Origin of the sequence: Herbaspirillum sp. RV1423 (genome assembly GCF_000577615.1) — a bacterium.
In the GTDB taxonomy this organism is placed as follows: domain Bacteria; phylum Pseudomonadota; class Gammaproteobacteria; order Burkholderiales; family Burkholderiaceae_D; genus Herbaspirillum.
Map to the genome: position 1 here is coordinate 1 of NZ_CBXX010000006.1, position 112,639 is coordinate 112,639.

General features: G+C 59.0%; 110 protein-coding genes (1 of these 110 cut by a window edge). 44 read left to right on the forward strand and 66 right to left on the reverse strand.

Annotated features, from left to right (window positions below; genetic code table 11):
* Positions 1–191 precede the first annotated feature (191 nt).
* From RV1423_RS08050 to RV1423_RS08065, 4 genes are read left to right on the forward strand one after another with little or no spacing between them, the layout of a single operon-like run.
* Positions 192–1,457, forward strand: a complete 1,266-nt coding sequence (locus RV1423_RS08050; protein ID WP_034295655.1) for a site-specific integrase — start codon at positions 192–194, stop codon at positions 1,455–1,457.
* A gap of 56 nt (positions 1,458–1,513) precedes the next feature.
* Positions 1,514–3,382, forward strand: coding sequence for a hypothetical protein (locus RV1423_RS08055; protein WP_231502115.1), 1,869 nt, complete (start codon positions 1,514–1,516; stop codon positions 3,380–3,382).
* A gap of 2 nt (positions 3,383–3,384) precedes the next feature.
* Positions 3,385–5,583 carry a hypothetical protein gene (locus RV1423_RS08060; RefSeq protein ID WP_034295254.1) on the forward strand — a complete coding sequence of 733 codons (2,199 nt, stop codon included), beginning with the start codon at positions 3,385–3,387 and terminating at the stop codon, positions 5,581–5,583.
* Positions 5,571–6,047 (forward strand): hypothetical protein, encoded by a 477-nt coding sequence (locus RV1423_RS08065; RefSeq protein WP_034295256.1) that lies wholly within the window; start codon positions 5,571–5,573, stop codon positions 6,045–6,047. The genes RV1423_RS08060 and RV1423_RS08065 overlap by 13 nt, the downstream gene beginning before the upstream one ends.
* Before the next feature lie 32 nt (positions 6,048–6,079).
* On the opposite strand, the gene RV1423_RS29730 is transcribed toward RV1423_RS08065, so the two are convergent.
* Both RV1423_RS29730 and RV1423_RS08070 read right to left on the reverse strand, forming a co-directional pair.
* Entirely contained in the window at positions 6,080–6,457 is a 378-nt protein-coding gene (locus tag RV1423_RS29730; RefSeq protein WP_155835049.1) for a hypothetical protein, read from the reverse strand.
* Between the two features lie 212 nt (positions 6,458–6,669).
* A complete protein-coding gene (locus RV1423_RS08070; RefSeq protein WP_034295258.1) occupies positions 6,670–7,566 on the reverse strand; it encodes a LysR family transcriptional regulator in 897 nt (298 codons plus the stop codon).
* Positions 7,567–7,751: 185 nt separating this feature from the next.
* Between RV1423_RS08070 and RV1423_RS08075 the strand changes: the two genes are divergently transcribed.
* A complete protein-coding gene (locus RV1423_RS08075) occupies positions 7,752–8,705 on the forward strand; it encodes an aromatic alcohol reductase (protein WP_034295656.1) in 954 nt (317 codons plus the stop codon).
* Between the two features lie 95 nt (positions 8,706–8,800).
* On the opposite strand, the gene RV1423_RS28995 is transcribed toward RV1423_RS08075, so the two are convergent.
* The 11 genes from RV1423_RS28995 to RV1423_RS29735 form a co-directional block, all read right to left on the reverse strand.
* Entirely contained in the window at positions 8,801–9,133 is a 333-nt protein-coding gene (locus tag RV1423_RS28995) for a multidrug efflux SMR transporter (RefSeq protein ID WP_081768750.1), read from the reverse strand.
* An 860-nt stretch (positions 9,134–9,993) separates the two neighbouring features.
* The gene (locus RV1423_RS29000; protein WP_081768751.1) at positions 9,994–10,182 is read right to left on the reverse strand and encodes a DUF1289 domain-containing protein; all 189 of its coding nucleotides are present in this window, start codon (positions 10,180–10,182) and stop codon (positions 9,994–9,996) included.
* A 420-nt stretch (positions 10,183–10,602) separates the two neighbouring features.
* Positions 10,603–11,577: an FAD:protein FMN transferase gene (locus RV1423_RS08080; protein ID WP_051516568.1), complete on the reverse strand. Its 975-nt coding sequence runs from the start codon at positions 11,575–11,577 to the stop codon at positions 10,603–10,605.
* Positions 11,561–13,780, reverse strand: coding sequence for a PepSY domain-containing protein (locus RV1423_RS08085; protein WP_034295260.1), 2,220 nt, complete (start codon positions 13,778–13,780; stop codon positions 11,561–11,563). Before RV1423_RS08085 ends, RV1423_RS08080 begins: the two co-directional genes overlap by 17 nt.
* A gap of 11 nt (positions 13,781–13,791) precedes the next feature.
* The gene (locus RV1423_RS08090; protein ID WP_034295262.1) at positions 13,792–14,262 is read right to left on the reverse strand and encodes a DUF2271 domain-containing protein; all 471 of its coding nucleotides are present in this window, start codon (positions 14,260–14,262) and stop codon (positions 13,792–13,794) included.
* On the reverse strand, positions 14,259–14,633 hold the full coding sequence (locus RV1423_RS08095; RefSeq protein WP_051516569.1) for a PepSY domain-containing protein: 375 nt from the start codon (positions 14,631–14,633) through the stop codon (positions 14,259–14,261). The genes RV1423_RS08090 and RV1423_RS08095 overlap by 4 nt, the downstream gene beginning before the upstream one ends.
* A gap of 147 nt (positions 14,634–14,780) precedes the next feature.
* Entirely contained in the window at positions 14,781–15,215 is a 435-nt protein-coding gene (locus RV1423_RS08100; protein ID WP_034295264.1) for a hypothetical protein, read from the reverse strand.
* A 254-nt stretch (positions 15,216–15,469) separates the two neighbouring features.
* Entirely contained in the window at positions 15,470–18,001 is a 2,532-nt protein-coding gene (locus RV1423_RS08105) for a cation-translocating P-type ATPase (protein WP_034295265.1), read from the reverse strand.
* A complete protein-coding gene (locus RV1423_RS08110; protein ID WP_051516570.1) occupies positions 17,976–18,980 on the reverse strand; it encodes a cation diffusion facilitator family transporter in 1,005 nt (334 codons plus the stop codon). The genes RV1423_RS08105 and RV1423_RS08110 overlap by 26 nt, the downstream gene beginning before the upstream one ends.
* Before the next feature lie 65 nt (positions 18,981–19,045).
* Positions 19,046–19,483: a universal stress protein gene (locus RV1423_RS08115; RefSeq protein WP_034295266.1), complete on the reverse strand. Its 438-nt coding sequence runs from the start codon at positions 19,481–19,483 to the stop codon at positions 19,046–19,048.
* Positions 19,484–19,722: 239 nt separating this feature from the next.
* Positions 19,723–19,905, reverse strand: coding sequence for a hypothetical protein (locus tag RV1423_RS29735; protein ID WP_155835050.1), 183 nt, complete (start codon positions 19,903–19,905; stop codon positions 19,723–19,725).
* Between the two features lie 339 nt (positions 19,906–20,244).
* Between RV1423_RS29735 and RV1423_RS08120 the strand changes: the two genes are divergently transcribed.
* The 3 genes from RV1423_RS08120 to RV1423_RS08130 are packed head-to-tail and all read left to right on the forward strand — an operon-like array spanning position 20,245 to position 22,837.
* Complete coding sequence (locus RV1423_RS08120) at positions 20,245–20,907, forward strand: response regulator transcription factor (protein WP_034295268.1); 663 nt, start codon at positions 20,245–20,247, stop codon at positions 20,905–20,907.
* The gene (locus RV1423_RS08125; protein ID WP_051516571.1) at positions 20,904–22,256 is read left to right on the forward strand and encodes a HAMP domain-containing sensor histidine kinase; all 1,353 of its coding nucleotides are present in this window, start codon (positions 20,904–20,906) and stop codon (positions 22,254–22,256) included. Before RV1423_RS08120 ends, RV1423_RS08125 begins: the two co-directional genes overlap by 4 nt.
* Before the next feature lie 29 nt (positions 22,257–22,285).
* Positions 22,286–22,837 carry a cytochrome b gene (locus tag RV1423_RS08130; RefSeq protein WP_034295270.1) on the forward strand — a complete coding sequence of 184 codons (552 nt, stop codon included), beginning with the start codon at positions 22,286–22,288 and terminating at the stop codon, positions 22,835–22,837.
* Positions 22,838–23,151: 314 nt separating this feature from the next.
* On the opposite strand, the gene RV1423_RS08135 is transcribed toward RV1423_RS08130, so the two are convergent.
* From RV1423_RS08135 to RV1423_RS29740, 9 genes are all read right to left on the reverse strand, one after another.
* Entirely contained in the window at positions 23,152–23,496 is a 345-nt protein-coding gene (locus tag RV1423_RS08135; RefSeq protein WP_081768754.1) for a DUF2325 domain-containing protein, read from the reverse strand.
* A 218-nt stretch (positions 23,497–23,714) separates the two neighbouring features.
* The gene (locus RV1423_RS08140) at positions 23,715–24,953 is read right to left on the reverse strand and encodes an MFS transporter (RefSeq protein ID WP_034295272.1); all 1,239 of its coding nucleotides are present in this window, start codon (positions 24,951–24,953) and stop codon (positions 23,715–23,717) included.
* Complete coding sequence (locus RV1423_RS08145; RefSeq protein ID WP_034295274.1) at positions 24,950–25,279, reverse strand: hypothetical protein; 330 nt, start codon at positions 25,277–25,279, stop codon at positions 24,950–24,952. Before RV1423_RS08145 ends, RV1423_RS08140 begins: the two co-directional genes overlap by 4 nt.
* 2 nt (positions 25,280–25,281) lie before the next feature.
* On the reverse strand, positions 25,282–25,845 hold the full coding sequence (locus RV1423_RS08150; protein WP_034295276.1) for an isochorismatase family cysteine hydrolase: 564 nt from the start codon (positions 25,843–25,845) through the stop codon (positions 25,282–25,284).
* 29 nt (positions 25,846–25,874) lie between these two features.
* Positions 25,875–26,327 carry a MarR family winged helix-turn-helix transcriptional regulator gene (locus tag RV1423_RS08155; RefSeq protein ID WP_034295279.1) on the reverse strand — a complete coding sequence of 151 codons (453 nt, stop codon included), beginning with the start codon at positions 26,325–26,327 and terminating at the stop codon, positions 25,875–25,877.
* Between the two features lie 271 nt (positions 26,328–26,598).
* Positions 26,599–27,315: a YafY family protein gene (locus RV1423_RS08160; RefSeq protein ID WP_034295280.1), complete on the reverse strand. Its 717-nt coding sequence runs from the start codon at positions 27,313–27,315 to the stop codon at positions 26,599–26,601.
* A gap of 106 nt (positions 27,316–27,421) precedes the next feature.
* A complete protein-coding gene (locus RV1423_RS08165; RefSeq protein ID WP_034295282.1) occupies positions 27,422–27,793 on the reverse strand; it encodes a VOC family protein in 372 nt (123 codons plus the stop codon).
* Between the two features lie 98 nt (positions 27,794–27,891).
* Positions 27,892–28,881, reverse strand: a complete 990-nt coding sequence (locus RV1423_RS08170; protein ID WP_034295284.1) for a bile acid:sodium symporter family protein — start codon at positions 28,879–28,881, stop codon at positions 27,892–27,894.
* Positions 28,878–29,021 carry a hypothetical protein gene (locus RV1423_RS29740; RefSeq protein WP_155835051.1) on the reverse strand — a complete coding sequence of 48 codons (144 nt, stop codon included), beginning with the start codon at positions 29,019–29,021 and terminating at the stop codon, positions 28,878–28,880. The genes RV1423_RS08170 and RV1423_RS29740 overlap by 4 nt, the downstream gene beginning before the upstream one ends.
* Before the next feature lie 32 nt (positions 29,022–29,053).
* Between RV1423_RS29740 and RV1423_RS08175 the strand changes: the two genes are divergently transcribed.
* Positions 29,054–29,911: a LysR family transcriptional regulator gene (locus tag RV1423_RS08175; RefSeq protein WP_034295285.1), complete on the forward strand. Its 858-nt coding sequence runs from the start codon at positions 29,054–29,056 to the stop codon at positions 29,909–29,911.
* 14 nt (positions 29,912–29,925) lie between these two features.
* On the opposite strand, the gene RV1423_RS08180 is transcribed toward RV1423_RS08175, so the two are convergent.
* Positions 29,926–30,321: a hypothetical protein gene (locus RV1423_RS08180; protein WP_034295286.1), complete on the reverse strand. Its 396-nt coding sequence runs from the start codon at positions 30,319–30,321 to the stop codon at positions 29,926–29,928.
* Positions 30,322–30,327: 6 nt separating this feature from the next.
* Entirely contained in the window at positions 30,328–31,953 is a 1,626-nt protein-coding gene (locus tag RV1423_RS08185; protein WP_034295288.1) for a DUF342 domain-containing protein, read from the reverse strand.
* A gap of 140 nt (positions 31,954–32,093) precedes the next feature.
* Between RV1423_RS08185 and RV1423_RS08190 the strand changes: the two genes are divergently transcribed.
* Positions 32,094–33,011 carry a cation diffusion facilitator family transporter gene (locus tag RV1423_RS08190; RefSeq protein WP_034295291.1) on the forward strand — a complete coding sequence of 306 codons (918 nt, stop codon included), beginning with the start codon at positions 32,094–32,096 and terminating at the stop codon, positions 33,009–33,011.
* A gap of 8 nt (positions 33,012–33,019) precedes the next feature.
* On the opposite strand, the gene RV1423_RS08195 is transcribed toward RV1423_RS08190, so the two are convergent.
* On the reverse strand, positions 33,020–34,186 hold the full coding sequence (locus RV1423_RS08195; RefSeq protein WP_034295669.1) for a mandelate racemase/muconate lactonizing enzyme family protein: 1,167 nt from the start codon (positions 34,184–34,186) through the stop codon (positions 33,020–33,022).
* A 109-nt stretch (positions 34,187–34,295) separates the two neighbouring features.
* Here RV1423_RS08195 and RV1423_RS08200 point away from each other — a divergent pair, with 109 nt between their 5' ends.
* The gene (locus RV1423_RS08200; protein WP_034295293.1) at positions 34,296–35,204 is read left to right on the forward strand and encodes a LysR family transcriptional regulator; all 909 of its coding nucleotides are present in this window, start codon (positions 34,296–34,298) and stop codon (positions 35,202–35,204) included.
* A gap of 183 nt (positions 35,205–35,387) precedes the next feature.
* Entirely contained in the window at positions 35,388–36,182 is a 795-nt protein-coding gene (locus RV1423_RS08205) for an SDR family NAD(P)-dependent oxidoreductase (RefSeq protein ID WP_034295672.1), read from the forward strand.
* Positions 36,183–36,263: 81 nt separating this feature from the next.
* On the opposite strand, the gene RV1423_RS08210 is transcribed toward RV1423_RS08205, so the two are convergent.
* Entirely contained in the window at positions 36,264–37,130 is an 867-nt protein-coding gene (locus RV1423_RS08210) for a LysR family transcriptional regulator (protein WP_051516572.1), read from the reverse strand.
* Between the two features lie 101 nt (positions 37,131–37,231).
* Between RV1423_RS08210 and RV1423_RS08215 the strand changes: the two genes are divergently transcribed.
* Both RV1423_RS08215 and RV1423_RS08220 read left to right on the forward strand, forming a co-directional pair.
* The gene (locus RV1423_RS08215; RefSeq protein ID WP_034295295.1) at positions 37,232–38,140 is read left to right on the forward strand and encodes an alpha/beta fold hydrolase; all 909 of its coding nucleotides are present in this window, start codon (positions 37,232–37,234) and stop codon (positions 38,138–38,140) included.
* A gap of 395 nt (positions 38,141–38,535) precedes the next feature.
* Positions 38,536–38,751: a hypothetical protein gene (locus RV1423_RS08220; protein ID WP_034295296.1), complete on the forward strand. Its 216-nt coding sequence runs from the start codon at positions 38,536–38,538 to the stop codon at positions 38,749–38,751.
* Positions 38,752–38,817: 66 nt separating this feature from the next.
* Here the strand turns inward: RV1423_RS08220 and RV1423_RS08225 are convergent, their stop codons facing one another.
* Both RV1423_RS08225 and RV1423_RS29745 read right to left on the reverse strand, forming a co-directional pair.
* Positions 38,818–40,020, reverse strand: a complete 1,203-nt coding sequence (locus RV1423_RS08225) for an ammonium transporter (RefSeq protein WP_034295297.1) — start codon at positions 40,018–40,020, stop codon at positions 38,818–38,820.
* Between the two features lie 95 nt (positions 40,021–40,115).
* The gene (locus tag RV1423_RS29745) at positions 40,116–40,262 is read right to left on the reverse strand and encodes a hypothetical protein (RefSeq protein ID WP_155835052.1); all 147 of its coding nucleotides are present in this window, start codon (positions 40,260–40,262) and stop codon (positions 40,116–40,118) included.
* A gap of 116 nt (positions 40,263–40,378) precedes the next feature.
* Between RV1423_RS29745 and RV1423_RS08230 the strand changes: the two genes are divergently transcribed.
* Positions 40,379–41,995: an alkaline phosphatase gene (locus tag RV1423_RS08230; RefSeq protein WP_034295299.1), complete on the forward strand. Its 1,617-nt coding sequence runs from the start codon at positions 40,379–40,381 to the stop codon at positions 41,993–41,995.
* A gap of 25 nt (positions 41,996–42,020) precedes the next feature.
* Here RV1423_RS08230 and RV1423_RS08235 read toward each other — a convergent pair whose 3' ends face one another.
* The 16 genes from RV1423_RS08235 to RV1423_RS28475 form a co-directional block, all read right to left on the reverse strand.
* Positions 42,021–42,821 (reverse strand): IclR family transcriptional regulator, encoded by an 801-nt coding sequence (locus RV1423_RS08235; RefSeq protein WP_034295301.1) that lies wholly within the window; start codon positions 42,819–42,821, stop codon positions 42,021–42,023.
* 116 nt (positions 42,822–42,937) lie between these two features.
* Entirely contained in the window at positions 42,938–43,663 is a 726-nt protein-coding gene (locus tag RV1423_RS08240) for an SDR family NAD(P)-dependent oxidoreductase (protein ID WP_034295303.1), read from the reverse strand.
* Between the two features lie 29 nt (positions 43,664–43,692).
* Positions 43,693–44,982 carry an MFS transporter gene (locus RV1423_RS08245; RefSeq protein WP_051516573.1) on the reverse strand — a complete coding sequence of 430 codons (1,290 nt, stop codon included), beginning with the start codon at positions 44,980–44,982 and terminating at the stop codon, positions 43,693–43,695.
* 136 nt (positions 44,983–45,118) lie between these two features.
* Positions 45,119–45,862 carry an SDR family NAD(P)-dependent oxidoreductase gene (locus RV1423_RS08250; protein ID WP_034295678.1) on the reverse strand — a complete coding sequence of 248 codons (744 nt, stop codon included), beginning with the start codon at positions 45,860–45,862 and terminating at the stop codon, positions 45,119–45,121.
* Between the two features lie 24 nt (positions 45,863–45,886).
* The gene (locus RV1423_RS08255; RefSeq protein ID WP_034295307.1) at positions 45,887–46,414 is read right to left on the reverse strand and encodes a 2,4'-dihydroxyacetophenone dioxygenase family protein; all 528 of its coding nucleotides are present in this window, start codon (positions 46,412–46,414) and stop codon (positions 45,887–45,889) included.
* Positions 46,415–46,742: 328 nt separating this feature from the next.
* The gene (locus RV1423_RS08260; RefSeq protein ID WP_034295309.1) at positions 46,743–47,645 is read right to left on the reverse strand and encodes a LysR family transcriptional regulator; all 903 of its coding nucleotides are present in this window, start codon (positions 47,643–47,645) and stop codon (positions 46,743–46,745) included.
* A 20-nt stretch (positions 47,646–47,665) separates the two neighbouring features.
* Positions 47,666–48,502, reverse strand: a complete 837-nt coding sequence (locus RV1423_RS08265) for a dioxygenase (protein ID WP_034295311.1) — start codon at positions 48,500–48,502, stop codon at positions 47,666–47,668.
* Positions 48,503–48,544: 42 nt separating this feature from the next.
* Positions 48,545–48,967 carry a DoxX family protein gene (locus RV1423_RS08270; RefSeq protein ID WP_034295313.1) on the reverse strand — a complete coding sequence of 141 codons (423 nt, stop codon included), beginning with the start codon at positions 48,965–48,967 and terminating at the stop codon, positions 48,545–48,547.
* Between the two features lie 135 nt (positions 48,968–49,102).
* Positions 49,103–50,356: a class I SAM-dependent RNA methyltransferase gene (locus RV1423_RS08275; protein WP_034295315.1), complete on the reverse strand. Its 1,254-nt coding sequence runs from the start codon at positions 50,354–50,356 to the stop codon at positions 49,103–49,105.
* Between the two features lie 196 nt (positions 50,357–50,552).
* Positions 50,553–51,158 (reverse strand): 2-hydroxychromene-2-carboxylate isomerase, encoded by a 606-nt coding sequence (locus RV1423_RS08280; protein ID WP_034295317.1) that lies wholly within the window; start codon positions 51,156–51,158, stop codon positions 50,553–50,555.
* Positions 51,159–51,191: 33 nt separating this feature from the next.
* Complete coding sequence (locus RV1423_RS08285) at positions 51,192–51,614, reverse strand: CopD family protein (protein WP_034295319.1); 423 nt, start codon at positions 51,612–51,614, stop codon at positions 51,192–51,194.
* A gap of 168 nt (positions 51,615–51,782) precedes the next feature.
* Positions 51,783–53,054 carry a glutamate-5-semialdehyde dehydrogenase gene (locus tag RV1423_RS08290; protein ID WP_034295321.1) on the reverse strand — a complete coding sequence of 424 codons (1,272 nt, stop codon included), beginning with the start codon at positions 53,052–53,054 and terminating at the stop codon, positions 51,783–51,785.
* A gap of 25 nt (positions 53,055–53,079) precedes the next feature.
* Positions 53,080–54,099 (reverse strand): DNA polymerase III subunit delta, encoded by a 1,020-nt coding sequence (gene holA / locus RV1423_RS08295; RefSeq protein ID WP_034295323.1) that lies wholly within the window; start codon positions 54,097–54,099, stop codon positions 53,080–53,082.
* A gap of 3 nt (positions 54,100–54,102) precedes the next feature.
* Positions 54,103–54,633, reverse strand: coding sequence for an LPS assembly lipoprotein LptE (gene lptE, locus RV1423_RS08300; RefSeq protein ID WP_034295324.1), 531 nt, complete (start codon positions 54,631–54,633; stop codon positions 54,103–54,105).
* A gap of 45 nt (positions 54,634–54,678) precedes the next feature.
* Positions 54,679–57,333, reverse strand: a complete 2,655-nt coding sequence (gene leuS, locus RV1423_RS08305; RefSeq protein ID WP_034295326.1) for a leucine--tRNA ligase — start codon at positions 57,331–57,333, stop codon at positions 54,679–54,681.
* Positions 57,334–57,470: 137 nt separating this feature from the next.
* Complete coding sequence (locus RV1423_RS28475) at positions 57,471–58,106, reverse strand: DUF1120 domain-containing protein (RefSeq protein WP_051516574.1); 636 nt, start codon at positions 58,104–58,106, stop codon at positions 57,471–57,473.
* A gap of 233 nt (positions 58,107–58,339) precedes the next feature.
* Here RV1423_RS28475 and RV1423_RS08315 point away from each other — a divergent pair, with 233 nt between their 5' ends.
* The 6 genes from RV1423_RS08315 to RV1423_RS08340 are packed head-to-tail and all read left to right on the forward strand — an operon-like array spanning position 58,340 to position 63,989.
* Positions 58,340–59,350, forward strand: coding sequence for a LacI family DNA-binding transcriptional regulator (locus tag RV1423_RS08315; RefSeq protein ID WP_034295328.1), 1,011 nt, complete (start codon positions 58,340–58,342; stop codon positions 59,348–59,350).
* Positions 59,351–59,392: 42 nt separating this feature from the next.
* Positions 59,393–60,412: an ABC transporter substrate-binding protein gene (locus RV1423_RS08320; RefSeq protein ID WP_034295329.1), complete on the forward strand. Its 1,020-nt coding sequence runs from the start codon at positions 59,393–59,395 to the stop codon at positions 60,410–60,412.
* A gap of 2 nt (positions 60,413–60,414) precedes the next feature.
* Positions 60,415–61,260 carry an iron ABC transporter permease gene (locus tag RV1423_RS08325; RefSeq protein WP_034295330.1) on the forward strand — a complete coding sequence of 282 codons (846 nt, stop codon included), beginning with the start codon at positions 60,415–60,417 and terminating at the stop codon, positions 61,258–61,260.
* A gap of 13 nt (positions 61,261–61,273) precedes the next feature.
* Positions 61,274–62,077 carry an ABC transporter permease gene (locus RV1423_RS08330; RefSeq protein WP_034295332.1) on the forward strand — a complete coding sequence of 268 codons (804 nt, stop codon included), beginning with the start codon at positions 61,274–61,276 and terminating at the stop codon, positions 62,075–62,077.
* Positions 62,074–63,150 (forward strand): ABC transporter ATP-binding protein, encoded by a 1,077-nt coding sequence (locus RV1423_RS08335; protein WP_034295334.1) that lies wholly within the window; start codon positions 62,074–62,076, stop codon positions 63,148–63,150. Before RV1423_RS08330 ends, RV1423_RS08335 begins: the two co-directional genes overlap by 4 nt.
* A complete protein-coding gene (locus tag RV1423_RS08340; protein WP_034295336.1) occupies positions 63,147–63,989 on the forward strand; it encodes a phosphodiesterase in 843 nt (280 codons plus the stop codon). The genes RV1423_RS08335 and RV1423_RS08340 overlap by 4 nt, the downstream gene beginning before the upstream one ends.
* Positions 63,990–64,038: 49 nt before the next feature.
* On the opposite strand, the gene RV1423_RS08345 is transcribed toward RV1423_RS08340, so the two are convergent.
* From RV1423_RS08345 to RV1423_RS08365, 5 genes are all read right to left on the reverse strand, one after another.
* Positions 64,039–64,365 carry a barstar family protein gene (locus RV1423_RS08345; protein WP_034295338.1) on the reverse strand — a complete coding sequence of 109 codons (327 nt, stop codon included), beginning with the start codon at positions 64,363–64,365 and terminating at the stop codon, positions 64,039–64,041.
* Between the two features lie 2 nt (positions 64,366–64,367).
* Positions 64,368–64,799, reverse strand: coding sequence for a biopolymer transporter ExbD (locus RV1423_RS08350; protein ID WP_034295340.1), 432 nt, complete (start codon positions 64,797–64,799; stop codon positions 64,368–64,370).
* Positions 64,796–65,491, reverse strand: a complete 696-nt coding sequence (locus tag RV1423_RS08355) for a MotA/TolQ/ExbB proton channel family protein (RefSeq protein WP_034295342.1) — start codon at positions 65,489–65,491, stop codon at positions 64,796–64,798. The genes RV1423_RS08350 and RV1423_RS08355 overlap by 4 nt, the downstream gene beginning before the upstream one ends.
* 114 nt (positions 65,492–65,605) lie before the next feature.
* Entirely contained in the window at positions 65,606–66,412 is an 807-nt protein-coding gene (dapB, locus tag RV1423_RS08360) for a 4-hydroxy-tetrahydrodipicolinate reductase (protein ID WP_034295344.1), read from the reverse strand.
* Between the two features lies 1 nt (position 66,413).
* Positions 66,414–66,926 (reverse strand): outer membrane protein assembly factor BamE, encoded by a 513-nt coding sequence (locus RV1423_RS08365; protein ID WP_034295346.1) that lies wholly within the window; start codon positions 66,924–66,926, stop codon positions 66,414–66,416.
* 80 nt (positions 66,927–67,006) lie between these two features.
* Between RV1423_RS08365 and fur the strand changes: the two genes are divergently transcribed.
* Positions 67,007–67,432, forward strand: coding sequence for a ferric iron uptake transcriptional regulator (fur, locus tag RV1423_RS08370; protein WP_034295348.1), 426 nt, complete (start codon positions 67,007–67,009; stop codon positions 67,430–67,432).
* Positions 67,433–67,512: 80 nt separating this feature from the next.
* Here fur and hrcA read toward each other — a convergent pair whose 3' ends face one another.
* Together hrcA and RV1423_RS08380 are read right to left on the reverse strand one after the other, a co-directional pair.
* On the reverse strand, positions 67,513–68,547 hold the full coding sequence (gene hrcA / locus RV1423_RS08375; RefSeq protein WP_034295350.1) for a heat-inducible transcriptional repressor HrcA: 1,035 nt from the start codon (positions 68,545–68,547) through the stop codon (positions 67,513–67,515).
* Positions 68,548–68,603: 56 nt separating this feature from the next.
* Entirely contained in the window at positions 68,604–69,293 is a 690-nt protein-coding gene (locus RV1423_RS08380) for an HAD family hydrolase (RefSeq protein WP_034295351.1), read from the reverse strand.
* A gap of 43 nt (positions 69,294–69,336) precedes the next feature.
* On the opposite strand from RV1423_RS08380, the gene RV1423_RS08385 reads away from it, so the two are divergent.
* The 7 genes from RV1423_RS08385 (at position 69,337) to can (ending at position 78,465) form a co-directional block, all read left to right on the forward strand.
* Entirely contained in the window at positions 69,337–70,254 is a 918-nt protein-coding gene (locus tag RV1423_RS08385) for an NAD kinase (protein WP_034295353.1), read from the forward strand.
* A gap of 83 nt (positions 70,255–70,337) precedes the next feature.
* Positions 70,338–71,984: a DNA repair protein RecN gene (recN, locus tag RV1423_RS08390; protein WP_034295684.1), complete on the forward strand. Its 1,647-nt coding sequence runs from the start codon at positions 70,338–70,340 to the stop codon at positions 71,982–71,984.
* Positions 71,985–72,034: 50 nt separating this feature from the next.
* A complete protein-coding gene (hemH, locus tag RV1423_RS08395; protein ID WP_034295355.1) occupies positions 72,035–73,141 on the forward strand; it encodes a ferrochelatase in 1,107 nt (368 codons plus the stop codon).
* Between the two features lie 433 nt (positions 73,142–73,574).
* Positions 73,575–74,138, forward strand: a complete 564-nt coding sequence (gene grpE, locus RV1423_RS08400) for a nucleotide exchange factor GrpE (RefSeq protein WP_034295357.1) — start codon at positions 73,575–73,577, stop codon at positions 74,136–74,138.
* A gap of 136 nt (positions 74,139–74,274) precedes the next feature.
* Positions 74,275–76,206 (forward strand): molecular chaperone DnaK, encoded by a 1,932-nt coding sequence (dnaK, locus tag RV1423_RS08405; protein ID WP_034295359.1) that lies wholly within the window; start codon positions 74,275–74,277, stop codon positions 76,204–76,206.
* Positions 76,207–76,387: 181 nt separating this feature from the next.
* Entirely contained in the window at positions 76,388–77,521 is a 1,134-nt protein-coding gene (gene dnaJ / locus RV1423_RS08410; protein ID WP_034295361.1) for a molecular chaperone DnaJ, read from the forward strand.
* A 269-nt stretch (positions 77,522–77,790) separates the two neighbouring features.
* Entirely contained in the window at positions 77,791–78,465 is a 675-nt protein-coding gene (can, locus tag RV1423_RS08415; protein WP_034295363.1) for a carbonate dehydratase, read from the forward strand.
* Positions 78,466–78,554: 89 nt separating this feature from the next.
* Here can and RV1423_RS08420 read toward each other — a convergent pair whose 3' ends face one another.
* The 5 genes from RV1423_RS08420 to RV1423_RS08440 form a co-directional block, all read right to left on the reverse strand.
* Positions 78,555–79,808 (reverse strand): MFS transporter, encoded by a 1,254-nt coding sequence (locus tag RV1423_RS08420; protein ID WP_034295365.1) that lies wholly within the window; start codon positions 79,806–79,808, stop codon positions 78,555–78,557.
* Positions 79,809–79,897: 89 nt separating this feature from the next.
* Entirely contained in the window at positions 79,898–80,692 is a 795-nt protein-coding gene (locus RV1423_RS08425) for a putative hydro-lyase (protein WP_034295685.1), read from the reverse strand.
* A gap of 385 nt (positions 80,693–81,077) precedes the next feature.
* Positions 81,078–81,905, reverse strand: coding sequence for a 3-methyl-2-oxobutanoate hydroxymethyltransferase (gene panB / locus RV1423_RS08430; protein WP_034295367.1), 828 nt, complete (start codon positions 81,903–81,905; stop codon positions 81,078–81,080).
* Between the two features lie 2 nt (positions 81,906–81,907).
* On the reverse strand, positions 81,908–82,549 hold the full coding sequence (locus tag RV1423_RS08435) for a deoxynucleoside kinase (RefSeq protein ID WP_034295368.1): 642 nt from the start codon (positions 82,547–82,549) through the stop codon (positions 81,908–81,910).
* A 125-nt stretch (positions 82,550–82,674) separates the two neighbouring features.
* Positions 82,675–83,022, reverse strand: a complete 348-nt coding sequence (locus RV1423_RS08440; protein WP_034295370.1) for a DMT family protein — start codon at positions 83,020–83,022, stop codon at positions 82,675–82,677.
* Positions 83,023–83,336: 314 nt separating this feature from the next.
* On the opposite strand from RV1423_RS08440, the gene RV1423_RS08445 reads away from it, so the two are divergent.
* The 10 genes from RV1423_RS08445 (at position 83,337) to RV1423_RS08490 (ending at position 93,829) form a co-directional block, all read left to right on the forward strand.
* Entirely contained in the window at positions 83,337–84,398 is a 1,062-nt protein-coding gene (locus tag RV1423_RS08445; RefSeq protein WP_034295372.1) for a hypothetical protein, read from the forward strand.
* 115 nt (positions 84,399–84,513) lie between these two features.
* A complete protein-coding gene (locus tag RV1423_RS08450) occupies positions 84,514–84,885 on the forward strand; it encodes a response regulator (protein WP_034295374.1) in 372 nt (123 codons plus the stop codon).
* A gap of 8 nt (positions 84,886–84,893) precedes the next feature.
* Positions 84,894–85,220 carry an STAS domain-containing protein gene (locus tag RV1423_RS08455; protein WP_034295376.1) on the forward strand — a complete coding sequence of 109 codons (327 nt, stop codon included), beginning with the start codon at positions 84,894–84,896 and terminating at the stop codon, positions 85,218–85,220.
* Positions 85,217–87,463 (forward strand): chemotaxis protein CheA, encoded by a 2,247-nt coding sequence (locus RV1423_RS08460; protein ID WP_034295378.1) that lies wholly within the window; start codon positions 85,217–85,219, stop codon positions 87,461–87,463. The genes RV1423_RS08455 and RV1423_RS08460 overlap by 4 nt, the downstream gene beginning before the upstream one ends.
* Positions 87,464–87,551: 88 nt before the next feature.
* A complete protein-coding gene (locus RV1423_RS08465) occupies positions 87,552–89,348 on the forward strand; it encodes a methyl-accepting chemotaxis protein (RefSeq protein WP_034295686.1) in 1,797 nt (598 codons plus the stop codon).
* A gap of 65 nt (positions 89,349–89,413) precedes the next feature.
* Entirely contained in the window at positions 89,414–89,971 is a 558-nt protein-coding gene (locus tag RV1423_RS08470; RefSeq protein ID WP_034295380.1) for a chemotaxis protein CheW, read from the forward strand.
* A 97-nt stretch (positions 89,972–90,068) separates the two neighbouring features.
* Positions 90,069–90,899, forward strand: a complete 831-nt coding sequence (locus RV1423_RS08475; RefSeq protein ID WP_034295687.1) for a protein-glutamate O-methyltransferase CheR — start codon at positions 90,069–90,071, stop codon at positions 90,897–90,899.
* On the forward strand, positions 90,896–91,450 hold the full coding sequence (locus tag RV1423_RS08480) for a chemotaxis protein CheD (RefSeq protein WP_051516576.1): 555 nt from the start codon (positions 90,896–90,898) through the stop codon (positions 91,448–91,450). The genes RV1423_RS08475 and RV1423_RS08480 overlap by 4 nt, the downstream gene beginning before the upstream one ends.
* On the forward strand, positions 91,447–92,583 hold the full coding sequence (locus tag RV1423_RS08485; protein ID WP_034295382.1) for a chemotaxis response regulator protein-glutamate methylesterase: 1,137 nt from the start codon (positions 91,447–91,449) through the stop codon (positions 92,581–92,583). The genes RV1423_RS08480 and RV1423_RS08485 overlap by 4 nt, the downstream gene beginning before the upstream one ends.
* A complete protein-coding gene (locus RV1423_RS08490) occupies positions 92,573–93,829 on the forward strand; it encodes an EAL domain-containing protein (protein ID WP_034295384.1) in 1,257 nt (418 codons plus the stop codon). The genes RV1423_RS08485 and RV1423_RS08490 overlap by 11 nt, the downstream gene beginning before the upstream one ends.
* Positions 93,830–93,855: 26 nt before the next feature.
* Here RV1423_RS08490 and folK read toward each other — a convergent pair whose 3' ends face one another.
* From folK to RV1423_RS08515, 5 genes are read right to left on the reverse strand one after another with little or no spacing between them, the layout of a single operon-like run.
* Complete coding sequence (gene folK, locus RV1423_RS08495) at positions 93,856–94,362, reverse strand: 2-amino-4-hydroxy-6-hydroxymethyldihydropteridine diphosphokinase (protein WP_034295385.1); 507 nt, start codon at positions 94,360–94,362, stop codon at positions 93,856–93,858.
* Positions 94,359–95,753, reverse strand: a complete 1,395-nt coding sequence (pcnB, locus tag RV1423_RS08500; RefSeq protein WP_034295386.1) for a polynucleotide adenylyltransferase PcnB — start codon at positions 95,751–95,753, stop codon at positions 94,359–94,361. Before pcnB ends, folK begins: the two co-directional genes overlap by 4 nt.
* Entirely contained in the window at positions 95,750–96,430 is a 681-nt protein-coding gene (locus RV1423_RS08505; protein ID WP_034295388.1) for an HAD family phosphatase, read from the reverse strand. The genes pcnB and RV1423_RS08505 overlap by 4 nt, the downstream gene beginning before the upstream one ends.
* Complete coding sequence (gene hda / locus RV1423_RS08510; RefSeq protein ID WP_034295390.1) at positions 96,427–97,131, reverse strand: DnaA regulatory inactivator Hda; 705 nt, start codon at positions 97,129–97,131, stop codon at positions 96,427–96,429. The genes RV1423_RS08505 and hda overlap by 4 nt, the downstream gene beginning before the upstream one ends.
* A complete protein-coding gene (locus RV1423_RS08515) occupies positions 97,128–98,216 on the reverse strand; it encodes an AI-2E family transporter (protein ID WP_034295392.1) in 1,089 nt (362 codons plus the stop codon). Before RV1423_RS08515 ends, hda begins: the two co-directional genes overlap by 4 nt.
* Positions 98,217–98,330: 114 nt before the next feature.
* Between RV1423_RS08515 and purM the strand changes: the two genes are divergently transcribed.
* Complete coding sequence (gene purM, locus RV1423_RS08520; protein ID WP_034295394.1) at positions 98,331–99,374, forward strand: phosphoribosylformylglycinamidine cyclo-ligase; 1,044 nt, start codon at positions 98,331–98,333, stop codon at positions 99,372–99,374.
* A gap of 104 nt (positions 99,375–99,478) precedes the next feature.
* Here the strand turns inward: purM and RV1423_RS08525 are convergent, their stop codons facing one another.
* The 5 genes from RV1423_RS08525 to RV1423_RS08545 all read right to left on the reverse strand — a co-directional run bounded on the left by RV1423_RS08525 (position 99,479) and on the right by RV1423_RS08545 (position 104,357).
* Positions 99,479–100,363, reverse strand: a complete 885-nt coding sequence (locus RV1423_RS08525) for a peptidase (RefSeq protein WP_034295396.1) — start codon at positions 100,361–100,363, stop codon at positions 99,479–99,481.
* Positions 100,364–100,507: 144 nt separating this feature from the next.
* Positions 100,508–101,509, reverse strand: a complete 1,002-nt coding sequence (locus RV1423_RS08530) for an alpha-E domain-containing protein (RefSeq protein WP_034295398.1) — start codon at positions 101,507–101,509, stop codon at positions 100,508–100,510.
* A gap of 3 nt (positions 101,510–101,512) precedes the next feature.
* Positions 101,513–102,928, reverse strand: a complete 1,416-nt coding sequence (locus RV1423_RS08535; protein ID WP_034295400.1) for a circularly permuted type 2 ATP-grasp protein — start codon at positions 102,926–102,928, stop codon at positions 101,513–101,515.
* 237 nt (positions 102,929–103,165) lie between these two features.
* Positions 103,166–103,606, reverse strand: coding sequence for a cupin domain-containing protein (locus RV1423_RS08540; protein ID WP_034295402.1), 441 nt, complete (start codon positions 103,604–103,606; stop codon positions 103,166–103,168).
* Positions 103,607–103,703: 97 nt separating this feature from the next.
* The gene (locus RV1423_RS08545; RefSeq protein WP_034295404.1) at positions 103,704–104,357 is read right to left on the reverse strand and encodes a glutathione S-transferase family protein; all 654 of its coding nucleotides are present in this window, start codon (positions 104,355–104,357) and stop codon (positions 103,704–103,706) included.
* A gap of 255 nt (positions 104,358–104,612) precedes the next feature.
* On the opposite strand from RV1423_RS08545, the gene RV1423_RS08550 reads away from it, so the two are divergent.
* From RV1423_RS08550 to RV1423_RS08565, 4 genes are all read left to right on the forward strand, one after another.
* On the forward strand, positions 104,613–105,839 hold the full coding sequence (locus tag RV1423_RS08550) for a polyhydroxyalkanoate depolymerase (protein WP_034295692.1): 1,227 nt from the start codon (positions 104,613–104,615) through the stop codon (positions 105,837–105,839).
* 52 nt (positions 105,840–105,891) lie between these two features.
* Positions 105,892–109,272 carry a DUF2126 domain-containing protein gene (locus RV1423_RS08555; protein ID WP_034295406.1) on the forward strand — a complete coding sequence of 1,127 codons (3,381 nt, stop codon included), beginning with the start codon at positions 105,892–105,894 and terminating at the stop codon, positions 109,270–109,272.
* An 80-nt stretch (positions 109,273–109,352) separates the two neighbouring features.
* Positions 109,353–111,899: a circularly permuted type 2 ATP-grasp protein gene (locus RV1423_RS08560; RefSeq protein WP_034295408.1), complete on the forward strand. Its 2,547-nt coding sequence runs from the start codon at positions 109,353–109,355 to the stop codon at positions 111,897–111,899.
* Positions 111,900–111,901: 2 nt separating this feature from the next.
* A protein-coding gene (locus tag RV1423_RS08565) for a transglutaminase family protein (RefSeq protein ID WP_034295409.1) crosses the window boundary here: on the forward strand, positions 111,902–112,639 show its 5' portion. 201 nt of this gene lie beyond the right edge of the window; 738 of the gene's 939 nt are visible here — the first part of the coding sequence; it begins with the start codon at positions 111,902–111,904; its stop codon lies beyond the right edge, outside the window.

Here is a 112,639-nt window from a genome sequence, read left to right on the forward strand (position 1 = left end):
GAAATGTGGAATGCATCAAATTCCACATTTCCCTGTGGCTGCCGAGGGCTCTCATTGAGACTTTGTTCGAGAACTAAAGAATTGTTAGATGTTTATTTTTACCTATCGCCACCACAAATCGTGCACTAATCTGTACTACTCAGCGGAAAAACTGTTTATGGCATCTTGGTCCATTCGACGGAGGGATGAACATGTTTCGAGCGGCCGATATTGTACTTTTCATTAATCCTATCCAGTCTTTAGGACTCAAGGCTGGTGCTCCAGCCTTGTTCCTCGAATGGAACGATCGAGTAGTCCTATTTGAAGCTCCGACCATCTTTTTGGCAGAAAGGTATGTACGATCTGGATCGCAGCAAAGCCCACACACTTGGGCTAAGGCTGCCTATGCGCTGAAAAGCTGGTTTCAATATTTGCAGGCCGTAGACAAGGATTGGCAAGATGCGAGTGAAGAAGATCGGATTAGCTATCGCGAAGCCTTTCTGAGCGCTATAAGTCCCAAAACGGGACATTTGTACGGTGTTGCTGGCATCCGTGACAACATGACTGTGATTCGCGAGTTTCACAAATTCTGTTCTACCAAAGATTCGTATTTCGGTGATATCGGAAAATCGCAAAAAATAGAATTCAGAACACCGATAGACCGTGATTTCCTAGCGCACATACAGTCTTCTCCCAGATCAGCAAACAGAGATTATGCGTTGCCCAAGGTCCGGCCAGCCATGAAACTGCACCCTATCATGGCGACCGACTTGAAGGGCTTGCTAAATCATGTAGGTCCCCAAGCCGCTCACCGGGATGGCGATTTACGACCTGCTCGCGACAGGTTGATCTTCGACTTGGGGTGGGCAGTAGGTTTGCGCCTCGATGAAATTAATCGACTCACAACGCTTCAGTTTCTGAGTCTTGTGCCTGACGTCAGCTCACCATTTACCAATCTGCCTGTCACGATTTACCACGGCAAGGGAAAAAAGACTCGCCAAGTTGGAATTCCAACCTGGCTTGTCATGGATTTGCTCGCATATATCGTTGGCGAAAGAGCCGTCTCTTTGCGAGCCTGCAAATCTGTTGCGAGAAGCAAACCAATAAATCTGCTGTTGGCTCATGCGACTTCAAAAGCACCGGGGCATTCCATTACAAATAGCGCAATCCAGAAGATGTTTCGTCAGGCCTGTCTGACGCTTGGCATTGTGGAGACTGTCCAGAAGGAAGTTCCGCTCAGCGGCCTAAGATTTCTTACGCAAGCTCCCAAGCACTCCATCCACGACCTACGTCACACGTACGCCGTATTGACATATCACGCCGAACGCGCGAATGGAAATTCCGAGCCTTGGAAGAAGATCCAGGCTCAGCTCGGTCACCGCCATCTACAGACCACGATTGATACCTACCTATCGCACGTCGAGATATTTACCGACCAGCCAGGTTTGTTTGACGTCAGAAAGATGTTGGGCTTATGAAAATACCCCCACCAGCCGATCCAACGCTAGTGCAAGGCGTAAGGAGGCGAAAGGAAATGTCTACCGCAGCGGTAGTAGTAGCTCAAGTTCGAAAAAAAACAGGCAGCGTCAATAAAGTAGAACCAATCTTGTCATCACGGTTGGAATATGGAGAGCATGCTAAAACCGGCCTGCCGACGCTGACTGCGATTTTTTCCTTAAACATGGGGCGAGAACCGCAGCACTTAGATCTGAGTTTCCTGCTTGATTTTCCGAACCTGGCCCCTTTATTCGCCGATGCATATATTCAATGGGGCGCCACACGGACACCCGCAACACGTTTGTCGGCGATATCGAGTCTGATTGGTGGCTTCTATCATTATCTAAATAGCCGCTGGCGCAGGGAATTGCAGCCACAGGATATCGATGATGAGTTGCTGATTGGTTTTCGTACCTTTTTACTAACTGTTAAGGGAAAAGGTGGAAAATCATTGCACCCACGGACTAGCGCTGCCTATCTAGGTTGTATCAGAACTATTCTCGGCGCTACAGTTGTTGGCCCTTGGGCCGCAATGGCCAGGAGCATCGCGAGTAGGGTTCCGTCTGGTCCAATTGGTGCGACGAGAAAAAGCTGTCCGGTGGAGGTGATGGGACTTGGGGATATCCTATCAATTATTGAAGCTTCAGAACGTGAGGTTCTATCGACAGCTCATCGTTTCGATCACACTAGAGAGTTGCTTGCGGAGGGCGCAGAGCGATTTTTGGCGCTGTCTAAAACAAGGCCATTAAGGAAAAAGGACTACGAAGATCTGTCGATTTGTCTCGCAGCGCTTGACCATGCTTATCCCGGAATTATTCCGGATCTACCATTTATTCAAGCGGATAGCCGGCCACTGGGAGCGGCGGTGCAATACATTCACACTCAGAATATCATCGCATCCCATTTCTACCCATCGTTCCGGCATCTAGTTCCATTTGTCCTCCTCTTGGCCATTACGACGGTATTCAACCCTGACACACTACTGGGTCTTAATTGGGAGGACATTGCTTTCGATAGGGAGCATGCCGGTATCCCAGCAATTGAAATTGTTGGCAAAAAAAACCGAGCGTCGAAAGATCTGGTGCGCCTGTTAGATCCTGATGCTGCGGCATCATCAAAGCTTAGTTTAAAACAATTACTGTTAACGCTTCAACGGATCACCGCAAGAATACGACCTCTTGTTCCAGAGAGGCATGCCGATCGGATATTTATTGGAGTACAAACTCAAAGAGCTAAAAAACCTAAAAGTTTTGGGCAGAAACCAGGTTTTTCTCTGGCGGGGGATGTGGTATGGATGCTCTCTCTCGAAAAATTCATTGCAGAAAATGGGCTACAGGTCTTCAGCTTGGGACAGCTAAGAGCAACGATTCTTGATCTAGTACAGCTATCGCATGGCAGCCTAGAAGCTGCTCAAAAGGTTGGTAATCACCGCAATCCGACGACGACATGGACTCACTACACAAGCGACGGAGTGAGAAAGCGATATAGGGAGCGGATTGGGCAAGTGATGATGATGCGCGAGCGATGGATTGACAGCAAAGGAGTTGTGGATCCGCGACGCTTTGAACTCGGTCAGGACAAAGGCGCTGCGACCCCAGGTTTCACATGCCTGGATCCATTTAATTCCCCACGACTTGGACAGCAAGCAGGGAAACTTTGCAAGGACTACGGTGGATGTCCTTCATGTCCTTTGGCCGCGGCACATCCATACGACTTAGTCAGTGTTGCCTACTATGTAGCTTTAGAGCGAGCTATCTTCCAAAGCCAGTCTGCAATGAGCTCGAAGACTTGGCTTGAACGCTGGGTTCCGGTATTGGCTGATTTGAAAGCACTGCAGAAGCAGATACCGAAAAAAATCATGGAAGAGTCCCGCAAGATATCAATCACACTGATGAATGTGGAGTGATTATGACTGCTAATAGCGAATGTGTGCGATCGAGCGAACACGGAAAATTGTCGAAAAAGCTCCATGAATTAAGTCATGAGGAACTGAACGAATACAGAGTATGCGAACAGAGCAAATTCAGCGACGACAAATGGGTATTTTTCAACCATATACCAGGCGCAGCTAAAGCGAATTCGACGCTTAACTGGGCGATGGTGCTATCAGACGGTAGTCAGCTCACAGAGGCACATCATGCAGAGAGATTGCACTGGGCAAAGTTGCTCTTGCTAACGTTGATTGTCATTCCTGCGAATGGGCGAATTAGGGCTACTGGATCAATGAGCAACCTGCAAACTTCATTCAACTACCTTCTTTCATGGATGAGTGAAGTCGGTTACCACGATCCTCATGAATTGACTCCTCAAGTAGTTAAATGCTTCATGGAACATATTGCTCCTATTATGGCAGCCCGTTGCGTTGACGCCGAGTTATCCAGACATGCCTTTGCGCGCGGACTATTCGTTGTTTCTCAACTTTGGAGTCAACGGCACAGTCTTTCGCGAATGGGAGTTAAGCCAATGGCGGCGCATCCTTTTGACGGGAAGAACTCGGAGCAAATAAGTCGCGAATTATCTATTAAGGTAAGCAACTTAATACCACCGCTACCAGATGAAGTCGCGCTACCTCTACTCAACAAAGCTGCTTGGTTCTTAGGAACACCTGCCAACGATGTACTTCGTCTTATGAATGTTTTCACAGACCCGCTAGCTGGCTCGATGGTGACAGTTAAATCGACATTCCGAAGTACCTATACACATAAGGCAGGTCTGACAAATTGTTCGAGACATCGACGAGTAAGACGCTTCCTTGACAAGTTTGAGTTCGGCATTGTTGCTGGAGAGCGCCAGCCCTGGCATGAACCAATATCGTTTGGAGGCAAAGAATCTTCTTCCGAATACGATGGCAAGCGGCAGGCAGCTCACCTTTGGGAGGCCGTTCGAGATGCGGCTGCAATTATCGTTCAGGCAATGTCCGGAATGCGGGCGTCTGAGCTTTTAAGCATCAGAGCTGGCATCGATCAAGATACCGGTCTGCCATTAGAAGTACGAATTGAAGAAAGCCTTACTGGTTTGTACGAGTGGTTTGTCATCCGCAGCGCTATTTCAAAAACGGAAGAAGGAGCGCCTCGTGAAGTGGACTGGGTGCTAGGAATGCGGCCAGCAGGAAGTAGCGAAATTCCACTTGCCGTGAAGGCGCTTTGCATAGTTAACGCATTGCAGCTTCCTTGGATGGAGCGGGCACGCACTGCTTACTTGTTTCTGTCTATCTCTCATGGCAAGGGCCTTCGACGCACTCATGCCACAGCCGACTCCATGGGGGTAAAGCACCTGAACGCACACATTCAACGCTTTATCATGTCCTGGGTAGATCTATCCAATCTTCCGGACCAGAGTGCCCATCACATAACAGAGAATGACTTAGTACCGTGGAGGGAAAGCCGGGGCCAGGTCTTTCGGACTCACATGTTACGAAAGACTTGGGCACAATACGCGTTAGCCTGTGATTCCCGATTGCTTCCAGCGATTCAGATGCAGTTTCACCACCTGAGTTTAGCGATGACGGAAGGCAGCTACATAGGGAACAACCCGATGTTATTAGAGGCGCTGAATTCTGTCTCAGTACAAAAACGGAATCTTCTACTATTTGAAACGGTGACGGGAAAGATAAAGCTTGCGGGACGAATGGGGGAACAGCTAGATCTCGCTCTGGACCAGTTACGCCAAGATATCAATGATCTTCCTGCTTCGGAGAAATGGTCTCAGACAGTGGCTTGGGCTAATCGCAATGAACTTCGCATGTTCTTTACCGCGCACGCTACCTGTTGTCCATCACGAAGCAGCGAGATGCGGTGCCATGATGTATCAAAAACACCGGTCTGGGTGCGTTGGGCGCCGAATTCCAGCACGCGTGCGCCGAGCCTGTGTGCCGGTTGCGCATGTGCGATCATGGACAAGAGCCATGAGCAGTTCTGGTCTGATCGTTACTTGGCAAGCCAGCTTTCGCTGATCGCTGCCGAAATGGCAGGGGTAGCGGATGGCTCATTTCGTGAAGTCCGCTTTCGCGCCGAGCAAGCCAAAGGAATTCTAAAGAAATTTGGGGCAGACATCGCTAGGCTTGATCATACTGTTCTGTCTAGATCGGGGAAGCTATGCCCAAATTAAAGCAGCAAGCGCCCGTTCAAGATGGCATAGAGCGGGACTTTTTGGCAGCCATCGAGCGATTGACTAATGACGAACCCCTGAATAAGACGCTCAAGATACGGAAAGCAAAGGGAACGCTTAAGATCAATTTCTCTTCTGTGGCTCTGGAGGCGGGACGAGCGCGTACGCTCATCGCGCTCGCAAATGGATGCCGATATCCTCGCGTACGAGAACTAATCAAACAAGCGGCCGCTGGAAAAACAGGATTGCCGACGACGCATAGCGAACTCATTACACGTCTTCGGTTAGACAAGGCGGAGTTGCAAGAGCAGGTAAAAAAATACAAAGCTGAGGCGTTGGCGCATTTTACCGCGAGGGTGAAAGCAGAGGATGAAACGATCAGAGAAAGAGAAATTGCGGCTAGGCTGAGGCGAGAAATCGCGCGCTATGGGAAGACCTTAGATATTGTTCCAAAAGAGACGTAAAAGTGCTTTGTACTTTCGCATGCGAAAGTACCTCATTTTTTCTCTGAATGGCTTGGAGAATCGGGAGGGTCTATTCGATAGTGAATATCTTCGTAGGCTTCTATTGCCTCTAGCAAAAGGACGAAACGTTCAGCTTCTGATGAGCCAATTGCCGGCTCATTGTCAAAATACGGCTCAACTTCTCGCAGTGCCGCTTTATATTCCTTTTCGTTCGAAATTGTCACTTTTTCCATTTGATACTCTAGAGTATGCTGCCGTCCGACTTTCGCATGCGAAAGTCTTTCGCGGGCAGACGGTTGTCTTGAACCAAGGCCATTACCACAATGAATAAAGCTGGTCGGAAATTGATTCCGCTGTGCCGCTAAAAAAAAGTCAAAGGCCTCCTGTACGGGGGGCTTTTTTTGCGACATCAGCAGCATTCCCTCCGCAATTGCATATTTCGACCGCTCTTCGACACTACGTTCGGTCTGAACTGGACACCTAAACCGGCGTAGCTGGCCGGTCAGATCGGCGTTGTGGACAGTCAGTCAAGTTCGGCACCATGGTCACCATTTTTACTGGATAGAACACCGCTCCGACAATCTGGGTAGCCCCATCCGACCTGACCGGCGACTTCCTCCCCTTAACCTACATTACTGAACAGCTTGGCTGTCCAATCGGCGAACGCTCGCATCGCCGGAGAGAGAAAGCGGTGATGAGGGTAGACCAGAGATACCGGCACAGGTGCCGGTCGCATGCCGGCCAGTACCTCGACTAATTCTCCGTTCCGCAAATGGTCCGCCACCAAAATCTCAGCCACCTGTAACAGGCCAAGTCCGTCGAGGCCCAGCTTGATGTACAACCCAGTCTCGTTAACTGCAACCGTGCCGGGAACCGGAACATTGACGCTGTCTCCGGCCTCCATGAAATGCAACTCGCCTCCCCGCCGCGTCGTGCTGGAAAAGTAGTGAACCGCCCGGTGGCGTTGCAGATCCTTCAGATCCTCGGGAATACCCTTTTCGTCTAAGTAGGACGGTGATGCGCAGGTGATCCAGCGCAAGTCGCCCAAGCGGCGCGCGACCAACGTCGAGTCATGGAGGCTACCGGTACGGATCACGCAATCGACGCCGTCCTGGACCAAGTCAACCTGACGATCATTTATGCCGATCATTAGGTAGATATCGGGGTAACGTTGTTGGAATTGCTCCAACTGAGAAAGGATGACGACATGTGCAATGCCGCCGGGCATATCCACTCTCAGTCGCCCTTGCGGCCGTTCAGCAGACCCGTGCAGGCTAGATTCTGTATCGTCAATCAGGTCAAGTATCTCGCGGCAGCGGTAAAAGTATCGCTCCCCCTCTGGCGTCAAGCTGAGGTTTCTGGTGGAACGGTTGAGTAGGCGTGTCTGCAAATGTTTTTCTAGTCTCTTGATGATGCCGGTAACTGATGACGCCGGTAAGCCCAGGGTCTCTGCTGCGCGGACAAAACTCCTGCTTTCCACCACGCGAAGAAATACCTGCATTGCTTGTACGCGATCCATGCATTGTCCTGGTAGCGATAGATAAAACGGCACTATAACCCAAGATTGTTCGCGTTTTCTGCATGATGAAAACCTCTAGGGCTACTTTTTCTGCGTCATCAGAATAGCTACAGTTCAGGCACTCAAACTTACAGGAATAATCAACCATGTCTGATCAAAACCGCCAACTGCTTGTACCGCTAACGATGAACCAAGCAGATCCTAACGCCATGTCGCAAAACATTCTCGTGCTCGGTGCCGGTGAACTCGGCCTACCGGTGCTACGCCGTCTTGCGCACCGCGCGAAGAGCATCGACGGTGTGAAGATCAGCGTCCTGCTGCGCGCAAGTGCCGTTGAGTCCAGTACACCAGGCAAGCAACGTGATATCGCGGAGATTCGAGATCTTGGGATCGAGATCGTCGTAGGCGATCTTGTGAAGAGCTCCATTGATGAGCTCGCCGTAGTATTCGCAAAATATGACACAGTACTCGGTTGCGCGGGTTATGCGGCGGGAATCGACACGCCAATGAAGTTAGCGCGCGCTGCCTTGGAGGCACGAATCCCAAGATATTTTCCATGGCAGTTCGGCGTGGATTTTGACGTGATCGGACGCGGCAGTCCGCAGGACATTTTCGACGCACAGTTGGACGTGCGAGAGCTTTTGCGCAGTCAGCATCAGACTGAGTGGGTGATTATTTCGACCGGCATGTTTATGAGCTACTTGTTTGAGCCCGAATTCGGCGTTGTTGATCTACAAAACGACGCAGTCCATGCACTGGGCAGCCTCGACACCGCTGTGACATTGACGACTCCCGATGATATCGGAGCGTTAACTGCCGAGGTCATGTTCGCAAAACCTCGAATCCGGAACGAGATTGTCTATCTAGCCGGCGATACCGTGACTTACGGAGAGGTCGCCGACAAGCTGGAAATGTCCCTCGGTCGCCCCTTTACCCGTTCGGAATGGAGCGAGGAGTATTTGCTGGGCGAACTGGCCCGCGACCCGCACAATATGATGCGCAAGTACCGTGCAGCCTTTGCTCAAGGACGGGGTGTCGCTTGGGATAAGAGTGGCACGTTCAATAGTCAACGCGCCCTCGCGGTTACCGACGTGGCGTCGTGGATCAATGTAAACCTGATTTCCGGCCGCAGCAAGTAATCGTCATCCCGAGGGCTAGACTCCTGGCCCTTCCTTTTCCTTAGAGTTTTCGCAATGTCAGCAACTGGCCGATTACGGCCGGCACTATTGACTCTTTACGACGAACTCAAATTGAGTGCCACGACTCCGCTAATGATTAATGCAATACCTACCAATCGAAGCGGTGCCGTTGATTCTCCGAAGCAGAAAATTCCTAGGAGGGCAATTAGTGCCGTTCCGCATCCTGCCCACACTGCGTATGCCAACCCAGCTTCAAGGTGGCGAACAGATACTGACATGAGCCAAATGGCACTTGCATAGCTAAGGGTTACGATTACTGAGGGAGTAGCACGGGTGAATCCGTCTGTATAGCGCAGTGCAACGGTGCCTACGACTTCCGCTATCACGCTGACGGCAAGGAGAAACCAAGAAAATGCTGGTGAGCTCATGACTACCTCTGAAACCTGCGCTTATACCGAGCGCGGCTAGAGGCGTGGGAGCGGTACCCCAAAATTCAGTCGGCACTATACCAGTGTTCTGACCAAAATTATTTATTGCAGTCGCGAGTCTCAAGCAACTTTCTTCGGGGCCGACCAACTTTATTCATTGTGGTCATGTTTGACTGCAGCGAATAAAGTCGGTCGGGAGCGTCGCAGTTAATCGGTCGATTTAATGGGCACAATACTTTTAGTCAAAGTTGGTCGGGATGATTTACGCCCCCGACCAATGACAGACCCAACAAAATAATTGGTCGGACACGAAGTTCGCTGCTGGCCGATTGCAGCCTTTCGTGGACGGCCAACGACGTAGACCTGAGAGGTAGCTTAGTTATCTCTTTTATAAGTGGATTGACGCGGTTATTTGTCCGCTCCTGACCGATTACAGACTTTGAAAATAATTCAAGTATCTGTCTGTCAAACACGTCTATTCACTGGTCAACTGTCCGCGTTGCTGAACAGTCGATGTCCACGTTGTTGAACTATGTGCCCAAATTCACTGGAATATGCACATTTTGGTGAGGGCATAGTCGGCGCCATGAGTTTTCACCTTGTTGGGCAACGGATTCAACTGATGAATTCGGGATAGAGGCATCGGGAAACCGATGGTGCTCGGAACCGGTCGAAAGACTAGCTAACGAGAGGTTGCGGCTAACCCGGCCACTTAATGATCGTGTCAATGACAAGGACAGAACTCGTTGGCTTCGCCAAGGGCCTCAAAACCGATTCTCCAGAATGACCTAAACACCTCACGGAAATGCGCCGTTCTTGAATAAATCTGAAGACACAGGCGATCTACTCTGCTGCTCGCGTTAGCCTTTTCGTTCCTTCTTGCGTATCTCCTTCAACCGCACCGCCGCGCGCTCCACGGCCACCTTCTGCTCCTTGTGTTTCATGCCCTTCCAATCCTTGATTTCAGATTTGGAGCGGCCACACCCAGTGCAGACATCGTGCTTCAGATAACAAAGTGAGACACAAGGGCTGTTAACTTCTTTACTCACCTTCGATTCCTGGTTGTTTCGATTGAGATGGCCACAGACATGCTGGCGGACGATGGTTTTTCAATAGGAATTCCAGAGTTTGCATAAAAAATTAAGCGATTGCGGCGTGCGCCAGAGGGAATCTTGGGGCGGAGGAAGCAAGTCTAGTTAGCCACAGGCTAGAGGGTACTGGAAGGAAGCGCTGATGACGACGGTTCCGGTCAGGACTGTTGATTTGCAGCTCTGATTGCCCCTATTTTGCACTATTCATTGCCCCACTATTTCGCTTGAAGCACCAAGTCTCATAGAGATATTGAATTGCTAGGTAAGGTCATCATTCATTGCAAAGGTGGGTCAAATCCACGCGCAAATCAACATTTCGAGGGAATGGGTATAAATAGCCTGCTTGGTACTTCGAAAGTGTTTCGCAAGTACAGCAAATTAGTTCACCTCAACCAGCTTACCACCGAGGACGAGAATTTCCTGGAACCTTATACCGTCGCGAAGCACGAACAAGGCATCGATACCGCGTTCCTGAGCCAGTACGGGGCCGTCGCGCTCGCCCAGTACAAGCAACGCTGTCGCCCAGGCGTCGGCAAGCATGCAGCTGGATGCCATGACGGTCACCGCTGCAAGCCGGTTCGAAACGGGTTTTTGCAAGGCCGGATGCATCGTGTGCGCATATCGCTTACCAGCGATATCGACCCAGCGGCGGTAATCGCCAGAGGTTGCAATAGCCGTATCCTGGAGTTCCATCACACCGGATACCTCGCGTACGCCATAGGTGGGTTTTTCGATCGCGACGGCCCATGGCGCGGTACTTGGTTTGCATCCGCGTGCGCGCATTTCTCCGTCAATGCCAACCAGGTAGCTGGCAAGCCCCCAGCCATCGAGGCACTGTGCGAGAAGGTCTACACCGTAGCCCTTTGCGATACCAGAAAGGTCAATTGCCATGGGCGCCTTCTTACGCACTTGGCCGCGTGCCCGGTCGACTTCAAGGACTGCGCTGGCCGGACGGTGTCGCGTCGTAGACAGCGCTGCGGGCGACAACGGGGGGTGTTGGGATGGGCCGAAGCCCCAGCTATCCACTAGCTCGCCCACACCAATGTCGAAGGCGCCCATCGATTGCTGGCCAATCCGCAAACCAGTCTCCATGACGAGGACCAGGTCCTCCGGGACGGTAACCCACGTATCTATGGCTGCGGCATTGACACGGCACAGGTCGGATGAGCGGCGCCAGGTCGACATCTGTTGGTCTACCTTGTCTACCGCGGCAAACAGGCTTACGCCGATGGCGGCCGTATCTATTGCCTCGGACGCGTAGAAAACGGCCGTGTAGCGCCCGCCCATCGTCTCGCCGTTAAGGCTGTAGCGCTGCAAGGTGGGTAGCACTGGCTGTTCAGAAGACGTCTTCACGATACCTTCCGACGGCCTTGAGTGCCTGAACGTTCATGTTGAGTGGAGCGAGAATAGCGTCGAGCGCGAGCCTTACGCTAGACGCCATCGCGCTGCTGCCGCACACGAGTACCTGGCCGCCGCCCGCAATGAGCTTGCGCATATTGTCGGCATCGTCGATAAGCCGATTTTGCACGTGTACGCCATTCTTTATTCGGGAGAAGGCCGTGTGCAGTTGGGTTAGTCGGCGGTCAGCGAGGTAGGCACGCAGTTCCGGCTCGTACAAAAAATCGGATTCGGGGTCGCGGCCGCCCCAATACAGGTACATCGGATGCTTGCCCGTATTATTGCGGATGAATCCGGCGAGCGGACCAATCCCAGTGCCGGCCCCAATCAGGATGACTGGCGCCTTGCCGGACGCCGGCCGGAATTGAACATTCGGCTGAATGAAGGCCTCGATACATTCGCCAGGCCGGAGTCCATGCAGGTAGGTCGAACACACGCCCCCGGCCTGCTTGCGCACGCAGATTTCGACAAGGCCATCACGTGCGCCGCTGGCGAGGGAATAGAATCGTGGTATCGCGCTTCCGGGCGCCATAACACCTACTAGGTCGCCAGCCTCAAAGCGGGGCATGCGGTTGCGACGGAACAGGCGCGCGATCATTCCGGCATCCGCCGTAGCCTGGCCGGTCCCAAAGCGCAACACGACTGTAGGCTCGAGTTCTTGCACGCCATACTCGATACGTTCATGCAGGCACAAATGGAAGGTGCGCGGATGGGCCGGCGCATGTTCGAGTTGGAGCTCTATGCCCATCCGGTCACCGACAGCATCCCCCCATCGGGCAAATTCCTGGCTCGACTGACGGTTGATCATGGCTAGATCAATCATGCGCTGCCATCCATGGGCGAGCATTGCTGCGTCCACGTCGCTACCATATTGACAGAATTTCGCGAATTGGCGATCTCCAAAACCGAGGACGGCAAATTGCGTCGCTGGATTTGCGGGCACCTGCTCCAGCAGTGCGAGGAACTGGTTGGCCGAAGCGGGGGCGCCGCCGTCTCCATAGGTTGCCGTCAGCAGGAATAGTTTGGTGGCCGCGCGATAGCGCGACGACAACTGGTTCATAGGTGCCGTGTGAACCGCCTTGCCGGCTTTGCGGAGACCGTCATGCAAGACGCGGGCGAAACCCCATGTGCTGTTGTTTTCGCTACCGACTAGAATTACGATATCAGCTACTTGCTCAGCGCTGTTGCCGATCATGCGTGGTTTGGCGCGCTGCCGCTGATACCAGACGGTCGCACCGGTGACCGCAAGCCACGGCGCGCCCAAGGCACACAGGCCGAGTACGAAGCCCAGCCACCACAGGCCTTCGCCCGTGTGCAGTTTATAGACCAGTTCATAGGCTTCGCGTACGCCGCTGTGGGCACGGTAGGAGAGCAGCGCACCGGTTGACTGGTCGACATAGGCGTCACCCTGAACCGTTCTCAGGGTGTACACAGCGGATCGGTCCCCTGCAATCGGAAAGACCAGTTCGCGCAAGTCGGCGAGATCGGAAGCCACCAGTGCGGGCAAGCGCGATACAGGTGCCGGTGTTCCGCCAGACGTGGTTGCTGGAAAGTCGGGCTCGGCCTGATTGCCGTCGCTAATCAAGCCGAAGGTCGCCGCCGACATATACGTGCCGGTCAGCGCAGATAACAGCAGACCTACGACAGCCATCCGGCCAACCTTAGCGTGCATACGCTGGCTGCCGCTGCCGTACAGCGGCCCAAGTAATTGTCGCCATCCACCGACGCGCTTAACCACCAACAAGACGCCAGATGTGCAGAGCACCAGCATCGCTAGTGCCGTGATACCAGCGGCAATCCGGCCAGGGGTATCGAGCAACAAGGACCTGTGCAGTTGCTTGACCGTGCGCGAAAATACCGAGGGAACAAAGGGGGCGATTGCTTTACCGCTGACGGGATCGACGCGGTCGACCCGGGCGCCGCTATCCGTGCTGTAGTAGACGATGATCGCGCCGGAAGGAGTGCGCTGGATCTGTTCCGCATCCGGAAAATGGCGCACCACCCGGCCCGCCATTTCGGCCACGCTGACACCTACCGGCAGACTAGTGCCAAGTCGGTCGAGCACGGGATCGAGCGATAACAAGGCACCAGTAATTCCAAGCAGAATGACCAGCAGGACGCTGACTAGGCCGGGGAATGAATGGAGCTGGCGCAACATGCTGACAGGGCCTACATTTCATAGTTGAAGGACTTGATGTAGCCACGTCCCTTGACCGGCTTTCCTGCACCTTGCTTCGTGAGTGGGACTCGGGCATCAGCAGGAGTATCGCGGCCGTCCTCGACCGCACTGTCGACCCGTATTTCATATCCGGCATCGATCAGCACGTCAGCCACTTCGACTGTCACTTTGAGCGACTTTCCACTGCCAACGCTGGCGCCAGTGAGACCGTCAAATTCACGCGCATTGAGCCCGCTGCCGCGCGCCCAATCGCTCATGTGCTTGTAATATTTTTCCTTGGTTCCAGAAATCCATAAGGTCTTCTTGTACTTGCCGGCCGCGTCGGTAATATAAATCGCCAAATAGGCACCGTTGCCGCCGTAGCTTTGCAATTGGGTGGTGAGAACTACAGGGCGGGCCTGCACTAGTCCGGGCAGTGCCAAGGCACCCGCCACGCAGGTGCCAACGATGATTTTTATCATGGAATATTTCCTTTAGTGGAAGGAACGGTTTGTTCTCGAGGGTTGGACTTCGGTTGCAACGGCCCAACATAATCCGACGCGTCGGCGGTCGGCCCGAATTCAACCTCGAGACTGCGAATGTGCAGCGATGATGGGGTGTACTTAGCCTTGATCTTATTACCCATGCGGTCAGTTGCTCTTACTTCGTAACAGCCGTCATCAACTTTGATCCGGTGGACGATCCAACCGTGCTGTACGACTTGCTGACGCAGCAATTCACGTGGCTTCCATTCAGCGATTGGATCGTTGCAATCAGTATCGGCATAAGCTATCCCGCTTGTCCCAAACACCACCAACCCCGCTAGTGCAGCGAGCGTACGCAATGAGGTCATGTCTTACTCCTCGGTAAGAATAGGGATGTCGCAGAGGCGAATCTATCGACAGGCATTTTTATCGCTTGCCGATCCGGGGGCTACTCACCGCATGTTCCCAGCGAAACATCACTTGTTTTTAGACGGTGTATGTAACGCCATCGATCTTTATGTTTTGTGCAGCACAAACGCACCTTCGGGGCTCTTGAAGAAATCGTAGCCTTGGATGAGCGGTGCACTCTTCCCATGCCGCTCAACATAATTCACATGAATGACCATCACTTGCCCGAATTCATCTTTGCCAGCAATTTCATTTTCGACTGCGGAACTCATTTGCGCCGCTTGGATTTCGCGGTCGGCCGCCGTTTCCTTGCCTTTTTTAATAGCAACGGCAATCGATATTTGGTGGGGCGCTACGGAGATGACAACTTTTGCGGGCGGGAACCCGCCCGCATCAGCAACCAATTCCGTTAGCTTGGGAACCAACGCTGTTTGGCGCTTTACCAGAGTGGCATCTGTAACCTTATCCACGCTCCATGCGGGAGCGGCAGGATTGAGGACTCCTACCGCAAACACTACTAATGCAACGATATATGTTTTCATGGTGTTGGTCGTCTGCCCTGATCGTAAATTGATAGAACGCGCTATTGAGGAGATCCTGATGTCAGGAGTACTGCCAGCTTAAGGTTAGGTTGCCGCTTCACACGACAAGCCGACTATAGTTCCCTTCTTGAGAAAGTAATATGATGCACATCAAATATAAGGGACTAGGCTAAGATAGTTCAGGTGATATATCTTTGCTTTCACTGATTGTTCAATCTATATGGTCCTGTTTCTAGATTTTGATTCGTCAAACCTCATGTGTCTAACCGCTTTACGAACTCCAGCCAGAACAATGCTGTGAGAAATACCAAGACGCCCACCGCCAGCATCAGTAGTGTTGGCGCTGCAAAATAAAATACGCTGCTAATCGCGGGTACCTCGAGTACCGTAGCGAGGAGGATCAACTCAAGTAGAACTATCCAACCCAAATATCTATTGGCATTGAAAGTTCTCCATTGCGTAGCCCCCCAGGATCGATTGACATAAATCAGCCCAAGATTGGAGAGAACCAGTACAAAGAATGTCAGTGCCCGCGACATCTCATCCGGATTTCCAATGTGGCGCATTTCAGCATAAACGCCGAGCAACAAAAGCAAGAGTCCGCCTCCTTGCCACAAACCTCGCCGAAGAACCTTGACATCAAACAAGTGCTGATCATGAGAACGAGGTTTACTCGTCATCAGGTCTTTCTCAGCCGACTCGGCCTCAAAGACAATTGAGCAAGCAGGATCGATAATGAGCTGCAAGAAAAGAATATGTACCGGCATCAAGACAATTGGCCACCCAAACACCACCGGGACGATAGACAAGCCGACAATCGGTACGTGTACCGCAACCACAAAGACGATAGCCTTACGCAAATTAGCAAACACCCTTCGTCCGTGGCGTATCGCCGTGACAATCGAAGAAAAGTCGTCATTGAGCAAGACAATGTCCGCAGCCTCGCGCGCGACATCGGTTCCACGCGCTCCCATTGCAATACCAATATCTGCCGCCTTTAACGCCGGAGCATCGTTCACGCCGTCGCCAGTCATCGCCACAACTTCACCCTGTGCACGCAGCGCCTGAACCAGCCTCAATTTCTGCTCCGGATGAATACGGCAGAAAATACTGGTATCCGCGATTCGCTGGCGCAACTGATTCTCGTCGAGCCTCGCAAGTTCGCTTCCTGTCATGACTTTTCCGTCGCCACCTAATCCGACCTGCTTGCCGATGGACGCGGCCGTTGCGGGATGATCTCCGGTAAGCATCATGACGCGGATACCAGCCTCTCGACATTGCGCAATTGCTTTGGGAACGTCAGCGCGTATCGGGTCTTCAAGCGCGACTAAGCCAAGGAATTCAAAGTCAAAGTCGTGCTGGTTATCTGGTAGCTTCTCTGTCTTGAAAGTTGCTCTGGCGACGGCGAGAAGCCGCAGGCCGGCTGCAGCCATAACGCTCACCTGCTTAGCAATGGCGGCTGCTCTGACAGGATCCAGATGACATAGATCAACAATCGCCTCTGGAGCACCCTTTGCAGCAATCATCAAAGAGCGCTGATCAGGTGACTGCCAAACACGAGACATGGCAAGCATTTTTGGCGACAAAGGATAGTCCTCAACAAGGACCCAATCCGAGTGCAAATGCTCCGTGTCTGCCAGCAAGCGTTTTCCAGCATCGGCGATTGCGGTCTCCATCGGATCGAAAGCACGTCTGTGACTGGCGAGAACGGCAAACTCCATGACTTCGTGCAAGGATTCCGGCAAGCCCGATTGGTTTGGCAGCGACACGTCATACTCCGAGGATTCGGAACAGATTCGCTGCAGCACCATTTTGTTGGCGGTGAGTGTTCCCGTCTTGTCGACGCACAGTACGGTAGTCGCCCCCAGCTGCTCCATCGCAGGAATGTGGCGTGTCAGAACGTTTTTTTGAGACAGCCGCCAAGCCCCCAGACTAAGAAATATTATCAGAATGACCGGGAGTTCCTCCGGAATGACAGCCATTGCCAGAGTAAGTCCAGCAAGAATTCCCTCCAGCCAATCATTCGTGATCAGCCAGTAAATACAAGCCAGAAGGCCAGCCAGAGCAACGCCGCCAATCGCGACATAACGCACGACATGTTGTGTTTCAATCTGAATCGGCGTGCTCGATTGCCCTAACCCATCGAGAGATGCGCCTATTTTTCCCAGCGCACTGTGAACACCGGTTGCAATGATATAACCGCGAGCCGTTCCTTGCGTTACCAGGGTACCGGAAAAAACGATCCCGGCAGAGTCGCCTTCTTTTACCCCTGCTGCATGATTTTCCTTTAAAGCAGCTTGCTTCAAAACGGGCACGGATTCGCCAGTCAACATCGATTCGTCGACTGTCAGATTGGATGCTTCCAACAGTGATATGTCGGCAGGGATACGATCACCCTCGGAGAGCAGAACAATGTCTCCGCACACTAGCTCTCGTCCGGAAATCTTGATTGTTTTTCCATCGCGGATGACGAGCGCTTGCGGGCCGGACAGCTCGCGCAGTGCACTGAGTGAGTTTTCTGCACGTCTTTGCTGTACGAACGTAATGCCCATGACGACAAATACAAATCCAAGCAACATCATTGCCTCTTGTCGATTTCCGAGGACAAGATAAATTGCGCCGCAGGCAATCAAGAGCAAAAACATCGGCTCTGACAACATTTTTCGCAGCAACTCCAGCAATCCCCGCTTGGCAGTATCGGGCAATTCGTTGAGACCGTCCCGCGCTAGTAGACGAGCTGCTTCTGGCGTACTGAGACCGCTATGTTCCTCCGGTTTTATATTCATGGGCTCGCCCTTCTGCACTGGCTTGAGTTGCCGCCGACGATGCCAGCGAGTGATCCAGATCCGGACGATGCCAGGGATCGATGTGCGTCATGAGATTGAGTACGCGATGACGTTGCAGCACCCGTTGCCTGGCGAGGACGGCAATGTCATGTCCGGCCTCGACGGTGATTTGAGCATCTACTTCAATATGTGCATCAACCACGATCATGTCACCCATCTTGCGTGTTCGTACGTCATGTATGCCGCTCACGCCCGGTGTCGCAAGCAGTGTGCTGCGAATGGCATCGACTTCATCTTGATCAACGGAACGATCCATCAGATCATGCAATGCATCCCATCCGAATTCCCAGCCCATCTTGACCACCATGACACCGACGATAAGCGCAGCGATAGGGTCTAGGATCGGATATCCCGATAAATTACCGATAATGCCGACACCGACAACCAATGAGGAAGCCGCATCCGAACGCGCATGCCAGGCATTCGCCACCAACATGCCGGACTTGACTCGCTTGGCCACGCGAAGCATGTAACGAAACAGAAGTTCCTTGGCTAACAGCGCGCCGCACGCCACCCACAAGGCAATGATATGCACCTGTTGCACACTATCGGGGTTCTCCAGTTTCACAACCGCCGACCACAGCATGCCAATCCCGACGCCCAGGAGCAACATGCCCAATATCAGCGAAGCTGCAGTTTCAAATCGATGATGCCCATAGGGATGCTCTTCATCAGCGTCTTTCTTACTATGATGATTCGCGAAGAGAACGACAAAATCAGCAACCAAATCGGACAACGAGTGCACGCCATCAGCGATCAATCCTTGAGACTTTGAAAATATCCCAACGGTAATCTGCAGTAGTGTCAACAGCAGATTGACCCCAACGCTTACCCAAGTACTTTGCGATGCTGCTTTGGCGCGATCCAGCTGGCTATGCGTGGTGTCTTCTGTGTCATCGGAAAAATCGTTGTAGTTCATAGCGAAATAAATAGGGATTGGTGGAAACAAGCGCCATGGATTAACAACATCAACGCGCGCTCGGATTATCTGAAGACAATGACTGGTATCTTGCTGTATGCCAATACTTTTTGCGTTTGGCTACCGAGCAATAGCTTATCGAGGCCGGTACGACCGTGTGACGCAATAAATATACTGTCGCAAGCATACTTTTTGGACGCAATCAGAATCTCGTCCGAAGGATTAGCACTTTCCGCCGTATGAACTTGACAGGGCACACCTGATTTCTCAGCAAGATCTCTGATGATTTCCACATTATCTCTTGCTTGCTGGCGGATTGAGTCGGCAAGCATTACAAGGTCATCGCCTCCACCAATCAGAGAAATAGGAAAATACCTGGATATCTCCGCAACTGAAAGCCCGACGATTGCGCTTCCATGATCTTTGGCGAACTCGATTGCCGCTCTGACGGCGCGGTTCGATAGATCAGATCCATCGGTTGGGACTAGTATCTTCTTGAACATGCACACTCCGGATTGAGAAATATCAATTTCATCGTACGCGCAATAAACGGCGCTTCACTGATCTGAATCAAGTCAGCCGAACACAGCAATGCGCTAATGACTGTTGATATTGGAAATCTGTTGAGGAGAAGAGGATCAGGCAGCTCTTTGTGAACTGTAGAACATAGGTATGTCCCGCACTGTGCGTTGCCAGACATACCTAAGTGAGCCGCTTGGAAGTGGCCCGCCGGCAGACGAGTTTAAGCCGTTGTATTGACAATGCTGCCAACGTTACCACTCATTTGACGAGGCTTTTCAACCTCCCCTGCCTTGCTACCGTCATGATCGCCATCGCCATCGACGCGTCCTGCATTGGCGGTAGCTGTAGTCGGAGGTGGTGGAGCATAGGCTGTTCTTGTTGCACTGCTGATTGCGGAAGTCATGTCGTACTCCTTGATGTTTTCAGAGAAATGGAAAACCTTATACTTGTCCGCAAAATACTGCTGACGAAATTGATGGTAATGCGCGACACTTAGGCCAGACTTAGACGTTCACTACAAATCAAGAACAACGGAGGAATTGCAACAGACACTGGGGTTCGTCGAAGGACGTCAACATAGCAGAACTATGTCTTTCCTAAGTTTTGTCAGGCATATTGCTAATCTTGGCTCTCCATCCACAGGATTGACATGCTACTGACGCTGCGAAACAAGAGGCATTTGTATTTATGGTGGTTGGTAATCCACCTCAGTTTATTAGTTACAGGAACTCAACGTAAGCAGATGCGAATTCTATTAGTCGAAGATGATGCAATGATAGGCGAAGCGATCTCGCAAGCGCTTAAAGATGCCTGTTACGCAGTAGATTGGGTGCGCGACGGACAATCCGCGCTGAGTACAGTGCATCGTCAACACTATGACGCGATGCTGCTCGATCTGGGCTTGCCGCACAAAGATGGCCTTGAGGTACTTCGCGTGCTACGGGCAAACAAAAATTCTCTGCCGATTTTAATTGTCAGTGCGAGAGACGCCGTTGAGGATCGTATCCAGGGTCTAGACAGCGGCGCCGATGACTACATACTCAAGCCGTTTGAAATGTCCGAATTGCTTGCCAGAATCCGCGTAACCGTTCGTCGCAACGCGGGCATTGCAACCCCTACTCTGTCCAACGGTATGTTGTCTCTCGATCCGGCCAGCCGCGAAGTGACGGTTGACGGTGTGGCAACGCAGCTATCGGCCCGGGAATTTTCTTTGCTGCAAGCACTGTTGATCCGACCAGGGGCAATTCTGTCGCGAGTGGAGCTGGAGGACAGAATTTATGGTTGGAACGAAGAAGTCGAAAGCAACGCCGTTGAATTCCTGATTCATTCTCTCAGAAAGAAACTTGGCAGTTCCACGATAAAAAATGTCAGGGGGGTAGGATGGTTGGTCTCCAAAGGAGAATGAATCATTCTTTGCAATTCCGACTTTCCATCTGGCTGGCGGGGTGCCTTGTCATGGTGACCTTGGGCGGCGTGGCAATGTCTTTCGGATTGGCGTTTCACGAAGCCAATGAGTTTCAGGACGACCTACTAAGGCAAGTCGCGGCACTGGTCGACTATCAGCATCTGAGCCAGACTCCGCGCAATGCGAAAAGTGTCATGACCGGCGATGACGACTCCCGCGTCATTATACAAATGCTGATGCAAAGGAGCGCCGACGAAGTATCCGACCAAGGGGACAGTGCTCTGGCTTTGCCGCATGATCTTCCTGACGGTGTGCAGACAATTACCATCGGCGCCGTCGACTGGCGGGTATTTATCAAGCCGTTGGATAACGGTGTGCGAGTTGCCGTTTCTCAACCAACCTCCGTGCGCAATGAGATCGCGAAAGACAGCGCGCTGCGGACACTCATACCGCTCCTGATACTACTTCCGCTCCTGATTATCCTGGTCGGCATATTGATAAAGCAAATGTTCCGACCGGTCAGGTCGCTTGCGCTGAGTCTGGATACACGCCCGGAACAAGAACTTGGCTTGTTGGACGAGAGTGAGCTCCCTCAAGAAATAAAGCCTTTTGTCGCGGCAATTAACCGACTGCTATCTCGTGTCGAACGATCTGTAAACACTCAGAGGCGATTCGTCGCCGATGCCGCTCATGAGTTGCGGTCACCGCTGACGGCACTTTCGTTGCAAGCTGAGCGCCTGTCAGAAGCCGACATGCCCATGGCGGCGAGAGAGCGCGTCATCACATTGAGACAGGGTATGGCCCGGACACAAGCGCTGATCAATCAATTGCTGGCGCTGGCACGTATCCAGGAAGGCAAACCGAATCGGCATACGTCTGTTTCGTTGCAGCGAATAATACGCCTTGTACTTGAAGATCTGATTCCTCAGGCAGAACAAAAAAAGATTGATGTGGGAATGGCCAACGATGTAGATATCAGCATCGCAGCAGATGAAATGGAATTGAAAATCTTGGTCAAGAACCTGGTCGACAATGCTATTCGCTATACACCGAAAAACGGCCGCATCGATATGTCAATTGACGTAACGGAGGGGCTCGCAACATTGCTCATCGTCGATAACGGACCGGGCATTCAGGAAGATGACCGGCAACGCGTATTTGACGCGTTCTTTCGTGTTCTTGGCAATGAACAAGCCGGCTCCGGGCTGGGACTTTCCATCGTCAAGACAGCGGCAGACAACATGGGAGCAGCTATTGAACTTGGTCATGCCAACCCCTACCCGCCTTACGGTTTGAGCGTTGCTGTGAAATTTAAGCAATTTAGCGCTCCCCCATCGGCGAAGTCCTAGCTTCAACACCATCCAAGAAAGCGAACACCATGAAATCAGACTATCTATACGAACAAGCGTCGGGTGAACAGTACTCCGTTCCTGCGAAACTTCTGCATTGGATACTAGCCGTACTCTTCATTGGCATGGTAGGGCTCGGCTGGTACATGATGGACATCGAGGACTCACCGGGGAGTGACTGGTACTTCAATCTGCACAAATCCATAGGTCTCCTCGTGATTGGTTTGGTAATCTTACGTGCTGCATGGCGTCTCACACATCGACCGGCGCCATTGCCGATGGCAACCCCTTCCTGGCAAATCGTCGCATCCACCATCAGTCATTGGGCGCTTTATGCACTGATGTTCGCGTTACCTCTTATAGGTATTATCGGTGCGGCATTCAGCAAGTCCGGCCTGGCGTTTTTTGGATCCCCGTTACCTCGCGTTGTTACAGAAAATCACGATGTCGCCGAGTTTTTTTTCTCAGTACATTCTTTTGCTGCATGGATTCTTGTTATTCTCGTTTGCTTGCATGTTTTGGCTGGACTAAAGCATCTGTTGATTGACAAAGACGGCGTATTTCAGCGCATGTGGTTCTAGACATTCAAGCGCATTCCGTGCGCTGCTGCCAAACCTGCCTCACTCTTAAAGAGCGAACGAGTGGTTGACGAAGTAGTGTCCAGAGATGGATCCACCCCTAAAGTGTCACCCAGAGCCACCTTCGAGCTTAGTGAGGTACGCCCTTAGGTGAGGCGATTGAAGTGCTAGTTAGTGGAACGGTTAGAACGCAATTTACTGGCACGGCAGCTGCACATATTCAACTATGACACTAAGTTGAAAAAATGAGCAATTTTGGCTGCTTAGGTGGCCTTTGTTATTCAGAATTGTTCATAAACAATGTCGAAGTGAAAGTCTTAATATTTCCGGTTGCTATTTGCTTTTTTGCTTTGTCGTGAACAAATAAAGTCCACATAACCAACGCAGAGCTGTTTGACCAGGTGATAGGCGTTGTGGCTGATGTTGCCGGATGCGCAGACCACCATGTCGGCGCCGTTGAGCATCGGTTGCAGCCGATGCAGGTTGTCTTCGCGGCCGCCGTCGTGATGGATGAAGCGGCCCTGGTGTTGTTCGATGGCGATGCGGTAATGGTTGCGCGCGCCGGTCAGGCCGCCGACGCACAGCACACAGCGGTCGGCCAGGCTGAAGCCGGCAATGACGGGGCCGGAAACGGGCGTGTTCTTGTTGGTCGTGCGGTGCATGGAGAACCTCGGTTGTCGATAGTCGTTGCATGCAGACTAAACCGAACGCGCGCCGGAGCGAACGAAGAAATTGGCATCTGGTTATGCGGAATCCTGATTTTCTGGTCGAGAGGTACGTACGATCTGGGGTGCAGCAAAGTTTACACAGCTTGCACGGTGTTGCTGGCGCCCGCGACAACATGGTCGTGATTCGCGAGTTTCACCAATTATTGTGTCCCTCAGGAAGTTCGTCCCGCCGAGGCAGATGAATCTGCCCGCTTCATAGCATAGAGGGCCACGATGGAAGCGGCGAAGCCCGATGCCGCGCCGACGCCGAGGGCCCAGCGCGGGCCGAGGTGATCGGCCACCCAACCCACGATCGGTGCGCCGATCGGCGTGCCCCCGAGCGCGATGCCGACGCGCAGCGCCATCACCCTTCCCCGCATGGCGGGCTCGGTCGTGAGCTGCATCAGGCTGTTGGTCGCGTTGGTGAAGGTCAAGGCGGCTACGCCGATGACGACCAGTGCGCAGGCGAACAGCCAGTAGCCCGGGGCCACTGCGGCCAGCGTGCAGCCGAGTCCGAAGATCGCGGTTCCAGCCAGCAGGGACATGAATTGTGGCCGATCGCGGCCGGCGGCAAGCAGTGCTCCCGCGACGGTACCGATGGCCATGATCGAGGACAAAAGGCCGTAGCCGCGCGCATCGGTGTGGAAGACGCCGACGGCCATGGTCGAGATGAAGATCGGGAAATTCAGTCCGAACGTACCGATCAGGAACAACATGAGCAGGATCGCCTTGAGGTCCGGTCGGAACCATACATAGCGTAAACCCTCGGCGAGGCCGCCCTTGGTCCGGTGCGCCCGTGCATTCGTGTGCAGACCGGAGATGCGTAGCAGAAACAGGGAGGCCAGCACTGCGATGAAGCTGGCGCCGTTAAGCAGAAACGCCCAGCCGGTGCCAATCGAAGCGATGACCAGACCTGCCACGGCCGGTCCGATCATTCGCGCCGCGTTGAACGAAGTCGAGTTGAGCGCGACCGCGTTCGGCAGATCCGCGTCACCGACCAGTTCTGCCACAAAGGTCTGGCGTACGGGGGCATCAAAAGCCGAGGCGCAACCGGACAGAAAGGCAAATACATAGACCTGCCAGAGCTGGACGTTGCCTGTGACGGTGAGAAGCCCCAGCGCCAAGGCGAGCACCCCCATTGTCGCCTGGGTCGCCATCAGGAGCTTGCGCTGGTCGTAGTGATCGGCGGCGAAGCCGGTCCAGGGCAGCAGCAGGAGCTGCGGCCCGAACTGGAGCGCCATGACCGTGCCCACGGCCGACGCGTTGTGATGCGTGAGCTGGGTCAGCACCAGCCAGTCCTGAGCCGTGCGTTGCATCCACGTTCCCACGTTGGAGACCAGCGCACCAGCCGCCCAGATGCGGTAGTTGAAGTTCCTCAGCGAACGGAAGACGCCCGTTGCTGGCGCATTCACGAACGCTCCCGCGTATTGCCGCCGTGGAAGCGGCCAAATAGCCGCGCGGAAAGCAGTCCGATGGCCACGATGCCGAGCCCAAGCGAGACGGCATCGCTCGTGCTCCTCAACTCGAAATCACCAATGCGGCAGACGAGCACGTAGCCGATGACCAGATTCAGAAAACCCCAAAGCACGTTCACGGTCGATGAGGACAGGCCTTGCCCCGGCGGCTTCGCGAACGGGCTCTGAAACGGTTCGCCCATCACGCCGGCGACGAAGTGCGGCACAGCGTTGGTGAGAAAGGCGCCGCCAAAGAAGTAGGAGACGAAATGAATCCATTCCATTTTCAGGTGCTCCTTGTTGCGAGCAGATCGATGATGTCTTGAGTCGTGCCCGTTTCGCCCAGCTTCGGGAAGACGTTCTTGATGCTGTAGTCGTGCGCCTCCAAACGCGCGTCTGTCATGGCGTCGAGGGCCAGGGTCACGTTGAATCCCTGTTCATACGCCTGGCGTGCGGTCGACTCGACGCCAGTCCCGGTGGCGACACCGGTGACGACGATCTGGCTGACGCCCAGTGCCTTCAACCTGTCTTCGAGATCGGTGCTGGCGAACGCGCCCCAGGTTCGCTTCGTGACAACGATGTCGTCAGGCTGCTGATCGAGCTCGGGAATGAAGTCGGTCCACCCGGTCGGAAACGGTTCGCTGCGGCGCGGTCGCTCGGTGCGGCCTGGCGCCCCACCGGCAACGTTGACCAGCACCACCGGCAAGCCGTGTTCGCGAAATGCGTTGAGCAGTGCACGCGAGCGTTCCACGACCTTGTCGATGGGATGGATGAAAGGGGAGTCGACGATGCCTTTTTGCAGGTCAACAATGATAAGGGCTGTGTTCGGATCGAGTGTGGTGAGGGCCATGTTAACTCCCGAAAGGGGCTGGGATTAGCTCAGAAGTCGGCGAGTCGCTGCAGCAGCTTCACTGCAGCCGCGAGTTCGCTTTGTTCCTGAGGGGACAGTTGTGCCTGCAGAGCACGGACCAGCCAGTCTTCTTTGGCGACCCGGCTTGCCTTAAGGCTTTTCCGGAAACCAGGCGTCAGGTCGACCAGGGTTTGTCGCCCATCGGTGGGATCGGGTTTGCCACTGACGGCCTTCATCACCTCCAGTCTTGCCACCGTGATACGCATGGACTGTGGGCGAACGCTCTCCGCCCGCGCGAGAGCGGAGACGGTTGCGGGGCCGTCGCGATCCAGGCGAAGTAGCACCGACTTCTGTGCGGACGTGAAGTCGCCCGAATGCGCCTGCTCTCGGACCCGTCGAATCAATTTGCCCAGGGAAATGCGCAGTTCACCGGCCAGCGAGGTCGCTGACGGTGTTTTGGATGGAAGTGAGGAATTGGCCATGTGCCAAACCATAACACAAATACAGAAAAACTGTACATATAAACTGTATTAATAATCGTGTGCCTTTTGAATATTCAGTGTCTTCTGCAGGGCGGACGGCCTCACTATGCAAGTGGATCCCGGATTCGTGCGGACGTGTTGGACGCCTGCGATTCTTTGGAAAATGTGCTTTCGGAAATCGATGAGGACGAGGACAAGAAACGCAAGGTCCCTGCGAAGAACTTCAATGGTCGCCAATGACCGCGCGAAGCGCCAGAATGGCAATGTCTGGCTAACGTTTCTTGACTCGCCGCCGGAACGAATGAAGAAATCGGCATCTGGCTATGCGGAATCCTGATACTGCGATTTCCTGACCGCTCGCACGAAATCGGTCAGCCAGCGCCATGCGTCTTACGCGGTCCAGCCGGAACGAGCGGAAGTCGTTGCGCGTTTCGCACCACGCCGCGATCGACCAGGTTCCGGCCCAGAAATACAGCGCCAGCGGCCAGATCGCACGCTGCGTCGCCTGGCCGCGCGCGTCGATGTAATCGAGTTGCAAGGTGCGACGCTTGCCGATGGCCTGGCGGATTCCCTCGAGCCGTTCGCCGTGCGCCGGATCGATGTGGAAACCGGGCGCGAACAGCGCCGTGTTTTCGACGAAGTCGCGTTTGTCCTGCGGCAGCGCCAGCACGATCTTGGCCAGCGAAGCCGCGGCGGAAGCCGCCAGTTGGGGCCCGCCCCAGGCTTGCACCATGCGCATGCCGATGACCAGCGAGTCGATTTCGTCAGGCGAGAACATCAGCGGCGGCAGGTCGAAACCCGTTTTGTTGATGCGGTAGCCGACGCCCGCTTCGCCCTCGACCGGCACGCCGGACAGCGACAGGTCGCACACGTCGCGATAGATGGTGCGCTCCGACACCGACAGCCATTCGGCCAACTGGCGCGCCGTGGTGAGGCGGCGTCCGCGCAGGTATTGGGTGATCTGGAACAGTCGGTCGGCGCGGCGCATGGGTTTGCCAGGAAGTGGGGAGTGGCTGCCATTCTGGCATGAGTGCGCCGGCTTGCCCATCGCCGCCAAGGGACGGCGGCGGGTTTGCCGACGCTGCCCGGGATTCTTATTGCATGGCGTGCAGGGCGATGCGATTGCCTTCGGTGTCGATGAGGTGGGCAATGTAGTCGAGCTGTCGCGGCAGCTCGAACTTGTCCAGCACGACCTTGCCGCCGGCGGGAACGATGTGCTCGATCGCCTTCTGGATGGATGGGCTGGCATCGAGGTAAACCAGTACGCCGTCGGCGCTGGCCTTGAACGCCTGGGTTTCGGTCAGGCAGCCGCAGGATTCTTCGGCGGCATTGTTGAAAATGGCCATCGGCGATGCATCGGAATCGGTTGCGATGCGCAGCTTGCCGTCGAGGACGGTTTCGTAGAATTTGGCGGCGCGGGCGAGGTTGGTGATGGGGATTTCGAACCAGTTGATTTGGGTTGTCATGATGTCTTCCTTTTTTGTATTCCGTGGTTGGTATGCCGGTCGGCACGGAAGACATCATGACGGGGGGCTGCTGACAGCCTGCTGTCAGCAGGGATGAGTCAGGCCGCGATTCCCGCCTTGGGCGCTGCGCTTGCATCGGCGCGTTCGGCATAGCGCCGCGCCAGCACCGCGCACAGCATCAGTTGCATCTGGTGGAACACCATGATCGGCAGCAACACGATACCCACGCCGCTGCCGCTGAACAGCACCGACGCCATCGGAATGCCGGAAGCCAGCGATTTCTTCGAGCCGCAGAACACCAGCACGATTTCATCCTCGCGCGAAAAACCCAGCGCGCGGCTGCCGAAGGTCGTCAGCGTCAGCACGCCGCCCAGCAGGATGGCGTTGACCAGCAACAGCAGCGCCAGTTGCTGCGGCGGGAACAGATGCCACACACCTTGCACCACCGCTGCGCTGAACGCGGCATACACGGCCAGCAGAATCCCGCCGCGGTCTACCACGGCAAGCAGGCCCTTGTTGCGCAACACCCAGTCGCCGATCCACGGACGCAACACATTGCCGAGGACAAACGGCAGCAGCAGTTGCAGCAGGATGCCGGTGACCTGCCCGAGGCCGCCGCCGTCGTGGTGGCGATGCAGCAGCAGCGTCACCAGGATGGGCGTAAAGACGATGCCCAGAAGGTTCGACGCGGTGGCGCCGCAGATCGCGGCCGGCACGTTGCCGCGCGCGATCGAGGTAAAGGCGATCGACGATTGCACGGTCGACGACAGCGTGCAGACGAACAGCACGCCAAGCCACAGTTCCGGCGTCAGCAAGCCCGGGAACAGCGCTTGCAGCGTCAGCCCCAGTATCGGAAACAACACGAAGGTGCAGCCCAGCGTCAGCAAATGCAGGCGCGGCTGCCGGAAGCCGGACAGGGCCGCTTCGCGCGACAGGCGCGCGCCGTGCAGGAAGAACAGCAGCGCGATGGCGGTGTTGCTGGCCAGGTGCATGACGCTTTCGAAGCCGCCGGTGGCGGGCAGCAGCGTGGCCAGCAGGACCGTACCGAGCAGCATCAGCGTGAAGGTGTCGGGGAGATAACGTTTCATGGCGGTAAGAAGATGGCAAAAGAAAACAGGCTGTGCGCGTTTGCATGACGTGGGCGACGTGCATGTACGGCAACGGCCTTTGCCACATGATAAGAAAAGACGTTATCATCGGGAACCCCTTTGATAACGTTGACTGTCATCGGATTTTCCGATTTCAGCGCGGGAGCTGCCCATGTTCAACCCAGTCTGGCTGAAGACGTTCAGCACCGTCGCCGCCTCCGCCAGCTTCACCGAGGCCGGGCGCCGGCTGGGCCTGACGCAATCGAGCGTCAGCGACCACGTCCGCCGTCTCGAAGAGAGCGCCGGTCGCCGCCTGTTTGTGCGCGACACGCATTCGCTGGCGCTGACGGCGGACGGTGAAAGCCTGCTGGTCCATGCGCGCCTGATCCTGGAGGCGCATGCGCGCGCCGAGGCACAGTTCAAGGCGCCGAAGCTGCGCGGCCGCGTGCGCTTCGGCACGTCCGACGATCTTGCTATGGGACCGTTGCCGGACATGCTCGCGGCGTTTCGCAACAAGCATCCCGAGGTCGAACTGGAAATCACCATCGGTCTCACCAGTGAGCTGTATCAGCGCCTCGACAACGGCGAACTCGACCTCATCGTCGGCAAGCGCCGCCCCGGCGAGCAGCGCGGCCAGGCCATGCTGCGCGTGCCGCTGGTCTGGCTGGCGCGTCCGGAAACCGTGGTGGACCTGAACCAGCCGTTGCCGCTGATCCTGTTGCCGGAGCCCAGCGTGACGCGCGCGGCGACGCTGGCCACGCTGGGCGCGGCAGGTCGCCACTGGCGCATCGTCTGCACCAGCGGCAGCCACGCCGGCTGCATGGCGGCAGCGCGCGGCGGCTTGGGGCTGGCCGTCCTGCCGCAGCATCTGGCCACGCGCGAGCTGACCTTGCCGGTCAATCACGCCAGCCTGCCGGCGTTTCCCGATGTCGAATATGTGGCGCTCACGGCAAGGCGCCTAAGCCGGCCGGCCGACACGCTGTTCCAGATTCTCATGGCGAGCGGGCTGCAGGCCGCCCCGGGAAGATAAGGTATTGCGGCAGATCAGTCGGCGTCGACGACCAGCCCGGGCCGGTTCAACGCGCGGATGCGGCGGTCGACGAAGTAGCCGCCCGCTTCGGTGTAGCGCAGGTAACAGCGGCCGCATATTGCGCAGGCCGACACATTGCAGCGGTTGTAGGGGAAATAGCGCGGCGCGATCGGCGCATCGCCGGATTCGTAGCGGGTGCCGTGCGGATGATATTCGGCAAAGCCGGGTTCGTCGTAAGGATCGGCCAGCAGCGTGCCGACGTCCTTCAATTGCGATTCGGGAAACGATAGCGGCGTGCTGGTCCAGCAGGACAGGTCGGCTTCGGCGCAGGCGCATGCCGCCGTCACCGCGGCGCTACGTTGCGCCAGCGCGCGCAGGCCGTCGCTGTCCAGCACAGGCAGATCGGTCATGGCGATTTACTTTCCGCCGAACGAGATTTTTCCGCCTTGCAACTGCGCGGTGCCGCCGCCGAAGTCGCTCAGCACTTGCCACACCTGTTTGGCGATGCGCATTTCGACGCCTTCATAGACGGCCTTGACGGCAACGATGCGCGCCGATTCCGCGGCGACCAGGTCTTCCTTCATTTCGTTCTGTTCGGCGACCAGGTCCTTGACTTCCTGCGCCAGCGTCTTGCGCTTGAGTTCTGCTTCCTCGCCCATGCCGTTCCTGGCTTTTTCGGGATTCTGCTTGTAGTGGGCGATCTGCTTGATGACGCGATCGAGCTCGTCGAGTTTCCTCTGGAATTCCTGCTCTTTGGCACGCAGCTTTTCTTCCAGGTAGGGATCGAGGCCGACCTGGATCTTGGTGGTGGCGGCGTTGGGCGAACCGAGGGCAACCGCCTTGATCATCATCGTGGCCTGGGCGCGGCCGCCGATGATCTGGCCCAGTTTGGGATTGGTCTTGCCGACCAGGATTTCGTTGCCGGCCAGCATTTCGCACTGGCGCGCGTTGCCGGCGAGCATGATGCTGTCGCCCGCTTCGATGTGCGCGCTCTCCGCGAACAGCGCCTGCACCGAGCCTTCGGCCTTGATCTTGGCGGCAATCGACGCCGCGCCGGGCTGGGTTTCCGAGTGGCCGATGATGCCGCCCTTGACGGTGATGTTGCCGCCGGCGATGATTTCGGCCGCTTCCACGGTGCCGTTGACGAAAACGTCGCCGGAGACGTGCAGGCGCATGCCGGTCTTGACGTCGCCCTTGATCTTGACCGTGCCGGAGAAGTCGATATTGCCGGTGCTGAGATCGACGTCTTCGATTTCGACGATGGGGTTGACCTTGACGCCGTTGGTGATCAGTTGCGGCTGACCGGCGATGGCGGCGATCAGCAGGTCGGGGTTTTCCTTGTCGACTTCGGTGCCGACGCAATCCTTGTTGAAACCGAGGTCGGGAATCGGCAGCGCCGGCACCGCCTGGCCCTTGATGTTCACGCCATTGGTGCCGGGCACCGGCGGGATGCGTCGCATCAGTGGATCGCCGATGTTGATCAGCAGCAGATGCCCGAGGTCGGAGTATTGCACGACGGCGTCTTCGTCGATCTCGGAAAGCTCGTCCTCCTTCTCGTCGAGCAGGCTTTCGAAGCGCGCGTGCTCGCCCTGGACCGGTTCGTCGCCTTTGGCGACGAGCAGTTTGGCGCAGTGTCCCGCGCTCAGCGCGCCGCGCAGCACTTCATGCATAATGCCGTGCGTGATGCCTTGCGCGCGGATTTCGTTGATGACCTCGACCGAGCGGGCGCGGCCACCTTGCGGCGGCACCAGCGTGAGATAGGCCTCCATCAGGTCGTCGGATACTTCGAGCAGGAACTCGCCGTCGCGTCGTTCGCCGATTTTTTGCGATACGGCCTCCTTGGCGCCTGCGACCTTGGCCGCAAAGTCGCCGAGCGCGGCGTCGTCGATGTACAGCTTGGTAAAGCCGCCATCGGTCAGCATCTGCTTCAGAATCACGAGATTGGGGACTTGCATGCCCTCGATCGGGGTAAATGCCGCTACCAGTTCTCCGCTGACTCTGTCGTAGTTGAACGACAGCGATTGCGGGCTTGTTTGTTCCATGTTATCTCTCGGAAGTCCCTGTCCGTAGCTCAACGACAGGATTTCCGCTTCCTTTAAGTGAATTGTTATGTGGCAAGATGATCCTGTAAATTGCCGTTAAGTACAAGGGTTGTTTCGGTTGGAAATCATGAATTGTCAATATGTTAATTATTGAGGAAAACGAAGCCGCGACCGACCGGCGTTACCTTGCCGGACGCCAGAGCACGCTGGTCAGCATCGCCGTCAACGTGGTGCTGACCATGCTCCAGATCGTTACCGGGATATTTGCCGGATCACAGGCGCTGGTGGCCGACGGCGTGCATTCCCTGTCCGACCTGGTGGCCGATTTCGTCGTCCTGTTCGCTGCCCGCCAGAGCCGCAATCCGGCCGACGCCGATCACCAGTACGGCCACCAGCGCTTCGAAACCGCGGCTTCGCTGGCGCTGGGCGGGGCGTTGCTGGCGGTCGGCATCGGCATGCTGGTGTCGGCGTTTTACAAACTGCAGTCGCTGAACGTGCAGGCGGTGCATCTGTCGGCCTTGTGGGTGGCGCTGGCGACGCTGGCCAGCAAGGAAATCCTGTTTCGCTACATGTTGCGCATTGCCGAACGGGTGCGTTCCAGCATGCTGGTGGCCAATGCCTGGCATGCGCGTTCGGATGCGGTATCGTCGCTGGTGGTGGCGTTGGGGATTGCCGGCAACCTGCTTGGCGTTCCCTTGCTTGATCCGATCGCGGCCCTGATTGTCGGCTTGATGATCGTGCGCACCGGCTGGCTGTTTTCCTGGCGAGCCCTGAACGATCTGATGGACAAGGCAGTCTCGGAAGAGGAGTCGCTGGCGATCCGCCGGACCCTGCTGGAGACGCCCGGCGTATTCGGCGTGCACGACCTGCGCACGCGCAAGATGGGCGACCTGACCATCGTCGACGTGCATCTGGAACTGGACGGCAACCAGACCGTCACGCAAGGCCACGCCATTGCCACCTCGGCGCGTCGCCGGGTGATGGAGCAGCACCATGTGCTGGACGTCATGACCCACGTCGATCCGGCCGAGCAGGGCTTGCCGGAGGCGCAGCCCTAGCTGGCGGTCTAGGCGGACAGCTTCAGCATTTCCCGGTACAGATCGGCTTTTCCTTCAAAACCGATGCCCGGCAAGTCCGGCATGGTGATATAGCCGTTCCGGACCGTGACGCCGTCGGGGAAGCCGCCGTACGGCTGGAACAGATCGGGATAGGACTCGTTGCCGCCAAGGCCGAGGCCGGCGGCGATGTTCAGCGACATCTGATGGCCGCCGTGCGGGATGCAGCGGCCGGCCGACCAGCCATGTTCTTTCAGCATGTCGAGCGTGCGCAGATACTCGACCAGGCCGTAGCTGAGCGCGCAGTCGAATTGCAGCCAGTCGCGGTCGGCGCGCATGCCGCCGTAACGGATCAGGTTGCGGGCGTCTTGCATGGAAAACAGGTTTTCGCCGGTCGCCATCGGGTTCTTGTAGTAATTCCGCAGCGTGGCCTGCAATTCGTAGTCGAGCGGATCGCCTGCCTCTTCGTACCAGAACAGGTCGTATTGGGACAGCGCTTTGGCATAGCGGATCGCCGTATCCAAGTCGAACCGCCCATTGGCGTCCACGGCAAGTTTCTGGCCATCCTGCAAGACGCTCAGAATCGAATCGATGCGGCGCAGATCCTCGTCGAGGGAGGCGCCGCCGATTTTTTTCTTGACCACGGAATAGCCGCGGTCGAGGTAGCTGCGCATCTCGTCCTTGAGCTTGTCGTGGTTCTGGTCGGGATAATAGTAGCCGCCGGCGGCATAGACGAACACCTTGCGTTCAGGCGTGCCGTTGCCGTAACGGTCCGCCAGCAACTGGAACAGGGGTTGGCCGGCGATCTTTGCAACCGCGTCCCATACAGCCATGTCGATGGTGCCGATGGCGACCGAGCGTTCACCGTGGCCGCCCGGTTTTTCATTGGTGAACATCGTCGCCCAGATCTTGTGCGGGTCGAGGTTGTCGCCGGCCTCGTTGATCAACGTGGCGGGGTCGGCCTCCAGCAGGCGCGGGATGAAGCGTTCCCGCATCAGCTTGCCCTGGCCGTAGCGGCCGTTTGAGTTAAAGCCGTAACCGACTACCGGTTTACCGTCGCGGATAATGTCGGTGACGACGGCGACCAGACTTAGCGTCATTTTGCTGAAGTCGATATAGGCATTGCGGATCGGCGAGCTGATCGGCACGGTTTTTTCACGGATTTCAACGATTTTCATCTGGTTCTCCTCGGCATCGTCGAGTCGATGCATGTTCTATGGGGTTCCTAGCGTAGTCGCGGAAGACCGGCTTATACTTCACCCAAAATCAGATGATTATTAACTTTCAGTGAAAAACGACCTCGCCTCAGAACTGGAATTCTTCCTGTTGATCGCGCGCCACGGCAATTTGTCCGCTGCCGCGCGCGCACTGGATCTGACGCCGCCGGCGGCGACCAAGCGCCTCATGCAGATGGAGGCCCGGCTGGGCGTCAGGCTGGTCAACCGGACCACGCGCAGCATCAGCCTGACCAATGAGGGCGAGACGTATCTTGCGCATGCCGCGCGCATCCTCGCCCTGTTGCGCGACATGGAAGACGCGGTATCGAGCAGCAGTACCGATCTGCGCGGGCTGTTGCGCGTGAACGCGACGCTCGGCTTCGGCCGCACGACGATTGCGCCGCTGGTCTCGGAATTTGCCAGATTGCATCCGCATGTCGAGATACAGGTCGAACTGACCGACAAGCCGGTGGATCTGGTGGATGGCGGTTTTGACATGGCCATCCGCTTCGGGGCGCTGCCGGACCAGCGCATCAACGCCCGCTGCCTGATGACCAACCGGCGCTTTCTGTGCGCATCGCCGTTGTACCTCGAGCGGTACGGAACCCCGGCAACCCTTGCCGATCTTGCGCATCACCGCTGCATCATCCATCGCCAGAACGAGGATGCCTACGGCATCTGGCGCTTCGTGCACGAGCAGCACAATGAGGTGATGAAAGTGCGCGGAGCGCTGGCAAGCAACGACGGCGATGTTGTCCTTGGCTGGGCGCTGGATGGCCACGGCATCCTGATCCGTTCCGAATGGGACCTGGCAAAGTACCTCAAGAGCGGTCGTCTGAAGGTGGTACTGCCCGAATTCAATTTGCCGTCCGCGGATCTGTTTGTCTACTACGCGGGACAGCGCAACCAGACCGCCCGCGCAAGGGCGTTCATCGATTTTCTGGTGGAGCGGTTTCAGGAGCCGGCTGGTCCGGGCTGACATACGCATCATCGGAGTCGCCGTTTACTTCCCCCTGAACAACCCTGCAAAGCATTGAGACGGCGGAGCATTGCCCGTGTCCGACAGGCGCCGGATCGCAATCGGACATTTTTCATTTGTCGGAAATTAAGTTGTACAATACAACTAATTTGGTCGACCAAGTTGAAAATGGAGGGCATTGACATGGAGACACTCAAACAGCAATCCGGTTTACCTGCGCAGCGTGCGCGGATGGCAGGGCGCGTCGGACTGGTCACGGGAGGGGGCAGCGGCATCGGTCGCGCAACCGCCATCCTGATGGCGCAGGAAGGCGCGGCGGCGGTCGTGATCGCCGGCCGTCGCGGGCATGAGGGGCAGGCGGTGGCTGCCGAATGCCGCGCCTTGGGCGCGCAATCATTGTTTGTGCAAACGGATGTCGCGCGCGAGGACGAGGTGGCGCAGCTTGTGCAGACGACCGTGGCGCGCTTCGGCTGTCTGGACGTGGCGTTCAACAACGCCGGTTTCCAGGAGCGGCGCGCTCCGGTGGAGGCGCAAGATAACAGTGTCTACGACAGCGTCTTCGATACCAATGTGCGCTCGGTCTTCTTGTGCCTGAAATACCAGGTCCCGGTCATGGCTGCGCAAGGCGCCGGTCGCATTGTCTTCAACGCCTCCGTCAGCGGCCTGCGCAATCCCAATCCGGGCCTGTCGCTTTACTCCGCCTCCAAGGCCGCGGTGATTTCCCTGATGCGTTCGGCAGCCATGGAATGCGCGCCGCGCGGCATCCGCATCAACGCGGTGGCGCCGGGACGCGTGGTGACCGACATGATGCTGGCGTCGGGGATCGCGGACATGTCGGCCGTTGCCGCAGCGCTGCCGTTGCGGCGCATGGGGAAACCGGAGGAAGTCGCCGAGGCCGTGGTCTGGCTGGCTTCGGACGAAGCTTCGTATATCGTCGGCCATGTATTGGCTGCGGATGGCGGTTTCATGGCGTCCTGAGCTGGAATGTCCATGTCAACGCGAGATGGCGCCGACGCCATCCGACCACACAACGTGAATGAAACATCCCGCATTTCCGGCCTAGGAAAATGTCGCACGCACCGCCTGCAGCAATGCATGGGTCTTGGCATCGTGGTCATTGTCAGGCAAGCGGACCAGGCTGGTCTTGATTTTGCCGTAGCGCGACGGCAACGGCGACATGTGCAGTTTGTCCTGCAATGAATGCGCCTGCACCGTCCGTCTGGGCAAGGCCGTCACGCCCCGGCCCGCTGCCACATGCGCCATGATGCCGTCCAGACTGCCGATTTCATTGACTGCCTGCGGTACCGCCTTGATCGCATAGAGCCATGCTTCCAGCGCCGCCCGGAACGCACATCCCTGCCTGAATACAAACAGCGACTCAGGCGGCGTCTTGCGGCTGACCGGCGCCGACATGAAATAGGCAGAACGCACCAGCACCAGCTCATCTTCGCGCAATACGGCGGAGGACAGCGCGGCATCGTCGACCGTGCCCGAGACGATCGCGGCATCGATTTTGAAGTTCTTCAAGGCCCGGATCAATTCTTGCGACGTGCCGGTTTTCAGCTCTATGGTCAGCAACGGATGCAAGCGGCTCAAATCGGCAATGATGGCCGGCATGCCGAGCGCGGCCACGGTTTCCACGGCGCCGACGCGCAGATTGCCGCGCACCTCGTTCGCGACGTCGGGACATTTCAGTTGCTGGACCAGATCGATGATCTTGCGGGCTTTGGGATAAAAGTCCTGTCCGAATGCGGTCAGGGAAACGCCGCGCTGGGAGCGCATGAACAGACTGGCTTGTAATTCCTGCTCAAGCCGGTTGATGCGCGCGGTCACGTTCGATTGCACACATGACAGCCGATTGGCGGCCTGGGTAATCGATTCGGCATCCGCCACGGCGAGAAAGGTCTGAAGGTGTACAAGTTCCACGATGTCATCTCAAATATTGATGGAAACTATCTTAACAAATCATTTTCCAGATGGTGGAGCAGCTTGTATCTTAAGCGTAAATCAAAACGGGAGACAAGAACATGAAGCATGCAGATAAGCCTGATACACAAGGTTTCCATCCCAAGCGCAGGACCTTGCTGATGTCGCTGGCCGCTTTGTCGGCGGCCGGCTGCAGCACATTGCTGGATGCCGGCATGGCAACCGGGCCGGGCGAAGAGGGCGTGTCCGTCATGTACCGAGTAATCGGCCGCGGCAGCGAGGGCGTGCTGGTCATGCATGAATGGCTGGGCGACCACAACAACTGGGAGCCGTTATGGCCTTACCTCAATACGGAACAATATTCCTTTGTCTTCGTCGACCTGCGCGGTTACGGCTGGTCAAAAGCCGTGCAAGGCGCCTACAGCGCCAATGAAGCCGCCGCCGATGCGGCGCAAGTGATGCGTCATCTGGGCTTCCGGCGTTACCATGTGGTCGGTCATTCGATGTCCGGCATGATCGCACAGCGCCTGACGGTGAGTTATCCGGAACGGGTCAAGAGCCTGGTCGCGATCAGCTCGGTTCCCGCCTCCGGCTTCAAGACTGATGAGGCAGGCATGCAAGGCTTGCGTGCGGTCATCACCGACGACGAAGCATTGAAGCGCGCCATCGCCGCGCGCGGCGGCAGCCGCTATGGCAATACCTGGATCAATTTCAAATTGAAACTGGCGCGCAACGCCATGACCAAGGAAGCGATGGCGGGTTACTTGCAGATGTTTACGCAAACCGACTTTGCGCAAGAAGCGCGCGGTCTGAAAATCCCTATCCTGGCGATCACGGGAAAATTCGATCTGCCGTTCTATCAGGAAGAGTCGGTGCGCAAGAATTTCGCACCGCTGTATCCCGATTTCACGCTCAAGGTGTGCCAGGAAAGCGGCCACTATTCCATGCTGGAAGCGCCGGTGTTTGTGGCCAGTTCGATCGAGGCATTCATCCGGCAGTATGCTGCATAGCGCATGTGGGAGTACATCGCTGCCACCATCGCAGGGGTTGGGAGTTTACAAACGTTGCACGGTCATATATCGCAATGGGCGGAGCGCAGCCTGGCCAGCAAGAATGAGGTGACTTTTCCGCTCATACATATATTTGATCTGGATCAGTGCTGCCGAACGACATCAAAGGCAAGATAATTTTGAGGAGCTGGTGTGGGACGCTCGGTGTTGTTGTGAAGCAATGTCAGGTGTGCATATCAACAGACCTCAATATATTGACGAAATGCCTCGTCAAACGATTTACCGACTCATGTTGTCGTCAACAATTTTGATGTGAGTCCGAAGGCGCCTGGGATATCGCGATTTTGAATTGTTGAAGCCGCGCGCAGGCACAGGCGCAGGTTGCGGAGAACGCCATGGCTTCCTTAGCCGCTGATTTTTCGTGCGTTCACTTTTTGCATCAATCCTTCAAGGAGAATATTGTGTCCACATCCGGTAAAGATTTTAAGCCGAAGCCAGCTTCACCTTTACATGCAGAAGACGTGAAGAAGCAAAGACAAAAGGAGGAAGCAAAGGAAGTCATGGGCAAGCACAAGAACGACGGACAAAAAGACCATAAAGGCGCGCGCTAGTATTGCTTGCCGTAGGGATTCAGACGGACTGCCGTTGATCCCGACAGACTTTATCGATGTCCATCATCACCAGCTCGTCTCGCGCTCGGCCGTCGACGATATCTTGTGGATCGACAGGTCGGCGCCTTCGAACTCCTGCTCCGGGTCGAGGCGGATGCCGACGACGGCTTTCAGTGCGCCGTAGACGATCCAGCCGCCGATAAGGGCGATAGCGATGCCGAGCAAGGTGCCGCACAGTTGCGCCATGAACGATACGCCGCCGACGCCGCCCAGCGCTTTCATGCCGAAGATGCCGGCCGCCAGGCCGCCCCAGGCGCCGCACAGGCCATGCAGCGGCCACACGCCCAGCACGTCGTCGATCTTCCACTTGTTTTGCGTGCGCGTGAACATCCATACGAATATCGCGCCGGCGATGCCGCCGGTGACCAGCGCGCCCAGCGGATGCATCAGGTCGGAGCCGGCGCAGACGGCGACCAGTCCGGCCAGCGGACCGTTATAGACGAAGCCGGGATCGTTCTTGCCCATCACCAGCGCCGCCAGCGTGCCGCCGGCCATGGCCATGAGCGAGTTGAGCGCGACCAGGCCGTTCATCTTGTCGAGGGTTTGCGCGCTCATGACGTTGAAGCCGAACCAGCCGACCGTCAGGATCCATGCGCCCAGCGCCAGGAAGGGAATATTCGACGGCGGATGCGCGGCGACCGCGCCTTCCCTGGTGTAGCGGCCGCGCCGCGCGCCCAGCAGCAGCACCGCGGGCAGGGCGATCCAGCCGCCCACGGCATGCACGACGATGGAGCCGGCGAAGTCGTGGAACTCGGCGCCGAAGACGTCTTTGATCCAAGCCTGCACACCGAAATGCTGGTTCCAGGCGATGCCTTCGAAGAAGGGGTAAACCAGGCCGACCAGGATCGCAGTAGCCAGCAATTGCGGATGGAATTTGGAACGCTCGGCGATGCCGCCGGAGATGATCGCCGGGATCGCCGCCGCGAAGGTCAGCAGGAAGAAGAACCTGACCAACTCGAAGCCGCTGCGCGCCGACAAGGTTTCGGCGCCGCTGAAGAAACTCACGCCATAGGCGACGTAATAGCCGATGAAAAAATAGGCGATCGTCGAGACCGCGAAATCGGCCAGGATCTTGACCAGAGCGTTGACCTGGTTCTTGCGCCGCACCGTGCCCAGTTCGAGGAAGGCAAAGCCGGCATGCATGGCCAGAATCATGATTGCGCCGAGCAGAATGAAGAGCGCATCGGCACCATTTTTGTGATCGTTCACAGAAAAATCTCCCAATAATTGTGCGGTAAATGATAAAAAGCACCTTATTAAGCAAAAAATATTCCATTTCGGTGCATTTTTATAATGCATTGAATTTAAAGGGGATTTGCAGAGTGCAGTAGGCCAATGCCGCGACGATGCACGTAAAGCGTGCGAAATATCGCGCCGGAGTGGTGCGTGGCAAAAGAGCCGCGTGTGTCCTGAATCGGCTCGGTTCCGGTCTTGATGACAAGCAATTTCATCTTGTTCTCGATTAATGTCGAAAGTTGGGACACATGTGCGGACGTTCATGGAACGGTCACATTGCATTGCTACATTGCAATTCCGTTCCATACCGTTCACCGCACAGGAGTACGCCATGCCCGCCGATTCGTCCTTTCCCCCATTCCGCCGCGTCTTCCTGCGCAACGCCGTAGTCGGCGCCGGCGCATTGCTGACGGGCGGCAAATTGCCGGCCGCGCTCGCCCAGCAGCAGGCGCCCGCCGTGGTGACGTCGGAGCGCCTGCGTCCGCAAGTCGGCAGCGGTGCCATGAGCGGCGATATCACGCGCGACGCCGCCATGCTCTGGAGCCGCACCGATCGCGCGGCGCGCATGGTGGTGGAATATTCCGCCTATGAGAATTTCAGGGGTGCGCAGACCGTGGCCGGTCCCGTGGCGCTGGCGCGCGACGACTACACTGCGCGCCTCGACCTGCGCGGCTTGCCGGTGGGCCAACGGCTTTACTATCGCGTGCGTTTCCAGGACCTGACGCATGCGTCGGCCTGGAGCGAACCGGTCAACGGCAGCCTGATCATTCCGGGCGGCGCCGAGCGCGATATCAGCTTTGCGTTTTCCGGCGACGAAGCCGGACAGGGCTGGGGCATCAACGAAGCCTGGGGCGGTTACCGCGTGTACGAAACCATGCGCCGCTTCAAGCCGGATTTTTTCATCCACTCGGGCGACCAGATCTATGCCGACGGGCCGATCCAGGCGGAGGTCAGGCTCGACGACGGCAGCATCTGGCGCAACCTGACGACGCCGGCAAAATCCAAGGTGGCCGAAACGCTCGACGAGTATCGCGGCAATTTCGCCTACAACCTGATGGACGCCAACAAGAAGCGCTTCATGGCCGAAGTGCCTTTCCTGGTGCAATGGGACGATCACGAAGTGCGCAACAACTGGTATCCGGGCCAGGTCATCGGCGCGGCCGAGCAGCGTTACCGCGAACGCGAACTGAATGTGCTGATGCGGCGCGCGCGTCAGGCGATGTTCGAATACAATCCGTTCCGGATCGACGGCGCCGACCCGGAACGCATTTATCGCTCCTTCCAATATGGTCCCTTGCTGGAAGTGTTCATGCTCGACGAGCGCAGCTATCGCGGCGCCAATTCGCCCAATCGCCAGACGCAGCAAGGCAAGGACGCCGCCTTCCTCGGCGCGGCGCAAATGCGCTGGATCAAGCAGGCCTTGCTGCGCTCGCGCTCGACCTGGAAGGTGATCGCAAGCGACATGCCGATTTCCATCGTCGTACCGGATCTCAATCAGGACGTGCCGCAAGGTACCTTCGAGGCATGGGCCAATGCCGACAACGGCAAGCCGTCGGGACGCGAGCTCGAAGTGGCGGAGCTGTTGCGCTTCATCAAGCGGCACGACATCAAGAACGTGGTGTGGGTGACGGCCGACGTGCACTATGCCTCGGCCACCTACTATATGCCGGAAAAGGCGCAGTTCACCGACTTCAAGCCGTTCTGGGAATTCGTCGGCGGTCCGCTCCATGCGGGCACCTTCGGTCCCGGCGAGATCGACCGCACTTTCGGTCCGGACGTGCGTTACGTCGGCGTTCCCGCCGACATGAAGCAGAATCGTTCGCCGGCCGACTTGTACCAGTTCTTCGGTATCGGCAAGATCGATGCGAAGACCAGGGCCATGACCGTGTCTCTGCACAATGTCGAGGGAAGCAAACTGTATAGCGTGGAGATCGCGCCGGAAGCGTGACCGGGCCCGGTGGTCGGCGCCGGGGTCAGCGTCCGGGGCCGGACAGTTTTTGCGTGATCAGCTTGCAGGTTGCCAGCAAGGGATCGATCAGCGTCTCTTGCAGATTCTGCGGCTTGCGGAACAGCGGAATGCTGATGCTGATGCAGGCCACCGGCATGCCTTCGGCACCGAAGATGGGGGCGCCGACGCAAAAGATCTGCGCTTCGTTTTCTTCATTGTCTTCGGTATAGCCGCGTTGCCGCGCCACGGCGAGTTCGGCGCGCAGGACGTCGAGGTCGGTGATGGTGTTGTCGGTAAATTTTTGTATCCTGACCGAACGCAACAGGCGGCTGCGCGTCGCTTCATCCAGCGCCGCCAGATAGGCCTTGCCGACCGAGCTGGAATACAGCGTCACGCGCGTGCCGACGCGCGAGGTCATGCGCACCGCTTGCGGGCTTTCCAGCTTTTCGATGTAGACCATGCCGTTGTCGCTCGGCACCGCCAGGTGGACCGTTTCGCGCGTGGCGTCGCGCAGGTCTTGCAGGGCGTCGATGGCCGCCGTGCGGATGTCGGACCGGGCCCAGGATTTGCTGGCCAGGTTGATCAGGCGCGGGCCGAGTTCGAAATGCTTCGTGCGCGGATTCTCCACCACCATTCCTTCGGCGGTCAGCGCCGCCAGGATGCGATAGACGGTCGGACGCGGATAACCGCTCTGCGCGCTCAGTTGCGCAATGGTCAGCGGTTCTTCCTGGTCGGCGATCAATTGCAACACGGCCATGAACTTCGAAAATGCAGCCGTACCGGCGATCTTCGGATTGTCTTCAGCGGCGGTATCGGATGTCGGCATAGCAAGTCAGGCGCGGATAACGGATGGGCGAAGGCTGCGGAGACGCATTATAGCCGAGGGACTCGCCGTGGGATTTCCCGCGCCGCCATTACCGACGACGCGGGACAGGTGCGAGGTCAGGCCACCAGATAACCGCCATCGACCGGCACCACGGCGCCGGTCATGAAGGACGCCGCCGGCGTACACAGGAAGGCGGCTACATTACCGATGTCTTCCGGCGTTCCCCAGCGGTTCAGCGGCGTGCGTTGCAGGATAGGGCCGGAACGTGCAGGGTCTTCCTGCAGCGCCTGCGTCAGCGGCGTCGCGATCCAGCCCGGCGCCACCGCGTTGACGCGAATGCCGTCGGCGGCATAGGCGATCGCCAGCGACTTCGTCAATTGCGCGATGCCGCCTTTGCTGGCGCTGTAGCCGGGCACCAGGCCGCCGCCGAAGAAGCTCAGCATCGACGCCAGGTTGACGATGCATCCCTTGCTTGCCTTGAGCAGCGGACGTGCGGCCGTGCAGACGCGCATGGTGCCGGTCAGGTTGACGGCGATCACCTGTTCGAACACCTCGACTTCGTGTTCGGCGCCGCGCTTGATGATGCCGGCGCAGTTGACCACGATGTCGAGTTGGTTGATGCCGGCGAACAGATTATTGACGCTGTCTTCCGAGGCTACATTGAGTTCGGCCAGCGTGACATTGCTGTCCTTGAACTCGTCCGCGGCGAACGGCGGCAAGCCTGCCGCGATCACCTTGGCGCCCATGGCGGCGAGCTGGCGTGCCACCGCGCCGCCGATGCCCTGGGTGCCGCCGGTGACCAGCGCAGTCTTTCCCTGAAACAGATTGGCCGTGAATGTCATGTGTTCTTCCTTGGATGCGAAAATAAAAATCAGGCTGGAGCACCGTCGCCTTCGATGGGCTTGTTTACCACGAACATGTAGACTAGCGCGGCGGCGAACGCGACGGCGGCGCTGATCAGCAAGGCGTTCACGAACGAGTGCGTCTGGTCGACCACGACGCCGGTGATCAGCGGCGCCAGCGAGCCGCCAAGGTAGCCGCCGAAGTTTTGCAGGCTGCCCAGCGATGCCACCAGGCGGCGCGGAATCGCCACGCTGACCAGCGCCCATGCGCCGCCGCTTGCCATGTTGACGAAGGCCATCGCCAGCGAGATGTAGACGATCGCCATGGTGGTGCTCGGCGTATAGGCGGCGGGGATGGTGAACGCGCCGGCGCCGATCAGGCCGGCGCAGATCGGCCACTTGCGGCTGCGGATCGGCGCCATGCCGCGTTTCATCAGGCCGTCGGCGATATAGCCACTGCTGAGCATGCCCAGCGTGCCGAAGATGTAGGGGATCACCACCACCCAGCCGGTACGGGCGATGCTGAGGTGGCGTTCATGTTCGAGGTAGGCCGGCAACCAGGTCAGGTACAGCCACACCATGTAGATCACGCCCATGAAGCCGAACAGCATGCCCCAGGTAGTGCGATATTTGAACAGGCCCTTCCACTCGTGCCAGGTCAGCTTGGCGTTGGCGTTCGGATCGTTGTCGCTGCCGTCGGCCAGGTACAGCATTTCGGACGGCGTCAGTTCGACTTCGTTGCGGTTGCGATAGAAGATGTACCAACCGACTGCCACGGCAATGCCGAGCACGCCCATGATGACGAACATCATGCGCCAGCCGAACGACAGCATCAGCACGGTCAGGATCGGCGGTGCGAGGGCCGGGCCAATGGTCGACGAGGCGACGAAGATGCCGGTAGGGCCGCCGCGTTCGCGCACGGCGAACCATTCGGAAACCACCTTGGCGCCGGCCGGAAACTGCGGCGCTTCACCGAGGCCGAGGAATACGCGCGCCACCAGGAACTGGTGCAGCGAACCGACGAAGCCGCCGGCCAACTGGGCCACCGACCACACCATCATGCCGGCGCCGAGCATCACGCGCGCGCCGAATTTGTCGAGCATCGCGCCGATCGGCAATTGCGAGAAGGCGTAAGCGAGCGAAAATGCCGATAGCAGCAGACCCATTTCCGAAGCGGACAGGCCGAGTTCCTGGCTGACCGAATGGTTGGCGATGGACAGCGTACTGCGGTCGAGGTAATTGACGATGCCGGCAAGCATCAGGAACGTCAGTGCGACCCACTGAATGCGTTTGAGCTTGCTGCTCTTTTGGACTTCCATGTTGTCTCCAATGTAAATATAAAGTGCTGCAGGCAAACAGCTTCTGAGCTACATCACCTGCTTGCGCCGTCTTCGCGGTGCTTATGCCGTGCTGCGAAAAAATGTCCGGCCGCTTGTGGCGGTCGGACAGGTAGTACTAATACGTTGCGCGTCCGCCCGACAGATCGAACACGGCGCCGGTGTTGAACGTGCACGAACCGGAGCACAGCCAGGCCACCATCTCGGCGACTTCTTCGACATAGCCGAGGCGGCCCATCGGGCTCTTGCTGATCATGGTGGCGACGTGCGCCGGGCTCATCTGTTCCAGCAGCGTGGTCTTCACCGCCGCCGGCGCCAGCGCATTGACGAGGATGCCGGCGTTGGCCAGTTCCTTGCCGAGCGACTTGGTCAGCGCCAGTACGCCGGCTTTCGAAGCGCTGTAGGCGGACGCGTTGGGCGTGCCTTCCTTGCCGGCCAGCGAGGCGATGTTGACGATGCGGCCCTGGCCGGCGGCGCGCATGGCGGGCACCACCGAGCGGCAGGTGTGGAACACGCCCATCAGGTTGACGTTGACGATGCGGTGCCATTCGGCGACGTCGTATTCGTCCAGCGGCACGGTCGGACCGGCAAAGCCGGCGTTGTTGATCAGGAAATCGATGTGACCGCGGGATGCCAGCAGGCGCTGCGTCGCAGCCTCGACCGAGGCCGGATCGGTGACGTCGACGGTGTCTTGTGCATATTGAAAATTCGGCGAATCGACGGCAGGCTTCAGGTCCCAGCAAATGACTTCGGCGCCGGCCTGCGCCAGACGCGCGCTGATGGCGGCGCCGATGCCGCCGGTGCCCCCGGTGACGACGGCGACTGCGCCCTGGAAGTTGTAATCGGCTTGTACGTAGCTCATGGCGTCGTTCATTCCTTTACGCAATCAGCGCACGAACTGCTGCACGAAGTCCGCGCCGAGGCCGACTTTTTCGTAATGCGCCTTGCACATTTCCAGCTTGGTGAAAACGTCTTCATAGCCTTCGAACTTGCCGTAGGGATCGCAGTAGAACATCACGCCGGTGATGTGGAAATAGGTGATCATTTCTTCCACGTCTTCGGGCACGTACAAGGTGTGGGTTTCGCCGGGCGGTTCGAACACGTAGCTGCCTTGTTCGGCGATCCAGTCGTGTTCCAGGTAGCGCCAGCGGCCTTTCAGGACCATGCCGTGCACCGGCGCCGGATGGCGATGGCGGCTCAGCACGCCCGACTTGCGCACGCGCAGCAGGTTGGTCCAGTAGCCTTGCGAAACGTTCAGGCACAGCGGACGGAACCAGACGTTCTCGGCTTGCGGCACCCAGACTTTTTCATCGTCGGGAATGGCGGATCCGACCACGATTTCCAGCGGCGCTTCTTTCGGGTTCGGATATTGATAGGGCATCATTTTTGACGCGACGGGGGCGGTCGGCTGCATGCGTCTTCTCCTCAGGTTGCAGTAACTTGGTATCGACTATCGGCCATTTCGGCTTTTATTGTCCAATATATGGACATTTAGTCTGTAATGTGGTCACTTTGAGGCAATCCGAAGAGTATGTCAAGTTGCTGCGATCGTCGTCCGCAGGTCCATACGCGAGTGGAAGGATGGGGCACGGTCCGTCGAATTATTGGTCTGACCAATAGGCACGATGAGGGCGGATTGTGCGCTTTAAGCGAGCCGATGAAAAGAGAGATGAAAAAAAATCCGCGAAGCGCGGATTTTTTCATGCCGTCAGCAATTGGTCAGCAAATGCCGGCGGCGCGGTTCAGTCGTCGTCCCACTTCACTTCCTCGAATGCATGCACCAGGAAGTCGATGGTCGCACGAACCTTGGCGGGCAAATGGGTGCGGCTAGGGTAGACGGCGTAGATGCCCAGTTCGGCCGACATGTAGTCGGGCATCAACGGCACCAGCTTGCCGCTGTGGATATATTCGCTCAGCATGAAGGTCGGCTGGCGCGTGATGCCGATGCCGGCCAGCGCGGCGGCGATACAGGTGTCGCCGTTGTTGGCGTGCATGCGCACGTGGGTCTTGACGCTGACAGCCCCTTCGGGGCCGTCGAAATGCCATTCATCCTTGTCGGCCGAATAACTGTAGCCCATCACCATGTGATCCTTGAGGTCTTCCGGATGGTGCGGGGTGCCGTGCTTTTCAAGATAATCGGGCGCGGCGCAGACCACGATGCGCGTCGAGGCCAGCTTGCGGTAGATGAGGGACGAACTCGGCAGGCGCGCGATGCGGATCGCCATGTCGTAACCTTCCTCGATGATGTCGACGATGCGGTCGGACAGTGTGATGTCTAGCTTGATGCCGGGATAGCGCTGCAAGAGGCAGGGCCATACTTTGCTCAGATGCAGCACGCCGAAACTCTGCGGTACGTTGATGCGCAGCAGGCCGGTCGGGTCGGCATTGCCGACGGTGAGCATCTGGTCGGCGTCATCCAGCGCCGAGACGATTTGCTTGCAGCGTTGGAGGTATAGTGCGCCGGCCTCGGTCAGCGACAGGCGACGCGTCGTGCGCTGCATGAGGCGCGCGCCGAGGCGCGCTTCGAGCTCAAGGATGGTGCGCGAAATCGCCGCCTTGGAGACATTGAGGGCGTCGGCCGCCTTGACGAAGCTGCCCAGTTCGGCGACAGCGATGAAGCATTCGATTTCGCGCAGTTTGTTCAAGCGGTCTCTTTCCGGGCAGGTTATGCGGCGGCGGGCAAGTCGGCCAGCAGGGATGACTGACTGCCGAAAGCAAACGCATCCATGCGCAGGCTATGATACGTCGAACCGCTGTCCAGATGCACCGATTGCGTCCAGTCGTCGGCCGCGCCCATGGCGAAGAACAGGGTCAGCAAGTGTTCGTCGGTCGGATGCGTGCGTACCGCATGCGGGGCCGTATGGCGATAGTCGAGCAAGGCCTCCAGATTGCCCTGCTGCATGTGCGTCAGGAACCATTGCAGGAATTCCATGGTGTGCGGCGCGTTATCGGAGCCAACCCCGCCATCCGGATTGCCGCGGCGCAGTTCGCGCAGGTTGTGCGTGAAGCTGCCGGAGCCGACCAGCAGGATGCCTTCGCGCGCCAGCGGCGCCAGCAACTGGCCGATGCGGTAGTGGTAAGCCGGCGGCTGATGCGGCTGCAACGATAATTGCACCACCGGGACATCGGCTTGGGGATACAGATACCGCAGCGGCACCCAACTGCCGTGATCCAGACCCCAGCCGTCGTCGGTCTGGGCCGCGAGGCCGGCGTCGCGCAACAAGCCTGCCACGCGCTCGGCCAGTTCCGGCGAACCGGCGGCGGGATAATCCAGTTCGTACAACTCCCGCGGGAAACCGCCGAAATCATGGATCACGCGCTGCTTGGCCAGATTGCCGACACGCGGCGTATGGGTTTCCCAATGCGGTGAGACGATCAGTATGGCCGTCGGCCTGGGCAGGCGCTCGCCGATGCTGCGCAATAGCGGCCCGGTCCTGCCCGGCTCGACCGCCAGCATGGGCGAACCGTGGGAAACGAAGAGCGATGGCAGTGCGGTGGACATGTTAGGACTCCAAAAGTGGGGCCGCAGCCCCGGTTGGACAAATTATGCAGCGTTTTTAAGACTGTTGCGCTTGACGGCGAAGGCGCCGTTGCCGAGCAGATAGACCGCGATCAGCGCGACGATCCACATTGCCAGGTATTCCCAGCCGCCCTTGGGGTTGCTGAAGAAGAAGCCGTTCTGGGCGTGCACCGTGACGATGGCGCCGCCGAGGTCGATGGCCAGGGGGATTGCCAGCAGGTCGCCATAGAAGCCGATGACCAGCGCGATGCCGCCGACCACTTCCAGCAGGATCACCAGATAGGCGAGGAAGCCGGGCAGGCCCAGTGATTCAAAGAAGGCGACGGTGCCGGGCAGCGTGAAGACGAAAATCTTCATCGCGGCGTGGGCCAGAAAAAACAGGCCGGAAGTGACGCGCAGCAGGAATGCCGCATAGTCGGCTTTGGTATTGTTGGTCGTGGTGGTCATGTTGGCTCCCAAGGAATGAATGAAGCCACGATTGGCTTCGTTGAGAGCAACTTTAAGGAAAAGCGAGCCGATGATAAATACGGCGCGGCGGGATGGATTGTTTTGCTGACGTTGACAATCATCCCGCCGACGGCGTCAAGCCTGATCAGGTTTGGGTTTGGCGCCGGGGATGGCTGCCTCGCGGCGATTGAAGCCGGCCACCATGTCGAAACGGAACAGGCGGCATTCCAGCGCGCCGTTGAAGAAAGGCGTCTTGCGAGCTTCCTTCAGGCGCAACAATTTCGGCAGGCCGAGGTCGGCCGAGAACAGGAACACGCTCCAGCCGGCAAAGCGCTGCTTGAGCGTGGTGCCGAAGGCGCTGAAGAAGGAGGCGAACAGCTCTTCGGTCGGCAGGGCGCTGTCGCCGCGCACGCTGAGTCGTTCACCGTACGGCGGGTTGGTCAGCATGATGCCGGTGGCGGGATTGCCGTCCGCATCCAGAGGCGGTCTGACTTCCTGTGCTTCGATCTGCTTCAACGGCACCTCGAACTGGATGCCTGCCTTGCGCAGATTGTTGCGCGCGATGTTGACCATGTCGCCGGAAATGTCGCTGCCGAAAATCGTCGGCACGGTCGGCAGCGGATTCGGCTTGAAATCGCCCTTGATCGCCAGCCAGGCCTCGGCGTCGAAGTTATCGAATTTCTCGAAGGCAAAACGGCGGCGCGCGCCCGGCGGAATGCCGGCCAGCATCTGCGCCGCTTCGGCCAGGATGGTGCCGGAACCGCACATCGGGTCGAACAGCACCATGCCCGGCTTCCAGCCGCTGGTGCGCAGCAGCCCGGCAGCGAGGTTTTCGCGCAGCGGCGCGTCGCCGGTTTCGTCGCGCCAGCCGCGCTTGAACAGTGCTTCGCCGGAAGTGTCGAGATAGAGCGTGAAATTGTGCGCGTCGAGAAAACCCGAGATGCGCATGTCCGGGGTCTTGGTGTCGACCGAGGGACGCTCGTCGAAACGCTCGCGGAAACGGTCGCAGATGGCGTCCTTGATTTTCAGCGTGGCGAATTCGAGGCTGCGCAGCGGCGACTTGACGGCGGTGACGTCGACGCGGATGGTGTGCGACACCTGGAACCAGTTTTCCCACTCCTGTTCGAGCGCGAGGTCGTAGATGTCGTTCTCGTTCTTGTAGGCGCCATGGGCGAGCCGCAGCAGCACGCGGCTGGCGATGCGCGAGCGCAGGTTCAACTGGTACGCCGCGATCATGGTGCCGGAGCAGTGCACGCCGCCGGGAACCTGGTTGTGCACCTTGAGGTTGGCGCCGGGGCCGGCGATCAGGGCGATTTCGTTGAGTTCTTCGGCGAGCGCGACTTCGAGGCCGCGCGGGCAAGGGCAGAAATAGGAATAGTTGGTGCGCATGAGGGGGTACCTTTTGTCCGTTGGGGAGAGTTGATGCCTGTGCACACAACACACCGTCGTCCCGGCCAATGCCGGGACCCAGTGTCGCATTGCAATGTGTTTCTTCCAGCGGCGCCGACGGCATCTCCCGATCGGCGCCGCTGGATTCCCGCGTGTGCGGGAATGACGAAATTCTTACTGCAGTTGCCGATGCAATTTATTTTTCGGCAAATGCGCGTTCGACAAAATCCAGGCGATCCTGGCCCCAGTAGCCTTCGCCGTCGACGACATACCACGGCGCGCCGAATACGTTGGCGGCAGTGGCTTCCTCGCTGAAACGGTCGAACTCGGCTTGCACGCTGGCGGTCTCTGAAGATTTCAGCAGGCTGGCGCCGTCGTGACCAAGTTCGTTGGCGATGGCCAGCAGCGTGTCGCTGTCGGCGATGTTCTTTTCTTCTTCCCAGATCGCGCGCATCACGGCGCCGGTCAGGTCGAGCGCGGCATTGGTGCCGTGCGCCAGTTGCGTGGCGATGATCAGGCGCGCGGCGGCGTCGCTCTGCACCGGGAAATAGGTCGGTTGCAGGTTCATAGGCAGACCGAGATATTTGCTCCAGCGCGCCAGTTCCTTGAGGCGGTATGCCTGGCGTTGCGGCGCGCGCTTGGCCAGCGGCAGTCCGCCGGACTGGCCGAAAATCTTGCTCAGGTCGAAAGGTTTGAGTATGACCTGTACGTCGTATTGTTTTGCCAGAGCGACAAAACGCGCATGTCCCAGGTAGGCAAAGGGAGAGTGCGGCGCGAAGAAGTATTCACATACTTTGCCCATGAAGGACTCCGTAAAAGGTGGATCGAATGTGGATCAGAAAGGTTTGACGACGACCAGGATCACGATCGCCAGCAGCAATAATACCGGGACTTCGTTAAACCAGCGGAACCATCGATGGCTGCGCTTGTTTTGACCGTTTTCAAATTTTCCGAGCAACGAGCCGCAGGCGTGGTGATAGCCGATTACCAGCACCACCAGCGCCAGCTTGGCGTGCATCCAGCCGTTGCCGGGGCCCTTGCCGATGCCGTAACCGAGATACAGCCACAGGCCGAGCGCGATGGCCGGAATCGCCAGCATCGTGGTGAAGCGATACAGGCGGCGGGCCATGCCGAGCAGGCGTTCCCTGGTGACGGTCTCGGTCTCTTGCGCCAGATTGACGAAGATGCGCGGCAGGTAAAACAGGCCGGCGAACCATGAGGCGATGAACACGATGTGCAGGGCTTTGATCCAGAGCATGAAGCTTCCTTTGGCGATTGGCTGTGAGAACTTGCTCACGATCTTACTGTGAGACCATGATCCGCGAATTGGCAACTACCGGGCGCTGCCTGGAATCCTCCTGTACTTAAGTACATTCGGGTGGCCTCTCGCTACAGATCGTGAACAGGTTCCAAGAGAAAACAGGTATTACTGGCGCACTTGCCCTTGTCCCAGCACCACGTATTTCAGCGAGGTCAGCCCTTCCAGTCCGACCGGCCCGCGCGCGTGCAGCTTGTCGTTGGAGATGCCGATCTCGGCGCCGAGACCGTATTCGAAACCGTCGGCAAAACGCGTCGAGGCGTTGACCATGACCGAGGCCGAATCGACTTCGCGCAGGAAACGCATGGCGCGCGTGTAGTCTTCTGTGATGATGGCGTCGGTGTGTTGCGACGAATAGGCGTTGATGTGTTCGATCGCTTCGTCCACGTCCGCAACGATCTTGACGGCCAGGATGGGCGCCAGGTATTCGGTGCTCCAGTCTTCTTCGACGGCTTCCTTGAGCAATGGATAGCCATTCAGGATCTGACGGCTTTCGGCGTCGCCGCGCAGCTCGACTTCCTTGGCGCGGTACAACTCGGCCAGCTTCGGCAGGACTTGCGCGGCAATGCCTCGCGCCACCAGCAGGGTTTCCATGGTGTTGCAGGTGCCGTAGCGATGGCATTTGGCGTTGAAGGCGACGTCCAGCGCTTTTTGCAGGTCGGCCTTGTCATCGATGTAGACATGACAGATGCCGTCCAGATGTTTGATCATCGGCACCTTGGCTTCCTTGATCAGGCGTTCGATCAGTCCCTTGCCGCCGCGCGGCACGATGACGTCGACGTAGTCGGTCATGGTGATCAGCGCGCCGACGGCGGCGCGGTCGGTGGTCTCGACCACTTGCACCGCGTCTTCGGGCAGGCCGGCGCCGGCCAGGCCTTGCTTGACCAGTTTCGCCAGCGCCTGGTTGCAGTGGATCGCTTCGGAACCGCCGCGCAGGATGGTGGCGTTGCCGCTCTTGATGCACAGGCCGGCGGCGTCGACGGTGACGTTGGGGCGCGCTTCGTAGATGATGCCGATCACGCCCAGCGGCACGCGCATCTGACCGACCTGGATGCCGGTCGGGCGGTATTTCATATTGGAGATTTCACCGATCGGGTCGGGCAGGGCGACGATTTGTTCCAGTCCTTCGGCCATGGTGGCGATGGCTTTGTCGGACAGCGTCAGGCGGTCGAGCATGGCATCGGACAAGCCGTTGTCGCGGGCGGCGGCGAGGTCTTGCTGGTTGGCGGCGCGCAGCGCGTCGGCGTCGCGACGGATGGCGGCGGCGATCAGCGCCAGCGCACGGTTCTTGGCTGCGGTATCAGCCTTTGCCATGGCGCGCGATGCCTTGCGGGCGCGCTGGCCGATGCCGGTCATGTAGTGTTCGATGTTGAGCGTCATGATGATGTTCTCTAAAGCCAAATATTCAATAGCCGCGCGCTACCTTGAGCCCCAATTGCGACAGCGCATCCCAGGCGTCGCCGGAAAACGCCTTGGCGCGCAGACCCTTGACCATCTTGTCGATCTGCGCGGCGTCCTGCAGCGCGGTTTGCAAGGTGGCCAGGCTGATGCGGCGCAGCGCCGGGTCCATCAGTTTTTCGCGCGAACCCCAGATGCGGTATTCCTTGAGCAGCATGCCCAGTTGCTTGCCCTGCGCGACGCCGGATTTGAGTTTGAGCAGCGTGCGAACTTCTTCGGCCACGGCCCACAGCACCAGCGGCAGCGCTTCGCCTTCGCCCTTCAATCCGTCCATCATGCGCATGAGCCGGGCGGCGTCGCCGGACAGCATCGCTTCATTGAGTTTGAAGACATCATAGCGCGCCACGTTCAGCACTGCATCGTGGACTTGTTCGAAGCTTAGTTTGCCGGCCGGATACAACAGGGCGAGTTTCTGGATTTCCTGATGCGCGGCCAGCAGGTTGCCTTCGACGCGGTCGGCGATGAAGTCCATGCATTGGCGGTCGGCGCTTTGCTGCTGGGCGGCCAGGCGGCTGCCGATCCAGCCGGGCAGATGCGCGCGCTCGACCAGCGGAATATCGATGTACACGCCGGCTTGCTGCAGGGTGCCGACCCAGGCTGCTTTGGCCGTTGCCCAGTCGAGCTTGGGCAGGCTGATGATGGTCAGGTTGTCCGGATTGAGGTTGGCGGCATAGTCCTGCAACGCCTGACTGCCGTCCTTGCCGGGCTTGCCGGTGGGAATGCGCAGTTCGATCAGTTTTTTGTCGCCGAACAGCGATTGCGACTGGTTGGCCGCGAGCAGTTCACCCCATTTGAAGCTGCGCTCGACCACCAGCACGTCGCGCTCGGTATAGCCGCTGGCGCGCGCCGTCTTGCGGATCTTGTCGGCGGCTTCCAGCGCCAGCAGGTGTTCGTCGCTGGCGATGACGTACAGCGGCGACAGCGATTTCGCCAGGTGTGTGTCGAGCGCGTCTAGCCGCAATTGCATCTGCTATTCCTGGACGGTTTCGTCGACGTTGGTCTTGCGGGCCGACAGGCGGCGCAGGATCTGTTGCACCAGGTCGCTCTGCATGTCGCGGTACAGCAGGACTTCTTCCGCCTGCTTCGCCAGTTCCTGGTTTTCGTCGTAGGTGATGTCGCGTTTGAGGACGATCGAGGCCGGCGCAATGATGATGGCGCCCTTGTTATTCTTCACCTGAAAACTGAAGCGTTGATACAGCGAGTATTCGCGTACGCGGCCGTCGGTGTTCAGGGTCAGGATTTTCCTTTCACGCGTATCCGCTAGCACTTGCAGCACCGCTTCCGCGTCGGTGGGGCTGTCGAGGACTTCGACGCCGCTGGCGCGGATGTAGCGTTTCAATTCCGTGCCCAGCGGCGAGTTGCCCGAGAAGCCGAGATAGATCGTCTTGAACGGCAGGTTCGCCGGTCCGCGCAGGTGGAAGCCGCAGGCGCTGAGCGTGAACGCGGCCAGCAGCATCAGAATCCATTGCAGGGTTTGACGTTGGCGAAGTTGAAATGGCATGAAAGTGTCCGTCAGGTTCGTGGGCGTGGATGCGTGGTTCGGATATCAGGCGACGATGTTGATCAATTTACCGGGGACGACGATGACTTTCTTCGGCGCGCCGGTCAGGAATTTTTGCACGTTTTCATTGGCCAGTGCGGTCGCTTCGATGGATGCCTTGTCGGCGTCCTTGGCGACGGTGATGCTGCCGCGCAGTTTGCCGTTGACTTGCACCATCAGTTCGATCTCGCTTTGTTCCAGCGCGGCGGCATCGACTTGCGGCCACTCGGCGTCGAGGATGTCGCCATGCTTGCCGGCGAAGCCCAGTTCCTGCCACAACGCGTGGGTGATGTGCGGCGTGATCGGATTGAGCACGCGCAGGAAGATCGAGACGCTCTCGGCCAGCACCGCGTTGGCGGCCGGGCTGTCTTCCAGCTTAGCGCCTTCGAGCGTGTTGAGCATCTTCATGCAGGCCGACACCACGGTGTTGTACTGGATGCGTTTGAGGTCGTGATCGGCCTGTTGCAGGATCTTGTGCACTTCGCGGCGCAGGGTTTTCAATGCGTCGCTGAGTTGCGCGGGATTCACCGTAGCGAGCGCGCCGGCGCCCTGGATGCGCGCGGCGTTGTTGTAGCCGAATGCCCACACGCGGCGCAGGAAGCGGTTGGCGCCTTCGACGCCGGTGCCGGACCATTCCAGCGTCTGTTCCGGCGGCGACGCGAACATGGTGAACAGGCGCGCGGTGTCGGCGCCGTACTGGTCGATCTGCGCTTGCGGGTCGATGCCGTTGTTCTTGGACTTCGACATCTTCTCGGTGCCGCCGATGGTGACCGGGCGGCCGTCTTCCTTGAGGAGCGCCGATACCGGACGACCCTTGTCGTCGTATGTCAGTTCGACATCGGCGGGATTGATCCAGGTCTTCTTGCCGGCGTCGTCTTCACGGTAATAGGTTTCGTTGAGCACCATGCCCTGCGTGAGCAGGTTGGTGAACGGCTCGTCGAATTTGACCAGGCCGAAGTCGCGCATGACCTTGGTCCAGAAACGCGCATACAGCAAGTGCAGCACGGCGTGTTCGATACCGCCGATGTACTGGTCCATCGGCATCCAGTAATCGTTGCGCGCGTCGACCATCGCATCGTTGCTCTGCGGCGAGGTATAGCGCATGTAGTACCACGACGAATCGACGAAGGTATCCATCGTGTCGGTCTCGCGGCGCGCCGGCTTGCCGCATTGCGGGCAGTCGACGTGCAGGAATTTTTCATGCTTGTTGAGCGGATTGCCGCTGCCGTCCGGCACACAGTCTTCCGGCAGCACCACCGGCAGGTCCTTCTCCGGCACCGGCACGTCGCCGCAATCGGCGCAGTGGATGATAGGGATCGGCGTGCCCCAGTAACGCTGGCGCGAAATACCCCAGTCGCGCAGGCGGAAGGTAACTTTCTTTTCGCCGAGACCCTTGGCGGCCAGGTCGGCGGCGACGGCGTCGACCGCAGCCTGATAGCCGAGTCCGTCGTATTTGCCGGAGTCGACGGTCTTGCCGTTTTCCTTGTCGCCGTACCATTCTTCCCAGGCGTCAGTGGAGTAGGTCTTGCCTTCGACGGCGACGACCTGCCTGATAGACAGATTGTACTTTTGGGCAAACGCGAAGTCGCGCTCGTCATGCGCCGGCACGCCCATCACGGCGCCGTCGCCGTAGGTGATCAGCACGTAGTTGCCGATCCAGACTTCGACCTGCGCGCCGGTCAGCGGATGGGTGACGAACAGGCCGGTCGGCATGCCCTTCTTTTCCATCGTCGCCATGTCGGCTTCGATGACGCTGCCTTTCTTGCATTCGGCGATGAAGTCCTGCAAGGCCGGATTGTTCTTCGCGGCGTGGGTCGCCAGCGCATGTTCCGGCGCTACGGCGCAGAAGGTCACGCCCATGATGGTGTCGGCGCGCGTGGTGAAGACCCACAGCTTGCCGCCGTTGATGAGTTTGCCGTCGTCCTTGATGTCGTGAGGGAAGGCGAAGCGCACGCCGGTCGACTTGCCGATCCAGTTGGCCTGCATCAGGCGCACGCGCTCGGGCCAGCCGGGCAGTCTGGTTTCGACGTGTTCCAGCAACTCGTCGGCGTAGTCGGTGATCTTGGCGTAGTACATCGGGATTTCGCGCTTCTCGATGACTGCGCCAGAGCGCCAGCCCTTGCCGTCGATGACCTGTTCGTTGGCCAGCACGGTCTGGTCAATCGGATCCCAGTTCACGGTGCCGGTCTTTTTGTAGATGATGCCTTTCTCAAGCATCTTGAGGAACATCCACTGGTTCCACTTGTAATATTCGGGCGAGCAGGCCGTCATTTCGCGCGACCAGTCGATCGCCAGGCCCATGGAGGCCATCTGCTTCTTCATGTACTCGATGTTCGAGTAAGTCCACTGCGCCGGCGGCACGCCGTTGGCCATCGCGGCGTTTTCGGCCGGCATGCCGAAGGCGTCCCAGCCCATCGGCATGAGCACGTTGTAACCGTTCATGCGCAGGTAGCGATACATCACGTCGTTGATCGTGTAATTGCGGACGTGGCCCATGTGCAGCTTGCCCGATGGGTAGGGCAGCATCGAGCAGGCGTAGAACTTCTTCTTGTCGCGGCCGTGCTTGTCCTTGGCGTGTTCGACGGTCTTGTACGCGGTGGTCGCGATCCAGTGCTGTTGCGCGGATTGTTCTACTTCTGCTGGGCTGTATTTATCTTGCATGACGGGTTGAGGCAAAGGAAAGATCGAAACCCGTCATTATACTGGCTCGCCCCGGAGGAGACCTACTTCCGCGTTGATGCCAATCCGACCACGAATTGCGCCGCGGCAATAGCGGCGGGCCGGCTCGTTCCGGTTGCTCAGAGATAAAGCATCTCGATGCTGATCGAGCCGTCCAACTGGATGTCGTCGGCCATCAGCAGATATGCGGCCCTGCTCAGTTTGGCGGTAACGCTGAGGTTGGTGATCAGCTCGGTAAAGGCAACCGGGACGCCGTCCGCGCCGAAGGCGAACTGGCTGCCGTCCTGGCGCAGGCTGCGTTTGGCGCTGTGGCTCCAGGCGGTACTGCCGTTGGCCCGCGACAGGATATCGGCGGCTTTGCCGTCGGCGACCGCCGAACTGAATCTGACCGAATAGCCGCCGATGTTCTTGCCGCGATACATGCCGAGTCCGAAACCGTCGCCGGCTTCGATGTCGGGGATGTCGTCGTCCCTCGAGGCTTCGCGGTTGTCGAAAGCCCTCACTGCGATTTTGGTGGGACCATCGCAGGAAATCCTCAGGTTGACTTGCCGGGATGGCAATTCCTTGTATTTGTCCCTGAGCTGCGGTTCGAGCTTGATGGTGCCGAAATCGATCACGCTGTTGCCGGGAAACGATGCCTTGCAGGCGGCGGGGCGGATCGTGCCCGTGACTTTCAGCTCTGCGGTGTCGGCGGCATGGGCGCCGGCGGCCAGCAGGGAAATGGATAAGGCGAGTGCCAGAATAGAGTATTTCATGAATTCTCTTTCATAAGGATTGCCGCCCGCCGGCAGGGTAATGCGGGGGCGGCAAGACTATTCTGAAGGCAAGTTCCCACTATTTATATAAGAAAATTCTCAAAAATTGGTTGTTGTTAAGTGGAAATGTTTCAATTTTTGCATTAAAAATTCATGCAAAATTGATGTAATGGTCATAGCTGCGTAACAATGCGCTGGCACGATGTAATCGTTTTCATTGACGAGCCTGCACCGTGCCGCCATCCATCAAACAAGTTGCCCTGCATGCCGGCGTCTCGACCGCGACGGTGTCGCGCTTGCTCAACAAGCCGGAATCGGTGAGTGTCGACACCGCCGGCAAGATCAACAAGGCGATTGCCGATTTGGGTTTTCGTCCCAACTTCAACGGGCGCAATCTGCGCGCCGGGCGCTCGCGCACGGTCGGTGTGGTGGTGCCGACGCTGTCCAATACCGTGTTCGCCCAATGCCTGCAAGGCATCGAACTGGCGGCGCGCGCGCTCGATTATTCGGTGATGTTTACCGCCACCGAATACCGTCAGGAAGATGAAGCCGCGGCGGTCGACCTGCTGCTCAACCATCGCGTCGACGGCGTCATCCTGACCGTGGCCGACGCCAGCGCCAGCAATACGCTGGATGTGCTCGACAGCGAACAGATTCCTTATGTCCTGACGTATAACCAGCCGCAGCAGGCTTCGCGCCTGTCGGTGTCGGTCGACAATCGGGTCGCCGCGCGCGACGCTGTGGCGCACCTGATCGCGCTCGGCCATACCCGTATCCAGATGCTGACCGGTTATTTCAGCGCTTCCGATCGCGCCATCCAGCGCTATCACGGCTATCTCGACGCCATGCGCGACCACGCCCTGACGCCTATGGCGCCGATAGAGGTGCCGCGCCACACCGGCCTGGCGATCGATTATTTGCAGGCTTTTGCCGATCCGCAGCAGCGTCCGAGCGCCTTGTTCTGCTCCAACGATTTGCTGGCGTTCGCCGCGATGCATGACTTGCGCGCGCTCGGATTGCGCGTGCCGCAGGATATGTCGGTGATGGGTTTCGACGGCATTCCGCTGGGTGAACTGATGTCGCCGGTGCTGGCCAGTGCGGTGCAGCCGTCGGAGCAGATCGGCGATGTCGCCTTGCGCACGCTGGTTGCCGCCATCGAGGGGCCGGCCGGCGACCGACCCGCCTCGCGCATTCTCGCGCATACGATCCGCGACGGTGGATCGGTGCAGTTTTTTGATTCCTAGTTTTTCACTCGTTCACTCCCACAGCAATAGAAAGGACGCGACATGCGCTTATTCCCAGGTTTACCCCGAATCCTCCAGACGATAGCGGCCGGCGCCGCTCTCGTCGCCTCGTTCAGCGTCTCGGCGCAGAACGTCATCTGCTACAACTGTCCGCCGGAATGGGCCGACTGGGCTACCCAGATTAAGACCATCAAGGAAAAGACCGGCATCACCGTGCCGCCCGACAACAAGAACAGCGGCCAGGCGCTGGCCCAGATCATGGCCGAGAAAGCCAGCCCGGTCGCCGATTTCACCTATGTCGGCGTGACCTTCGGCATCGAGGCCAAGAAGAACGACATCATTACGCCGTACAAGCCGACGGGCTGGAATGACGTGCCTGCCGGTCTGAAGGATCCGGAAGGTTATTGGACCACCATCCACTCCGGCACCATGGGCCTGATGGTCAACGTCGATGCCCTGAAGGGCAAACCGGTGCCGCGCTCGTGGCAGGATTTGCTCAAGCCGGAGTACAAGGGCCTGATCGGCTATCTCGATCCGGCCAGCGCGTTCGTCGGCTACGTCGGCGCGGTTGCCGTCAACCAGGCGCTGGGCGGCACGCTCGACAACTTCACGCCGGGCATCAACTTCTTCAAGTCGCTGCAAAAAAATCATCCTATCGTGCCGAAGCAGACTTCCTATGCGCGCCTGCTGTCGGGTGAAATTCCTATCCTGTTCGGCTACGACTTCGACGCTTACCGCGCCAAGTACAAGGACAAGGCCAACGTCGCTTTCGTGATCCCGGCTGAAGGCACCGTCACCGTGCCTTACGTCGTCAGCCTTGTGAAGAACGGCCCGAACCAGGCCAATGCCAAGAAGGTGCTGGACTTCCTGCTGTCGAACGAAGGCCAAGCGATCTGGGCCAACGCGTATCTGCGTCCGGTGCGCGCCTCGGCGATCTCGAAAGAAGCCGAAGCCCGCTTCCTGCCGGCAGCGGAGTATGCACGCGCCAAGTCGGTGGACTACGGCAAGATGGCCGATGTGCAGCGCCAGTTCAGCGAACGTTACCTGGCGGAAGTGAAGTAAGCATGCCGCGTGATTCGAATCATCCGCGCCGCCGCCGTCCGGGCGGCAAGGTCTGGTTGTTTGCGGTGCCGGGCATGACGCTGTTCGCGGCGTTCTGGCTGCTGCCGATGCTGCGTCTGATCGGCGTCGGCGCCAGCGGTCCGACCGGCGCGATGGCCTATCTGGCCGTCGTGACCAATCGCCACTATCTGTGGAGCCTGGTGTCGACGCTGTTGCTGTCGGGCGTCGTTACGGCGGCGACGCTGGCGATTTCGTCGTTCGTCGGGCTGTTCCTGCAACGCAATCGTTTTCCCGGCAAGCCGCTGCTGCTGGCGATGCTGACGTTTCCGCTGGCTTTTCCAGGCGTGGTGGTCGGCTTCATGGTCATCATGCTGGCGGGACGCCAGGGCCTGATCGGAGCGCTGACCGACAAGCTGTTCGGCGAGTCGCTGGTGTTTGCCTATTCGCTGGCCGGGTTGTTTCTTGGTTATCTGTATTTCTCGATACCGCGCGTGATCCTGACCGTGATGGCTGCCGCGGAAAAGCTCGATCCTGCGCTGGAAGAGGCGGCGCGCTCGCTGGGCGCGAGTCCCGCGCGCGTATTTCTCGATGTGATCGCGCCAGCCTTGACGCCTGCGTTGATTTCGTCCGGCGCGATCTGCTTCGCCACCAGCGTCGGCGCCTTCGGTACGGCGTTCACGCTGGCGACCAACATTGATGTCTTGCCGATGGCGATCTATAACGAATTCACCAGCTATGCCAATTTCGCCATGGCGGCATCGCTGTCGATCGTGCTCGGCGTGATTACCTGGGTCGCCCTGGCGCTGGCGCGTTCGCTGTCGGGCAGTTCGATCCCGGCGACGGCATGAGGATGGAGATATCGTGAAGCAATCCATACGCTTTTATCTGCAACTGGCGTTCACCTTGCTGGTGTGCGCCTTCCTGGTGGTGCCGGTGCTGTTGTCGATGCTGGCCGGCGTCACCGAGAATTTTTTCATCGGCTTGTCCAGTGGCCTGACGCTGCGCTGGGTCCAGCAGGTGTGGGAGACCTATCAGATGACCATCTGGCGTTCCATCGCGATTGCGCTGGCCTGCCTGCTGGTGACGGTGGTCGTCGGCGTGCCGCTGGCCTACATGCTGGCGCGGTACAAGGGGGGCAACAGCCGCCTGGCGCGCGTGTTCGAAGAGCTGCTGATGATGCCGGTGGCGGTGCCCGGGCTGGCGACGGCGCTGGCGCTGATCATGGCGTATGGGCAGTACCGTGCATTTCGCGGCAGCCTGCTGTTCATCCTGGTCGGGCATGTGCTGTTCACCTTGCCGTTCATGGTACGGCCGGTGCTGGCGGTGATGCAGTCGTCGCAGTTGGCGGTGCTGGAAGAAGCCGCCGCCAGTCTCGGCGCCGGACTGCGCCAGCGTTTCTTCGGCGTGGTGATTCCCAACGTCATGTCGGGCATCCTGGCCGGCGCGCTGATGGTGGTGACCTTGTCGATCGGCGAGTTCAACATTACCTGGATGCTGCATACGCCGCTGACCATGACCCTACCGGTCGGACTTGCCGACAGCTATGCTTCGATGCGGCTGGAAGTCGGTTCGGCTTATACCTTGATTTTTCTTTTGATGATTGTGCCGCTGCTGGTTGCCATGCAATGGGTGACGCAGACCACGCGGGCACGCGTACGCTTATGAACTCTTCTCTTTCCATCAAACTGTTGCAATGCGCGAAGACCTTCGGCAACGGCGCGCCTGCGCTGGAGCCGATCAGCCTGGAAATCCATCCCGGCGAAACCCTGGTGCTGCTGGGGCCGTCGGGCTGCGGCAAGACCACCACGCTGCGCCTGATCGCCGGCCTTGAGTTTCCCGATGCCGGCGGCCGCGTGCTGTTCGGCGACGAAGACGTCACCGATCTGCCGATCGAAAAGCGCGGCGTCGGCATGGTGTTCCAGAACTACGCCTTGTTCCCCAACATGACGGTCGGCGAGAACATCGCCTACGGCTTGAAGATCCGCAAGATATCCGCCGCCGAGCGGCTCGTCAAGATCGAGACCTTGCTGGAAATGGTGCATTTGCAAGGCCTGGGCCATCGCCGCATCGACCAGTTATCGGGCGGCCAGAAACAGCGTGTGGCGCTGGCGCGCGCACTGGCGGTCGAACCCAGGGTGCTGCTGCTGGACGAGCCGCTCACCGCGCTCGACGCCAAGCTGCGCGAAACCTTGCGCGCCGATCTCAACCAATTGTTGCGCAAGTTAGGCATCACGGCGATTTACGTCACGCACGACCAGGGCGAAGCGATGGCGCTGGGCGACCGCATCGTGGTGATGGAGCGCGGCAAGATCGCCCAGATCGGCAGTCCGCAGGATATCTATTATCGTCCGGCGTCCGAGTTCGTCGCCGACTTCATCGGCACAATGAACCGCGTGACCGGGATGACGCGCGTCGGCCACCTGCAAATCACCGCCGGTATCGTGCCGCTGGCAAACGCCAGGCCGGACCAGCGGGCGACGGTGATGTTCCGTCCCGAAGACGTCGACATCGTGCCGCTGGATACGGCCGGGGCGGAGATGTTCGGCGACGTCATGTCGACCTTTTTCATGGGCGACCGCACGCGCCTGCTGGTGGATATCGGCGCCGACATGCCGGTGATCGTCGAAACCCGCCGGCGCGGCGTCTGGCATGCCGGCGAACGCATTGGCCTGCGCGTGCCGGAGCATGCCGTCATGCAGTTGCCTCAACATTTGTGGGAAGGAGAGGAGCGCGCATGATTCTCTGCCAGATTTCCGACCTGCACATCAAGGCGCAGGGCAAAAAATCCTATCGCGTGGTTGATACGGCGGCGAGCCTGCGCCGTTGCATCGAGCAGGTCAACCGGCTCAGGCAGCGTCCCGACGCCGTGGTGTTCACGGGCGACCTGGTCGACTTCGGTATGCCGGAGGAATACGCCGCCTTGCGCGAACTGCTGGCACCGCTACACATTCCGTACTACCTGCTGCCGGGCAATCATGACGAACGCCACGCCTTGCGCGCGGCCTTTTCCGATCATGCGTATTTGCAGCAAGGCGGCGCTGGAAAAGACGGAATCGAGGATGCACGCATCGAGTACGTGATCGAAGACCATCCTTTGCGCATCGTCGCGCTGGATACCGTGATCCCGCACTCCAGCAAAGGAGAATTGGCCGCCTCCAGTCTGGCGTGGCTGGACCGGGTATTGGGCGAACAGCCGCAGCGGCCGACGGTGATCGTGATGCATCATCCGCCGTTCAAGACCGGCATCGGCCACATGGACGACATCGGCCTGGCCGATCCGCAGTTGCTGGAGCAAGTGGTGCGCCGCCATCCGCAGGTGGAACGCGTCTTGTGCGGCCATCTGCACCGGCCCATCCACGTGCGTTTCGGCGGCACGATTGCCTCGACTTGTCCGGGCGTGTCGCATCAGGTGGTGCTGGACCTGGATCCGCAGGCGGCTTCGCAATTCGTGATGGAACCGCCGGGATTCCAGTTGCATATGTGGGATACGGATGCGGGGCTGATCAGCCACACCGCCTATGTGGGCGAGTTCGACGGGCCTTATCCGTTCTACGACGGCGACAATCTGATTGATTAAGGACGATTGGGTGAACGACTGACCACCGGCCGCGAGAGGGAGGGAGAAGCTACTGCAGCGCCAGCCTGAGCGTCGCGGCCTCTTCGTAGTCTGCGCAGCGCTCGTTGATCATGGCGACGCAGAACTGCAATTCTTCCAGGATGTCCGGCGCCGTGGCGCGCAGTTTTTCGCTGTGCTGGACTTCGATGGTCAGCACTTCGTTGTCCTTCAGAACGAACTTGCTCATGCCGTCATCGTCGCGCAGGTAACTGAGGCAGTCGACCCAGGCGTTCATATTGCGGCCGTAGAAGTCGGGGAAGCCGAAGACTTTCGCGCATTCGTCATGGAAACTGTCCCAGTCGGCGATGAGTTCGCCGTTCAGGCGTGCGGTGGGCATGATTACCTTTTCTCCGCGCCGGGTTTCGGATCGGTGACGAAACCCAGTTTGTTCAGGCCGTTGCTCTGCGCCGCCGACATGACGTCGGCGATGACTTCGTAACGGGTCGCCTTGTCGGCGCGCAACTGCAATTCGGGTTGCGGCTGTTTGCCCGCGGCGTCGGCCATGCGGCGGGTCAGTTCTTCCAGCGTTACCGGCTGCTCCTGCCAGTACAGCTTGCCGGCAGCGTCGATGGCGATGTTGACGGTTTGCGGTTTCTCCGGCGTCGGCGCCGATTTTGCCGTCGGCAAATCGAGTTGCAGGGAATGCGTGAACAGCGGTGCCGAGAGGATGAAGATCACCAGCAGCACCAGCATCACGTCAACCATCGGCGTGACGTTGATCTCGGCCATCGGCCCCGCTTGCTGGTTGTCGTTGAAGCCGCCGAAACTCATGATTGCCCCTTGCCGACACGTTCGCCGGTAGTCAAGTAGGCATGCAGGTCGTGCGCAAAGCCGTCCAGTTCCGCCAGCGTGAGCCGGTTGATGCGTGTGAAGGCGTTATAGGCCAGCACGGCGGGAATGGCCACGACCAGGCCGAGCGCGGTCATGATCAGCGCTTCGCCGACCGGGCCGGCGACCTTGTCGATCTGCACGGTGCCGCTGGCCGATACCGCCGCCAACGCGTGATAGATACCCCAGACGGTGCCGAACAGGCCGACGAAAGGCGCAGTCGAACCGACCGAGGCCAGCAGGGTCAGGCCGCGCTCCAGCCGCGCCGAGACGCGGTTGATTTCGCGGCGCAGCGTGCGCGTGATCAGTTCGCCCGGATCGGTGGCGGCGTTCAGCGAGGGGATGCCATGCTGTTTGGAGGTGATGCTGGCGGCTTCCGACGAGCGTTGCGCCAGGGGCGTGTAGATTTCCTCGCTGTCGATGTGTTGCATGACGGCGATGGCATCGGTCAGCGTCGGCGCTTTCCAGAAGCCGTCCAGCGCATTGCTGCTGCGACGGATGCGCCAGGAACTCCAGGTTTTGGCGAGGATGTAATACCAACTGGCGATGGACATCAGCAGCAAGGCATAAGCGACGGCGTGCGAAACGGCATCGCCCTGTGCCCAGTAGTGGGCGAATCCAACGGTTTGTTCCATGTCGTGTTCTCTAGGTTAAAAACGGCAGAGGTGTGATGGCAATCCGTTGGAGCGGTCATCCTTGAAAAAATTCGACGCGCGGAACATATCGCACGCGCCGTGATCGTGGATGACCTACTTCAATCCCAGCACGTCCTGCATGTCATATAGTCCGGTTTTCTTGTCCGCCAGGAAACGCGCGGCGCGCAGGCTGCCGTGGGCATAGGTGACGCGGCTGGAGGATTTGTGCGTGATTTCGATGCGCTCGCCGATGCCGGCGAACAGCACGGTATGGTCGCCCACGATGTCGCCGCCGCGGATTGCGGAAAAACCGATCGACGACGGATCGCGTTCGCCGGTGATGCCTTCGCGTGCATAGACGGCGACGTCCTCGAGCTTGACGCCGATGGCGTCGGCGATGACTTCGCCCATCTTCAGTGCGGTGCCGGACGGCGCATCGACCTTGTGACGGTGATGGGCTTCGATAATTTCTATGTCGTAGCCTTGCGAAAAACTCTTGGCGGCCAGTTCCAGCAGCTTGAGCGTGACGTTGACGCCGATGCTCATGTTCGGCGAGAGCATGATGGCGGTCTTTTGCGCGGCTGCGGCGATGGCGTCCTTGGCTTCCTGTTCCAGGCCGGTGGTGCCGATGATCATCTTGATCCCGTGTGCGGCACAGTATTCGGCGTGCTTGAGCGTTCCTTGCGGACGGGTGAAATCGATCAGGTAGTCGGCGTTGGCCAGGCCTTTGGCCAGGTCGGATTCGATGGCGACGTTGGCGGGCTTGCCGAGGAAAGCGGCAGCATCCGTGCCCAGGTTCGGCGAATCGGGTACATCCAGGGCGCCGGCCAGCACCATGTCGTCGGCGTTCTGGATGGCTTCGATCAGCATGCGGCCCATGCGGCCGGAAGCCCCGGCGACGGCGATTTTCAATGCACTCATATTACTTGTTGGTGATGTTCGGGGCGACGACCGGAGTGTCGGACAGTTCAGGCATGGCGCCTTTCTTGGAGCCGGCGATCAGGGACAGGTACTCCTGCTCGGTAGGCAGATCGTCGCCGCCTTCGAAATGTTCCAGCAGGTTGTCCTTGAAGAACACCGAGACGCGGCTGCTCATCAGTTCGCCGTTGCCCTTGGCCAGGCGGAATTCATAATCCCAGCGGTTGGCGTGGAAGACATCGGTCAGCAGCGGCGTGCCGAGCACGAAGCGCACCTGGTCGCGGGTCATGCCCGGCTTCAGTTGCGCTACCATTTCCTTGGACACGAAGTTGCCTTGCTGGACGTCGATGCGGTAGGGCTTGAGAAAACCGAACAGGCTGGTGCCGCTCTTTGAAACCTGCACGCCGGACGCGTCGTGAGTTGCCGCGCCTGCAGCCGGTTTGTTGGATGCGCAGCCGGACAGCAGGGCGCTCAGCGCGATCAGCGCTGCAGCGGTAATACGGTAGGAAGGCAACATTCGCATAAAGATTTCAATTGGTTGAGCAATTGTGCTAAAACGCTATATGATAAAGCAGATAACCCGATTTTTACTGAAACATGCCTAATAATCCATCCGAACTGAAAGCCAGCGGCCTGAAGGCGACTCTGCCGCGCCTGAAAATCCTGGAAATCTTCCAAAACACCGAGGTGCGCCACCTCAGCGCGGAAGATGTCTACAAAATGCTGCTGGCGGAGAATCTCGATGTGGGACTGGCGACGGTCTATCGTGTGCTGACGCAGTTCGAGCAGGCCGGCCTGTTGCAGCGTAACCATTTCGAAACCGGAAAGGCCGTGTTCGAACTGAACGAAGGCTCGCATCACGACCATCTGGTCTGCCTCGATTGCGGCAAGGTCGAGGAATTCTTCGACGCCGAAATCGAGAAGCGCCAGGTCAAGATCGCACAGGAGCACGGCTTCGAGATCGCCGACCATGCGCTGGCGCTCTATGGTCATTGCAGGAATTGCCAGAAAATCAAGAAGTAGGCAGTTCGCTTCGGCCGCATTTGCAAAAAGCCATCCGGCAGTCACGCGGGATGGCTTTTTTGTTCTAGCGTCAATAAGCGTCAGTGATTGCCGCTAAGCGCGCTCGATAGCAGCTTGGCCGTGATGTCGACAATCGGAATCACGCGCTCATAAGCCATGCGCGTCGGTCCGATCACGCCCAGCGTGCCGACGATCTTGCCGTTGACTTCATACGGCGCGGTGACGATGCTCATATCGTCCATCGGCACCAATTGCGACTCGCCGCCGATGAAGATTTGCACACCGCTGGCCTTGCTTGAGACGTCCAGCAACTGCATCAGGCCGGTCTTTTGCTCGAACATTTCAAATAGCTTGCGCAGCGAGGTCATGTTCGACGACAGGTCGGCCACGCTGAGCAGGTTGCGCTCGCCCGAAATCACGACGTTGTCGGCGTCTTCCGCCATCGCATCGCTGCCGGCTTCGACCGCCGCCTGCATCAGGTTGGTCATGTCGTCGCGCAACTGGCGCAATTCGCTTTGCAGGCGCTGGCGCACTTCATCGAAGCCGAGGCCGCCGTAATGCTGGTTGATGTAATTGGCCGCCTGCACGAGTTGCGACGGCGTGTAATCGACTTCGGTCATCAGCAGGCGGTTCTGCACGTCGCCGCCGGGACCGACGATGACCAGCAGGATACGTTTTTCGGACAGGCGCAGGAATTCGATTTGCTTGAAGATCGACTCGCGCCGCGGCGTCATCACCACGCCGGCGAATTGCGACAGCGACGACAGCACCTGGGCGGCATTGGAAATGATCTTTTGCGGCGAGTTGACCGGCAGGCGCGATTGCAGCTTGCGCTCCAGCGTCGCCTCGTCGATGGCGTCGATCGACTCGATGGTCAACAGGGTATCGACGAAGACACGGTAGCCGCGCGGCGTCGGCACGCGGCCGGCGGAAGTATGCGGGCTGGCGACGAAGCCCATTTCTTCCAGGTCGGCCATGACGTTGCGGATCGTCGCCGGCGACAGTTCCAGGCCGGAAATCTTGGAAAGCGCACGTGAACCGACCGGCTGGCCGTCGGCGATGTACCGTTCGACCAACGCCTTGAGCAGGGTTTGAGCGCGATTGTCTAGTTGCATGGCTTCATTCTAACGAGCCGGGGGCAGGCGTGCCAGCGTCCGTCCATATATATATTTCATGCCGCCAGCCAGTTTGCCAGTTCTGACAGGTCGGCGCATACCGCATCGGGCCGGACGTGGTCCGGCAGCTCGCGTTTGAAACGGTTCATCCAGACCGCGCGCAGGCCGGCCTGCTGGGCGCCCAGCACATCCAGCATGAGGTCGTCGCCGACGTAGACAGTCTGCTCCGGCAGGACGTTCAGCGCGGCGCAGGCGGCATGGAAGATGGCCGGATCGGGTTTGGCGGCGCCGAACTGGTGGGCGGCGATCGAGATCTCGAAATGTTCGGCCAGGCCGATGCGGCCGAGGTCGGCGAAGCCGTTCGAGACGGTGCCCAGTTTCAGGCGCGGTTTCAGTTGCAGCAGCGCCGGCACGACATCGTCGAACGGCGTCACCGCGTTGCGACCGATGGTGAAAACCTCCATGGCCGGATCGGCCAGCGCCGGGTCTTCGCCATGTTCGGCCAGCACGGCCGTGAGTGCGGCATGGCGCAGTGCCCACAGGTTGATCTTATAAGTCGGGTCGGTTTGCGCCAGCGTCTGGCGGCGTGCGCGCAGGGAATCGATCGTCTCGCGCCGGACGACGCCAGGCGCATGCCGGCCGAGCCAGTCGTAAAGCCGGGTTTCGGCCTGCCGTAACACCGGCTCGACCGCCCATAGGGTGTCGTCGAGGTCGAACAGCACAGCGTGGATGGGTGTTTTGTTCATCAAATCGACTCAAAAAGTTCCAAATTATGCTTTAATCCGCAGCATGTGGCCCATCAAATTACCCGTGCAGGCGGCAACGCCCAAAACCATTGCAATCGTCGGCAAATTCCATGCTGCCGGCATCGCTCAATCCCTATCGGACATTGCCGCCTTCCTGGAAGCGCATGGCCACACCATCGTGTTTGAGGCCGAGACCGCGCAGAATGTCACGCTGGAAGGCTACGATGCGATGTCGCCGGAACAGATCGGGCAGTTCGCCGACGCTGCCATTGTGGTCGGCGGCGATGGCACCATGCTGGGCATTGCCCGCCAGTTGGCTCCTTATAACGTGCCGCTGATCGGGATCAATCAGGGGCGTCTGGGTTTCATGACGGATATTTCGCTAGACCGCATGATACCGGTATTGGCCGATATGCTCGACGGCAAGGTCGAAGCCGAGACGCGCTCGCTGCTGGAAGCGGCTGTGTGGCGCGACGGCGCGCAGATTTTCCACGCGCTGGCCTTCAACGATGTGGTGGTCGCGCGCGGTGCCTCGTCCGGCATGGTCGAGCTGACCGTTGAGGTTGACGGCCGCTTCATGTACAACCAGCGCTCGGACGGCCTGATCGTGGCCACGCCGACCGGTTCGACCGCCTACGCCTTATCGGCTGGCGGCCCCATTCTGCATCCCAGCCTGCATGGCATCGTGCTGGTGCCGATTGCGCCGCACGCCTTGTCGAACCGGCCGATTGTGATTCCGGATTCATGCGAAATCTCGATCCAGCTCGTCAATGGCCGCGATATCAGCGCCAACTTCGACATGCAGTCGCTGACCAGTCTGTCGCACGGCGATCGCATCGTCATCCGGCGCTCGGCGCACAAGATCACCTTCCTGCACCCGGAGGGCTGGAGCTATTACGACACGCTGCGCCAAAAATTGCACTGGAATGAATACCCCTCGGTCGAAGGGCGTCTACAATAGCGGCTTGTTCCGCTCCTGTTCGCGTTGCGCGCCCAAGTTGCCGGATGCAGCGCGATATTTCCAAAAATCAATTCCCTGATCCCATGCTGCGTACCCTGTCGATTCGTGATTTCGTTATCGTCGATGCCATTGAACTTGAGTTCGCTCCCGGATTTTCGGTATTCACCGGCGAAACCGGCGCCGGCAAGTCGATCCTGATCGACGCGCTGGCGCTTGCGCTGGGCGGTCGCGGCGACGCCAGCGTGGTGCGCGAAGGCGCGGCCAAGGCCGATATCACCGCCGATTTCAGCGCCGGTCCCGAGATCGCCGTCTGGCTGGAGGCGCATGAATTCGCCGACGAGGACGGTGCCGTGCTGCTGCGCCGCGTGATCGACAACGCCGGCCGCTCCAAGGCTTTCATCAACGGCATCGCCGCCACCGCGACGCAATTGCGCGAACTTGGCGAGTTGCTGGTCGACATCCACGGTCAGCATGCACATCAGTCCCTGCTCAAGGCTGATGCCCAGCGCCAGTTGCTGGACAGCCAGGCGGGTTTGCTCGATGAGGCCAAGACAGTTGCTGCTGCGTACAAAACCTGGCGTGCGCTGGCCAGGCAGCGTGAAGAGTTTGAAATCAACGCCAAGAATGTTCTGCTTGAGCGCGAACGCCTCGAATGGCAGGTCGGCGAACTGGAAAAGCTGGCCGTCAAGCCCGGCGAATGGAGCGAGATCAGCAACGAGCACAGTCGCCTGTCGCATGCCGCCAGCCTGATCGACGGCGCGCAGGAAGCGCTGAGCGCGATTTCCGAATCGGACGCGCCGATCCTTTCGCAACTGTCGTCGCTGACGCAGAAGCTGAGCAAGCTGACCGACGTCGATGCTGCGCTGAAGCCGGTGTTGGACGCGCTGGAACCGGCGCAAATCCAGTTGCAGGAAGCGGTGTACGCGCTCAACGACTATCTCGGCCGGGTTGAGCTCGATCCTGCGCGGCTGAAGCAAGTGGAGGGGCGGCTGGAAGCCATCCATTCGACCGCTCGCAAATTCCGTGTGGCGCCGGACGACTTGCCGCAGGAGCACGCCAAACTGGCGGAAGAATTGAAGCAACTGGCCGACGCCAGCGATCTCGACGCCCTGCGCGCGCAGGAAGAGAAATTGCAGGCAGCTTATACCAGCGTGGCGCAGAAATTGTCCAAAGGCCGCGCCAAAGCCGCCAAGGCATTGGGCGAAGCCGTGACGGCGGCGATGCAGGATCTGAGCATGTCGGGTGGACGTTTTTCGATTGCCCTGGAAGCTGGCGAACCGGCCGCCTATGGACTGGAGCAGGTGGAATTCCTGGTCGCAGGCCATGCCGGCGTGGCGCCGCGGCCGCTGGCCAAGGTTGCTTCCGGCGGCGAACTGGCGCGCATCGCGCTGGCGATTTCGGTCATCGCTTCCAGTTCGACGGCGACACCGACGCTGATCTTCGACGAAGTCGACAGCGGCATCGGCGGCGGCGTGGCGGAAGTGGTCGGCCGTCTGTTGAAACGTCTCGGCCAGGACCGCCAGGTCTTGTGCGTCACCCATTTGCCGCAGGTTGCCAGCCAGGGCAACCAGCATTTCCAGGTCAGCAAGCGCAACGACGGCGGCAAGACCGTGTCGCAGATCGACGTGCTGGACGCCAAGTCGCGCGTGGAAGAAATCGCGCGTATGCTGGGTGGGCTGGAAATTACCGCGACTACCCGCAAGCACGCACGCGAGTTGCTGGCGCTTTAATCCCGCCAGTTTTTGCTTCCCGCCAACGTCAAGACCCTTCACGGATTTTCATGTCATTTCGCAAAGAGCCTCCTTACACCCATGGCGTTACGGCGCAAACCGCCGTCGTGCTGGTCAACCTGGGCACGCCGGATGCGCCGACCGCGCGCGCGGTGCGGCGCTATCTCAGGCAGTTCCTGTCCGATCCGCGCGTGGTGGAGATTCCCAGAGCAATCTGGTGGTTTATCCTGCATGGCGTCATTCTGCCGTTTCGCTCCGGCAAATCGGCGGAGAAATATGCTTCGATATGGGATGTCGAAGGCTCGCCGCTGAAGCTCAACACCGAGCGCCAGGCAGCTTTGCTGCGCATGCGCCTGCTTGAGCGCGGCCATCGCGTGCACGTGACTTACGCCATGCGCTACGGTCAGCCGGCGGTGGCCGACGTGCTCGACGCCCTGAAGGCGCAAGGCTGCGACCGCATCCTGATCTTGCCGGCGTATCCGCAATATTCCGGCACCACGACGGCATCGATCTTCGACGCCGTGTTCAAGCATTTTGCCAAGGTGCGCAACGTCCCCGAACTGCGCCTGATCAAGCACTATCACGATCACGATGGCTACATCCAGGCGCTCAAACGTTCGGTGCTGGCGCATTGGGACGCCAATGGCCAGCCCGACAAGCTGGTCATGAGTTTCCACGGCGTCCCCAAGCGTACGCTGCTGCTGGGCGATCCTTACCATTGCGAATGCCATAAGACCGCACGGCTGCTGGCCGCGGCGCTGGATTTGGCGGAAACGGATTACGTCGTCACGTTCCAGTCGCGTTTCGGCAAGGCCGAATGGTTGCAACCTTATACCGCGCCGACCTTGCAGGAATTGGCGCGCCAGGGCGTGCAGCGGGTCGACGTGATGTGCCCCGGGTTCACCAGTGACTGCCTGGAAACACTGGAAGAGATTGCGATGGAGGCCAAAGCCGAGTTCCTGCATGCCGGCGGTCGCGAATTTCGCTTCATCGCTTGCCTCAACGACGCCCCGGCCTGGGGCCAGGGCATGATGGAAATTGCCGAGCAGCATCTGATCGGCTGGCCGACGCTGGCTGGCGCGGCGTTGCGCGAAGAAGAAAGGAAACAGGCGGAAGTGTCGGCCGAACAGGCACGCCAGCTCGGCGCCTCCCAATAGCGCAAACTGGACGTAAGCAATGTGCGGCCTGTTAAAATAGCAGGCTGCACTGTTATTGCACTGCAGAAATGAATTGCGGGGCGGCGCCCGTCAGTACAGCGCGACCAAGTGCGAATAACTGATCCAGGCGGCTGCCAGCAAGGCGTAGGCAATGATGGTGGCGGAGATAAGCGGCAATTTCATGACGTCTCCTTGGAAAGTTGGTGAAAAAGAGGGATGACTACATCATAAATGCTGCATCGCAATTGCCTGTTTCAAGTGTAGTAAATCCTGTAACAAGACGTTAGAACGTTTAGTTAGATGTGATATGACTTCAGGATATGGGACAGGTTCGTAATAACCCTTGAAAAATTAAGGTTAAGCCTCATGTGCAACCCCATGCGCATCGGGCGCTGAATACCACATACGCGTTACATGTCGGAGAGTATTAACTATGCAAGATACGGAAAAACAAGCGGAAAACGAACCGGTGCAAGGTGCTCAGGAGGCATCGGCAGCAGCGCAAGACCAGGCTCAGGAGCCTGGAGCGCCTTCCGAGCCAACGCCGGAAGGGCAATTGATCGCCGCTGAGGCCAAGATCGCCGAGATGCAGGATGCTTTCCTGCGCGCCAAGGCCGAAGCCGAGAATATCCGCCGCCGGGCCCAGGACGATATCAGCCGCGCCCACAAGTTTGCGATCGAAGGATTTGCCGAGTCGCTGCTGGCAGTCAAGGACAGCCTGGAAATGGCCCTGAAGATCGAAACGCCGTCGGTCGAGTCGCTCAAGGAAGGCGTCGATATGACCTTGAAGCAATTGTCGGCGGCATTCGAAAAGAACAAACTGCTGGAAATCCACCCGCAAGCGGGCGAAAAGCTTGACCCGATGAAGCATCAGGCGATCTCCGCCGTGCCGGCCGAACAGGAAGCCAATACCGTCGTGGCGGTTTTGCAGAAGGGCTACACGATTTCCGACCGTTTGCTGCGTCCTGCGCTGGTGACCGTGGCGCAAGGCAAATGATCGAACACAATAAGAGGCACAAAATTTGCTTTTAAGTGACCCTTTCCGCTTGAAAGTGACATTTTTCTCCACATATTAAAACTATCAAAACTATTGTTGTTCCCTAACGGGAACTTAAGGATCGAAGGAAAAAATCATGGGCAAAATCATCGGTATTGACTTGGGTACAACCAACTCCTGCGTTTCCGTCATGGAAGGCGGCCAGCCGAAAGTCATCGAAAACTCCGAAGGCGCGCGTACCACGCCTTCCATCATCGCTTATCAGGAAGACGGCGAAATTCTCGTCGGCGCTCCTGCCAAACGCCAGGCCGTCACTAATCCGAAGAACACCATCTATGCAGCCAAGCGCCTGATCGGTCGCAAGTTCGACGAGAAGGAAGTGCAAAAAGACATTTCACTGATGCCGTACCAGATCGTCAAGGCCGACAACGGCGACGCCTGGATCAGCGTGCGCGACAGCAAGCTGGCACCGCCACAAATTTCCGCCGAAGTCCTGCGCAAGATGAAGAAAACCGCCGAAGACTACCTCGGTGAAGAAGTGACCGAAGCGGTCATCACCGTGCCTGCCTACTTCAACGATTCGCAACGCCAAGCGACCAAGGACGCCGGCCGCATCGCCGGCCTGGACGTCAAGCGCATCATCAACGAGCCGACCGCGGCTGCACTGGCGTTCGGCCTCGACAAGACCGACAAGGGCGACCGCAAGATCGCCGTGTATGACTTGGGCGGCGGCACCTTCGACGTGTCCATCATTGAAATCGCCGATGTCGACGGTGAAAAGCAGTTTGAAGTACTGTCCACCAACGGCGACACTTTCCTCGGCGGCGAAGACTTCGACCAACGCATCATCGATTACATCATCGACGAGTTCAAGAAGATCAACGGCCTCGACCTGTCCAAGGACGCGATTGCCCTGCAACGCATCAAGGCATCGGCCGAGCGTGCCAAGATCGAACTGTCGTCGTCGCAGCAAACTGAAATCAACGAGCCGTACATCGCCATGGCCAATGGCGCGCCGGTCCACCTGAACCTGAAGATCACCCGCGCCAAGCTGGAATCGCTGGTTGAAGAACTGATCGCCAAGACCATCGAGCCATGCCGCATCGCGATCAAGGACGCCGGCGTCAAGGTCAGCGACATCGACGACATTATTCTGGTCGGCGGCATGACCCGCATGCCGAAGGTGCAGGAGAAGGTCAAGGAGTTCTTCGGCAAGGATCCGCGCAAGGACGTCAATCCTGACGAAGCGGTCGCCGTTGGCGCCGCGATCCAGGGTTCGGTGTTGTCGGGCGAGCGCAAGGATCTGCTGCTGCTGGATGTGACGCCGCTGTCGCTGGGCATTGAAACCATGGGCGGCGTGATGACCAAGATGATCAAGAAGAATACGACCATCCCGACCAAGTTCAGCCAGGTGTTCTCGACCGCCGACGACAATCAGCCCGCAGTGACCATCAAGGTTTATCAGGGCGAGCGCGAAATGGCTGCCGGCAACAAGGGCCTGGGCGAATTCAATCTGGAAGGCATTCCTCCTTCGCCGCGCGGCACGCCGCAAATCGAAGTGACCTTCGACATTGACGCCAACGGCATTCTGCACGTCGGCGCCAAGGACAAGGCTACCGGCAAGGAAAACAAGATCACCATCAAGGCCAACTCCGGTCTGACCGAAGATGAGATCGAAAAAATGGTGCGCGATGCCGAAGCCAACGCCGAAGAAGACAAGCGCCTGAAGGAACTGGCTGAGACCCGCAACCAGGGCGACGCGCTGGTCCACTCGACGCGCAAGGCGCTGACCGAATACGGCGACAAGCTGGAAGCCGGTGAGAAGGACACGATCGAAGCTGCCGTCAAGGAGCTGGAAGAAGTCCTGAAGGGCAACGACAAGGCCGCCATCGACGCCAAGACTGCGGCGCTGTCCGTGGCTGCGCAAAAGCTGGGTGAAAAGATGTACGCCGACCAGCAGGCGCAGCAGGCTGCGGCCGGCGGTGCAGCAGGCGCGGCTGGCGCAGCAGGCGATGCGCGTCCGAAGGACGACGACGTGGTCGATGCCGACTTCAAGGAAGTGAAGTAATTGCGATGGACAGAGACCCAGGTCTCTGTCCCAAACGCAGCAACAGCGTCAGGAACACGTCGACCGGCGCTGCCGTTCGACACGCCGAGTCAGACGGTCGCAAGACCGTCTCTCGGCTTTTTCACATTGTTGGTTTCTACTTATTGGTGGGAGAAGCCCAATAACAAGGTGCTTATAAAACATGGCAAAACGTGACTTTTACGAAATTCTAGGTCTTGCGAAAAACGCGACCGACGACGAGATCAAGAAGGCTTATCGCAAGCTTGCGATGAAGTATCATCCTGACCGCAACCCGGACAGCAAGGGCGCAGAAGAGAAGTTCAAGGAGGTCAAGGAAGCCTACGAGATGTTGTCCGATCCGCAAAAGCGCGACGCCTACGATCGTTACGGTCATGCCGGCGTGGATCCGAACATGGGTGCAGGCGGCGGTGCCGGTGCCGGCGGCTTCGCCGATGCCTTCGGCGATATCTTCGGCGATATTTTTGGCGGCGGCGGCGGCGCCGGCCGCGGCCGTAGCGCCGGACCGCAGGTATATCGCGGCGCCGACTTGCGCTACAACCTGGAAATTACGCTCGAACAAGCGGCCCACGGCTTCGATACAACGATCCGCGTGCCGTCCTGGGACGAATGCGATACCTGCCACGGCTCAGGCGCCAAGCCGGGAACGTCGCCGACCACATGCAGCACTTGCGGCGGTCACGGCCAGGTGCGCATGCAGCAAGGTTTCTTCAGCATTCAGCAGACTTGCCCGAAGTGCCACGGCAGCGGCAAGGTCATCCCTGAGCCATGCCCGACCTGCGCCGGCGCAGGCAGGCTCAAACGCAACAAGACGCTGGAAGTGAAGATTCCGGAAGGCATCGACGACGGCATGCGCATCCGTTCGTCCGGCAACGGTGAACCGGGCATGAATGGCGGTCCTCCGGGCGACCTGTATGTGGAAATTCACATCAAGGCGCACGAGGTCTTCCAGCGCGACGGCGACGACCTGCATTGCGAAATGCCGATCTCGTTCGCCAAGGCGGCATTGGGCGGCGATATCGAAGCACCAACCCTGAGCGGCAAGGCCTCGTTCACAATTCCCGAAGGCACGCAGTCGGGCAAGACTTTCCGTCTGCGCGGCAAGGGCATCAAGGGCGTGCGTTCCGGCTATGCCGGCGACCTGTTCTGCCACGTCGTGGTGGAAACGCCGGTCAAGCTGACCGAGCGGCAGAAGGATCTGCTGCGCGAGTTCGAGAAGCTGACCATAGAAGGCGGCGCCAAGCACAGCCCGCAAACCAAGACCTGGAAGGACAAGGTCAAGGAGTTCTTCGAGTAAGCTTCGGCAAACCGGCCTATCCTCGGGGACAGGCCGGTTTTTCTTGGTTTTTTTCTATACAATGCAATCGCATGCAGCGATCGGATGACGACGCTGCAGCATCCCCGAAAGACATCGTTAGCATGCGCCGTCGACCGATCCGGTCGTATCAGGTGCCCGCCATGACAATCACGGCGAACGCCCGGTCTTTTACCCATTCACCCCATGCCTGCCGTGATCGGACCTCCGGTGCGATGCGACGGCAAGCGTGAAACTCGATCTTGCCGACTATGACGACACCAAGCCAACAAGACCAGGTTCAGCAGCAACTTCTGCAAGGCAACCGCCGCTGGGCAAGTGAAATCACCTCGCGTGATCCCGACTTTTTTTTGAAGCTCGGCTCGCAGCGCTCGCCGGAATATCTGTGGATCGGTTGTTCCGACAACCGCGTGCCCGCCAACGAACTGCTCGGCCTGTTGCCGGGCGAGCTGTTTGTCCACCGCAACATCGCCAACGTGGTCGTGCATACCGACCTGAACTGTCTGTCCGTATTGCAGTTCGCGGTCGACGTGCTGAAGGTCAAGCACATCATCATCTGCGGCCATTATGGCTGCGCTGGCGTGCAGGCGGCCATGACCAAGCGCCGCGTCGGGCTGGCGGATAACTGGCTGCAACATGTGCAGGACGTTCACGAAAAGCACATCGGCTGTTTTCACGGCCACATGTCCGAAGGCGATCAGCATGATCGGCTATGTGAGCTCAACGTGCTCGAACAGGTCGCCAACATTTGCCGCACCACCATTGTTACCGATGCCTGGGAACGCGGCCAGGCGCTCAGCGTCCATGCTTTGGTGTACGGTGTGCATGACGGCTTGCTCGAAGCACTGGCCCCGACCGTCAGCAGCGCGGAAGGGTGCGTGAAGCATTTGTCTGCCAGTCTGGAACGCTACGCCGGGACTCGTTAAGGCGGCGAGCACTCAGTCTCCAGAGCGTTTTTGCGCGGCAAAGAGCTGAGGGAATTTTTGGACAAGAACAAGTCGGCCGACTGGCAGAGCTATGCGTCCCGGGACGGTTCCATTTCAGGCGAAAGTTCAAGCCCGCCTGTTTCCGGCAAGGCCAGAACGGCAACGATAACAATCAGATAGCCGCCTGCCGCAAGGTAGCCGATGGCCAATCCCAGGGGAATGGATGTGCTCATATAGCCCACCACCGCCGGACAGATTGCGCCAACGGCGCGTCCGGCGTTGTAGCAGAATCCCTGTCCCGAACCACGAATCCTGCTGGGGAATAATTCGCTCAGATAGGCACCCATGCCGGAAAAAATACCGGATAGGAAAAAGCCCAGCGGAAAACCGAGGACCAGCATCATGGCGTCGGTGATCGGAATTTGCGTGTACACGACAATCAATGCGCCCGCACATGCGGCAAACAGGATGAAGCAACGGCGCCGTCCCAAATGATCGGAGAGCCAGGCGCTGGTCAGGTAACCGATGAAGGAACCAAGAATGAGGATGAGCAAATAAGAACTGGTGTTGAGCACCGACAAATGCCGTTCCGTCTTGAGGTAAGTCGGCAACCAGGTCGTTACCGCATAATAGGCGCCTTGCATGCCGCTGGTCATGAGGCTCGCCAGAATGGTGGTGCGCAACAGCGCCGGAGAAAAAATATCGAGGAAATTGCCGGCATCGCCCGCAGCCTGCATTTGCTTGCGTGTGGCGATATACAGTGCGGGCTCTTTCAGGTTGCGGCGGATATAAATGATCAGCAAGGCGGGCAGTCCTCCGAGCCAGAACAAAATGCGCCATGCCAGCTCCGGCGGCGTCAAGGCGTAGACGATCCAGAACGCGATGGCCGACACTCCCCAGCCGACGGCCCAACTGCTTTGCACAAGACCCACGGCTTTGCCGCGGTGACGTGCCTGGATCATCTCTGCGATCAATACCGAACCAACCGACCATTCGCCGCCGAATCCAAAACCCTGCATGGCGCGCGTAAAGAATAGCTGTTCATAGGACGTGGTAAAGCCGCTGAGGATGGTGAAAAATGTGAACCACAAGACCGTCAACTGCAAAATGCGTACGCGGCCATATTTGTCGGCCAGCACGCCGGCCAGCCAGCCGCCGATGGCGGACGTGACGAGCGCGCCGGTGGCGATGTAGCCGGCCTCGGCTTTGCTCATTCCCCAAATCATGATCAGGGTCGGAATGAGGAAGGTGTAGATCATGTAGTCAAAGGCATCGACGCCATATCCTGCAAAGGCGGCGAGCAAGGTTCTTTTCTCATCGGGGCTGGTTTGTCGTAACCACATGGCGTCTCCTGAAGCGTAGGTATGAATGTGATGCGCGCAACCGGCCAATCGGCGCCGGCTACGTGCTTCTTCTTGCGGGCAAGGCTTGTTTATCTGAAAGGAAGATCTTTGTTGAGCAGATCGGTGATGAGCATATGGCCGGGCGCATGGGTAATGCAAAATGGCGGCCTGGCCGCCATCACCACAGCCTGGGGAGTCACGCCGCAGGCCCAGAACACAGGCAGTTCTTCGGGAAGGATGTCAATGGCGTCTCCGAAGTCGGGCTGAGCGATATCGGCGATGCCGATGAGGGCGGGGTTTCCCAAATGTACCGGTGCGCCATGCACTGCCGGAACCCGACTGGTGATTTGCACTGCGCGAATCGCATGGGCGGTCGACATGGGGCGCATGGATACCACCATCGGTCCGTGAAAAGGACCCGCGGGCATGGTTGGCATATTTGTTTTGAACATGGCAACGTTCTTTCCCTCTTCCACATGGCGCAGGGGAATCCCGGTTTCCATCAGGGCGTGTTCAAACGAAAACGAGCAGCCCAGTGCGAAGGTCACCAGGTCATCGCTCCACAGCGCGCGAATATCGGTGCATTCCTGTTGCATGACGCCATCGCGCCAGACGTGATAGCGCGGTACATCGGTGCGTATGTCGATGTCTTGTCCCAGATCGGGCAGGAAAGGCACTCCCGGTTCCGATACCGCCAGCAAGGGGCAAGGCTTGGGATTACGCTGGCAAAAGTGCAAAAAATCCGAAGCCAGTCCCGCGGGCAAAATGACGATATTGCATTGGACGTTGGGAGGCGCCAGTCCGCTGGTATGCTTGTCCCAGATTCCGGCGCGGATGGGCTGACGCGCATCATGAGCGCTTGTAGAGGACGATTTCCGAGGCATCTTCATAAGAAAAGGATCTTTCTTTTAACGGTCGTTTCAATGAATGTGCTTGATGTCCTGAATCCAGAGTGCGCCGCCGTGTGACGCAAGAACGGATCAGGATAAAGACCGCGCCCGCCAAGGCAAGGCAGGCATCGGGTCGTCGTCCGGTGGATATCACATGCACGCAACAGTTTTCAAGATGGTTTCTTGCTGGTTCGCAAGAAACATATCATCGACACGTTGCTTGTGCAATTGACAATAATTGAGTTTTTGTACTTTTATGCGCCGTGCTTGCCGAGCGACGCTTCATTTCATCGTCACATTGAACTCGGGTGGGAGGTTGGCGCCCATAGACGACGGCAGCGCGTCGTTGCGGGCGCGCTGGAGGATCGGGCAGATCGGATCAGAAGCAGTGCTCGGCCGCAGGAAAACTTCCGTCCTGCACTGCTGCCACATAAGCGCGCACGGCTTCTTCGATGCTGGCGGAGCCGTCCATGAAATTCTTCACGAAACGCGCCTTGTGGCCGGGGAAGACGCCCAGCATGTCGTGCATCACCAGCACCTGCCCGGAGCATTCCGGGCCGGCGCCGATGCCGATTGTCGGGATGCGCAGTTGCGCGGTCACCTCGGCGCCCAGCGTCGCCGGAATCGCCTCGAGCACCAGCAGCGAAGCGCCCGCCGCCTGCACTGCTTTGGCGTCGGCGTGCAGCAGTTCGGCGCCTTCCAGCGTCTTGCCTTGCACCTTGAAGCCGCCCATCTGATGCACCGACTGCGGCGTCAGGCCAAGGTGCGCACAAACCGGAACGCCGCGCTCGGTCAGGAAGCGCACTGTATCGGCCAGCCAGGAACCGCCTTCCAGCTTCACCATGTGCGCACCGGCCTGCATCAGTTTCACCGCCTGCTCGAATGCCGCCGCCGGCGTCGCGTAGGTACCGAAAGGCATGTCGGCGACCACCAGCATGGTTTGGTTGCCGCGCGCCACGCTGGCGGTGTGATACGCGATGTCGGCAATCGTCACCGGCAAGGTGGATTGATGGCCCTGGCACACCATGCCGAGGGAGTCGCCGATCAGCGCCACGTCGACGCCGCTGCGGTCCATCAGCGCGGCGAAGCTGGCGTCGTAACAGGTCAGCATGCTGATCTTGTCGCCCTTGTCGCGCATCGTCTGCAGGGTGTGGATGGTGACGGCTTTCTTGCGCGTCGCGGGGGCGTCCTGCAAATAGGCGGCCATGGTTATTCTCCTCGGTTCAGGAATGCGCGCTTGCCTCGCATATTGGCAATATGCGAGAGCAGCAACTGGAAGTCTTCGTCGCGTTCGGCCATGTTCATGTGCTCGTTGTTGACGATCAGCAGCGGTGCGGCATCGTAGTTGTAGAAAAAGCGGCTGTAGCTGTTGCCCAGGCGCTGCAGGTAGTCGGGCGAGATCGATGCTTCCATCGGGATGCCGCGCTTTTTGATGCGTTCGACGAGCGTCTCCAGCGGCGCTTGCAGATAGATCACCATGTCAGGCTGCACAGCGTGCATGCGCATGTGCTGGTAGAGCTGTTCATACAGTTTCAGTTCTTCGTCGCCCAGCGTCAGTCGCGCAAACAGCGGGTCCTTTTCCAGCAGGAAGTCGCCGACGAAACGCGTACGGAACAAGTCCGGCTGCGCCAGCTCCTGTAATTGCTGGATGCGCTGGAACAGGAAGAACATCTGCGTTTGCAGCGCATAGCGGCCGGCATCGCGGTAGAACTTTTCCAGGAAGGGATTTTCCTGCGGCTGTTCCAGCACGGTCTGGGCGCCGAGATGTTGGGCCAGCTTGCGCGCGAGCGTCGTTTTGCCGACACCGATGGGGCCTTCAATGACAATGTACTTGTAGCGGTCTAAACCCATTCTGGCCCTTGGCTGGTGATTGCAGTGGATGCAACGATGCAACGGATGGTGAGCCCGCATTGTAGGAGATTGAGTCCGTCGTGTCAGCGGCCGCTGTCAAACCGCATCCAAACGCGATTGGCGGTTCAACTGCGAAAAATGAAATATACCGCTCCCACCAGGCACAGCGCCGCCCATATATAGTCGAGCTTGAACGGCTGGTTCATATAGATCATCGCGAAGGGCACGAACACCGTCAGCGTGATCGCTTCCTGCATGATCTTCAGTTGCGCCAGGCTGAACTGGGTATAACCGATGCGGTTGGCCGGCACCTGTAGCAGATATTCGAACAGGGCGATCGACCAACTGATCAGGGCGGCGATCCACCAAGGCCTGGAGGCCAGACTTTTGAGATGACCGTACCAAGCAACGGTCATGAAGATATTCGACAGCGTCAACAAGCCGACGGTCTGGAAAATGACAGGTATTTGCATGAGAAGGATGAATGGAGGAGATGATTATTTCCGTATGGAAATGCGTACTTTGACAAATCAAGCTGAATTCTGCCTCTATTCCGCCCACAGACCAAGGAAAGAGCGAGCCAGAATAGGAAACTGGCAAAATGCCTGAGCCACGGACAGAGGAAAAAACAGGCGGGCGGTCGTCCGAGACCTATTGCCGAATAGAAATTAAAAATGGTGACGAATAGATAAAAAAGCGGCTGCTTGTGGCCGTTAATGCACGTAGGCGCCGAATCTGGAAGGCGGCATCCGACAACTGGGAAATCAAATATTCTGATTGGGATATCGTGAAGTCGAAATATCACGCCTTGCTTTTGCTCTGGGGGATCAATGCACTTTTGCTGGCGTTGCTGGCGCCACGGTGGTGGCAGGGACTCATTGCCGGGGTGCTGATTGGCGCTGCGGCATGGATGCTGGCAGACGCGAACGCAAAATCCGGGGCAACCGATGCGGAGGATCGCGCAGGCGCCGACAAGCTTGGGCAGCAATACCTGCCGGATCTGCCCGATTTGCTGCAGGGCGTGGTGCCGGCATGGCGCAACAATGTGCAATTGGCCCGCGCGCAGACGCAGGAAGCCATCGACAAGCTGACGCAGCGCTTCGTTGGCATCCATCAGCGCCTGGGCGGCGCCGTCAGCCTTGCCGAAGGCGGCAAGAACGGCGACGTATTGCAGGTGATACAGAACGCGGCCATGCAGCTCGGCGGCATCGCCGAAGCGCTGGAGCAGGTCCTGTCCACACGTGACGCCTTGCTGCGCAAGATCGAGACGCTCGGCCAGCATAACGAGGAAATCCGTCAACTCGCGCAGGAAGTCGAGCAGATCGCCGGCCGCACCGGCGTCGCCGACCTGTTCTCCGACCAGCAAAGCTGGACTGCGCTGGCCGCGCGCTCGGCAGACGCCGGCAGGCAGATATTCAACAAGACCAAGGCTGTCCAGCAGCAGATTCAGACCGCACTGGTGTCGGCCAACCAGCTCGACACCGACGCCAGTCGCATGATCGACGACTCGCGCCTGGTGATCGACTCGGTCATCGCCGATTTCCGGCAGTCGGCGCTCAAGCTCAGCGGCACCGTCGGACAACTGGAAGAAGAAAACCGCGAAGTGGATCAGGAGGTCTGCGACATCCTCGTCAATCTGCAATTCCAGGACCGCATCAGCCAGATACTCGATCACGTCCAGCGCGACATGGTCAAGCTGGTCGACTTGCTGGAGGATGCGGTGGCGCTGCCGGATCGCGCGGCGTGGCTGGCGGAACTCGAAAAGACTTACACCACGCTGGAGCAACGCCAGGTACATGCCGGCCAGCAGGCCGACAAGTCGATGCAATCGCAAGTTGATTTCTTTTGAAGAGGGGTGACATGCATGCAAGAAGCGAGCTTTTCCATAGCCGTTTGCCATGTGGACAGCGAACGGCGCGTTTTGAGCGCGATCCCGGCACATCCTTGTTTCGGGGGGCGATGACATGAGCGCGAAGACGATTCTCATCGTGGATGACTCGTTCAGCCTGCGGCAAACCATCAGCATCGCGCTCAAAATCGCCGGCTATGAAGTGGTCGAGGCGATCGACGGTCGCGACGCCCTCAACAAGCTCGATGGTCGCAAATACAATCTGATCATCTCCGACGTCAACATGCCCAATTTGGACGGCCTGAGCTTTGTGCGCGAAGCCAAACAGAATCCGCATTACAAGTTCACCCCGGTTCTCATGCTGACCACGGAAAGCGGCGATTCGCGCAAACAGGAGGGCAAGGCCATCGGTGTGCGCGCCTGGGTGCACAAGCCCTTTCTGCCGCCGGTTCTGCTCGACGCCGTGGCCAAGCTGGTGTCTCCTTAGGAGTCGACATGCCATTGACGCAAAGCACGCGAGACGGACATGTGCTGCTGCAGGTCAGCGGAGGCCTCACTATTTTTCAGGCAGCCGAATACAAGCCGCAGTTGCTGGGCGCGAGCGACCATGCCGACGATGTACTGGAACTGGATCTGAGCGGGGTCGACGAGATCGATACTGCCGGCCTGCAACTGCTGCTGTTGCTCAGGCGCGAAGCGGCGGCGCAATACAAGCAACTGATTCTCAGCAGCGCCAGCCCTGCCGTGCAAAGCGTGCTCGACATGCTGCGCCTGCAGGATAGTTTCAACAGCGGCGCATCGGCTGCACAGGGGCTGGCATGAAAAAAGACGCGGCCCGCGACGCACTGGTGCAGGAAGCGCGCGAACTGCTGGTCGCAATGGAAGCGGCATTGCTGCAGATCGAGAGCGACGGCCCCAGCCGCGACGCGATCAACGCCATTTTCCGCGCCGCGCATACCATCAAGGGTTCGGCAGGCTTGTTTGCGTTCGACAGCATCGTCAGCTTTACCCATTTGCTGGAAAACGTCCTCGACAAGGTGCGCAACGGCATCCTCAAGCTGGATGACGCCATGATGTCGCTGCTGCTCAATTGCGGCGATTACATGAGCGAGCTGGTCGATGCGATCGCTGAATTCAAGGAAACCCAGGACCCGGATCCGGGTCGGCGTGCCGAACTCGAAGCGACGCTGAACAGGCATTTGGAGCACGCGGTGGCGGCGGGCGTCGAAGACGTCGCCAAGCCAGTCGGCACCTCCGCCGCTGCTGCTGCCGTCTCGCCGCCCGTTGCCAACGCGGTGTCGCTGATGTCGGCCGAAACCGCATCCGAAGCGGACATCGAAGGCGCGGTGGCCAATCCGTATTGGCATCTTTCCCTGCGCTTCAGTCCGGACGTGCTGCGCGACGGCCTGGACCCCCTGTCGTTCCTGCGCTATCTGCTGACAATGGGAGACATGGCTTACGTTCACGTGATTGATCGGGCGATTCCCGCGACCGACGAGATGGATGCCGAATTGTGCTATCTCGGTTTTGAAGTCGGTCTGGCTAGCACGACGGAGCGCGAGGCGATCGAAAGCGTGTTCGAGTTCGTGCGCGAGGACAGTCACATTACAATACTGCCGCCGCACGGCGCGCTGGAGGATTACAGGCGCTGGCTGCAGCACATGCCGGAACGCGAGAGCCTGGCAAAACTTCTGTTGCAATCGCAGGCGCTGACCGAGGAAGAGTGGCGGCAATTGAAGTTCAGCGCCGAGCCTGCCGCCAACGCAAGCACCGAGGCAAGCGCCGATGCCGATGCGGCGATCGCGCACGCTGCTCAGCAGGCGGCTTCGGCTATCCCGGTGCTGCGGCAAAAGGCGGGCGACGAGAAAAAAAGCCAGGAACAGAAATTCATCAAGATAGAGGTATCGAAACTCGACCAGTTGATCGACCTGGTCGGCGAGCTCGTGATTGCCGGCGCCGGTGCCAGCCTGGTGGCGAAGCGCAAGAAAGACCAGCGTTTTGACGAAGCCACCCAGTTGATTTCCGGACTGGTGGAGCAGATACGCGACGCCGCGCTGACGCTGCGCATGGTGCAGATCAAGGAAGTATTCCAGCGCTTCCCACGCGTGGTGCGCGATATGTCGCGCGAGATCGGCAAGAACATCGAATTCATCGTGACCGGCGCCGACACCGAGCTCGATAAATCCATGGTGGAGAAGATTTCCGATCCGCTGATGCACCTTGTGCGCAACGCCATGGATCACGGTATCGAGGCTGCGGATGTGCGCCGCGCCGTTGGCAAGCCAGAGACGGGCGTCCTGCGTCTGAACGCGACGCACGAATCGGGCAGCGTAGTGATCGAGGTGTTCGACGACGGTCGCGGCCTGGACAAGGAAAAAATCCTCAGGAAAGCAATTCAGCAAGGACTGGTGTCGGCCGACGCGGCGCTGTCCGAGAAGGAGATCTTCCGCTTGATTTTCGAGCCCGGTTTTTCGACCGCGGACCGGGTGACGGCGCTGTCCGGCCGTGGCGTCGGCATGGATGTGGTCAAACGCAACATCGATGCGTTGCATGGCGAAGTCGACATCTTCAGCAATCCGGGCCAGGGCACCATGGTGCGCATTCGCCTGCCGCTGACGCTGGCGATCATTGCCGGCTTCCAGGTGGTGGTCGGCGGGGCCGTCTTCGTCATTCCGCTCGATCTGGTGGTCGAATGCATCAATCTGTCGACGCATCAGGTGCATAACAACGTAGTCACGTTGCGCGGCGAGCCGTTGCCGTTCATTCCGCTACGGGAACTGTTCGACCTGCCGCATCGCGAATCGTCGCGCAAGAGCCTTGTGATCGTCCAGTACGGACAGATGCGTGCCGGCTTGCTGGTCGACAACCTGCTGGGGGAATGCCAGGCGGTGATCAAACCGCTCGGCAAACTGTTCAGCAAGGTCAGGGGATTGAGCGGTTCGACTATTCTCGGCGATGGGCGGGTGGCGCTGATCCTGGATGTAGCGCATCTGATCGCGCACACCGGAAGGATGGAGCAGGCCGATATCAGGCGGTCGGAAATCAAGGCCGAATTCGGCGAGTGAGCAGCAAACCAAGCAATAAAGCGTGCAGAACGGAAACCGTCTGTTCCGGCGCGACAGGAAAGACAGTATGCAGAACAAGGGAATGGTCATGCAAAACAAACTGACGCAACGAATGAGCATCCGGCAGCTCTTTGTCTGGCTGGTGATCGTATTGGCTGTGCTGATGGGATCGATCGTCAGCGTGACGCGTGCGCTCAAGGACGCTAATACCAACCTGGACCAGGCGCACGAGTCGCGCTATTACTCGTTCTCGCTGGCCAACGAAATGCGGCGAAGCTCCGAGGACCTGACCAAGTTCGGGCGCGCCTACGTCACCACCGGCGACCCCAACGACGAAGAACGCTACTACATCGTGCTCGACATCCGCAATGGCAAACGCCCGCGTCCGAAGAACTACGAGCGTTTCAACCTCGATCTGGTCACCGCCAAGCAACTCAACAGCATCCCGACCGAGCCGGCGGTGCCGCTGATCGATCTCATGAAACAGGCCGGCTTCACTGCCCCCGAATTGGCCAAGATGCAGGAAGCGAAGGCCAATTCCGATGCGCTGACCAAGATCGAGATCACCGCCTTCAATGCCGTCAAAGGACAGTTCGACGACGGCGCCGGCAACTTCACGGTGACGGGCGCGCCCAATCAGGCGATGGCGCAGGAACTGATGTTCGACCAGAACTACCGCGCCATGGTGGGACGCATCATGGTGCCGATCAATGATTTCCTGCGCATGGTCGACGAGCGTACCCAGAAGCGGGTGAACCTTGCTCAGGCGCGTTACTCCCAACTCGAGATGGTGATCTTCTCATTGCTGGGCGCTTCCATGCTGTTGCTGCTGGTTTGCCTGTTCTTCACTTACCGCGTGATCCGTTCGCAACTGGGCGGTGAGCCGAAAGACGCCATGATTGTGTTGCGCAAGGTGGCCGAAGGCGACCTGACGGTGAACGTGCCGGTATCGAACAAGGACACCGGCAGCGTGCTGCACAGCACCCAGCAGATGATCGCCAAATGGACGGCGGTGATCGGCGACGTCAGCGGTACCGCCAGTTCGCTGGCATCGGCATCGGAACAGATTTCGGCGTCGTCTCAGGCATTGAGCAAGAATGCATCGCAACAGGCGTCGAACGTCGAAGAAACCAGCGCTTCGGTGGAAGAAATCACCGCCACGATTGCACAAAATGCGGAGAATGCGCGAGTCACCGACAGCATTGCCAGCAAGTCCGCCAGTTCGGCCGCCGAGGGCGGGGAAGTGGTGCGCGAGACGGTGCTGGCCATGAAGCAGATCGCCGGCAAGATCGGCATCATCGACGACATTGCCTACCAGACCAATCTGCTGGCGTTGAACGCCGCGATCGAAGCCGCGCGCGCGGGCGAACACGGCAAGGGTTTTGCGGTGGTGGCGGCGGAAGTGAGAAAGCTGGCGGAACGTTCGCAGACGGCGGCGCAAGAGATCATCGCGGTCGCCGAGAACAGCGTCAGCCTGGCGGAAAAAGCAGGCGGCCTGTTGGACCAGATGGTGCCATCGATCCGCAAGACCGCGGATCTGGTGCAGGAGATCTCCGCCGCTTCGCGCGAGCAATCCGCCGGGCTTGAGCAAATCAATAACGCCGTGCATCAGATGGCGCAGACCACGCAACTGACGGCGTCGGCTTCGGAGGAGTTGTCTTCCACCTCCGAGGAGATGAGTGCCCAGGCCATGCAATTGCAGGAGCTGATCCAGTTCTTCCAGGTCGGGGAAGAAAAACGGCCGGCGGCAAAGAAAGCCGGCAAGGCCGGCAAAGTGGTTAACGAGCCGCCCGCGATCAGCACCAAGTTCGTCAAGCCGGGCCGGCTTTCCATGCTGGACGGCGGCGACGATCCGGTCGACGAATCTTCATTCAAACGCTTCTGATTCGACGTTTCAGCAACCTGGAGCGGGAAGGGAACGGCACTGTCGGATGTTTGAGGAGTACATGTATGCCTAGTTTGTCGCTTAACAGCGAATCGTCTTTTGCCAGGACACAGCATCAGGAACAGGTGCAGAGCCGCCAGTTCCTGACCTTCGTGCTGGGCGAGGAAATGTTCGCCATGCCGATCGAGGATATTCGCGAGATCATCGAATTCAGCAGCCTGACCGAGGTGCCGCTCATGCCGAGTTTTTTGCGCGGCGTCATCAATCTGCGCGGCGCCGTGGTGCCGGTCATCGATCTGTCGGTGCGTTTTGGCAGGGCGCAGACGCCGGTTGCCAAACGCACCTGCATCGTCATCATGGAACTGGCGCAGGAGCAGCAGACCTTGCTGCTGGGCGTCATGGTCGATGCCGTGCGCGCGGTGCTGACGGTGGAGAACGAAAAGATCGAGCCGCCGCTGTCGTTCGGCGCCCGCCTGCGCGCCGATTTCATCGAAGGCATGATCAATATCAAGGACCGGTTTGTGGTGGTGCTCGACGTCAAGGCGGTCTTGTCGGTGGATGAACTGTCGACGCTGATCGGCATGGCGGCGGTTGAAGAACTCAACGCGCCGCCGACGGCTTAGGATTAAGATTGGGGCGCAACGGCTGGTGTCGGCGCGCGCAATATTGCATGTGGGAAAAGGGCGGGTCGGGATGTATCGTTAATCGGGGATCATGCAGATGAATTCCAGCATCGAGTCGATGGCACTGGATGTCAGCGATCAGGAGATGCTGCTGTTTCAGCAGCTTTTCAGGGAGCATATCGGCTTGTATTTGCCGTTTTCCAAGAAGGCCTTGCTCTGCAGCCGCCTTTCCCGTCGCCTGGGCGAACTGAGCATGTCCAGCATGCAGGAATACTATTCCCTGATTTCCCTGCCGCAAGAAGAAGCGGAGCGGCAACGCGCCATCGATCTGATTACTACCAACGAAACTTATTTTTTCCGCGAGCAGAAGCATTTCGACGCTTTGCGCGACGACATCCTGCCGGAGATGCAAAGCCCGCATCCGCTAAAGGTATGGAGCGCCGCCTGTTCCACCGGCGAAGAGGCATATTCGACAGCGATGCTGCTCGACCGCCATCGCAGCCATCAGCCCTGGAGCATCTTTGCCTCCGACATCAGCCAGCGGGTCCTGTCGTTTGCGCGGCGCGGCCTCTATCCCATGATGCGCGGCGAACATATTCCGCCGGAGTATCTGGCGCGCTATTGCCTGTGCGGCACCGGCGAGTACGAGGGACACTTTCTTATCGACCAGAAAATCCGCAAGCGGGTTGTCTTCGAGCAGCGCAATTTGCTGAGCTTGCCGTCGGACATGGACGAGCAGTTCGATATCGTGTTTCTGCGCAACGTCATCATCTACTTCGATTTTCCGACCAAGGTCAGCGTGCTGCAATCCGTCATCAACAAGGTCAGGCCGGGAGGCTGGCTGATTGTCGGGCACTCGGAATCATTGCATGGCATGCCGCTGGACTTGCAGATGCAAGCGCCCTCGATATACCGGAGGCCGTCGTGACCCGGCGGGTCTTCGTCAATTTGGGCGAGGTGTATTTCGGCTGCGGCGATCTGCAGGTCGAAACCTTGCTGGGATCTTGTGTCGCCATCACGTTCTGGCACCCCGGCCGGCGGCTTGGCGGATTGTGCCATTTCCTGTTGCCGGAGCGCTTGCGTCCCCCGCTGCAAGGCGTTGAACAGGACACGCCGGACGGCCGCTACGGCGACCAGGCCTTGTCGCAGTTGCTGGATCAGGTGCAACGGCACGACACGCGTATTGCCGACTACGCGGTCAAGGTGTTCGGCGGCGGCAACGTGTTGGATTTGCCGACGATCAGGACCAGGGTGGGGCAGGCTAACGTCGATTTTGCGCTGGAGATATTGCAGCGGCGACAGATCAAGATCACCGCGCAGGATGTTGCCGGGGATGGGTACCGTTACCTGCGTTTCGACCTTAATAACGGCGATGTCTGGGTGCGGCGCGGCCACGGCGTTTCGCACGGGATGGAGAAGGTGCCGGCGGTGCGCAAGCAACATGGAGACAAGGCGTTGCTCGACAAGGAGCCGTCATGACGATCAAGGTCATGATCGTCGACGATTCGTCGGTGGTGCGCCAGGTGATCCAGGATCTGCTGGAACCCTGCGATGACATCTGCGTCGTCGCCACCGCGCCCGACCCGATCTTTGCGATGGCCAAAATGCGCGCCAACTGGCCGGACGTGATCGTGCTTGACATTGAAATGCCCCGTATGGACGGCATCACTTTTTTGCGCCAGATCATGGCAATACGGCCGACGCCGGTGGTGATCTGTTCGTCGCTGGCCGAACGCAGCGCGACGGTGACGATGGAAGCACTGGCAGCCGGCGCGGTCAGCATTATCACCAAGCCCGCATTGGGCATACGTGATTTTTTGCAGGATAGTTCGGAGGACCTGATTTGCGCCATTCGCGCCGCCGCGCAGGCGAAATTGCGTCGTCTGCCCAGGGCGCCCGCAGGCCACGTGGGTAATTTCAGCAACGAAATGGAAAGAGCCGCGCGCCACGACGCCGTCGCCGCCGGCATCGGTCTTGACGGGCTGCGGCTGACGGCGGACGCGATGCTGGGACCGCCAGGTTATCTGGATGGGCTGATTCCGGTAACGCCGAAGATCGTCGCCATCGGTGCGTCCACCGGCGGGCCGCAGGCATTGGAAAAAGTGCTTGGCGATTTGTCGGAAGATTGTCCCGGCCTGGTGATCGTGCAGCACATGCCGGAGAAATTCACGGAGAGCTTTGCCAGGCGCCTCGACCTGATCGCCGGTATCCGTGTCAAGGAAGCCGAGCATCACGACCTGGTGTTGCAAGGACGCGCCTTAGTTGCGCCAGGAGGTTCCCACATGATGGTCAAGCGCGATGGCGTGCAGTACTATGTAGAGGTGGTCAACGGTCCGCTGGTCAGTCGTCACAAGCCATCGGTGGACGTACTGTTCCGCTCGGTCGCCAGGGCCGCCGGCAGGAACGCGGTCGGCATCATCATGACCGGCATGGGCGATGATGGCGCGCGCGGCATGAAGGAATTGCACGACGGCGGCGCTGCGACGTATGCGCAGGACGAAAACAGCAGCGTCGTTTTCGGCATGCCGAAAGAAGCATTGTTACAGGGTGGCGTCAGCGATGTGGTTGCGCTTGAAAACATTTCTTCGGTAATTAATCAATATGCCTACTAACTTGATTCCCTTTCCGGTCGAAACCTTGTTGATTGTCGACGACAGTCCCTTGCAGCGCTTGCACACCGTCGGATTGATGCGCGACCTCGGCGTCGAGATGATCTATGAAGCAGGCGACGGTCATGAAGCGCTGGATTTGCTGGGGCTGTTGAGGCTGCCGCCCAGTCTCGTGATCGTCGATCTGGAAATGCCGGGCATGGACGGTGTCGAATTCATCCAGCATCTGCAAGAGAGAAATCTCAATTTTCCACTCATCGTCGCGTCCAGTCGCGAGACCTCCCTGCTGGCGTCGGTGGAAACCATGATCCAGGAGCTGGGCATGCACGTTCTCGGCGCGCTGCAAAAGCCGTTGAACCAGGAGAAGATCCTGGGCGCCCTGAATACCTACAATAGCAATCTTGCGTTGCCGAAGACGGGCGATGCGTTGCCGGCCGTATGCGAAACGGAATTGGCGGCAGCCATTCGCAACCGCAAGATCGTCGCCTACTATCAGCCGAAGGTGGATATCCGTACCGGCATGCTCAAAGGCGTGGAGGCGCTCGCGCGCTGGCTGCATCCGGACACGGGTGTGATTCCGCCGGACCATTTCATTCCGCTGGCCGAACAGACCGGTTTGATTCACGAACTGACATTGTCGATGCTGGAGCAGGCCATGGAGCAGGCTGCGCTGTGGAATGAGCGCGGCTTGCCGCTCAAGGTAGCGGTAAATCTGTCGCCGCTCTCGCTCGACATCCCGGGTTTCGTGCAAAAAATTGCCGACTTGCTGGCGCAACACGCGTTGCAGGCCGATCAGATCGTGCTGGAAATTACAGAGAGTTCGGTGGTGGCCAATCTCGGCACCGCGTTGGGCACGCTGGCGCGTTTGCGTCTGAAGGGATTCGGTTTGTCGATCGACGATTACGGCACCGGATTTTCATCGATGCAGCAACTGGCGCGCATTCCGTTTACCGAACTCAAGATCGACCGTTCGTTCGTCCACGGCGCCCATGCCCGCCAGAATCTGCGCGTCATTCTGCAGTCGGCGCTGGACATGGCCAAGCGTCTGGAGCTGGTGACGGTGGCTGAGGGCATCGAAACGATGGAGGACTGGCGCCTGCTGCAGGATTCGGGTTGTACGATAGGGCAAGGCTACCTGATTGCCAAACCGATGCCGGCGAACGACTTGCCGATCTGGCTCAAGGGACATCACCGCCGCCTGGCGGAACTGCGTCCGCCAGCGGGACAAGTGGGCAGCGCAAGTGCCTGAGCGCGCAGAACGCACATCTCTGTAATTCACTTGCCGGCAGGTTCCAGCACCGCGATTTTCTGATCCGCCACGGGACCGAGCAAGTCGGCAACCGCACCGAGCCCGGGAACGACGGCATCGGGAGCGATTTCCATCAACGGAATCAACACGAATGCGCGTTGCGCCATGCGCGGATGCGGCACGGTGAGCCGGTCGTCGGCGATGCGTTGATCGCCATACAGCAGGATATCCAGATCCAGTGTGCGCGGCGCGTTGCGATAGGGGCGTTCACGGCCGTGCGCCAGTTCGATGGCCTGCAATGCGGCCAGCAGGTCATGCGGCGCGAGCGAGGTGGCGATTTGCGCCACGGCATTGACGTAATCGTCACCGCCGGCATCGATCGGCGCGCTGCGATACAACTGCGATCGTGCCCGCAGCGTTGTGTGCGGCAGGCGCGCCAGGCGCAACAGTGCATCTTCGACGGCGGCGCGGGCATCGCCCAGGTTGCCGCCGATGCCGATATAGGCAAGCACCGGTGTCGCCGTCGAGCTCATGCGTCGTCGTCGGAGGCCGGCTTGTCCGCGCCGTCGCTCTTGTTGCGGTTGCGGCTGCTGCGGCGCTTGCGTTTCCTGGCCGGGCCGGCGCTTGCCGCCGCGCCTGCACTACCGCCGGAGGCGGGCTTGCGCGTCAGCAGCGATTCGCGTCCCGGGCCGTCGGCGTCGATGAAATCGGTCCACCATTCGCCCAGTTCGGCGTCAATTTCGCCGGAAGCGCAGCGCAACAGCAGGAAGTCGAAGCCGGCGCGCAGGCGCAAGTGTTCCAGCAGTTTGTAAGGCGCCTTGCCGGTGCGGCGTTCGAAGCGCGGCTGCATGGCCCAGATGTCGCGCATGTCGGAAGCGATCTTGCGCTGGAGGGCCAGTTTTTCGGTCTGCGTATTGAGCACATCGTCGGCGGCCAGGTGCAGTGCCGGAATCGGATATTCACCCGCGGCTTGATAGGCGTGCCATTTTTCCAGCACTTGGTGCCACAGCAGCGATGCGAACAGGAAACCGGGCGAGACAGGCTTGCCTTGCTTGATGCGGGCATCGGTGTTGGCCAGCGCCAGCGTGACGAATTTTTCTCCCAGCGGCTGTTCCAGCACGACGTCGAGCAGCGGCAGCAGGCCATGGTGCAGGCCTTCCTTGCGCAGTTGCTGCAGGCAGGCCAACGCGTGGCCGCTCATGAGCAGCTTGAGCATTTCATCGAACACGCGCGCCACGGGCACGTTATTGATGAGCGGCGCCATGACGGCGATCGGCGCGCTGGTGGCCGCATCGATGGTGAAGCTGAGCTTGGCGGCGAAGCGCACCACGCGCAGCATACGCACCGGGTCTTCGCGGTAGCGCGCTTCCGGTACGCCGATGATGCGCAGCGTTTTGGCGCGGATATCGGCGATGCCGCCGTGGTAATCAAGCACGGTTTGCGAAGCCGGGTCGTAGTACATGGCATTGATGGTGAAGTCGCGCCGCACGGCGTCTTCGTGCTGTTCACCGAAGGTATTGTCGCGCAGCACGCGGCCGTGTTCATCCTTGGGCGCGCTGTCGGCCGAGCTGCCGCGGAAAGTGGTGACTTCGATCAGTTCCTGGCCGAACATCACATGCACGATCTGGAAGCGGCGGCCGATGATGAAGGCGCGGCGGAACAATTGCTTGACTTGTTCCGGCGTAGCGTTGGTGGCGACGTCGAAGTCTTTGGGCTTGACCGATAGCAGCAGGTCGCGCACCGCGCCGCCGACGATGAATGCCTTGAAGCCGGCCTGTTGCAGGGTTTGCGTGACGCGAATGGCATTGGGCGACACCAGTTGCAGGTCGATGCCGTGCTGTTTCTGGGTGAGTACGGTCGGCTCCGTGGAATCGACGTCCTTTTTATTCTTGCCCAGGATGGAGCGGATGAACTTTTTAATCATTGCGCGTGGGCGTCGAAGAGATTCAGAATTGGCCAGCCTTGGGCGATCGCATGCGCCTTCAGCTTGTCATTCGGATTGGTGGCGACCGGGTGAGTGACGGCCGACAACAGCGGGATGTCGTTCTGCGAATCGCTGTAGAAATGGCTTTGCTCGAAATCGGCGATGCTCTTGCCCTGATTTTGCAGCCAGGCCTGGGTATGCTCGACCTTGCCGGGACCGTAGGTCGGCGTGCCCAGCAGACGGCCGGTGATGCGGCCGTCTGCTGCGAGTTCCGGTTGCGCGGCGATCAGGTGGTGCACCTTGAACAGCTTGGCGATCGGTTCGGTGACGAAGCTGTTGGTGGCCGTGATGATGGCGACCAGGTCCCCGGCGTCCAGATGCTTTTGCACGATCGCGACGGCGGCGGGGACCATGGCCGGCTTGATCACTTCTTCCATGAATTGCGCATGCCAGTCGTCCAGTTGCGCGCGCGGGAATTGCGCCAGCGTGCCGAAAGCAAACTCCAGGTATTTCACCGGGTCCAGCGTGCCGGCCTGGTAGTGCGCGTACCACTCGTCGTTGGCCTTGCGCAGAGCGGCGCCGTCAATGGCGCCGGTGCGAGCCAGGAACTCGCCCCATTCGTGGTCGGAATCAATGGGAATCAGTGTATGGTCGAGGTCAAATAAGGCGAGATTCATGGCGTTTCGTTGTCAGCTTCTTGTTGGAGGAGGTCGCGTAGCAGCGGTAGGGTGATGGAGCGCTTGGTTTCCAGCGAATAGCGGTCGAGCGCGTCGAGCATGCGCGACAGCGAAGGCATGTCGCGCCGGTAATGAGTCAGCAGGTAGGACAGGATAGCCGGCGAGACGGACATGCCGCGCGCTTGCGCCGAGTGCATCAGGGCGGCGATCTTTTCGTCGTCGGTCAGGCCGTGCAATTGGTAGATCAGGCCCCAGCTCAGGCGCGTGCGCAGGTCTTCCCGCACCTGCAATAGCGCCGGCGGTTGCGCGCCGGCGCTGACCAGATAGCCGCCCAGTTCACGGATCTGGTTGAACAGGTTGAAGGCGGCGATCTGCGAAGCCGGCGGCAATTGCTCGCAATCGTCCAGCAGGTAGCACCGCACCGCCGGATCGTAGTCGAAGGCGCTGTCGTCGGCGTCGGGAGAAATCAGGCGGGCTCGATGCGTACTGTCTGCGCCGGCATGCGCCAGCGAATGCAGCAAGTGCGTTTTGCCGGCGCCTGTTTCTCCCCAGAGGTAGATGAAGCGGTCGTTCAATGTCGGTTGCGCGTTTGCCGATGCGATGTCGTGCAGGCGTTGCAGCAATTCTGCATTCCGGCCCGTCACGAAGGTATCGAAAGTCGGCGGTTGCTGCGCGCTTAAATCCAGCAGAAGTTGTCTCATGTCTCGCTATTGTAGAAACTGCTGCTCAGGTAATGCCGGCGCAGATGACGCACCACCACCGATATGATCGCCGAGGCAGGCAGCGCCAGCAAAACGCCGACAAAACCGAACAACTGACCGAACGCCAGCAAGGCGAAGATCACCATCAGCGGATGCAGGCCGATGCGTTCCCCCACCAGTTGCGGCGTCAGGATGAAACTTTCCAGCACCTGGCCGATGCCGTAGATGACGGCAACCGCGACCAGGCCGTACAGGCCGGTGAATTGCAGCACGGCGGCGATCAGCGCCAGCACCAGACCGAGGCCGAAGCCGACATACGGAATGAACACCAGCAAGCCGGTCAGGATGCCGACCGGCAACGCAATGTCGAAGCCGGCGATCGCCAGCGTCGCTGAATAATAGGTTGCCAGGATCAACATGACCAGCAATTGGCCGCGCAGATATTGCGCCAGCAGGTCGTCGACCTCCTCGGTCATGTTGCTGATCTTGCTGACCCAGCGGCGCGGAATCATGCCGCGCAGGCGCTTGATGAAAGAATGCCAGTCTTGCAACAGGTAGAACAGCACCATCGGGATGAACAGCAAGTTGGCCAGCCAGGTAAGCAGCGCGGTGCCGCCGATCCTGGCGGAGGCCAGCACGGACGTCCAGATTTCATCGCCGCTGGTCGCCAGTTGCTGGGTCAGGATGCGCTTGATGCCGGTGACGTCCAGCCGCACGTTGATGCCGAACTCGCTCAGGCGCGGCGCCACCGTGGCGTTGAGCTTGTCGAGGAAATTCGGGATTTGCTGTTGCAACAGCGGGATTTCCTTCACCAGCACCGGCACCACCACCAGGATCAGCGCCAGCACCACCAGGATCAGCAGCAGGATCACGATCAGCACCGCCAGCACGCGCGGCAGCAAAAACGGGCCGATGCGGCGGCGAGCCAGCCAGTCCACGCCCGGATTGAGGGCGTAAGCCATGATGGCGGCGGTGACGAACGGAGTCAGCATCGGCCCCAGCAAGACCAGGAGGCCGATCAGCAAGAGCCCTAAAATGAGCCACAACAAGCTTTGTTTTTGCTCATTCGAGAAAGAAAAAGGCATGGAAATCGGGCTTTAGATGGATCGGTTTGATAAAATCACGGTTTACTTCATGTTCCTGCTGCTCTGCGACCGCAGTGATCCCTCTATTTTACCGCCTCTAGTGCCAATATCATCATGACTTCAACATCCAATGTTTCTCTTTCCTACCGCGACGCGGGCGTCGATATTGATGCGGGCGACGCTTTAGTAGAGGCGATCAAGCCGTTTGCCAAGCGCACAACCCGCGAAGGCGTGCTGGGAGGCATCGGTGGTTTCGGCGCATTGTTCGAAATCAGCAAGAAGTTCAAGGAACCGGTCTTGGTATCCGGCACCGATGGCGTCGGCACCAAGCTGAAGCTGGCTTTCCACCTGAACAGGCACGACACCGTCGGCATAGACCTGGTGGCCATGAGCGTCAACGACATCCTGGTGCAGGGTGCGGAACCGCTGTTCTTCCTCGATTATTTCGCCTGCGGCAAGCTCGATGTGCCCAGCGCCACTGACGTCATCAAGGGCATTGCCGCCGGTTGCGAACAGGCCGGTTGCGCACTGATCGGCGGCGAAACGGCCGAAATGCCGAGCATGTATCCCGACGGCGAATACGACTTGGCCGGCTTCGCGGTCGGCGTGGTCGAGAAGTCCAGGATCATCGATGGCACCAAGATCGCTCCGGGCGACGTGGTGCTGGGCCTGGCTTCATCGGGCGCGCATTCCAACGGCTACTCGCTGGTGCGCAAGATACTGGATGTCGCCAAGCCGGACCTGGATGCCGATTTCCACGGCCGCAAGCTGGCCGACGTGCTGATGGCGCCGACCCGTATCTACGTCAAGCCGCTGCTGTCGCTGATGGAGAAGCTGGAAGTCAAGGGCATGGTGCATATTACCGGCGGCGGTCTGGTGGAAAACATTCCGCGCGTGCTGCAGGACAATCTGACTGCCGTTCTGCAGAGCAAGGCCTGGACCATGCCGCCGCTGTTCACGTGGTTGCAGCAGCATGGCGGCGTGGCCGACGCTGAAATGCACCGGGTCTTCAACTGCGGCATCGGCATGACCGTGATCGTGTCGAAAGAAAACGCCGACGCCGCCGAAGCGCACCTGAAGGCTGCCGGCGAAACCGTTTATCGTATCGGCGAAATCCGCGCGCGCGCGGAAGGCGAGGCCCAGACGATCGTGGTCTGATCAGACTGAATTGAAGAAGTCGGGAGAATTCCTTCCGACATCAGGCATAAAAAAGCGGCTGCAAGTGATTGCGGCCGCTTTTATTCTTGCGGGGGAGGCGGACGTCAGGCCGGTTGTTGCGCCACCTCGGCCTCGCCGTCGCCGGCGAGCGTCTGCCGCGTCACCGGCCGCGCATCGCGTACCAGCCCCGCCGGCGGTTGCACACGCACCGGCTGGCTGTGATCGATGGACGACGACAGCACGTTGAGGGTGGCCTCCGGCGCGGCATCCCAGACCGGATCGTCGATGGCCTCGAACACACGCTTCAATTGCGATCCCCAACTGCGCCGGATCATCTGGAAGTATTGATTCTGCTCGTCGATGGTCACAAAGCGGGTGACCGCCAGGTCGTTGCTGCTGTAGACCAGCAGGTCCAGCGGCAGTCCGACCGAGATATTCGACTTCAGCGTCGAATCCATCGAAATCAGCGCGCACTTGGCGGCCTCGTCCAGCGAGGTGTGCGGCGTCACGACGCGGTCGATGATGGGCTTGCCGTATTTGGATTCGCCGATCTGGAAATACGTGTTCTCGTCGTGCGATTCGATGAAGTTGCCGGCCGAATACATCTGGAACAGGCGGCAGCGCTCGCCCTTGATCTGGCCGCCGAAGATGATGCTGACGTTGAAGTCGATGCCGAACTTGCCCAGTTCTTCCGCATCACGCTGATGTGCGGCGCGGATGGCGTCGCCGAGGATTTGCGCGGCTTCATACATCGATGTCGCGGTCCAGATGGTGCGGCCTTCGGCATTGGTCTTCTCGGCCACGATCTGGCGGATCGATTGTGAAATGGAAAGATTGCCCGCAGTCATCAGCACCATGACGCGCTCGCCCGGATTCTCGTAAACGTTCATCTTGCGGAACGTGCCGATATGGTCGACGCCCGCATTGGTCCGCGAGTCGGATAAGAAGACCAGGCCATCGTTCAGGCGCATGGCAACGCAATAAGTCATGATGTGAGCTAAAAATGTAAAAGCCGAATTTTACAGGAAGCCCCGCCAGCGCTCAGCGCGGGCGGGGTCCAAATGTCGTGGACCTGACACGTTATCGGCAAATTTCAGACAATTCTTAATCGTTATATTGTCGAATTTATAAGTTTATGCTGCCAAAGGAACAAGAAAATCCTTGCTGATGCGATTGCCCAGCTCAAAGATGCGTTCCAGAAACACCGTCAGGTAATCGTGCAGGCCGGCATCGAGTACTTCCTCGATGCGGCTGAACTTGAGGTCGGCGTGCAGCTTGCCGGCAAAGCGTTCAGTGTCGGCCGAGACGTCGTTGTGCACATGCTTCAGGTTGCTCAGCACTTGGTCCATGCAGGCCGCCAGCGAGCGCGGCATGTCGGCGCGCAGGATCAGCAGTTCGGCCACGCGTTCCGGCGTGATGACATCGCGATAGACCTTGCGGTAAATCTCGAAGCCTGACACCGAACGCAGAATCGCCGCCCAGTAATAGAAGTCGATCTGGCTATCGTTGCCCTTGCTGTCTTTCGTCAGCAGGCTCTGGTTTTGACTTTGCTGCTGGCTTTGCTTGCCTTGCGTTTCCTTGGCGCCGTGGAACTTGACGTCAATGATGCGCGCGGTATTGTCGGCGCGTTCGAGGAAGGTGCCGAGACGGATGAAGTGGAAGGCTTCATCCTTGAGCATGGTGCCGATGGTGACGCCGCGCGAGAGGTGCGAACGGTGCTTGACCCATTCGAAGAATTCGCTCGGGTTTTGCGCCAGCGCCGGGGTCTGCAGGTAACTTTGCATCTTGATCCAGGTGGCGTTCTGGATTTCCCAGGCTTCTGTCGTCAGGGCGCCGCGCACGGCGCGGGCGTTCTCGCGCGCCTGCTTGAGGCAGGAAGCGATCGACGATGGATTTCCGGGGTCGCGCACCATGAAGTCGATGACGTCCTTTTGCGTCAGCGCATCGTACTTCTGGTTGTAACCGTACAGCAGTTCGGAAATGCCGAGGATGGCGCGCCATCCTTGTTCGGCGTCGTCGGTCGATTGCGGCAGCAAAGCGGTTTGCACATGCACGTCCAGCATGCGTGCGGTATTTTCGGCGCGCTCGGTATAGCGCGCCATCCAGAACAAGTGGTCAGCGGTGCGGCTCAACATGTTTTATTTCTCCAGAATCCAGGTGTCCTTGGTGCCGCCGCCTTGCGACGAGTTCACCACCAGCGAGCCTTCCTTGAGCGCCACGCGCGTCAGGCCGCCCTTGACCATCGAGACGTTTTTGCCTGACAGTACGAATGGGCGCAAGTCGAGATGGCGCGGCGCGATGCCAGATTCGACATAGGTCGGGCATACTGACAGCGCCAGCGTCGGCTGGGCGATGTAGCCGTCCGGCTTGGCGATCACGCGTTGGCGGAAATCCTCGATTTCCTGTTTGGTCGAGGCCGGGCCGACCAGCATGCCGTAGCCGCCGGCGCCATGGACTTCCTTGACCACCAGCTTTTCGAGATTGGCCAGCGTATAGGACAAGTCTTCCTTTTTGCGGCACTGGTAGGTCGGAACGTTGTTGAGGATGGGTTCTTCGGACAGGTAGAACTTGATCATGTCCGGCACATACGGATAGATCGACTTGTCGTCGGCGACGCCGGTGCCGATGGCGTTGGCCAGCGTCACCTTGCCGGCGCGATAGGCCGACAGCAGGCCCGGCACGCCCAGCGACGAATCGGCGCGGAAGGCGAGCGGATCGAGATAGTCGTCGTCGATGCGGCGATAGATTACGTCGACGCGTTTCGGTCCGCGCGTGGTGCGCATGTAGACGGTGTTGTCCTTGACGAACAAGTCCTGTCCCTCGACCAGTTCGACGCCCATCTGCTGCGCCAGGAATGCGTGTTCGAAATAGGCCGAGTTATACATGCCCGGCGTCATGACCACCACGGTCGGATCGACCACGCCGACCGGCGCCACCGAACGCAGGTTGTCGAGCAACATGTCGGGGTAATGATCGACCGGCGCAATCTTGTGGCGCGTGAACAGTTCCGGGAACAGGCGCATCATCATCTTGCGGTTTTCCAGCATGTAGGACACGCCGGAAGGCACGCGCAGATTGTCTTCAAGCACGTAGAACTCGCCTTCGCCGGCGCGCACGATGTCGACGCCGGCGATGTGCGCATAGATGTCGGAGGCGACATCGACATCCTGCATTTCAGGACGGTATTGCGCGTTCTGGAAAATCTGCTCGGCCGGAATCACGCCGGCCTTGATGATTTTCTGGCCGTGGTAGATGTCGTGGATGAACATGTTCAGCGCCTTGACGCGCTGCACGAGTCCCGCTTCCAGTTTTGTCCATTCGGCCGCATGGATGATCCGCGGAATGATGTCGAAGGGGATCAGCCGTTCCGTGCCGGCATCGTTGCCGTAGACCGCGAAGGTAATACCGACGCGACGGAAGATCAGGTCGGATTCGGCGCGCTTGCGGGCAATGGTTTCAGTGGATTGTGAAGACAGCCAGGCCGCAAATTCGTCATAGTGCTTGCGTACGGAAACGGCGCCGTCGGAATACATCTCATCGAAAAAATTTGACATAAATTTGCTTCATTTTCTGGTGCTGATGCGGAGGGATTTTTAGCTTTGGAGCGAGCGAATATTATTTGCAGATCGATGTTTGCAGGCATCCTCATCGCTGGTGACAGTGGACAAAGACTATCACGCCATTTCCGCTTTTGGACAGCGAAAATTGCGTGCCGGTCTGGTCCGGATTGGCGCCAGCGATGGGTGGCATGGGGTGGCGGCGACGGTTGAAAATGACGGACTCCTCTCAGTTCATGCCCATGGCGTCGGCGCCGGAACGGCGCACGGCGCAGGCATGTCGATGGTGGTGAAATCGGCAGGGCTGACGATTTCAAGATACTCCATGTCCGGCGAATAATCGAACAGGAAATGCACGATGCCCGGACGCTGGTGGACGCAGTCGCCGGCCTTCACCAGCGTCACCTTGTCCTCGTACATGAAGCGCGCCCAGCCCTTGAGCATGATGACGATATGGAAATTGGCCTCATGCCGGTGCCAGCCGGTGCCGGCTTCCGGGGGCACGTTGGCTTTCACCAGTTGGGCCACCACCTGGCCGCCGGTGGCGGCGGCGATGCCGAGGTCGCGGTATAGAAAAAAATCGCGCAGGCCCCCTGATTCATAAGGGGTATCGCCCTCGCTGACGTGAGAAAACACATTCAAGGCGCTTGGTTTTGTTTCGGCTATCGTATTCATCACACTCGTCCTTTCTGCGGCGCGCCGCACATGGTCCTGATGGCTACTTTATGAAACGGATTCTCAGTGATGCCTCCTCATTCTTCTCCCTGCTGCTTCAAAATTCAACATCGAGTTCATCGATGTCTTCCGGCTCCTTCTGCGCGGCGGCGATCCATTCCTTCATCTCCGGCATCGCCATGATGCGTTTGCTGTAGGCGGCGCAGATCGGCTCCAGTTTGACGTCGTACGTAATGAAGCGCGTGATGACTGGCGCATACATGGCGTCGGCCATGGTGCGTTCGCCGAACAGGAAGGGGCCGCCGTAAGTGGCCAGGCATTCTTTCCAGATCGTGGTGATGCGCTGGATATCGGCTTGCGCGCGCGACCACACTTTGAAATGGGGGAAGTGGGCCTTGAGGTTCATCGGCAGTGCCGAACGCAAGGCGCTGAAACCGGAATGCATCTCGCCGCAGATGGCGCGGCAATGCGCACGCGCCGCCTGGTCGGCCGGCAGCAGTTTGGCGGCGGGGCGGATTTCGTTGAGGTATTCGGCAATCGCCAGGGTGTCCCAGACCAGGATGTCGCCGTGCTTGAGGCTGGGAACCAGGATGGATGAGGACAGCAGCAGGATTTCCGCCCGCGCATCGGGATCGTCGGGCGAGACGATGTCTTCCTGAAACGGCAGCCCGGAAAATTTGGCAAGCAGCCAGCCACGCATGGACCACGATGAATAGTTCTTGCTGGTGATGCGCAAAGTCGTTTTAGGCATGTCAGTCCTTTATGTGTGAGTACTTTGACTTTGGCGTGTCAATTCTTTTGACGCGCATTGTGCGTGGACGCGTCCTACTGGAACGCAATTCATCCATATCCGTGAGATGCGTTCTACGATGTTCCACGTTGATTGCTTGCAAAGGGCGTGCCAGCAATGCGCCGCATACCGGGTCGCATGCATACGCCGGGGAAGGTCAATGGCATGCATATTGCATCGAGAGAAGGACTGGTGAGAATAGAGGGAATGGGTTTTATGACGAATATTTACCAGGCATATCAGCAATACGCCGACGCTACCAATCCGCTGCGCGCTTCGGCACGCGCCACAGCTCCGTTCCTGGGGCATCAGTGGCCCGGTTTGCCGTCCAGTCCGACCCTGCGCAAACTGGCAGCCGCTTACGAAGTATTTTCCCGTACGCAACTGACGCATGTGCGTCCTCCGTTCGATATCGATAGCGTCGAGGATGGCGGCCGCACCGTTGCGGTGCGTGAAGAAGTCGTCGACAAGACGCCGTTCTGCAGCTTGTTGCGTTTCCGCAAGGAAACGGCTGCCGAGCAGCCGGCCGTGCTGCTGGTGGCGCCGATGTCAGGCCATTTCGCGACGCTGCTGCGCGGCACCGTCAAGACCCTGCTGCGCGATCACGACGTCTACATCACCGACTGGCACAACGCCCGCGATATTGCATTGGAACATGGCCGGTTCGGCCTCGACGAGTACGTCGCCCACCTGATCCGTTTCCTGCAGGTCATCGGCGCCGGCGCGCATGTCGTCGCAGTGTGCCAGCCGACCGTGGCGGCCATCACTGCCGTCGCCGTGATGGCTGAAGACGGCGACGCCGCGCAGCCGCGCACCATGACGCTCATGGCCGGCCCGCTCGATACGCGCGTCAATCCGACCACCGTCAACGAACTGGCCAAGAGCAAGCCGATCGAATGGTTCGAGTCCAATCTCGTCAGCACCGTGCCGGCTCGCCATGCGGGAGGCGGCCGCCGGGTGTATCCGGGTTTCATGCAACTGGCGGCGTTCATGAACATGAACCTGAACCGCCACGTCGAGGCCTTCCGCAACCTGTATCACTATCTGATCGAGGGAGAACACGAAAAGGCCGAGGCCATCAAGGTATTCTATGAAGAATACTTCGCCATGTCCGACCTGCCGGCGGAGTTTTATCTGGAAACGGTGCGCATCGTGTTCCAGGAACATGCCTTGCCGCTGGGTTTGCTGCAATACCAGGGACGTCCGGTCAATCTCAAGGCCATCCGGCGCACCGCATTGTTCACGGTGGAAGGCGAAAAGGACGACATCTGCGCCGTCGGCCAGACCGTCGCTGCACAAGATATGTGCAGCAGCATCCGCCCCTACATGCGCTTGCACCATGTGCAGACAGCGGTCGGCCACTACGGCGTGTTCAACGGACGCCGCTGGGAAAATGAAATCTATCCACGCCTCAGGGATTTCATTAATATGCACCACAGGTGATCATTCCCGGGCGCAACTCATCAGGTCAACTTGCTTGTTGTAAAGGATCTTCATGTCAATTCATGTGGCGCTGAACCATGTCACGTCTTACCGTTACGACCGTGCTATCAACCTGGGACCGCAAATCGTCCGCCTGCGGCCTGCCCCGCATTGCCGCACCCGGATACTGAGTTATTCGCTGCGTATCCTTCCCGAGCCCCATTTCATCAACTGGCAGCAAGATCCGCAAGCCAACTACATGGCGCGCCTGGTGTTCCCGGAAAAGACCGAAGAATTCCGCATCGAAGTCGACCTCGTGGCCGAAATGTCCGTCATCAATCCTTTCGACTTTTTCCTTGAACCGTATGCCGAGCAGATTCCTTTCGAATACGCCAAGGAGTTGCAGAACGAGCTGTCGCCGTATCGCAAGACACTGCCGCTGACACCGCTGTTCCAGAAATTCCTCGATGGCATTTCGCGCGAGAAGATGGGCAGCGCCAACTTCCTGGTCGCACTGAACCAGAAGCTGGCCGACGCCATCGATTACACCATCCGCATGGAGCCGGGCGTGCAGACGCCGGAAGAAACGCTCAAGCTCGGCTCCGGCTCATGCCGCGATTCGTCCTGGCTGCTGGTGCAACTGCTGCGCCACCTGGGATTGGCGGCGCGCTTTGTATCCGGTTATCTGATCCAGCTCACCGCCGACCAGAAATCGCTCGACGGTCCGTCGGGACCGGAAGCCGACTTCACCGACCTGCACGCTTGGTGCGAAGTCTATCTGCCGGGCGCCGGCTGGGTCGGCCTCGATCCGACTTCGGGCCTGTTCGCCGGCGAAGGCCACATCCCGCTGTCGTGCACGCCCGAACCCTCATCGGCGGCGCCGGTCAGCGGCTTGGTTGATCCCTGCGAAGTCGAATTCGAACACCTCATGAGCGTGGCCCGCATCTGGGAAGCGCCGCGCGTCACCAAGCCCTACACCGAGGCGCAGTGGAGCGAGATCGAAGAACTCGGCCACGCCATCGACGACGATCTCGATGCGTTGGACGTGCGCCTGACCATGGGCGGCGAGCCGACCTTCGTTTCGCTGGATCATCCCGATGAGCCGGAATGGAATACCGCCGCCCTGGGCAAGACCAAAAAGCCGCTGGCCGCCGATCTCTACCACCGCATGCGCGAAAAATACGCAGTCAAAGGACTGCCGCATTTCGGCCAGGGAAAATGGTATCCGGGTGAGCAACTGCCACGCTGGGCGCTCAATTGTTACTGGCGCCGCGACGGTCAGCCGATCTGGCTCAACCGCGATCTGATCGGCGACGAGACCAAACCGAATGTCAAGGACGACGACATCACCGAGCGTTTCCTCAAGGGCGTCGCTGCGCGACTGACACTGGACGGCAAGCATGTGTTCCCGGCCTATGAAGACGTGTTCTACTACATGTGGCGTGAACGCCGCCTGCCGGGCAACGTAGATCCGTTCGATTCCAGGCTCGACGACAAGCAGGAGCGCGAACGCCTGATGCGCGTCTTCTCGCAAGGCCTCGACAAAGTCGCCGGTCACGTATTGCCGGTGGCGCGCCGTCCTGACGAGAGCGGCTGGCAGAGTGGCGACTGGTTCCTGCGGAGCGAGCGCTGCTACCTGTATCCGGGCGACTCGCCGCTCGGTTATCGCTTGCCTTTGGATTCTCAGCCCTGGGTCAAGTCGAGCGACTATCCATACGTACATGCGGCCGATCCGACACAGGATTTTCGCGCCTTGCCCGCGGCGGCTGAAATCCGTCTGCAGTATTCAAAACGTCCGTCGCTGACAGGCGCGACTTCGGTCGCGTTCTTGCAGGATTACTACACCACGCAGCGCAGCGCCGCGAAGGCCGGCAAGGGCGACGGCGCACGCGCAACGGCAGCCGGCGGCGCGCCGGGCGTATTTGAATCGGCCGACTGGATTACGCGCACCGCCTTATGCGCGGAAGTGCGCAACGGCGTGTTGTATCTTTTCATGCCGCCGCTCGCCAAGCTGGAAAGTTATCTGGAACTGGTCGCCGCCATCGAAGCCACTGCCGAAGAACTCAAGCAGCCCGTGCTGATGGAAGGCTACGAGCCGCCGCACGATCCGCGCGTGCGCAAGTTCAGCGTCACGCCGGACCCCGGCGTGATCGAAGTCAACATCCAGCCGGCCTCCAACTGGAGCGAGCTGGTCGACCAGACCACGCACCTCTACGAAGCCGGTCGTGAATCTCGCCTGACCACCGAGAAATTCATGCTCGACGGCCACCACTCCGGCACCGGCGGCGGCAACCATATGGTGATGGGCGGCGCGACGACCGGTGATTCGCCATTCCTGCGCCGGCCGGACCTGCTGCGCAGCCTGATCAGCTACTGGCATAACCATCCGGCGCTGTCGTACTTGTTCTCCGGCATGTTCATCGGCCCGACTTCGCAGGCGCCGCGTATCGACGAGGCGCGCAATGATTCCACAGTGGAAATCGAACTGGCCTTCGCCGAAATGGAAAAGCAGATCGCCAAGGGCGGCTGTTCGCCGTGGCTGGTCGACCGTCTGCTGCGCAACTTGCTGATCGACGTGACGGGCAATACGCACCGCGCCGAATTCTGCATCGACAAACTGTATTCGCCGGACAGCGCCACCGGCCGTCTCGGCCTGCTCGAATTGCGCGCCTTCGAAATGCCGCCGCATGCGCGCATGAGCCTGACCCAGCAATTGCTGTTGCGCGCGTTGGTGGCGCGTTTCTGGAAGACGCCGTACAAGCCGCAGCGCCTGGTGCGCTGGGGTACCGAACTGCACGATCGTTTCCTGCTGCCGCATTTCATCTGGCAGGATTTCAACGACATCGTGGACGACATGCAGGAGGCCGGCTATCCGATGCAGGCCGACTGGTTTGCGCCGCATTTCGAGTTCCGCTTCCCCAAGATCGGCGACTACGCCGTCAAGGGCATGGCGCTGGAATTGCGTACCGCGCTCGAACCGTGGCACGTGCTGGGCGAAGAGGGCAGTTCCGGCGGCACTGCGCGCTACGTCGATTCGTCGCTGGAGCGCCTGCAAGTCAAGGTCACCGGCATGGCGCAGGATCGCTATGTGCTGACCTGCAACGGCGTATCGGTGCCGCTGCAGCCCACCGGCACGGTCGGCGAATTCGTCACCGGCGTGCGCTATCGCGCCTGGCAGCCGCCGTCGGCGCTGCATCCGACCATCGGCATCGACTCGCCGCTGACCTTCGACCTGGTCGATACCTGGAACGGCCGCAGCCTGGGCGGTTGCCAGTATCACGTGGTGCATCCGGGCGGGCGCAGTTACGAAACCTTCCCGGTCAACGCCTTCGAAGCGGAAAGCCGTCGGCTGGGGCGTTATTTCCGTCTCAACCACACGCCGGGCAAGATGGACGTTACTGCTTCCAGACCGTCAATCGAGTTCCCATTTACGTTAGACTTACGGCATTTCTGACGTCACCTGTTTAGCCGCCGGCGTTCGTCCCTGCATGCTGCCATCGATGCAGGGGCGGACGCCGGTCGCACCCCGACCTTATGCATCAGCGCCTCCTGCAAAGCTATACCGCCGACGCCGATCGTTATGACGAGATGCTGGCTGCCGACGGTCGTTTGCGGCCGCACTGGCGCACGCTGATCGATCAGCTCGAAAATCTCTCGCCCGAGATGATGCGCCGCCGTGCCGATGAAGTGCGCGACGCTATCGCCTCCGACGGTATGACCTACAACGTCTACGCCGACCCGCAAGGCGCCAATCGTCCGTGGGAACTGGATCTGCTGCCGCAGATCGTCGCCGCTGACGAATGGCAGAAGCTCTCTGCCGCAGTGACGCAGCGCGCGCGTCTGCTCAATGCCGTGCTCGGCGATCTGTACGGCCAGCAGCACTTGCTGGCCGAGGGCCTTCTGCCGCCGGCGCTGGTGTTCGGCCAGCACGGCTACCTGTGGCCGTGCCGCGACGTGCGCCCTCCCGGCGGCGTGCATCTGCATCTGTACGCGATCGACCTGGCGCGTTCAGCCGACGGCAACTGGTGGGTCATCGCCGACCGCACGCAGGGACCTTCGGGTTCCGGCTACGCCTTGCAGAACCGCCAGATCATGATGCGCGCCTTGCCCGAAGCGCTGCGCGACATGCACGTGCAGCCTTTGCTCAATTATTTCCATGCCCTGCATCAATGCCTGACGCGGCTGGCGCCGACCGGCAGCGAGTCGCCGCTGGTGGTGCTGCTGACGCCGGGGCCGTACAACGAAACCTATTCCGAACACGCCTTCCTGGCGCATACGCTGGGTTTCCCGCTGGTCGAAGGCGTCGATCTCACCGTACGCGGCGATATGGTTTACCTCAAGACGCTGACCGGCCTGCGTCGCGTGCACGCCATCATGCGCCGTCTCGACGACGACTATTGCGATCCGCTGGAGTTGCGCTCGGAATCCGCGCTCGGCATTCCCGGCCTGACGCAGGCTGCGCGATCCGGCAACGTGCTGATCGCCAATGCGCTCGGCAGCGGCGTGCTGGAGTCGACCGCCTTGCACGGTTTTTTACCGGCGATCAGCCGGCGCCTGCTGGGCGAAGAACTGGCGCTGCCGGCGGTGGCGTCCTGGTGGTGTGGCGAAAAGCCGGCGCTGGAATACACCCTGTCGCATCTGGAAGAACTGGTGATCATGCCGGCCTTCCCGTCGATGCGCATGCAGCCGGTGTTCGGCCATACGCTCAATGCGCAGGCGCGCCGCCATCTGATTGAAAGCCTGCAATTGCAGCCGCATGCATACGTCGCACAAGAGTGGGTGCGCCTGTCGCAGGCGCCGGTGCTCTCGCGCAGCGGAGAATACCGGTTGATGAATCGCACCGTCAGCCTGCGCGTGTTTGCCGTGGCCGACGGCGAAGGCGGCTACCACGTCATGCCGGGCGGGCTGACGCGCGTGGCGCCGCGCCAGCGTCGCGACGTGGTGTCGATGCAGCAGGGCGGCACCAGCAAGGACGTGTGGGTGCTCAGCGAGAAGGCTGAGGACGACGATGCGGTTGGCGCCGCGACTGCCGAAACCAGCGTCGCGGTCGGGCCCGGCGCCATGACCGACCCGGTGTCGCGCACTTCGGATTTGATCCGCACCACCGTCGACGTTTCGTCGCACGCCGGTGAAAACCTGTTCTGGATGGGCCGCTACGCCGAGCGCACCGACAATCTCGCGCGGCTGCTGCGCACCACCTTGCAATGTACTACCGAAGCGCAGACCGAGAACCGTCTCATTTTGCGCAGCATCAGCGAAATCTGTTTCCGCCTCGGCATCCTGATGCCGAAATCGGAACAGGCGCATCCGACCATCACCGCCTTGCAGCAAAGTCTGCAGGCTGCGGTATCGGATCCCAGCGCCAGCATCAGCATCGCCACCCATTTGCGTCACTTGCATCATTCCGGCTACCAGGTGCGCGAGCACTTGTCGCTGGACAATTGGCACGCACTGAACCGCATGCCGGCGATGGTGCTGGAGCGGCTGAACTCGCCGGCTGCCACGCTGCACGTCCTCAACAACGTGATCCAGGCCTGTTCCGGACTGGCCGGCCATGCGTTGGACGACATGACGCGCGACGAGGGCTGGCAGTTCCTGATGATCGGGCGGCACATCGAGCGTATGGTGCATCTGGCCACGCTGTTCGACCGCTTCATGCAACTCGAGCCGGCGCGCCAGAATGCGGCGCTGACCTGGCTGCTGGAATCGTCCAGCAGCATCGTCACCTATCGCGTGCGCTACCGGCGCACGCCGGAATGGCTGCAAGTGCTGCACCTGCTGGTGTTCGATGTCAGCAACCCACACAGCATCGCTTACCAGTTCCGCATGTTGCAGCATTATCTGACCGACATCGCGCAGCAGCTCGGTATTCTCAGCATGAATATTCCGGCGCATCTGAGCGAACAGCTCAACAGTTTTGCGCTGCCCGATTTTGCGCGCGACTCGGCCACTTCGGAAGCCGCCACTGCGCGCCTGATCCAGCTCATGCGCGAAGCGGCGGGCGCGGGCTTCTCATTGACGGACGATCTCGCACGGCATTTCTTCACGCCGCTTAGCGCGCCGGTCAGCCAGGGAGTGTAAAGATGACCGACGCCGCTTATCACATCGTCCACGAGACCAATTACCAGTACGCGGTACCGGTGCGTCTGTCGCATCAGGTGTTGCGCCTGACGCCGCGCTCGCTGCCGTGGCAGACCTGCACGTCGCATTTCATCAACATCCTGCCGGGCCCGGCCAACCTGATCAACCTCTATACGGACAGCTTCGGCAATGCGTTGCAGTCGTTTTCCCTCGATCAGGATCACACCAGTCTCGATGTGTATGCCGAGTCATGGGTGGACATTTCTTCGCGCATGTTGCCGGCATCCACGCCGGCATGGGAGCAGGTTGCCGAGACCTTGTCGTATCACGCCGGCCGGAGCCTGCCGCCCGACATGCTGGAAGCTTCGTGCTTCATGTTTGAGTCTTCGCACGTCAGGATCAAGCGCGAATTCGCGCGCTATGCCGCCGAATGCTTTACGCCCGGTTTGCCTTTGTTGGCCGGCATCGAGTCCTTGATGCAACGCATTTTCAACGAATTCACTTTCGACCCCGAGGCCACCACGGTGTCGACGCCGGTCACCGAAGTTTTCGTCAACAAGCGCGGCGTCTGCCAGGACTACGCCCACTTCATGCTGTCTTGCCTGCGTTCGCTGGGATTGTCGGCGCGCTACGTCAGCGGCTACCTGCTGACGCAGCCGCCGCCAGGGCAGGTGCGCCTGATCGGCGCCGATGCCTCGCATGCCTGGGTATCGGTGTATTGCCCCAGCGTTGACAGCCGG

What these genes read in the sequence shown, in the direction of transcription:
- RV1423_RS08350 (WP_034295340.1), bottom strand. Translation starts at nt 64,799, where the DNA reads ATGAGTTTCGGCGGCTTCAACGACAACCAGCAAGCGGGGCCGATGGCC.
- purM (WP_034295394.1), top strand. Translation starts at nt 98,331, where the DNA reads ATGACTTCAACATCCAATGTTTCTCTTTCCTACCGCGACGCGGGCGTC.
- RV1423_RS08340 (WP_034295336.1), top strand. Translation starts at nt 63,147, where the DNA reads ATGATTCTCTGCCAGATTTCCGACCTGCACATCAAGGCGCAGGGCAAA.
- RV1423_RS08160 (WP_034295280.1), bottom strand. Translation starts at nt 27,315, where the DNA reads ATGCGCCGCGCCGACCGACTGTTCCAGATCACCCAATACCTGCGCGGA.
- RV1423_RS08460 (WP_034295378.1), top strand. Translation starts at nt 85,217, where the DNA reads ATGAAAAAAGACGCGGCCCGCGACGCACTGGTGCAGGAAGCGCGCGAA.
- RV1423_RS08065 (WP_034295256.1), top strand. Translation starts at nt 5,571, where the DNA reads ATGCCCAAATTAAAGCAGCAAGCGCCCGTTCAAGATGGCATAGAGCGG.
- RV1423_RS08135 (WP_081768754.1), bottom strand. Translation starts at nt 23,496, where the DNA reads ATGCACCGCACGACCAACAAGAACACGCCCGTTTCCGGCCCCGTCATT.
- RV1423_RS08175 (WP_034295285.1), top strand. Translation starts at nt 29,054, where the DNA reads ATGTTCAACCCAGTCTGGCTGAAGACGTTCAGCACCGTCGCCGCCTCC.
- RV1423_RS08475 (WP_034295687.1), top strand. Translation starts at nt 90,069, where the DNA reads ATGAATTCCAGCATCGAGTCGATGGCACTGGATGTCAGCGATCAGGAG.
- RV1423_RS08240 (WP_034295303.1), bottom strand. Translation starts at nt 43,663, where the DNA reads ATGACATTCACGGCCAATCTGTTTCAGGGAAAGACTGCGCTGGTCACC.
- RV1423_RS08215 (WP_034295295.1), top strand. Translation starts at nt 37,232, where the DNA reads ATGAAGCATGCAGATAAGCCTGATACACAAGGTTTCCATCCCAAGCGC.
- RV1423_RS08105 (WP_034295265.1), bottom strand. Translation starts at nt 18,001, where the DNA reads ATGAATATAAAACCGGAGGAACATAGCGGTCTCAGTACGCCAGAAGCA.
- RV1423_RS08335 (WP_034295334.1), top strand. Translation starts at nt 62,074, where the DNA reads ATGAACTCTTCTCTTTCCATCAAACTGTTGCAATGCGCGAAGACCTTC.
- RV1423_RS08525 (WP_034295396.1), bottom strand. Translation starts at nt 100,363, where the DNA reads ATGACTTATTGCGTTGCCATGCGCCTGAACGATGGCCTGGTCTTCTTA.
- RV1423_RS08355 (WP_034295342.1), bottom strand. Translation starts at nt 65,491, where the DNA reads ATGGAACAAACCGTTGGATTCGCCCACTACTGGGCACAGGGCGATGCC.
- RV1423_RS08420 (WP_034295365.1), bottom strand. Translation starts at nt 79,808, where the DNA reads ATGTGGTTACGACAAACCAGCCCCGATGAGAAAAGAACCTTGCTCGCC.
- RV1423_RS08130 (WP_034295270.1), top strand. Translation starts at nt 22,286, where the DNA reads ATGAAATCAGACTATCTATACGAACAAGCGTCGGGTGAACAGTACTCC.
- RV1423_RS08435 (WP_034295368.1), bottom strand. Translation starts at nt 82,549, where the DNA reads ATGGGTTTAGACCGCTACAAGTACATTGTCATTGAAGGCCCCATCGGT.
- dnaK (WP_034295359.1), top strand. Translation starts at nt 74,275, where the DNA reads ATGGGCAAAATCATCGGTATTGACTTGGGTACAACCAACTCCTGCGTT.
- RV1423_RS08270 (WP_034295313.1), bottom strand. Translation starts at nt 48,967, where the DNA reads ATGACCACCACGACCAACAATACCAAAGCCGACTATGCGGCATTCCTG.
- RV1423_RS08110 (WP_051516570.1), bottom strand. Translation starts at nt 18,980, where the DNA reads ATGAACTACAACGATTTTTCCGATGACACAGAAGACACCACGCATAGC.
- can (WP_034295363.1), top strand. Translation starts at nt 77,791, where the DNA reads ATGACGACACCAAGCCAACAAGACCAGGTTCAGCAGCAACTTCTGCAA.
- lptE (WP_034295324.1), bottom strand. Translation starts at nt 54,633, where the DNA reads ATGCCATTTCAACTTCGCCAACGTCAAACCCTGCAATGGATTCTGATG.
- RV1423_RS08545 (WP_034295404.1), bottom strand. Translation starts at nt 104,357, where the DNA reads ATGCCTAAAACGACTTTGCGCATCACCAGCAAGAACTATTCATCGTGG.
- RV1423_RS08385 (WP_034295353.1), top strand. Translation starts at nt 69,337, where the DNA reads ATGTGGCCCATCAAATTACCCGTGCAGGCGGCAACGCCCAAAACCATT.
- RV1423_RS28995 (WP_081768750.1), bottom strand. Translation starts at nt 9,133, where the DNA reads ATGAGCTCACCAGCATTTTCTTGGTTTCTCCTTGCCGTCAGCGTGATA.
- RV1423_RS08560 (WP_034295408.1), top strand. Translation starts at nt 109,353, where the DNA reads ATGCATCAGCGCCTCCTGCAAAGCTATACCGCCGACGCCGATCGTTAT.
- dapB (WP_034295344.1), bottom strand. Translation starts at nt 66,412, where the DNA reads ATGAGTGCATTGAAAATCGCCGTCGCCGGGGCTTCCGGCCGCATGGGC.
- hrcA (WP_034295350.1), bottom strand. Translation starts at nt 68,547, where the DNA reads ATGCAACTAGACAATCGCGCTCAAACCCTGCTCAAGGCGTTGGTCGAA.
- RV1423_RS08440 (WP_034295370.1), bottom strand. Translation starts at nt 83,022, where the DNA reads ATGCAAATACCTGTCATTTTCCAGACCGTCGGCTTGTTGACGCTGTCG.
- RV1423_RS08425 (WP_034295685.1), bottom strand. Translation starts at nt 80,692, where the DNA reads ATGCCTCGGAAATCGTCCTCTACAAGCGCTCATGATGCGCGTCAGCCC.
- RV1423_RS08100 (WP_034295264.1), bottom strand. Translation starts at nt 15,215, where the DNA reads ATGAAAACATATATCGTTGCATTAGTAGTGTTTGCGGTAGGAGTCCTC.
- hemH (WP_034295355.1), top strand. Translation starts at nt 72,035, where the DNA reads ATGTCATTTCGCAAAGAGCCTCCTTACACCCATGGCGTTACGGCGCAA.
- RV1423_RS08285 (WP_034295319.1), bottom strand. Translation starts at nt 51,614, where the DNA reads ATGCTCTGGATCAAAGCCCTGCACATCGTGTTCATCGCCTCATGGTTC.
- RV1423_RS08325 (WP_034295330.1), top strand. Translation starts at nt 60,415, where the DNA reads ATGCCGCGTGATTCGAATCATCCGCGCCGCCGCCGTCCGGGCGGCAAG.
- folK (WP_034295385.1), bottom strand. Translation starts at nt 94,362, where the DNA reads ATGAGCTCGACGGCGACACCGGTGCTTGCCTATATCGGCATCGGCGGC.
- RV1423_RS29740 (WP_155835051.1), bottom strand. Translation starts at nt 29,021, where the DNA reads ATGACAGTCAACGTTATCAAAGGGGTTCCCGATGATAACGTCTTTTCT.
- RV1423_RS29735 (WP_155835050.1), bottom strand. Translation starts at nt 19,905, where the DNA reads ATGACTTCCGCAATCAGCAGTGCAACAAGAACAGCCTATGCTCCACCA.
- hda (WP_034295390.1), bottom strand. Translation starts at nt 97,131, where the DNA reads ATGAGACAACTTCTGCTGGATTTAAGCGCGCAGCAACCGCCGACTTTC.
- RV1423_RS08205 (WP_034295672.1), top strand. Translation starts at nt 35,388, where the DNA reads ATGGAGACACTCAAACAGCAATCCGGTTTACCTGCGCAGCGTGCGCGG.
- RV1423_RS08055 (WP_231502115.1), top strand. Translation starts at nt 1,514, where the DNA reads ATGTCTACCGCAGCGGTAGTAGTAGCTCAAGTTCGAAAAAAAACAGGC.
- RV1423_RS08090 (WP_034295262.1), bottom strand. Translation starts at nt 14,262, where the DNA reads ATGATAAAAATCATCGTTGGCACCTGCGTGGCGGGTGCCTTGGCACTG.
- RV1423_RS08050 (WP_034295655.1), top strand. Translation starts at nt 192, where the DNA reads ATGTTTCGAGCGGCCGATATTGTACTTTTCATTAATCCTATCCAGTCT.
- grpE (WP_034295357.1), top strand. Translation starts at nt 73,575, where the DNA reads ATGCAAGATACGGAAAAACAAGCGGAAAACGAACCGGTGCAAGGTGCT.
- RV1423_RS08515 (WP_034295392.1), bottom strand. Translation starts at nt 98,216, where the DNA reads ATGCCTTTTTCTTTCTCGAATGAGCAAAAACAAAGCTTGTTGTGGCTC.
- RV1423_RS08540 (WP_034295402.1), bottom strand. Translation starts at nt 103,606, where the DNA reads ATGAATACGATAGCCGAAACAAAACCAAGCGCCTTGAATGTGTTTTCT.
- RV1423_RS08490 (WP_034295384.1), top strand. Translation starts at nt 92,573, where the DNA reads ATGCCTACTAACTTGATTCCCTTTCCGGTCGAAACCTTGTTGATTGTC.
- RV1423_RS08195 (WP_034295669.1), bottom strand. Translation starts at nt 34,186, where the DNA reads ATGAAAATCGTTGAAATCCGTGAAAAAACCGTGCCGATCAGCTCGCCG.
- RV1423_RS08245 (WP_051516573.1), bottom strand. Translation starts at nt 44,982, where the DNA reads ATGGAAGTCCAAAAGAGCAGCAAGCTCAAACGCATTCAGTGGGTCGCA.
- RV1423_RS08230 (WP_034295299.1), top strand. Translation starts at nt 40,379, where the DNA reads ATGCCCGCCGATTCGTCCTTTCCCCCATTCCGCCGCGTCTTCCTGCGC.
- RV1423_RS08075 (WP_034295656.1), top strand. Translation starts at nt 7,752, where the DNA reads ATGAACCAAGCAGATCCTAACGCCATGTCGCAAAACATTCTCGTGCTC.
- RV1423_RS08120 (WP_034295268.1), top strand. Translation starts at nt 20,245, where the DNA reads ATGCGAATTCTATTAGTCGAAGATGATGCAATGATAGGCGAAGCGATC.
- RV1423_RS08250 (WP_034295678.1), bottom strand. Translation starts at nt 45,862, where the DNA reads ATGAGCTACGTACAAGCCGATTACAACTTCCAGGGCGCAGTCGCCGTC.
- RV1423_RS08180 (WP_034295286.1), bottom strand. Translation starts at nt 30,321, where the DNA reads ATGACCGATCTGCCTGTGCTGGACAGCGACGGCCTGCGCGCGCTGGCG.
- RV1423_RS08450 (WP_034295374.1), top strand. Translation starts at nt 84,514, where the DNA reads ATGAGCGCGAAGACGATTCTCATCGTGGATGACTCGTTCAGCCTGCGG.
- pcnB (WP_034295386.1), bottom strand. Translation starts at nt 95,753, where the DNA reads ATGATTAAAAAGTTCATCCGCTCCATCCTGGGCAAGAATAAAAAGGAC.
- RV1423_RS08235 (WP_034295301.1), bottom strand. Translation starts at nt 42,821, where the DNA reads ATGCCGACATCCGATACCGCCGCTGAAGACAATCCGAAGATCGCCGGT.
- RV1423_RS08150 (WP_034295276.1), bottom strand. Translation starts at nt 25,845, where the DNA reads ATGGCCCTCACCACACTCGATCCGAACACAGCCCTTATCATTGTTGAC.
- RV1423_RS08485 (WP_034295382.1), top strand. Translation starts at nt 91,447, where the DNA reads ATGACGATCAAGGTCATGATCGTCGACGATTCGTCGGTGGTGCGCCAG.
- RV1423_RS08290 (WP_034295321.1), bottom strand. Translation starts at nt 53,054, where the DNA reads ATGACGCTCAACATCGAACACTACATGACCGGCATCGGCCAGCGCGCC.
- RV1423_RS08380 (WP_034295351.1), bottom strand. Translation starts at nt 69,293, where the DNA reads ATGAACAAAACACCCATCCACGCTGTGCTGTTCGACCTCGACGACACC.
- RV1423_RS08085 (WP_034295260.1), bottom strand. Translation starts at nt 13,780, where the DNA reads ATGTTGCGCCAGCTCCATTCATTCCCCGGCCTAGTCAGCGTCCTGCTG.
- RV1423_RS08465 (WP_034295686.1), top strand. Translation starts at nt 87,552, where the DNA reads ATGCAAAACAAACTGACGCAACGAATGAGCATCCGGCAGCTCTTTGTC.
- RV1423_RS08275 (WP_034295315.1), bottom strand. Translation starts at nt 50,356, where the DNA reads ATGCGCACCAACTATTCCTATTTCTGCCCTTGCCCGCGCGGCCTCGAA.
- RV1423_RS08535 (WP_034295400.1), bottom strand. Translation starts at nt 102,928, where the DNA reads ATGTCAAATTTTTTCGATGAGATGTATTCCGACGGCGCCGTTTCCGTA.
- RV1423_RS08530 (WP_034295398.1), bottom strand. Translation starts at nt 101,509, where the DNA reads ATGTTGAGCCGCACCGCTGACCACTTGTTCTGGATGGCGCGCTATACC.
- RV1423_RS08095 (WP_051516569.1), bottom strand. Translation starts at nt 14,633, where the DNA reads ATGACCTCATTGCGTACGCTCGCTGCACTAGCGGGGTTGGTGGTGTTT.
- RV1423_RS08155 (WP_034295279.1), bottom strand. Translation starts at nt 26,327, where the DNA reads ATGGCCAATTCCTCACTTCCATCCAAAACACCGTCAGCGACCTCGCTG.
- RV1423_RS08555 (WP_034295406.1), top strand. Translation starts at nt 105,892, where the DNA reads ATGTCAATTCATGTGGCGCTGAACCATGTCACGTCTTACCGTTACGAC.
- RV1423_RS08220 (WP_034295296.1), top strand. Translation starts at nt 38,536, where the DNA reads ATGGCTTCCTTAGCCGCTGATTTTTCGTGCGTTCACTTTTTGCATCAA.
- RV1423_RS08115 (WP_034295266.1), bottom strand. Translation starts at nt 19,483, where the DNA reads ATGTTCAAGAAGATACTAGTCCCAACCGATGGATCTGATCTATCGAAC.
- RV1423_RS08060 (WP_034295254.1), top strand. Translation starts at nt 3,385, where the DNA reads ATGACTGCTAATAGCGAATGTGTGCGATCGAGCGAACACGGAAAATTG.
- RV1423_RS29730 (WP_155835049.1), bottom strand. Translation starts at nt 6,457, where the DNA reads ATGTCGCAAAAAAAGCCCCCCGTACAGGAGGCCTTTGACTTTTTTTTA.
- leuS (WP_034295326.1), bottom strand. Translation starts at nt 57,333, where the DNA reads ATGCAAGATAAATACAGCCCAGCAGAAGTAGAACAATCCGCGCAACAG.
- panB (WP_034295367.1), bottom strand. Translation starts at nt 81,905, where the DNA reads ATGGCCGCCTATTTGCAGGACGCCCCCGCGACGCGCAAGAAAGCCGTC.
- recN (WP_034295684.1), top strand. Translation starts at nt 70,338, where the DNA reads ATGCTGCGTACCCTGTCGATTCGTGATTTCGTTATCGTCGATGCCATT.
- RV1423_RS08265 (WP_034295311.1), bottom strand. Translation starts at nt 48,502, where the DNA reads ATGTCCACCGCACTGCCATCGCTCTTCGTTTCCCACGGTTCGCCCATG.
- RV1423_RS08185 (WP_034295288.1), bottom strand. Translation starts at nt 31,953, where the DNA reads ATGGAACAAACAAGCCCGCAATCGCTGTCGTTCAACTACGACAGAGTC.
- RV1423_RS08170 (WP_034295284.1), bottom strand. Translation starts at nt 28,881, where the DNA reads ATGAAACGTTATCTCCCCGACACCTTCACGCTGATGCTGCTCGGTACG.
- RV1423_RS08320 (WP_034295329.1), top strand. Translation starts at nt 59,393, where the DNA reads ATGCGCTTATTCCCAGGTTTACCCCGAATCCTCCAGACGATAGCGGCC.
- dnaJ (WP_034295361.1), top strand. Translation starts at nt 76,388, where the DNA reads ATGGCAAAACGTGACTTTTACGAAATTCTAGGTCTTGCGAAAAACGCG.
- RV1423_RS29745 (WP_155835052.1), bottom strand. Translation starts at nt 40,262, where the DNA reads ATGAAATTGCTTGTCATCAAGACCGGAACCGAGCCGATTCAGGACACA.
- RV1423_RS08190 (WP_034295291.1), top strand. Translation starts at nt 32,094, where the DNA reads ATGTTAATTATTGAGGAAAACGAAGCCGCGACCGACCGGCGTTACCTT.
- RV1423_RS08165 (WP_034295282.1), bottom strand. Translation starts at nt 27,793, where the DNA reads ATGACAACCCAAATCAACTGGTTCGAAATCCCCATCACCAACCTCGCC.
- RV1423_RS08505 (WP_034295388.1), bottom strand. Translation starts at nt 96,430, where the DNA reads ATGAATCTCGCCTTATTTGACCTCGACCATACACTGATTCCCATTGAT.
- fur (WP_034295348.1), top strand. Translation starts at nt 67,007, where the DNA reads ATGCCTAATAATCCATCCGAACTGAAAGCCAGCGGCCTGAAGGCGACT.
- RV1423_RS08550 (WP_034295692.1), top strand. Translation starts at nt 104,613, where the DNA reads ATGACGAATATTTACCAGGCATATCAGCAATACGCCGACGCTACCAAT.
- RV1423_RS08255 (WP_034295307.1), bottom strand. Translation starts at nt 46,414, where the DNA reads ATGCAGCCGACCGCCCCCGTCGCGTCAAAAATGATGCCCTATCAATAT.
- RV1423_RS08280 (WP_034295317.1), bottom strand. Translation starts at nt 51,158, where the DNA reads ATGGGCAAAGTATGTGAATACTTCTTCGCGCCGCACTCTCCCTTTGCC.
- RV1423_RS08145 (WP_034295274.1), bottom strand. Translation starts at nt 25,279, where the DNA reads ATGGAATGGATTCATTTCGTCTCCTACTTCTTTGGCGGCGCCTTTCTC.
- RV1423_RS08345 (WP_034295338.1), bottom strand. Translation starts at nt 64,365, where the DNA reads ATGCCCACCGCACGCCTGAACGGCGAACTCATCGCCGACTGGGACAGT.
- RV1423_RS08365 (WP_034295346.1), bottom strand. Translation starts at nt 66,926, where the DNA reads ATGTTGCCTTCCTACCGTATTACCGCTGCAGCGCTGATCGCGCTGAGC.
- RV1423_RS08125 (WP_051516571.1), top strand. Translation starts at nt 20,904, where the DNA reads ATGAATCATTCTTTGCAATTCCGACTTTCCATCTGGCTGGCGGGGTGC.
- holA (WP_034295323.1), bottom strand. Translation starts at nt 54,099, where the DNA reads ATGCAATTGCGGCTAGACGCGCTCGACACACACCTGGCGAAATCGCTG.
- RV1423_RS08470 (WP_034295380.1), top strand. Translation starts at nt 89,414, where the DNA reads ATGCCTAGTTTGTCGCTTAACAGCGAATCGTCTTTTGCCAGGACACAG.
- RV1423_RS08455 (WP_034295376.1), top strand. Translation starts at nt 84,894, where the DNA reads ATGCCATTGACGCAAAGCACGCGAGACGGACATGTGCTGCTGCAGGTC.
- RV1423_RS28475 (WP_051516574.1), bottom strand. Translation starts at nt 58,106, where the DNA reads ATGAAATACTCTATTCTGGCACTCGCCTTATCCATTTCCCTGCTGGCC.
- RV1423_RS08070 (WP_034295258.1), bottom strand. Translation starts at nt 7,566, where the DNA reads ATGGATCGCGTACAAGCAATGCAGGTATTTCTTCGCGTGGTGGAAAGC.